Origin of the sequence: Pedobacter sp. AK013 (assembly GCF_014205835.1) — a bacterium.
Lineage (GTDB): Bacteria > Bacteroidota > Bacteroidia > Sphingobacteriales > Sphingobacteriaceae > Pedobacter.
Map to the genome: position 1 here is coordinate 57,672 of NZ_JACHCQ010000002.1, position 115,343 is coordinate 173,014.

104 protein-coding genes, 1 tRNA gene and 1 riboswitch (2 of these 106 cut by a window edge) are annotated in these 115,343 nt (G+C 37.2%); of the genes, 63 read left to right on the top strand and 42 right to left on the bottom strand.

The genetic code is table 11. The features are described 5' to 3' along the window. Positions 1-891 carry the final stretch of an AAA domain-containing protein gene (locus HDC90_RS01530; RefSeq protein ID WP_184463161.1) on the top strand. Its footprint begins 1,023 nt before the window's first position, so 891 of the gene's 1,914 nt are visible here — the last part of the coding sequence; its start codon lies beyond the left edge, outside the window; the stop codon is at positions 889-891. A 177-nt stretch (positions 892-1,068) separates the two neighbouring features. Here HDC90_RS01530 and topB read toward each other — a convergent pair whose 3' ends face one another. Continuing rightward, entirely contained in the window at positions 1,069-2,922 is a 1,854-nt protein-coding gene (gene topB, locus HDC90_RS01535; protein ID WP_184463163.1) for a DNA topoisomerase III, read from the bottom strand. 203 nt (positions 2,923-3,125) lie between these two features. Here topB and HDC90_RS01540 point away from each other — a divergent pair, with 203 nt between their 5' ends. Beyond that, entirely contained in the window at positions 3,126-3,569 is a 444-nt protein-coding gene (locus HDC90_RS01540; RefSeq protein ID WP_184463164.1) for a hypothetical protein, read from the top strand. Here the strand turns inward: HDC90_RS01540 and HDC90_RS01545 are convergent. Beyond that, positions 3,566-4,351 (bottom strand): murein L,D-transpeptidase catalytic domain family protein, encoded by a 786-nt coding sequence (locus HDC90_RS01545; RefSeq protein ID WP_184463167.1) that lies wholly within the window; start codon positions 4,349-4,351, stop codon positions 3,566-3,568. The two genes, HDC90_RS01540 and HDC90_RS01545, sit on opposite strands and share 4 nt — an antisense overlap. A 293-nt stretch (positions 4,352-4,644) precedes the next feature. Here HDC90_RS01545 and HDC90_RS25440 point away from each other — a divergent pair, with 293 nt between their 5' ends. Beyond that, on the top strand, positions 4,645-4,767 hold the full coding sequence (locus tag HDC90_RS25440) for a hypothetical protein (RefSeq protein WP_255497442.1): 123 nt from the start codon (positions 4,645-4,647) through the stop codon (positions 4,765-4,767). Here the strand turns inward: HDC90_RS25440 and HDC90_RS01550 are convergent. Together HDC90_RS01550 and HDC90_RS01555 are read right to left on the bottom strand one after the other, a co-directional pair. Further along, complete coding sequence (locus tag HDC90_RS01550) at positions 4,751-6,658, bottom strand: DUF3857 domain-containing transglutaminase family protein (protein WP_184463169.1); 1,908 nt, start codon at positions 6,656-6,658, stop codon at positions 4,751-4,753. The genes HDC90_RS25440 and HDC90_RS01550 overlap by 17 nt on opposite strands. Next, positions 6,659-8,632, bottom strand: coding sequence for a DUF3857 domain-containing protein (locus HDC90_RS01555; protein WP_184463171.1), 1,974 nt, complete (start codon positions 8,630-8,632; stop codon positions 6,659-6,661). 184 nt (positions 8,633-8,816) lie between these two features. On the opposite strand from HDC90_RS01555, the gene HDC90_RS01560 reads away from it, so the two are divergent. Both HDC90_RS01560 and HDC90_RS01565 read left to right on the top strand, forming a co-directional pair. Next, positions 8,817-9,770 carry an exonuclease domain-containing protein gene (locus tag HDC90_RS01560; RefSeq protein WP_184463174.1) on the top strand — a complete coding sequence of 318 codons (954 nt, stop codon included), beginning with the start codon at positions 8,817-8,819 and terminating at the stop codon, positions 9,768-9,770. A 73-nt stretch (positions 9,771-9,843) separates the two neighbouring features. After that, positions 9,844-11,703, top strand: a complete 1,860-nt coding sequence (locus HDC90_RS01565) for a M1 family metallopeptidase (protein WP_184463176.1) — start codon at positions 9,844-9,846, stop codon at positions 11,701-11,703. A gap of 148 nt (positions 11,704-11,851) precedes the next feature. On the opposite strand, the gene HDC90_RS25645 is transcribed toward HDC90_RS01565, so the two are convergent. The 3 genes from HDC90_RS25645 to queG are packed head-to-tail and all read right to left on the bottom strand — an operon-like array spanning position 11,852 to position 13,404. Further along, a complete protein-coding gene (locus tag HDC90_RS25645) occupies positions 11,852-12,238 on the bottom strand; it encodes a type II toxin-antitoxin system VapC family toxin (RefSeq protein WP_184463178.1) in 387 nt (128 codons plus the stop codon). Next, complete coding sequence (locus HDC90_RS01575) at positions 12,238-12,441, bottom strand: DUF2281 domain-containing protein (protein WP_184463180.1); 204 nt, start codon at positions 12,439-12,441, stop codon at positions 12,238-12,240. The genes HDC90_RS25645 and HDC90_RS01575 overlap by 1 nt, the downstream gene beginning before the upstream one ends. Positions 12,442-12,468: 27 nt before the next feature. Further along, a complete protein-coding gene (queG, locus tag HDC90_RS01580) occupies positions 12,469-13,404 on the bottom strand; it encodes a tRNA epoxyqueuosine(34) reductase QueG (RefSeq protein ID WP_184463588.1) in 936 nt (311 codons plus the stop codon). A gap of 127 nt (positions 13,405-13,531) precedes the next feature. On the opposite strand from queG, the gene HDC90_RS01585 reads away from it, so the two are divergent. Beyond that, positions 13,532-13,738 carry a hypothetical protein gene (locus HDC90_RS01585; RefSeq protein ID WP_184463182.1) on the top strand — a complete coding sequence of 69 codons (207 nt, stop codon included), beginning with the start codon at positions 13,532-13,534 and terminating at the stop codon, positions 13,736-13,738. A 62-nt stretch (positions 13,739-13,800) separates the two neighbouring features. On the opposite strand, the gene HDC90_RS01590 is transcribed toward HDC90_RS01585, so the two are convergent. The 4 genes from HDC90_RS01590 to pdxH form a co-directional block, all read right to left on the bottom strand. After that, entirely contained in the window at positions 13,801-15,309 is a 1,509-nt protein-coding gene (locus tag HDC90_RS01590) for a bifunctional GNAT family N-acetyltransferase/carbon-nitrogen hydrolase family protein (protein WP_184463184.1), read from the bottom strand. 237 nt (positions 15,310-15,546) lie between these two features. After that, positions 15,547-16,569, bottom strand: a complete 1,023-nt coding sequence (ruvB, locus tag HDC90_RS01595; protein WP_184463186.1) for a Holliday junction branch migration DNA helicase RuvB — start codon at positions 16,567-16,569, stop codon at positions 15,547-15,549. A gap of 31 nt (positions 16,570-16,600) precedes the next feature. Continuing rightward, a complete protein-coding gene (locus HDC90_RS01600; protein WP_184463188.1) occupies positions 16,601-17,494 on the bottom strand; it encodes a 3-hydroxyacyl-CoA dehydrogenase family protein in 894 nt (297 codons plus the stop codon). A gap of 102 nt (positions 17,495-17,596) precedes the next feature. Beyond that, positions 17,597-18,247, bottom strand: coding sequence for a pyridoxamine 5'-phosphate oxidase (gene pdxH / locus HDC90_RS01605; RefSeq protein WP_184463190.1), 651 nt, complete (start codon positions 18,245-18,247; stop codon positions 17,597-17,599). Between the two features lie 46 nt (positions 18,248-18,293). Between pdxH and HDC90_RS01610 the strand changes: the two genes are divergently transcribed. The 3 genes from HDC90_RS01610 to HDC90_RS01620 all read left to right on the top strand — a co-directional run bounded on the left by HDC90_RS01610 (position 18,294) and on the right by HDC90_RS01620 (position 19,825). Next, on the top strand, positions 18,294-18,857 hold the full coding sequence (locus tag HDC90_RS01610) for a YqgE/AlgH family protein (RefSeq protein ID WP_184463192.1): 564 nt from the start codon (positions 18,294-18,296) through the stop codon (positions 18,855-18,857). A 111-nt stretch (positions 18,858-18,968) separates the two neighbouring features. Continuing rightward, positions 18,969-19,616 (top strand): DUF2975 domain-containing protein, encoded by a 648-nt coding sequence (locus HDC90_RS01615; RefSeq protein ID WP_184463194.1) that lies wholly within the window; start codon positions 18,969-18,971, stop codon positions 19,614-19,616. An 8-nt stretch (positions 19,617-19,624) separates the two neighbouring features. Then, positions 19,625-19,825 (top strand): helix-turn-helix transcriptional regulator, encoded by a 201-nt coding sequence (locus HDC90_RS01620; RefSeq protein WP_184463197.1) that lies wholly within the window; start codon positions 19,625-19,627, stop codon positions 19,823-19,825. Positions 19,826-19,982: 157 nt separating this feature from the next. Here the strand turns inward: HDC90_RS01620 and purE are convergent, their stop codons facing one another. Both purE and HDC90_RS01630 read right to left on the bottom strand, forming a co-directional pair. After that, complete coding sequence (gene purE, locus HDC90_RS01625; RefSeq protein ID WP_184463199.1) at positions 19,983-20,489, bottom strand: 5-(carboxyamino)imidazole ribonucleotide mutase; 507 nt, start codon at positions 20,487-20,489, stop codon at positions 19,983-19,985. A gap of 60 nt (positions 20,490-20,549) precedes the next feature. Next, the gene (locus tag HDC90_RS01630; protein WP_184463201.1) at positions 20,550-21,689 is read right to left on the bottom strand and encodes a 5-(carboxyamino)imidazole ribonucleotide synthase; all 1,140 of its coding nucleotides are present in this window, start codon (positions 21,687-21,689) and stop codon (positions 20,550-20,552) included. A 54-nt stretch (positions 21,690-21,743) separates the two neighbouring features. Between HDC90_RS01630 and HDC90_RS01635 the strand changes: the two genes are divergently transcribed. After that, positions 21,744-22,934: an NAD(P)/FAD-dependent oxidoreductase gene (locus HDC90_RS01635; protein WP_184463203.1), complete on the top strand. Its 1,191-nt coding sequence runs from the start codon at positions 21,744-21,746 to the stop codon at positions 22,932-22,934. Between the two features lie 323 nt (positions 22,935-23,257). On the opposite strand, the gene HDC90_RS01640 is transcribed toward HDC90_RS01635, so the two are convergent. Beyond that, entirely contained in the window at positions 23,258-23,974 is a 717-nt protein-coding gene (locus HDC90_RS01640) for a hypothetical protein (RefSeq protein WP_184463205.1), read from the bottom strand. A gap of 180 nt (positions 23,975-24,154) precedes the next feature. Here HDC90_RS01640 and HDC90_RS01645 point away from each other — a divergent pair, with 180 nt between their 5' ends. Continuing rightward, positions 24,155-26,371 carry a radical SAM protein gene (locus tag HDC90_RS01645; protein WP_184463213.1) on the top strand — a complete coding sequence of 739 codons (2,217 nt, stop codon included), beginning with the start codon at positions 24,155-24,157 and terminating at the stop codon, positions 26,369-26,371. Between the two features lie 239 nt (positions 26,372-26,610). On the opposite strand, the gene HDC90_RS01650 is transcribed toward HDC90_RS01645, so the two are convergent. After that, on the bottom strand, positions 26,611-26,874 hold the full coding sequence (locus HDC90_RS01650; protein ID WP_184463215.1) for a hypothetical protein: 264 nt from the start codon (positions 26,872-26,874) through the stop codon (positions 26,611-26,613). A 52-nt stretch (positions 26,875-26,926) separates the two neighbouring features. Then, on the bottom strand, positions 26,927-30,154 hold the full coding sequence (locus HDC90_RS01655) for an amidohydrolase family protein (RefSeq protein ID WP_184463217.1): 3,228 nt from the start codon (positions 30,152-30,154) through the stop codon (positions 26,927-26,929). Positions 30,155-30,513: 359 nt separating this feature from the next. Between HDC90_RS01655 and HDC90_RS01660 the strand changes: the two genes are divergently transcribed. From HDC90_RS01660 to rplT, 11 genes are all read left to right on the top strand, one after another. Beyond that, on the top strand, positions 30,514-32,406 hold the full coding sequence (locus HDC90_RS01660) for an ATP-dependent DNA helicase RecQ (protein WP_184463219.1): 1,893 nt from the start codon (positions 30,514-30,516) through the stop codon (positions 32,404-32,406). A 23-nt stretch (positions 32,407-32,429) separates the two neighbouring features. Then, positions 32,430-32,813 carry a hypothetical protein gene (locus HDC90_RS01665; RefSeq protein WP_184463221.1) on the top strand — a complete coding sequence of 128 codons (384 nt, stop codon included), beginning with the start codon at positions 32,430-32,432 and terminating at the stop codon, positions 32,811-32,813. A 167-nt stretch (positions 32,814-32,980) separates the two neighbouring features. Then, positions 32,981-34,288, top strand: a complete 1,308-nt coding sequence (locus tag HDC90_RS01670) for an MFS transporter (protein WP_184463223.1) — start codon at positions 32,981-32,983, stop codon at positions 34,286-34,288. Between the two features lie 22 nt (positions 34,289-34,310). Then, the gene (locus HDC90_RS01675) at positions 34,311-35,048 is read left to right on the top strand and encodes a (Fe-S)-binding protein (RefSeq protein WP_184463590.1); all 738 of its coding nucleotides are present in this window, start codon (positions 34,311-34,313) and stop codon (positions 35,046-35,048) included. A gap of 527 nt (positions 35,049-35,575) precedes the next feature. Continuing rightward, the gene (locus HDC90_RS01680; RefSeq protein ID WP_184463225.1) at positions 35,576-36,469 is read left to right on the top strand and encodes a hypothetical protein; all 894 of its coding nucleotides are present in this window, start codon (positions 35,576-35,578) and stop codon (positions 36,467-36,469) included. A 144-nt stretch (positions 36,470-36,613) separates the two neighbouring features. Beyond that, positions 36,614-37,711 (top strand): acyltransferase, encoded by a 1,098-nt coding sequence (locus tag HDC90_RS01685; RefSeq protein WP_184463227.1) that lies wholly within the window; start codon positions 36,614-36,616, stop codon positions 37,709-37,711. Further along, positions 37,708-38,202 (top strand): hypothetical protein, encoded by a 495-nt coding sequence (locus tag HDC90_RS01690; RefSeq protein ID WP_184463229.1) that lies wholly within the window; start codon positions 37,708-37,710, stop codon positions 38,200-38,202. The genes HDC90_RS01685 and HDC90_RS01690 overlap by 4 nt, the downstream gene beginning before the upstream one ends. Positions 38,203-38,316: 114 nt before the next feature. Further along, complete coding sequence (thrS, locus tag HDC90_RS01695; protein WP_184463232.1) at positions 38,317-40,242, top strand: threonine--tRNA ligase; 1,926 nt, start codon at positions 38,317-38,319, stop codon at positions 40,240-40,242. Positions 40,243-40,258: 16 nt separating this feature from the next. Next, positions 40,259-40,828: a translation initiation factor IF-3 gene (gene infC / locus HDC90_RS01700; RefSeq protein WP_051691975.1), complete on the top strand. Its 570-nt coding sequence runs from the start codon at positions 40,259-40,261 to the stop codon at positions 40,826-40,828. A 29-nt stretch (positions 40,829-40,857) separates the two neighbouring features. After that, the gene (gene rpmI / locus HDC90_RS01705; RefSeq protein WP_010600880.1) at positions 40,858-41,058 is read left to right on the top strand and encodes a 50S ribosomal protein L35; all 201 of its coding nucleotides are present in this window, start codon (positions 40,858-40,860) and stop codon (positions 41,056-41,058) included. A 74-nt stretch (positions 41,059-41,132) separates the two neighbouring features. Beyond that, entirely contained in the window at positions 41,133-41,477 is a 345-nt protein-coding gene (gene rplT, locus HDC90_RS01710; RefSeq protein ID WP_025144714.1) for a 50S ribosomal protein L20, read from the top strand. A 71-nt stretch (positions 41,478-41,548) separates the two neighbouring features. Here rplT and HDC90_RS01715 read toward each other — a convergent pair whose 3' ends face one another. The 4 genes from HDC90_RS01715 to HDC90_RS01730 all read right to left on the bottom strand — a co-directional run bounded on the left by HDC90_RS01715 (position 41,549) and on the right by HDC90_RS01730 (position 46,417). Then, positions 41,549-41,878, bottom strand: a complete 330-nt coding sequence (locus tag HDC90_RS01715) for a YegP family protein (protein WP_184463233.1) — start codon at positions 41,876-41,878, stop codon at positions 41,549-41,551. A 198-nt stretch (positions 41,879-42,076) separates the two neighbouring features. Further along, positions 42,077-43,690 carry a discoidin domain-containing protein gene (locus tag HDC90_RS01720; RefSeq protein ID WP_184463235.1) on the bottom strand — a complete coding sequence of 538 codons (1,614 nt, stop codon included), beginning with the start codon at positions 43,688-43,690 and terminating at the stop codon, positions 42,077-42,079. A gap of 608 nt (positions 43,691-44,298) precedes the next feature. Further along, positions 44,299-45,750, bottom strand: a complete 1,452-nt coding sequence (locus HDC90_RS01725; RefSeq protein ID WP_184463243.1) for a DUF294 nucleotidyltransferase-like domain-containing protein — start codon at positions 45,748-45,750, stop codon at positions 44,299-44,301. Further along, positions 45,740-46,417 (bottom strand): 3'-5' exonuclease, encoded by a 678-nt coding sequence (locus HDC90_RS01730; RefSeq protein ID WP_184463245.1) that lies wholly within the window; start codon positions 46,415-46,417, stop codon positions 45,740-45,742. The genes HDC90_RS01725 and HDC90_RS01730 overlap by 11 nt, the downstream gene beginning before the upstream one ends. Positions 46,418-46,586: 169 nt before the next feature. On the opposite strand from HDC90_RS01730, the gene HDC90_RS01735 reads away from it, so the two are divergent. After that, positions 46,587-47,957: a pitrilysin family protein gene (locus HDC90_RS01735; RefSeq protein ID WP_184463246.1), complete on the top strand. Its 1,371-nt coding sequence runs from the start codon at positions 46,587-46,589 to the stop codon at positions 47,955-47,957. Between the two features lie 11 nt (positions 47,958-47,968). After that, positions 47,969-49,252: a pitrilysin family protein gene (locus HDC90_RS01740; RefSeq protein ID WP_184463248.1), complete on the top strand. Its 1,284-nt coding sequence runs from the start codon at positions 47,969-47,971 to the stop codon at positions 49,250-49,252. 117 nt (positions 49,253-49,369) lie between these two features. Here HDC90_RS01740 and HDC90_RS01745 read toward each other — a convergent pair whose 3' ends face one another. The 3 genes from HDC90_RS01745 to HDC90_RS01755 form a co-directional block, all read right to left on the bottom strand. Beyond that, positions 49,370-50,110, bottom strand: a complete 741-nt coding sequence (locus HDC90_RS01745) for an MIP/aquaporin family protein (RefSeq protein WP_184463250.1) — start codon at positions 50,108-50,110, stop codon at positions 49,370-49,372. 186 nt (positions 50,111-50,296) lie between these two features. Beyond that, complete coding sequence (gene glpK / locus HDC90_RS01750; RefSeq protein ID WP_184463253.1) at positions 50,297-51,787, bottom strand: glycerol kinase GlpK; 1,491 nt, start codon at positions 51,785-51,787, stop codon at positions 50,297-50,299. Next, a complete protein-coding gene (locus tag HDC90_RS01755; RefSeq protein ID WP_184463255.1) occupies positions 51,780-53,393 on the bottom strand; it encodes a glycerol-3-phosphate dehydrogenase/oxidase in 1,614 nt (537 codons plus the stop codon). Before HDC90_RS01755 ends, glpK begins: the two co-directional genes overlap by 8 nt. A gap of 158 nt (positions 53,394-53,551) precedes the next feature. Between HDC90_RS01755 and HDC90_RS01760 the strand changes: the two genes are divergently transcribed. Then, on the top strand, positions 53,552-54,316 hold the full coding sequence (locus HDC90_RS01760) for a DeoR/GlpR family DNA-binding transcription regulator (protein WP_108198946.1): 765 nt from the start codon (positions 53,552-53,554) through the stop codon (positions 54,314-54,316). A 44-nt stretch (positions 54,317-54,360) separates the two neighbouring features. Continuing rightward, positions 54,361-54,750, top strand: coding sequence for a response regulator transcription factor (locus tag HDC90_RS01765; protein ID WP_184463257.1), 390 nt, complete (start codon positions 54,361-54,363; stop codon positions 54,748-54,750). A 65-nt stretch (positions 54,751-54,815) separates the two neighbouring features. Here the strand turns inward: HDC90_RS01765 and HDC90_RS01770 are convergent, their stop codons facing one another. Further along, positions 54,816-55,493 carry an acetyltransferase gene (locus HDC90_RS01770; protein WP_184463259.1) on the bottom strand — a complete coding sequence of 226 codons (678 nt, stop codon included), beginning with the start codon at positions 55,491-55,493 and terminating at the stop codon, positions 54,816-54,818. A 716-nt stretch (positions 55,494-56,209) separates the two neighbouring features. Here HDC90_RS01770 and HDC90_RS01775 point away from each other — a divergent pair. From HDC90_RS01775 to HDC90_RS01905, 27 genes are all read left to right on the top strand, one after another. After that, positions 56,210-56,968: a polysaccharide biosynthesis/export family protein gene (locus HDC90_RS01775; RefSeq protein ID WP_184463261.1), complete on the top strand. Its 759-nt coding sequence runs from the start codon at positions 56,210-56,212 to the stop codon at positions 56,966-56,968. A 24-nt stretch (positions 56,969-56,992) separates the two neighbouring features. Next, positions 56,993-59,281 carry a polysaccharide biosynthesis tyrosine autokinase gene (locus HDC90_RS01780; RefSeq protein ID WP_184463262.1) on the top strand — a complete coding sequence of 763 codons (2,289 nt, stop codon included), beginning with the start codon at positions 56,993-56,995 and terminating at the stop codon, positions 59,279-59,281. Positions 59,282-59,630: 349 nt separating this feature from the next. After that, positions 59,631-60,179, top strand: coding sequence for a UpxY family transcription antiterminator (locus tag HDC90_RS01785; protein ID WP_184463264.1), 549 nt, complete (start codon positions 59,631-59,633; stop codon positions 60,177-60,179). Then, positions 60,172-61,470: a nucleotide sugar dehydrogenase gene (locus HDC90_RS01790; protein WP_184463266.1), complete on the top strand. Its 1,299-nt coding sequence runs from the start codon at positions 60,172-60,174 to the stop codon at positions 61,468-61,470. The genes HDC90_RS01785 and HDC90_RS01790 overlap by 8 nt, the downstream gene beginning before the upstream one ends. A gap of 4 nt (positions 61,471-61,474) precedes the next feature. Beyond that, positions 61,475-62,917, top strand: a complete 1,443-nt coding sequence (locus HDC90_RS01795) for a lipopolysaccharide biosynthesis protein (protein WP_184463268.1) — start codon at positions 61,475-61,477, stop codon at positions 62,915-62,917. After that, a complete protein-coding gene (locus tag HDC90_RS01800; protein WP_184463270.1) occupies positions 62,914-64,071 on the top strand; it encodes a DegT/DnrJ/EryC1/StrS aminotransferase family protein in 1,158 nt (385 codons plus the stop codon). Before HDC90_RS01795 ends, HDC90_RS01800 begins: the two co-directional genes overlap by 4 nt. 11 nt (positions 64,072-64,082) lie before the next feature. Continuing rightward, complete coding sequence (locus tag HDC90_RS01805) at positions 64,083-64,955, top strand: glycosyltransferase (protein WP_184463272.1); 873 nt, start codon at positions 64,083-64,085, stop codon at positions 64,953-64,955. Between the two features lie 6 nt (positions 64,956-64,961). Continuing rightward, positions 64,962-66,056: a glycosyltransferase family 4 protein gene (locus HDC90_RS01810; RefSeq protein WP_184463274.1), complete on the top strand. Its 1,095-nt coding sequence runs from the start codon at positions 64,962-64,964 to the stop codon at positions 66,054-66,056. Then, a complete protein-coding gene (locus HDC90_RS01815; protein WP_184463276.1) occupies positions 66,053-67,270 on the top strand; it encodes an O-antigen ligase family protein in 1,218 nt (405 codons plus the stop codon). Before HDC90_RS01810 ends, HDC90_RS01815 begins: the two co-directional genes overlap by 4 nt. Before the next feature lie 57 nt (positions 67,271-67,327). Next, positions 67,328-68,602, top strand: a complete 1,275-nt coding sequence (locus tag HDC90_RS01820; protein WP_184463278.1) for a DegT/DnrJ/EryC1/StrS aminotransferase family protein — start codon at positions 67,328-67,330, stop codon at positions 68,600-68,602. After that, positions 68,599-69,201 carry a sugar transferase gene (locus tag HDC90_RS01825; protein ID WP_184463280.1) on the top strand — a complete coding sequence of 201 codons (603 nt, stop codon included), beginning with the start codon at positions 68,599-68,601 and terminating at the stop codon, positions 69,199-69,201. The genes HDC90_RS01820 and HDC90_RS01825 overlap by 4 nt, the downstream gene beginning before the upstream one ends. Positions 69,202-69,207: 6 nt before the next feature. Beyond that, a complete protein-coding gene (locus HDC90_RS01830; RefSeq protein WP_184463282.1) occupies positions 69,208-70,308 on the top strand; it encodes a glycosyltransferase in 1,101 nt (366 codons plus the stop codon). A 20-nt stretch (positions 70,309-70,328) separates the two neighbouring features. Next, on the top strand, positions 70,329-72,170 hold the full coding sequence (gene asnB / locus HDC90_RS01835; protein ID WP_184463284.1) for an asparagine synthase (glutamine-hydrolyzing): 1,842 nt from the start codon (positions 70,329-70,331) through the stop codon (positions 72,168-72,170). A 9-nt stretch (positions 72,171-72,179) separates the two neighbouring features. Beyond that, positions 72,180-73,073, top strand: coding sequence for a hypothetical protein (locus HDC90_RS01840; protein ID WP_184463286.1), 894 nt, complete (start codon positions 72,180-72,182; stop codon positions 73,071-73,073). Between the two features lie 15 nt (positions 73,074-73,088). Continuing rightward, the gene (locus tag HDC90_RS01845; RefSeq protein WP_184463288.1) at positions 73,089-74,171 is read left to right on the top strand and encodes a glycosyltransferase; all 1,083 of its coding nucleotides are present in this window, start codon (positions 73,089-73,091) and stop codon (positions 74,169-74,171) included. 118 nt (positions 74,172-74,289) lie between these two features. After that, complete coding sequence (locus HDC90_RS01850) at positions 74,290-75,381, top strand: NAD-dependent epimerase (protein WP_184463290.1); 1,092 nt, start codon at positions 74,290-74,292, stop codon at positions 75,379-75,381. A 221-nt stretch (positions 75,382-75,602) separates the two neighbouring features. Next, positions 75,603-76,991: a polysaccharide lyase family 1 protein gene (locus HDC90_RS01855; RefSeq protein WP_184463292.1), complete on the top strand. Its 1,389-nt coding sequence runs from the start codon at positions 75,603-75,605 to the stop codon at positions 76,989-76,991. Positions 76,992-77,069: 78 nt separating this feature from the next. After that, the gene (locus HDC90_RS01860) at positions 77,070-78,224 is read left to right on the top strand and encodes a glycosyltransferase family 4 protein (RefSeq protein ID WP_255497443.1); all 1,155 of its coding nucleotides are present in this window, start codon (positions 77,070-77,072) and stop codon (positions 78,222-78,224) included. A gap of 52 nt (positions 78,225-78,276) precedes the next feature. Further along, positions 78,277-79,080: a phytanoyl-CoA dioxygenase family protein gene (locus tag HDC90_RS01865; RefSeq protein WP_184463294.1), complete on the top strand. Its 804-nt coding sequence runs from the start codon at positions 78,277-78,279 to the stop codon at positions 79,078-79,080. A gap of 11 nt (positions 79,081-79,091) precedes the next feature. Beyond that, complete coding sequence (locus HDC90_RS01870) at positions 79,092-80,063, top strand: hypothetical protein (RefSeq protein ID WP_255497444.1); 972 nt, start codon at positions 79,092-79,094, stop codon at positions 80,061-80,063. Then, complete coding sequence (locus tag HDC90_RS01875) at positions 80,060-80,554, top strand: GNAT family N-acetyltransferase (RefSeq protein ID WP_184463296.1); 495 nt, start codon at positions 80,060-80,062, stop codon at positions 80,552-80,554. The genes HDC90_RS01870 and HDC90_RS01875 overlap by 4 nt, the downstream gene beginning before the upstream one ends. A 35-nt stretch (positions 80,555-80,589) precedes the next feature. Continuing rightward, entirely contained in the window at positions 80,590-81,627 is a 1,038-nt protein-coding gene (locus HDC90_RS01880) for a GNAT family N-acetyltransferase (RefSeq protein WP_184463298.1), read from the top strand. A gap of 24 nt (positions 81,628-81,651) precedes the next feature. Continuing rightward, positions 81,652-82,716, top strand: coding sequence for a GNAT family N-acetyltransferase (locus tag HDC90_RS01885; protein WP_255497445.1), 1,065 nt, complete (start codon positions 81,652-81,654; stop codon positions 82,714-82,716). A gap of 31 nt (positions 82,717-82,747) precedes the next feature. After that, a complete protein-coding gene (locus HDC90_RS01890) occupies positions 82,748-84,676 on the top strand; it encodes a nucleoside-diphosphate sugar epimerase/dehydratase (protein WP_184463300.1) in 1,929 nt (642 codons plus the stop codon). A gap of 133 nt (positions 84,677-84,809) precedes the next feature. Next, the gene (locus HDC90_RS01895) at positions 84,810-85,226 is read left to right on the top strand and encodes a helix-turn-helix domain-containing protein (protein WP_184463302.1); all 417 of its coding nucleotides are present in this window, start codon (positions 84,810-84,812) and stop codon (positions 85,224-85,226) included. A gap of 149 nt (positions 85,227-85,375) precedes the next feature. Then, the gene (locus HDC90_RS01900; protein WP_184463304.1) at positions 85,376-85,933 is read left to right on the top strand and encodes a hypothetical protein; all 558 of its coding nucleotides are present in this window, start codon (positions 85,376-85,378) and stop codon (positions 85,931-85,933) included. Between the two features lie 41 nt (positions 85,934-85,974). Continuing rightward, positions 85,975-86,274, top strand: a complete 300-nt coding sequence (locus HDC90_RS01905; RefSeq protein ID WP_184463306.1) for a hypothetical protein — start codon at positions 85,975-85,977, stop codon at positions 86,272-86,274. 236 nt (positions 86,275-86,510) lie between these two features. Here HDC90_RS01905 and HDC90_RS01910 read toward each other — a convergent pair whose 3' ends face one another. Both HDC90_RS01910 and HDC90_RS01915 read right to left on the bottom strand, forming a co-directional pair. Then, positions 86,511-87,524 carry a zinc-binding alcohol dehydrogenase family protein gene (locus tag HDC90_RS01910; RefSeq protein WP_184463308.1) on the bottom strand — a complete coding sequence of 338 codons (1,014 nt, stop codon included), beginning with the start codon at positions 87,522-87,524 and terminating at the stop codon, positions 86,511-86,513. A gap of 117 nt (positions 87,525-87,641) precedes the next feature. Continuing rightward, a complete protein-coding gene (locus HDC90_RS01915; RefSeq protein WP_184463310.1) occupies positions 87,642-90,026 on the bottom strand; it encodes an outer membrane beta-barrel family protein in 2,385 nt (794 codons plus the stop codon). A 109-nt stretch (positions 90,027-90,135) separates the two neighbouring features. On the opposite strand from HDC90_RS01915, the gene HDC90_RS01920 reads away from it, so the two are divergent. The 3 genes from HDC90_RS01920 to HDC90_RS01930 all read left to right on the top strand — a co-directional run bounded on the left by HDC90_RS01920 (position 90,136) and on the right by HDC90_RS01930 (position 93,463). Beyond that, positions 90,136-91,590, top strand: coding sequence for a sensor histidine kinase KdpD (locus HDC90_RS01920; protein ID WP_184463312.1), 1,455 nt, complete (start codon positions 90,136-90,138; stop codon positions 91,588-91,590). Beyond that, positions 91,577-92,269, top strand: coding sequence for a response regulator transcription factor (locus HDC90_RS01925; protein ID WP_184463314.1), 693 nt, complete (start codon positions 91,577-91,579; stop codon positions 92,267-92,269). Before HDC90_RS01920 ends, HDC90_RS01925 begins: the two co-directional genes overlap by 14 nt. A gap of 279 nt (positions 92,270-92,548) precedes the next feature. Further along, positions 92,549-93,463: a pentapeptide repeat-containing protein gene (locus HDC90_RS01930; protein ID WP_184463316.1), complete on the top strand. Its 915-nt coding sequence runs from the start codon at positions 92,549-92,551 to the stop codon at positions 93,461-93,463. Between the two features lie 224 nt (positions 93,464-93,687). On the opposite strand, the gene HDC90_RS01935 is transcribed toward HDC90_RS01930, so the two are convergent. The 7 genes from HDC90_RS01935 to HDC90_RS01965 all read right to left on the bottom strand — a co-directional run bounded on the left by HDC90_RS01935 (position 93,688) and on the right by HDC90_RS01965 (position 98,381). Continuing rightward, entirely contained in the window at positions 93,688-94,443 is a 756-nt protein-coding gene (locus HDC90_RS01935; protein ID WP_184463319.1) for a tRNA(His) guanylyltransferase Thg1 family protein, read from the bottom strand. Then, positions 94,433-94,879, bottom strand: coding sequence for an AAA family ATPase (locus tag HDC90_RS01940; RefSeq protein ID WP_184463321.1), 447 nt, complete (start codon positions 94,877-94,879; stop codon positions 94,433-94,435). The genes HDC90_RS01935 and HDC90_RS01940 overlap by 11 nt, the downstream gene beginning before the upstream one ends. 71 nt (positions 94,880-94,950) lie before the next feature. Then, a tRNA-Ser gene (locus tag HDC90_RS01945) sits at positions 94,951-95,035 on the bottom strand. Between the two features lie 95 nt (positions 95,036-95,130). Beyond that, positions 95,131-96,120: a YihY/virulence factor BrkB family protein gene (locus HDC90_RS01950; protein ID WP_184463323.1), complete on the bottom strand. Its 990-nt coding sequence runs from the start codon at positions 96,118-96,120 to the stop codon at positions 95,131-95,133. A 12-nt stretch (positions 96,121-96,132) separates the two neighbouring features. After that, entirely contained in the window at positions 96,133-96,537 is a 405-nt protein-coding gene (locus HDC90_RS01955) for a thioesterase family protein (RefSeq protein WP_184463325.1), read from the bottom strand. Next, complete coding sequence (mltG, locus tag HDC90_RS01960; protein ID WP_184463327.1) at positions 96,537-97,592, bottom strand: endolytic transglycosylase MltG; 1,056 nt, start codon at positions 97,590-97,592, stop codon at positions 96,537-96,539. Before mltG ends, HDC90_RS01955 begins: the two co-directional genes overlap by 1 nt. A gap of 18 nt (positions 97,593-97,610) precedes the next feature. After that, complete coding sequence (locus HDC90_RS01965) at positions 97,611-98,381, bottom strand: PASTA domain-containing protein (RefSeq protein ID WP_184463330.1); 771 nt, start codon at positions 98,379-98,381, stop codon at positions 97,611-97,613. Positions 98,382-98,582: 201 nt separating this feature from the next. Here HDC90_RS01965 and HDC90_RS01970 point away from each other — a divergent pair, with 201 nt between their 5' ends. The 3 genes from HDC90_RS01970 (at position 98,583) to HDC90_RS01980 (ending at position 100,776) form a co-directional block, all read left to right on the top strand. Next, entirely contained in the window at positions 98,583-99,569 is a 987-nt protein-coding gene (locus HDC90_RS01970; RefSeq protein ID WP_184463331.1) for a D-alanine--D-alanine ligase, read from the top strand. Positions 99,570-99,696: 127 nt separating this feature from the next. Further along, positions 99,697-100,278, top strand: a complete 582-nt coding sequence (locus HDC90_RS01975; protein ID WP_184463333.1) for a Crp/Fnr family transcriptional regulator — start codon at positions 99,697-99,699, stop codon at positions 100,276-100,278. 105 nt (positions 100,279-100,383) lie between these two features. Beyond that, complete coding sequence (locus tag HDC90_RS01980; protein WP_184463335.1) at positions 100,384-100,776, top strand: DUF983 domain-containing protein; 393 nt, start codon at positions 100,384-100,386, stop codon at positions 100,774-100,776. A gap of 322 nt (positions 100,777-101,098) precedes the next feature. On the opposite strand, the gene HDC90_RS01985 is transcribed toward HDC90_RS01980, so the two are convergent. The 5 genes from HDC90_RS01985 to HDC90_RS02005 form a co-directional block, all read right to left on the bottom strand. Beyond that, positions 101,099-101,860, bottom strand: a complete 762-nt coding sequence (locus tag HDC90_RS01985) for a copper homeostasis protein CutC (RefSeq protein WP_184463337.1) — start codon at positions 101,858-101,860, stop codon at positions 101,099-101,101. Positions 101,861-101,885: 25 nt separating this feature from the next. Then, complete coding sequence (locus HDC90_RS01990) at positions 101,886-102,764, bottom strand: YegJ family protein (RefSeq protein WP_184463339.1); 879 nt, start codon at positions 102,762-102,764, stop codon at positions 101,886-101,888. 41 nt (positions 102,765-102,805) lie between these two features. Beyond that, a complete protein-coding gene (locus HDC90_RS01995) occupies positions 102,806-103,840 on the bottom strand; it encodes a N(4)-(beta-N-acetylglucosaminyl)-L-asparaginase (RefSeq protein WP_184463341.1) in 1,035 nt (344 codons plus the stop codon). A gap of 139 nt (positions 103,841-103,979) precedes the next feature. Next, on the bottom strand, positions 103,980-104,789 hold the full coding sequence (locus HDC90_RS02000) for an amidohydrolase (RefSeq protein ID WP_184463343.1): 810 nt from the start codon (positions 104,787-104,789) through the stop codon (positions 103,980-103,982). 20 nt (positions 104,790-104,809) lie between these two features. Then, on the bottom strand, positions 104,810-105,955 hold the full coding sequence (locus tag HDC90_RS02005) for a methionine aminotransferase (RefSeq protein WP_184463345.1): 1,146 nt from the start codon (positions 105,953-105,955) through the stop codon (positions 104,810-104,812). Positions 105,956-106,224: 269 nt separating this feature from the next. On the opposite strand from HDC90_RS02005, the gene HDC90_RS02010 reads away from it, so the two are divergent. Continuing rightward, entirely contained in the window at positions 106,225-107,757 is a 1,533-nt protein-coding gene (locus HDC90_RS02010; RefSeq protein ID WP_184463347.1) for a DUF2271 domain-containing protein, read from the top strand. Further along, positions 107,723-108,412 (top strand): PepSY-associated TM helix domain-containing protein, encoded by a 690-nt coding sequence (locus HDC90_RS02015; RefSeq protein WP_221451774.1) that lies wholly within the window; start codon positions 107,723-107,725, stop codon positions 108,410-108,412. The genes HDC90_RS02010 and HDC90_RS02015 overlap by 35 nt, the downstream gene beginning before the upstream one ends. A 68-nt stretch (positions 108,413-108,480) precedes the next feature. Here HDC90_RS02015 and HDC90_RS02020 read toward each other — a convergent pair whose 3' ends face one another. Further along, positions 108,481-109,704, bottom strand: a complete 1,224-nt coding sequence (locus HDC90_RS02020; RefSeq protein ID WP_184463350.1) for a multidrug effflux MFS transporter — start codon at positions 109,702-109,704, stop codon at positions 108,481-108,483. Positions 109,705-109,899: 195 nt separating this feature from the next. On the opposite strand from HDC90_RS02020, the gene HDC90_RS02025 reads away from it, so the two are divergent. Beyond that, a complete protein-coding gene (locus HDC90_RS02025; RefSeq protein WP_184463352.1) occupies positions 109,900-110,670 on the top strand; it encodes a queuosine precursor transporter in 771 nt (256 codons plus the stop codon). A 29-nt stretch (positions 110,671-110,699) separates the two neighbouring features. Then, positions 110,700-111,149 (top strand): hypothetical protein, encoded by a 450-nt coding sequence (locus HDC90_RS02030; RefSeq protein WP_184463354.1) that lies wholly within the window; start codon positions 110,700-110,702, stop codon positions 111,147-111,149. Positions 111,150-111,227: 78 nt separating this feature from the next. Here the strand turns inward: HDC90_RS02030 and HDC90_RS02035 are convergent, their stop codons facing one another. The 3 genes from HDC90_RS02035 to HDC90_RS02045 all read right to left on the bottom strand — a co-directional run bounded on the left by HDC90_RS02035 (position 111,228) and on the right by HDC90_RS02045 (position 115,075). Continuing rightward, complete coding sequence (locus tag HDC90_RS02035) at positions 111,228-112,472, bottom strand: homoserine dehydrogenase (protein WP_184463356.1); 1,245 nt, start codon at positions 112,470-112,472, stop codon at positions 111,228-111,230. A gap of 132 nt (positions 112,473-112,604) precedes the next feature. After that, a complete protein-coding gene (gene metX / locus HDC90_RS02040; RefSeq protein WP_184463358.1) occupies positions 112,605-113,702 on the bottom strand; it encodes a homoserine O-acetyltransferase in 1,098 nt (365 codons plus the stop codon). Positions 113,703-113,743: 41 nt separating this feature from the next. After that, positions 113,744-115,075 (bottom strand): O-acetylhomoserine aminocarboxypropyltransferase/cysteine synthase family protein, encoded by a 1,332-nt coding sequence (locus HDC90_RS02045; protein WP_184463360.1) that lies wholly within the window; start codon positions 115,073-115,075, stop codon positions 113,744-113,746. Positions 115,076-115,341: 266 nt separating this feature from the next. Then, positions 115,342-115,343: riboswitch (SAM riboswitch) on the bottom strand; it runs 109 nt beyond the window's last position.

The following is a 115,343-nucleotide window of genomic DNA, read 5'->3' on the forward strand; positions in this document are numbered from 1 at the left end:
CAGATTATCACTGCCACTTTGGTAGGCGCCAACCACTATACCGTTCGGAATTTAAAATATAATACCATTGTAATTGATGAAGCGGGCCAGGCTTTAGAACCAGCTTGCTGGATACCGATTTTAAAAGCGCAGAAAGTAATATTGGCGGGAGATCATTTTCAGCTTTCACCCACCATAAAATCGAATGAAGCAGCTAGAAATGGCTTAAGTAATACCTTACTAGAAAAGGCTGTAAATCTTCATCCAGAGTCAGTTGTTTTGTTAAAAGAGCAATACAGGATGAATGCGGCTATTATGGGCTATTCATCTCAGGTATTTTACAAAAATGAGTTAAAAGCACATCATTCTGTTACCGATCATTTATTATTTACCGGCGATCAACCGATTCAATTTATCGATACGGCAGGTTGTAGTTACGACGAAAAATTAGATGGAACAAGTACGACCAATCCTGATGAAGCTGCATTTTTGGTCAAACATTTAACATATTTGGTTACTAGTTTAGCACAGCAAACATTAACTGAAAGTTTTCCATCTGTTGCTATTGTTTCTCCGTATAAACAACAGGTCCAGATTTTAAATGCCTTAGTTCAGGAAAATGAAATTTTAACTCCATATCGCAATAAAATTGCGGTAAATACCATTGATAGCTTTCAGGGGCAGGAACGTGATATTGTTTATATCAGCCTGACCAGGAGCAATGGGGATGGAAGCATAGGTTTTTTATCAGATACGAGGAGAATGAATGTAGCCATGACGAGGGCCAGAAAAAAGCTGGTGGTTATTGGTGATAGCGCTACATTATCGAAATCTAGTTTTTATGCTGAATTTATCCAGTATGCAGAACAATTGAATGCCTACCACAGCGCCTGGGAGTTTATAGACTTATAGTCATAAAGCATTGTTGTTTTTCCTTATAATGACAGATCCAAAAATCGGTCGTCATTTCGACTGAAGCTTACCGATCTTTCATCGGTAGCGGAATGGAGAAATCTTTTAAGATAGCGCAAAGATTTCTTTACCATTTACGATGCCTTCCACTGGAAAAATAATTAAAGGCGCTTATTACTAAACCTTTTCCAGTTTCTTTTCTTCTTCAAGCTTGCCCGATATACTAGCTCCTGCAATTAATAGTTCGTGCGTAATGGTTTTGGTATATTCTGTAATTTCGGATTTAAAATCTTTTACCGATGAACCTGAACGGATTTCTTCCAGTCTTTTTTCCCATTGTCCGGTAAGTTCGGCCTGTGCAATCTGTTTATCTTTAACCACCTCGTAAACAGCCAAACCTTTATTGGTGGGGACAAGATTTCGCTTTTCTCTTGTAATATATTCTCTGGTAATTAAAGTTTCGATAATGGATGCACGTGTTGCCGGTGTGCCTAAACCGCTATCTTTCATGGCATAACGTAATTCTTCGTCTTCAATCTCTTTACCACAGGTTTCGAGCGCTTTTAATAGCGAAGCCTCGTTATACATTGGCTTAGGCTTAGTTTGTTTTTCTAAAAGCGATTTTTCTGTTATAGGTAATTGTTCTCCAACGGCAACCTTTGGCAGCGCTGCATTGTCTTCATCCTTTTTATCGTCTTCAGGGTCGTTAAAAACAGCCCGCCAGCCTGCAGAACGGATTACCGTTCCATTGGCCACAAAAGTAACTCCTGATTGAATGGTTATTTTGGTTAACTCTTTAATGCATTCCTGGTGAAATGCCTCAATCATTCGCCCAACAACCATATCGTACACAGCTTGTTTATCCGGACTCAACCCATAAGCCTGTTCGCCGGTAGGTAAAACAGCGTGGTGGTCGGTTACTTTTTTAGCGTTGACACTTCGCTTATTTAAAGCAATAGTTTGCAAAAACTGCGCTTGTCTTCCGAAATCAGCATGATCGGTGAATTTTGCAATCAAATCTGGAACGCCAGCAAAAACATCATCGCCAATATAGCGCGATCCGGTACGGGGATAAGAAACCAATTTACTCTCGTATAGGTTCTGTAAGATGTTAAGTGTTTGATCAGCAGTATATCCTTTTTTCTTATTGGCTTCTTGCTGCAAACTACTTAAATCGTGCAGTAGCGGAGGTGGTTCTTTTCTTGGTTTAGCTTCTACAGCAGTAATGTTTCCGCCTGTTGGAAAGCCAGAAGCCACGTCCTCAACAATCGCAAATAACTTTTCTACCTCTTCTTTTTCTTTATAATTAGCGGTTGATATAGCTTTAAAAACCTGTTCATCTTTAGAAAGTAAAATACTGATCTGATAATAGGTTTGAGGAACGAAATTTTTAATCTCCAAAAAGCGGGCACAGATCATGGCAAGGGTAGGCGTTTGTACGCGGCCTAACGAAAGAACTGTTCTGTTACCTGCCGAAATACTTAGCGCCTGTGTAGCGTTCATTCCCACCAGCCAATCCGATTCTGAGCGGCAATGGGCCGAATTAAATAAAGTATCGTAATCGGTTCCAGGTTTTAAATTTCTGAACCCATCTTTTATCGCTTCATCTGTTTGCGAAGAGATCCAGAGGCGTTTAAATGGTTTTTTGCATTTCAGGTAATAATAAATGTACCTGAAAATTAATTCACCCTCGCGCCCCGCATCCGTTGCTACAATAATTTCGCTGGCCTCATCAAAAAGTTTTTTTATGGTGTCTAATTGTTTGCGTACAGCCGGATCTTCTACAAAACCGTCTTTTGTTTTAATCTTTCTGACAGCAAGTTTAAACTTTTGCGGAAGCATGGGTAAATGTTGCTTCCTCCAGCCAATAAAACCATAATCCTGAGGCGGAGCCAATTGTAATAAATGCCCAAATGCCCAGGTAAAAGAATATCCTTTACCTTCAATGTATCCATCTTTTCTGGTGGTTGCTCCGAAAACTTTAGCAAGTTCACGACCAACAGAGGGCTTTTCTGCAATTACAATCTTCATGAATGGGCTTATCTTTTCAACCCCAAAGATGATTAAAATATTGGCAACCGATTAAAATAATTACTCACAATGCTACTTAACACCTGTTTGGGCAAACAATTATCAGCTAACTTTGTCCATCATTTGTATCCGCAATTTTTATATCGAATTGATTAACAATTCAGTATTGCTGCTATCTAACAACTACAATTGATTTTTAATAAATGGATAAAATTTATGAACTGGCAGGCAATAAAATTAAAGTAGAGCTCGAAACACAATTAGTCCGCGTGTATAGTAATGCTCAACTTTGGGCTTATCTCAATGGAAAAACAGATGCAAGGTTTGAGCTTTTGATAAATACAATTAAGGCCGATTATGAAAAGCATTTCGGCAAAGTACTGGTTATTTCTAATGATTCGCTTATTGTAGAAATCCTGGTACATGTGTACTGCGATTACCTCGGATTGTCTTTCAATCGGTTGGTACAAATAAAATGGATTCAGGCTTTGGTTAAAAAACTGCTCAAACGCGCCGAAGTTGTAGATTGCGGCGAAAAAGAGGTGGATGGTAACCGTTGGGTTTGGGATTTACTGGCCAGTAGCAAATCGATCTTTATCTGGATATTACCTAAAAACCTAAACGCCAAAAATATCAAGTGCTATTAATCCACTTGAGCTGCCAAAATCTGTTCCTGATTTAATGCGACACTTGCAGCCAGTGTTTCATTTAAAAATGATGAACTGTATTGCTGCTCTGAATTATTGATAAATAATACCGTTCGATCTGAAATGGTGTTGATGACCTGATCTGCCAACTTAGCTGGAACCGCAGGGCAACCCTGACTTCTGCCCAATCTACCTAATTCATCTATACTTTTCTGACTTACATAACTTGCACCATGAACCACAATTGATCTTTCTCTGGCATTGCTGTTAAAACCTTGGTCCATGCCATCCAATTTAAGCGAACGACCATGTTTACCATTATAAATTTCGCCGGTTAAATAAAAGCCCAAACTACTCTGGTTCGAGTTTATGTTATTAGAGAAAGATGATGGTTTATCGCCACCACTGTTTTGCCCATGCGCTACCCAAGTATTTAATACCAGTTTTTTGCTGGCAAGATCGATAATGTATAAACGTTTTTTACAACTTTCCTGATCGAAATCGGCAATTGTTAAAATAGATTTGGCATGTAACAGACCAGAATATTTCAGGTTATAAAACCCCGTTAATGCTTTTTCAAAAACCTGCTCGCTTAATCCAGCAGAATCTAAATGTACCTGATGGTAAATATTTGAGATATATTGATTGTATAGACTATCTGCTGCTATGTTTTTAATCGTATCTTGTTGTGTTTGGCGGCGATCTATCGCTTTCCAACTTGTTCCGACAATGCTCATACCCACTAAAAAAATCGTAGCAATGTCCAGGATGTATTTCTTCATTCAGTATGGTTTTGTTTGATATTGAGTTATTTATACGGTTGTTTAGCCCAGATGTTGCCCAAATCTTATTATTGACTTCAGATATGCAGTGTGTTTTACATTCCCGTGACTTAAAACGGAATAATATAGCTCTTGAGAATTAAAAGCGGTAATTTAATTATTTTGCGATATGGTCTAAGTGAGAATAACAAGCCCGTTATATATAATCAGCCATATTGATTTTAATTTGTGATCACAAATTATTGGTTTTTCTTTAAATCTATTTGCCTATTTTTGTCGCAAAAATAGATGAAATGCCAAACGAAGAAAATGATTATTCCTTCTGGACCAAATACAAGAAATTTGCCTCAACAGAAATTTTGATGTACCTGATCATGATTATCGGCATTGGCCTTGGAATTATTTTTTTAAGCTAAGGGCTAGTTTTAGATAATCTGCTGAGTTTACATCGTTTATAAACTTCGAGAATTCGGAGTACTGTTCTGCTGGAAATGTACCGTCATTTAAAACAAATTTTCGGTGATAGGTTAATTTATTCCCTTCTAAAGTGGTTTTGCACGTGTACTCGCCAAATACATTTTTAAAAGTTTTATTCTGCCCAATAATTAATTCTGAATTTACATTATCAGGAAGGGTATAAATAATGGTATCTTCATCGGTATAACCACGGTTAATGTAAACTGGTAGTGTTCTGTTTTTTATTTCGGGGATGGATCGTTTTATGTTAAAAGCATTGAGCTGTAAAAACATCTTATTCCCGTTAACTGGAGCATAATTTCTGATATTTACAGTTATATCTTCAATTAATTTAGGATTAATGTCTTTTTTCTGAGCGAAGGAAACCGTTTCAAAATTGATATTATCAATATTGTATGTTTCTTTTAATAATTTATGCTTTTCGGTTATTGATTTACCAATCAGCTGTTCCTGGTTTTCGTATTGGGAGCCAGCATAAACAGTACTTATTTTGCCAAACACACTTCCATCTAATTGTACAGTTAAATCGGCCTTACGTGTCTGCAAGTTCTCAGCGGTTGTTAGTTTTGGTGTACGTAATAGTTCTCCGCCATCTGCAGTGCAGGCCAGAACCAGCCTGTCGTCAGTAAAATCGCTTAAAAAACCAAATGGGATTTTTTGGCTGGTGCATTCTAACCAGGTGGTATCACCCTTTAATGGCATACACAAGATAATATGATTGCCTTGTACCATACTGGCGTATTTTGGATCCATACTTTTCTTTTCAGAACCGGCTGATACTACACAGTAATAAGAATCTATATTCGCGGCATTGAGCAGGCTTTGCATATAATTTACCAAGGCTTTACAGTCGCCATAGCCCAATCGATCTACTTCACTTGCTGCAATAGGCTGAAAACCACCAATACCAATCTGGACGCTAATATACCGTGTTTTATCCTGTAAGTACTGGTAGATTTTCCTGGCTTTTTCCTTATCTGTTTTTTCGTTTTTTACCAGATCTTTAACCATTTCAATAGTGCTCGTTGGCAATGCCTTACGCTCTGCTAACAGATCATCGTATATCCATTTGCCTAGTTCTTGCCAGTTGGTATAACTGCCTTTATGGTTGTAATAATAAAATGCTTGGGGGGCAATCTGGATGTTAGTAGCATAAGTTTGGAGTGCAGGGCTGTAAGGTTCGGTTCTAACTGCTAAAATATTGCTGACTTTCCAAATGGTTTTTTTCTGCTTTTCATCAGTGAGTACTTCAGGAGCGCCAATATAATTCTGGCTTTTTATCCTGACCTGATCTGTAGGCTTACAAATAAAGGTATAAGTGCTTTTTTCCACAGAGACATCTTCTGCTGGTTTCGGGTTCCAATCGGGGATGATCAGGTTTTGTTTATTTCTGATTTCGTAATTATAAACCAGGGTGTAAGGATACTGGTTTACCGACGGTAGATAATGTTTTACGCGGCTATCAACAAAAAGTGAAAATCCATCGGCAGCACTCACATCGGCAAAATCATTTTGAGAGAATTTATTGGTCAGTTTACCTACACTATTGTAAACTTCTCCCTTTATGCCTTTAATTGAAATATTTTTATCATAGTAAATGACCAAACGGGCCTCATCTTCTCCATTCTGATTAAAAACCGTAATGGCCTTTTTTACATTGAGCATCACATTGTCAGGAGAACGCATATCAATGATTGTTTCCTCGTTACGGATACAGGCATTGGCGCGGTTACGGAGGTTGGCGGGAATTAAGTCGACATCATAGTTCTCTTGGGCAAAACCCATAACCGATATAAAAAACAAAAAAACAGCTGTAAATAAGAATCTCATTTAATTTGCCTTTTTTAATAAAAACTCTGTCTTTTGGTTCTGGATGATCTTACTATAGAACTCCTTTAAATAAAGGTATTCTTCTGGCTGATAAATAGCACTATTAAATTGTAAAATCTGACTCATTGATATGGTGTTTTCATTTAAACCAGTTTGCAACAGGTACCTTCCACCGGCATTCGGTAGCGCAATGGCCATATCTTTCGGTTTTTCCAGCAATTGGTACTTTTCGGGTAAAAGTACATTGATGATAATACGCTCGTCTGACGCTGCGCCCAAATCAACAGGGTAGGTACGCTCGTTTAAATTAAATGGGTTTTTCGAAATGGTATTAATAAAAAACGGACTAAAATAAAACTGATCTTTATTGGCGCCGTCGTTTATGGTAAACTCTACCTCGTATTTTTCTATCAAAGAATTTTCTATACTATCCAAATTTGAAATTTTATGATCTAAGATCTTAATTCTGGTTAAGCGTTCATCGAGTTTCTCTACATATTCATCCGGAGAATTATATCGAAGAATTTCTTTGCGTTTACCGTATGCTGCATAACCCATGGTATTGGTAGTTAAAGTGCCGATAATTTTTCCATCGGTAGTCATTTTTCCGGTCAGTATATAACTGGTCGTATTTTTTTGGCTGGCTTTTAAATCTATCCAATATGATGGTTTTTTTAAATTAATTACCCTTCCTTGGTCGTTAATACAGCGTAACGGTAACAATCCGAAGGGTAAAAGTGGTTCTGTAGCATCCAATAAATAACTTTTATCCGCAATATTTACTTTGGCAACCAGGTAGTTAAAGTCGCTCATTACCGGATAGAGCTTATTTAGAGTGCCATTATCGCGGGTAGAGAGTATAACAGCCTCTGCATCTAAACCGGCTGCAGAAAGCGCTGCAATTAAGCTTAGATTAATATCTGCCACATTACCAGATCTATTTTCTAGTGCCTTTTTAATGTTATCTTCTGAATATTTTCCGTAATAATTATTCCATTTGATCTGTTTTTTGATATAATTATAAATAGATCTTGCTTTGTCTAAATCTGTTGCACTTCCTTTTGTAATTTCTGGAATGAGGTCTTTAAAAACATCTTTCCTTTTCATCTGATCGCCCAATGTTTTATAGGACGACAGCTCGTAATCAATATCTTCCCACGTTTTGGTATAAGACGTTTTAGCACCATTTAAATTCTGGACATCAGAAAGCTCAAAATAGATGGCTGATTTGAAGTTACTGGGTGCAGTCATGTTATCTTCCTCAATAAATGCCGGAATATTTTTCATCATGTAGTTGATTTTGGAGCAATCGATAGCTACACCCGAAAGCCTTAAACATTCCTTGCTCAGTTCTACTTTTTGGTCGGTAAGCTTTTGAAATCCGCGCAACGAAACATTGTAATTGTAAATGCCCGGAATATAAACCAAATATTCACTAATCACTTTTGGAATGTTGCTTTGAAATTCCCACGTTTTGAAATTGAATAAGTTGGGCGATTTTAACCTATAACTATATTCAATTACCGAGCCTTCTTTGAGATTTGGAAGCGTAAACTTGGTTAGTCTGGTATATTTTGACCGGTTTTCGGTGAAAATGGCCTTTTTATCCATAACGGTTTCTACAAAATGACCGTTGATGTAATTAAATGTAGAAGCTTTTAAATCATCGATTGTTTCTTCCCGAGATTCGTCTTTGTAGGTTGGAATAACAATGTTAGCTTCCTTAAAGCCTTCTTTATTATAGATTTTGATTTTTACATGGCGTTCAAAAATCAGTTCTAAACTACCTGTATTATCATCTCGTTGAATAGATGCTGTACCAAATTCTTTTAAAACAATAGCATTGGCATTACTGTCTATTTTTTTTCTGTCGAATTCATAATCGTCATAGGTAATTGCGCCAAAGTTAAAGTTTTGAGCATGAGTGGTTAGCGATAGAAATAAGAGGAATAATATGGCTAATATTTTATTCATTTGAGCGTATATAAATTGCCGCAATTTAATCCTACAAACTAACATTCTAAAATAATTTGACAATTAAATTTATAAATTAATAAAGTTGTTTTACAGAACTAATGAAACCTTTTTAGCACTTTTGAAAAAAAAGAATTTGACATTCCGATTCAAATCTAATGTCGCCAATCTCACATCATAAGAAATGAAATTAAATTTAAAGCGCCCTTTAGCATTTTTTGATTTAGAAGCTACTGGAGTTAATGTTGGAGCTGACAGGATCGTTGAAATAGCGATTTTAAAAGCCATGCCAGATGGTTCTGAATTAGTTAAAACCTGGCGTGTAAATCCAGAAATGCCGATTCCTTTGCAAACTTCGTTAATACACGGTATTTACGACGAAGACATTGCTAATGCGCCAACTTTTAAAACTTTAGCAGCGGAAATCGCTGAATTTATTGGTGAAAGTGATCTGGCAGGATACAATTCAAACAAATTTGATATCCCAATGCTCTTAGAAGAATTTTTAAGGGCAGAAGTCGATTTCGACATGAATGACCGCAAATTCGTTGACGTACAGAATATATTCCACCAAATGGAACAACGTACCTTAAAAGCTGCGTATAAATTCTATTGTCAGGAAGATTTAATTAATGCACACGCTGCAGAGGCAGATGTAATTGCTACTTATAAGGTTTTACTCGGTCAGTTGGAAATGTACAAAGAAACCGAGTTTGAGAATAAACAAGGAGTAAAAAGCATTCCAGTTGTAAATGATGTGGATGCACTGCATATTTTTACCAATATTAATAAACCTGTAGATTTTGCGGGTCGTTTGGTTTACAATGATAATGATGAAGTATGTTTTAACTTTGGTAAACACAAAGGTAAAACCACAGCTCAGGTATTTTCTGTAGAGCCTAGTTATTATGCCTGGATGAAAAATGGCGATTTCCCGTTGTACACAAAGAAGAAATTAGACGAGGAGTGGGCAAAGTTCAACGCTAAGAAAAATGAGAACAAGGCACCACGACCTCAGAATAATGCACCTGCAAATAAACCTCAATATCAACAGAAGCCTCAACCTAAACCGGAAAAACCTGCACAACCCATCAATACTGAGATGTTGGAGCAATTAAAAATGAAGTTTGGCAAATAAGCTGGTTAATTGTTTAAATTGGTTAACTGATATTAAACGCTAGGCACAATGCGCTAAGCCCTAAACTCAAAAAATGAAATCTATAAAAATATTTTGCCTTTTATGGTGTACTACAATTTATGTAAGTGCACAAACTACTTTACCGCTAGAACCAGTATTTCAGAAAACCTATCAAAAGGAAACTAGAAATACAAATGGGAAACCCGGAAAGAATTATTGGCAAAATACTTCTAAATATGATTTGAATGTAGATTTTAATCCTATCAGCAGGTTGTTAAAAGGTAAGGTTCAGGTAACTTATACCAATAACAGTCCTGATACTTTGAAGGAAATCTGGTTTAAACTTTATCCAAATCTATACAAAAAGGGGACACCAAGAAAATCAAAATTGGCAGAATCTGATCTGGGTGATGGAGTTGCAATAGAAAAAATGGTAGCGAATGGAAAATCAATCGCCGATTTTAAAATTAACGGAACAAATATGACCGTTAATATCCCTGCAGTTGCACCGGGCAAAACCATTAGTTTTTCGATCAATTATAGCTACACTTTAAATAAGGGATCACATGTGCGTACTGGTCAGGTAGATGAAGGTTCTTATTTTGTGGCCTACTTTTTTCCACGTATTGCGGTTTATGATGATGTGGATGGCTGGAATAAATTTCCATACACTGGTGCTGAAGAGTTTTATAATGACTTTGATCAGTTTAATGTTTCAATTACAGTGCCAGGTGCTTATGGTGTTTGGGCAACGGGTGATCTGAAAAACCCTTCAGAAGTTTTCCAAAACGATATTGTTTCCAGAATGTTATCTGCAGAAAAAAACGATGCTATAATTGATGTGATTACGGCCAAAGATTTGACCGATAAAAAAGTAATGCAACCTAACGCTTATAACACTTTTAAATTTGAAGCTAAAAATGTAACCGATTTTGTATTTGCGTTGAGCGATCATTATTTATGGAAATCGAGTAGTTTAGTGGTTGATCCTAAAACGAAAAGAAGAACCCGTGTAGATGCTGTTTTTAACCCAAAACATAAAGATTATTATGAAGTGATAGATTTTGCCCGTAAAACGGTAGACGCCATGAGTTATACTTTTCCCAAATGGCCTTTCCCTTACAACCACGAAACGGTATTTGACGGTTTAGACCAGATGGAATATCCAATGATGGTAAATGACAATCCTGTGGACAATAGGGTTGATGCCATTACCTTAACCGATCATGAAATTTTCCATACCATGTTCCCATTTTACATGGGCATAAATGAAACCAAATATGGCTGGATGGATGAAGGTTGGGCCACAATAGGCGAGTGGTTGATTTCTCCGATGATTGATTCTACGATTGTTGATGAATACGGTGTTCAGCCTACGGCTTCATCTTCCGGTGGGAAAGACGATACTCCGATTATGACTTTAACACCTGATTTAAAAGGTTCAGGCTCTTTTACTAACTCTTATCCTAAACCTGGTTTAGCTTATTTGTACGTTAAAGATTATCTGGGTGATGAATTGTTTACAAAGGCGCTACACACCTACATTCAAAACTGGAATGGCAAACACCCAATGCCTTACGATTTCTTCAATAGTATGAATGAGGGTAGTGGTAAAAATTTAAACTGGTTTTGGAAAGCTTGGTTCTTTGATGATGGTGTTACCGACATGGCCATTAAAGCAGTAGATAAAACTTCAGGTGGATATGCGGTTGTTATTGAGAATAAAAGTGTTAAGGCTATGCCAGTTGATTTAACGTTAACTTATAATGATGGTTCCGTTGAAAAGAACCACAGTACAATCGGCATTTGGGAAAAGGGTGATAAACAGGTTAAAATAAATATAACAACTACTAAAAAGTTATCTAAAGTAGTGATGGGTAACCCACATACACCAGATAAGGTTAAAAGTGATAATAGCTTTTCGGTGAACTAGTGGTTGCCTACTCCAAACAGAAGTCAAGGTTTTATGGGCGATCTGCTTAGCTCAACTTGACTTCGCTAACATTGATAATCGTCATCTTGAACTTGTTTTAGGATCTATTTAATCTGATTCTTGATTATGAATGATCCAGTATAACATCTTATTTATTAATGAGTTGTATTTTGTAGGCTGGAAAATAATTATCATTGCTTACCATGTAAAGCTTTTCAATAATTGACTGGGATATCATCAACCTATCAAAAGGATCATTATGGGAATGTTCTAGCTTTGAAAGTTGGATGATATGATTCAGTGTAATAGGTAATATGTCAAATCCACTTTTTTCTATGATACTAAATATTTCCTCAATTGTTGAATTTAAATTCAATCTCCCTAGCGTATATTTAATAGATAATTCCCAATAACTAGCTATACTAACAAAACACTTGTTTTTTGAATCTTCAATAAGATCCTTGATTTTTTTTGAAAGTTTATCATCATTAGTGATAAACCAGATTATAATATGTGTGTCAAGTAAAAGATTCATTATAGATAATCTTCAAATCCTTCAATAGGATCGTTAAAATTATCCTTTATGCTAATTAGACCTTTGCCTAAACCAGGTACCCTCTTTTTGGATTTATCAACCGATTTCTCTTTCGCCATTAAAGAATCAATATAATCTGATACTCTTTTTTTTAGTCCGGTAGGTAAGTCTGCCAATTTTGTATATAATTGAATGTCAGTCATAATATCAAATATAATAAAGATTTATGATTATTCAGGCTTCAAAAAATCGATATTTCTTTTCAATCCCGTAAATTTAGTGCGCTTAACTGCCGAGCCCTTAAAAACCTTTTTAAAAACATCATCCGTAATTTCGGTCAGGTCTTTTGCATTCAAATCCAGTAACCCATTCTCTGGTTTAAAAGCTTCCTCATTGTGGGCTTTAGAGAAACGGTTCCAAGGACAAACATCCTGACAGATATCGCAGCCGAACATCCAATTGCTCATTTTATCTTTAAACTCATTTGGGATTTCATTTTTGAGTTCAATGGTGAGATAAGAGATACATTTCGTTCCATCAACAACTTGTGGTGCAATAATGGCATCAGTAGGACAGGCATCTAAACAACGGGTGCAAGTTCCACAGTAATCGGCCTGGTAGGGATGGTCATAATCCAGCTCCAGATCAACAATTAATTCAGCAAGAAAGAAAAAAGAACCATCGGTTTTACTGATCAAGTTAGAATTTTTACCAATCCAGCCAATTCCTGATTTTTTTGCCCAGGCACGGTCTAAAACAGGAGCAGAATCTACGAATGCTCTTCCAGAAACTTCTCCGATGTTCTCTTCTATAAAATGCGTAAGCTCCTTCAGTTTCTCTTTAATTACAGTATGGTAATCCTGTCCGTAAGCATATTTAGAGATTTTCGGTGCATTGGGGTCTGATTGTTTTTCTTCGGTATAATAATTTAGCGACAAGGAGATTACCGATTTAGCGCCATCAACCAATAATCTGGGATCTAGGCGTTTATCAAAATAATTTTCCATGTATTTCATTTCGCCATGACGGTTTTGGTTGAGCCAATTTTCCAGTCTGGGCGCTTCCTCTTCAAGAAATTCAGCTTTAGCAATACCACATGCCATGAAACCCAAACGCATGGCTTCATCTTTGATCAGCTGGCTATATTTTGCTTCATTATTGTACACCGATTGGCAAAGATAAGGCTTAAGATTTAAAACATTTTCATTAATCACTTGTTCTAAATACAAAAACTAAATTAATTAGGGTTCATCCTTTATTATTGAAGTAACACCAGGAGGGAGAGCATTAGCAATGGAAAATATAGATCCACAACATACGGAATCAGGAGCAGCTCCGAAACCGATTGAAAAAGATTATGAGAGTCATAAAGCAGATCCGGGACCAGCAAAACCAGCGGTTACAGAAAAAGACGAAAACGGAGGTGGACAAGCCTTGAAATGGGTACTACCCCTAGCTGTAATTATTGGTCTGATAATATGGTTTGTGATGAGAAAATAATTAGCTTTAGATTGAAATGAAATGCCGGTACATTAATTTGACCGGCATTTTTTTATAGGTATTTATTTTAAAAGTTTAACCTGGTAAAGATCTTTCCGCCTGTCTTTTAGCACCTTTACCGTTCCATAATGATGCAGTTCGTCTAATAAATGCAGATCAACATCTACTACCAATACCATCTCGGTATTTGGCGTTGCCTCTGCTTTAATCGCATTGGTTGGAAAGGCAAAATCGGACGGGGTAAAAACTGCCGACTGCGCAAACTGGATATCCATATTATTTACTTTGGGTAAATTGCCTACACAGCCTGCAATAGCTACGTAGCATTCGTTTTCTATAGCCCTTGCTTGCGCGCAATGACGAACGCGTGTATAACCATTTTGCGTATCGGTTAGAAATGGTACAAATAGGATCTGCATACCCTGCTCGGCATAAATGCGGCTTAATTCAGGGAATTCTACATCATAACAAATCAAAATGCCTACTTTACCGCAATCGGTATCGAAAACCTGCACTTTATCGCCGCCAATCATACCGTAATATTTTTGTTCATTTGGGGTAATATGGATTTTCCTATACTCATCTATTTTGCCGGTACGGTGACAAAGGTAAGTAGCATTGTAAAGTTTGCCATCTTCAATGAGTGGCATACTGCCGGTAATAATGTTTGTATTGTAGCTCAACGAATATTCATGCATTTTTTGCACAATCTCTTGTGTTTTTTCAGCAAGCTTGCGCATAGCCTCAATTTCTGGCAGGTGATTGTACGGTTGCAGTAAGGGCGTGTTAAATAGTTCAGGGAACATCACGAAATCTGATTTATAACCACTTAGCGCATCAACAAAAAACTCTACCTGCTCATAAAATGCGTCCATATTGGGGAATAAACGCATTTCCCATTGCACCAAACCTAAACGGATGGTCATTGCCGAGCGGGCAGAAGCATCAATACCCTGGTAATAAATATTATTCCACTCAATTAAGGTGGCATATTCTTTCGATTCTTTATCGCCTGGTAAATAATTCTTTAATACTTTTCTGACGTGAAAATCATTCGAAATCTGAAAGGTAAGCGTAGGGTCGTAAATCTCTTTTGCTTTTACCTTATCTATATACTGTCTCGGGCTCAACTGCTCTGCATATTGATGATAACCAGGGATTCTTCCGCCAGCAATAATGCTTTTGAGGTTGAGGCTTTCGCAAAGTTCTTTGCGTGCTTCGTATAATCTTCTGCCCAAGCGTAAACCACGGAAATCGGGATGCACGAAAATTTCTATACCATAAAGCGTATCTCCGTTGGGATCATGTGTGGTAAAAGAATAGTCGCCAGTAATCAATTTATAGGTGTGCCGGTCTCCGTACTCATCATAATTTACAATAATTGAAAGTGAGCAGGCCACAACTTTATCGTCAACTGCAATGCAAAGTTGTCCCTCGGGAAAAATATTTAAAAGTTTGGCGATACTTGATTTTGGCCAGATGGAACCGCCCATACTGTCGTAGGCCTGTAACATGGATTCTTTAAGATCGGCGTAATCTTCGAGCGTTAGTTTACGTAATTCAATATTCATACGGTTTGATTTGTATTTAATGAACACAAAAGAGCCTTAAATGTTCCGATTGATTGCATATTTCTATGAAGATCCTGAAACAAGTTCAGGAGGACGGAACGTTTGATCTGATGCAATAGTTACTAGATTGGCGTCACCCTGACTTGTAGCGCATCGGAAAGCTATGCAGTAAACCGAGCCTTAAGCGAGCTCACCGAAGGTAATTTATCTCAGGGTCTTAATGGGTTTGTAAGGTTATTAAAACAACTTTCCGGTTTGCCCCGGAAAATTTTTCTTTAAATGTTTATACGCTGCTTCGGTAACTTCCCTTCCACGTGAAGTGCGCATAATATATCCTTCTTGGATTAAAAATGGTTCATAAACCTCTTCAATAGTCCCTTCATCTTCTCCAACAGCTGTTGCAATGGTTTTTAAGCCTACCGGACCACCCTTAAATTTGTCGATAATGGTAAGCAGTATCCTATTATCCATCTCATCTAAACCATGCTCATCTACATTTAACGCATCTAAGGCATAGCGGGCTATTTCTGTATCGATATTTCCATTTCCTTTAATCTGTGCGAAATCTCTTGTTCTGCGTAAAAGTGCGTTGGCTATACGGGGTGTACCGCGGCTACGGCGGGCAATTTCATAAGCACCTTCATCACTTATAGGCGTTTTTAGTATATCAGAAGAACGTAGCACAATTGTAGTAAGTAGTTTAGCATCGTAGTAAGCCAAACGGGCATTAATTCCGAAGCGGGCCCTTAAGGGGGCTGTTAACAAACCCGAACGTGTAGTAGCGCCCACCAAGGTAAAAGGATTAAGTGATATTTGTACCGAACGGGCATTTGGACCAGTTTCGAGCATAATATCGATTTTAAAATCTTCCATGGCAGAATATAGGTATTCCTCCACAAGAGGAGATAAGCGATGGATCTCATCAATAAAAAGAATATCGCCTTCATCCAGGCCAGTTAATAAGCCGGCCAAATCGCCAGGTTTATCTAATACCGGACCAGAGGTTACTTTAATACCAGTGGCCATTTCATTGGCAATAATATGAGAAAGTGTGGTTTTGCCTAATCCAGGAGGGCCATGTAAAAGAACGTGATCTAAAGCCTCGCCACGGAGTTTTGCTGCCTGAACAAAAATCTTCAGGTTTTCCATCACTTTTTCCTGTCCTGTAAAATCTTCAAAAGCCTGTGGCCTTAAAACCCTTTCAATATCGCGATCGGTAGGGTTTAGGTTGCTTGCTTCAGGGTCCAAGTGCTCATTCATACAGCAAATATAAAATTAAATGCTAAAAAAATTAGGATTTTTTAAATTTATCAGAAACTATAAGGTCTTTTGATCCCGCCGTATATTTATAAAAACCTTCGCCAGTTTTAGCACCTTTTTTTTCTGCCGCCACCATGTTTACCAATAATGGACATGGCGCGTATTTAGGATTTCCAAAACCATCGTGCAATACTTTTAATATTGCCAAACAAACATCCAGGCCAATAAAATCAGCTAATTGCAGGGGACCCATCGGGTGTGCCATTCCAAGTTTCATTACCGTATCGATTTCATGGACACCCGCAACGCCTTCGTATAACGTATAAATGGCTTCATTAATCATAGGCATCAAAATGCGATTAGCCACAAAACCCGGATAATCATTTACCTCAACCGGAACTTTCTCCAAACTTTGAGACAGCAACATAATGGTACTGGTTGTTTCATCACTGGTGGCATAACCTCTTATTACCTCTACCAGCTTCATTACCGGAACAGGGTTCATAAAGTGCATCCCGATTACTTTATCACCTCTCCCGGTTACAGCAGCAATCTGCGTAATCGAAATAGATGAGGTATTAGAAGCGAGAATAGCATGTTCAGGTGCATACTCATCTAAATCCTTAAAAATCTTCAATTTTAAGTCTAAATTTTCGGTAGCGGCTTCTACAATTAGATCGGAACTTTTAACACCATCCTTTATTGAAGTATATGTGGTAATGTTGTTAAGAGTAGCCGCTTTCTGATCGTCTGTTAAGGTTCCTTTGGCGACCTGTCTGTCTAAGTTTTTGGTAATGGTTTGTATGGCCTTATCTAAAGCTGACTGATTGATATCGATCAGATTGACTTTATAATTGAATTGTGCAAAAGTATGGGCTATACCATTTCCCATGGTGCCAGATCCTATAACTGCGATTTGTTTCATTTTTAAGTTTAAGAAATTAAAAAGGAGAATTTACTAATAAACGATTAAGTTAAAATAAAGATCTTGCTGTATAGCTGATACTCTATTATTTTCATAAACACCTTATGGCGCCAACCTGGTTTTGGTCCAGGTTCCCTTAACTTTTTCGAAATTTATCCTGTCGTGCAATCGGCTACTTCTTCCTTGCCAAAATTCTATCCGTGTAGGTTTTACAATATAGCCACCCCAGTGTGCAGGTTTAGCTATACTTTTATTGGCACTTTTGGCTTTTAATTCTTCTACTTTCTCTTCCAGAAATGCCCTGTTTGGAATAACCTGACTCTGTGGAGAGGCTACTGCTCCAATCTGACTGTCAATAGGTCTGGTATTGAAATATTCCTCAGAAGTCTCTTTATCCAGTTTTTCTACTATTCCCTCTATTCTAACCTGTCTTTCCAATTCAGGCCAGAAAAATACTAACGCTGCATATGGGTTTCGTTTCAGCTCTTTCCCTTTTGCACTAAGATAATTCGTAAAGAATCTAAATCCATCTGTATCAACGCCTTTAAGTAAAACAATGCGGGCATTTGGTCGGCCAGCTTTATCTGCCGTAGCCAAAGTCATTACATTGGGTTCGTATATTTGAGCATCAACTGCATGTTGAAACCAGTTTTTAAATTGGATGATTGGATCTTGATCAACGTCAGATTCGTCTAGCGAAGCGCTTTTATAATCTTGGCGCAGGTTTTGTAGAAATTCATTTGTAACTTGCATTTAACAAAAATAGACATCTTTTATGGTGTAACAAATGATTATCATCATGCTGAACAATATAAAACCAAAAACTGGCCGCTTGCTTATCTCAGAACCATTTATGGCCGATCCGAATTTTAAAAGATCTGTTGTGCTACTAACCGAACACGGTGATGATGGAACTGTAGGTTATATCCTTAACCAGGTAGGAAACCTTATTCTGAACGACGTGATCCAGGATTTGTGGGATGCAAAAAATTACATTTATTTTGGTGGCCCCGTTGCTGCAGATACCTTGCATTTTATCCATAGATGTTATGATAAATTGCAGAGTGGCGAATCTATTGGAAATGGATTGTATTGGGGAGGAAATTTCGAAACACTTAAAATCCTGTTAAATACAAACGCCATAAGCCAGGATGAAGTGAAATTTTTTATGGGTTACTCGGGCTGGGATCATGGACAGCTCGATCGCGAAATAGAGCAGAATGCCTGGATGGTGAGTGATATCTTTAATCCTGATCTCATTTTTAGTAATGATGATGAAAAACTTTGGCGGGATGTAATCGTAAACTTAGGCCCAAAGTATGCACATATCAGTAATTTTCCTGCAGATCCGAGCTTGAACTGATCAGTTAACAACAGTTTTAATTAAACTAATTTATTTAAAATAAAACGATAAATATTTATTGTTTTATTTTAAATATTTTTTATATTTGTTTCATACTTAAATGAATTGATGATGAAACTCTCAGAAAGCAAGGTGATTAAAAACCTAAATAGATTGGCTACCATAGTGCTGGCTTTTTATGTTATATTCTTGCTGCAACAACTTTTTACTTCGTCTTCACCAGTAAATAGTAAGGCAATTAAAAGTTACGAAGTATATAATGTTAAACTCAATTATTTTACAAATAAAGTTGCTGAAGATCCTTTAAAATCTTGGTTTAACGATACTGTTGTGATACAAAAAACTGATAAGGCTTTGGTTAGTTTAAGATTTAGGACCTATGATCAATTATTTTCCTTACCAGCTCTATTGTTTCAGTTTTCAATTGTTATTCAGTGGTTAGTTATTGGGGTAATTATAATTCTGATAAAAATGTTTTTCCAATCGCTAACAAAGGACAACGTATTTACTGCAAAAAATGCATCGATTATAATATGGGGGAGTTTATTGCTAATATGTTTGCCAATTGTAAGGTGGTTTTCTCAAGAGCTATTTGTTTCTTGTATTGATCAGCTGCATTTAAATGATTCTAAATATGCTTTAAGTAATGGAGAAGGTATTATTGCTTCGGAAACGATTATAGGCTTGGTAATATTAGCCTTCGGCCTTGCCTTTAAAGTGGGTATTGATATCAAACAAGAAAACGAATCATTTGTATAATCCCAGTTATGCCCATTATTATTAATTTAGATATCATGCTAGCTAAACGAAAGATGTCGTTAACTGAGCTCTCAGAGAGAGTTGGGTTAACGATTGTAAACCTTTCCATACTAAAAACTGGAAAGGCAAAAGGCGTGAGGTTTGATACACTGGAAGCAATTTGCAAAGTTTTAGAATGCAAACCTGGCGATATTATAGATATGGAATAAAAAAGGGCGATGTTATAAGTATGAATTGTCATCCTGAACCCGTCGAAAGGCTACTTTAATACTATCTAAGGCGTTTCGACTGGTTCAACGAGACAAACTTTTAAGAAAACATATTTTATAATAAAATTTTCTTCTTTATAGACTAAAGACTCCAGACTTAGGGTTGCAAACTATCAGCGCTTTCTTCAACTTTCCTTTTCAGTTCATCTTTGTAAGCCTGCATTTTAACTGTTAAAGAATCATCAGCAGTGGCTAAAATCTGAGTGGCTAATAGACCTGCATTTTTAGCTGCGTTTAATGCTACTGTGGCCACCGGGATGCCGTTCGGCATTTGTAAGATCGATAAAATACTATCCCAGCCATCAATAGAGTTTGATGATTTAACCGGAACACCAATTACTGGTAGTGTGGTAATAGAAGCTACCATTCCCGGTAAATGGGCAGCGCCACCTGCACCGGCAATAATTACCTTTAGGCCACGGCCTTGCGCTTCTTTAGCATAATTGAACATACGTTCTGGTGTTCTGTGGGCAGAAACAACCGTAATTTCGTAGTTTATTCCAAATTCTTTTAATACATCAGCCGCATCTTGCATTACAGGTAGATCTGATTTGCTACCCATTATAATTCCAACTAATGCCGAATTTGAATTTCCTTGACTCATATCTATTTATTTCTTTTTAACTTCTTTAAATTTTACGCTTAACTATAGATTCAATTAAGCTTAAGCAATTACCTTTAATGTTTTTTGTACAAAGCGTGCTTTTTCAATGGCTTTTTCCCTGTCGATATCAACAATGGTTACATGCCCCATCTTGCGGAAAGGTTTAGTGTATTTTTTACCGTATAAATGAACATAAACACCATCGATGGCTAATATTTTCTCCAGATTTTCATATTTAGCTACACCTTCAAAACCTTTTTCGCCAAGAAGATTGATCATAATGGCGTTGGTAATGCTGCTAGTATCGCCAAGTGGTAAATTATAAATAGCACGTAAATGTTGTTCGAACTGAGAAACATAATTGCCCTCAATGGTTTGGTGACCGCTATTGTGTGGGCGGGGAGCAACTTCGTTAACCAATAATTCTCCATCTTTGCAAACAAACATCTCAACCGCCAAAATTCCGGTGATATTCATTCCAGAAGCTATATTCTTGGCAATGTTTTCGGCTTTTTGTTGTAAGCTTTCTGCAAAAGTTGATGGTGAAATCAGAAATTCTACTAGATTAGCTTCCGGATTGAATTCCATTTCTACCATCGGGAAAGTTTTCATATCACCATTGGCGTTACGGGCAATAATTACTGCAACTTCTTTTTCAAAATCGACCAGTTTCTCAATAATGCAAGGCGCATCGAAAGCTTTGTCCAGATCGGCAGCACTGTTGATTTTCATTACCCCTTTGCCATCATAACCATCTTTTCGCAGTTTTAAAATATATGGAAAAGGGAAATTACTGTTTTCCATATCTTCCTTCGTATTTACAATCTGGAAAGGAGCGGTTGGTATATCGTTTTCTTTAAAAAACTGTTTCTGTATACCTTTATCTTGGATTAAACGGATTACCCTCGATTGCGGAAACACTTTTTTACCTTCTTTTTCGAGTTGTTCAAGCGCATCGATATTTACTTTTTCAATTTCAATGGTAATGATATCGGCTTTCTTCCCGAAGCTGTAAACGGTGTCAAAATCTGTAATCGAGCCATTTTCGAAGTAATTAGAAATGTGTTTGCAGGGAGCATCGGGATCTGGGTCTAAAACTAATGTAGTTACATTGTAATTGATTGCTTGTTGAATGAGCATCCTGCCCAATTGTCCACCACCTAAAATACCTAATTTTAATTCGCTAATCTGTTTTGCCATGCGCTTGAAAATAATGCTACTTTTGTGCAAAAGTAACCATAATAAATTTTATTGATGAATGCTGATGCAATAATTATTGGAGCAGGTGCTTGCGGATTGATGTGTGCTGTGCAGGCAGGCTATCTGGGTAAGAAAGTAATTGTGCTCGAGAAAAACGAAAAACCTGGTGCTAAAATTTTAATTTCCGGAGGCGGTCGCTGCAATTACACCAACCAATTCGCATCAGCTGAGCAATTTATATCTGCTAACCCGCATTTTATTAAATCTGCTTTCAATCAGTGGACGGTTGACGATACAATTGGCTTTTTTGAAACATATGGCATAACAGGAAAAGAAAAAACTTTAGGCCAATTATTTCCAGATGATAAAAATGCAAAAGATGTTGTTCAGGTTTTTACTTCCATCTGCGAAGATTTGGGACAGGAAATTAGGTGTAATGCCGATGTAAAAGATATTGAAATATTACCTGAAGCCTTTAAAGTAAGTTATGAGAAAAACGGGAAAACAATTGTTCTAACTGCTCAAAAGTTGGTGATTGCAACGGGAGGCTTACCCATTCCAAAAATGGGCGCTACCGATTTTGCCTTACGCTTTGCGAGGAAACATAACTTAAAAATTATTGAAACTGCACCCGCCCTGGTTCCGTTAACCATTACCGGAAAGGATGAAGAATGGTTTGCACAGCTTTCGGGGAATGCTGTTTTTTGTGAAGTAAGCAACGACGAAATTTCGTTTGAAGAAAATATACTCTTTACGCATTGGGGATTAAGCGGCCCCGCTATTTTGCAGATTTCTTCTTTTTGGAGGAGAGGAGAAACTGTTAATCTCAATCTGTTGCCACACCAGGATATTGTTTTGTTATTAGATGTTGAAAGAAAAAATAATGGTAAAACTTTACTGTCAACGTTATTAAACAGGATTTATACCAAGAAGTTTACCGATGCATTAGGTAAGTTTTTGCCTTTAAATAAGCCTGTTGCAGCCCTAACAAAATCAGAGATTTATTTAATTGAACAAACGATCCATCACTTTAAAGTTAAACCTGCGGGCGATAAAGGTTATGATAAAGCCGAAGTAATGCGTGGCGGAATAGATACGAACGAAATTTCTTCTAAAACCCTCGAATGTAAAAAAATACCCAATCTGTTTTTTGGTGGCGAATGTTTAGATGTTACCGGTTGGCTGGGAGGCTATAATTTTCAATGGGCCTGGGCCAGTGGTTTTGTAATTGCGCAGAATTTGTAATCTCCGTCACCCTCAATTTATTTCATGGGCTATCCAGGCCGCTCATTTTTTTAACGGCGTAGCCGTCAATAAGGCCGATGAAACCTGATAGTTTTGTAAGTCGCCCTACTTAGACGTCCTCAGGTGACTCAGGTAGTCTATATCGTTTTGGAAATGAGCGCTGTAATACTTCGGATTTGCAGCCCTGCTATCGTTCCAAGTCCTCACTCGTTCCTCGCTCCGGGCTTTCCACTTTATCAGGTTTATTTAACCTAAAACAGTGGTTTTTAGGGGCGAGCTAAAATAAACCTCGCAGGTTTTGAAAACCTGCGAGGTTTAGTCCTCTACAAATAAACATTTGGCATAATTTCCCAGGCCCAGGGTTTTTTAAATGTTTTAAAAGTCCTCAATTGCGAAAAATACAAAACTTCACTTGTTTTGTGGTTTGCAATATCTCTTCTGTGCAGATTGCCAACAGTAGTAAATAATTCTCGGGTTTTAAAATCATAAACCCTTTCGGTCATATCACCATTATTTTGGTTGTAATAAAGATTGATTGCACTGGTTAAAAACCAGTCTTTATTTTCGAATTTAAAGGTATAACCTAATTCCCAACGCCATTCAGAACCACCCTGGAAACGGAGATAAAGTTGTTGATCTTTAATTGCAATCTGCTGTAATGGATCTCCCAACTTTCCACCTTCTTCAGAACGTAAAATGAAATCGTTATTCTGTGTAGATAAATAATAACTTCCTGATGGTTTATCTTTAAAAAAAATGGCTAAGATTCTTGGTTTCTGCGTTTCTTTTATAATATCGCTATTATTATCACCATATACACGCGTTTCATCTATTGTTTTATTATACTCAAAAACTACGGCTAAATCGTCTGAGGCGTCGTTGTTTAAATCGCCATAAACCTGGTCTATAACCGTCCAATTGGCAGGGGTAAGTTGTTCAACAGAAGATCCTTGTGCTTTAATTTTGGGGAAAATAAATGTTTTTTGCGCAAAGCATATTTGCGCACAGAGCATCAGGATGTAAAGACAAAAAACTTTCATTCAGGTAGAAAACGTGTTGATTTATGATTAAAACGTTTGGTTTCGGCTTTTAGTTTAATTGAATCGTATGCCAATAGATTCGTTGTGCTGAATTCATTTGAGTATCTTATAAACCGTGAAATAAATTCAGGGTAACGACTGTATAAAAAATCCCGTACTTTTGCAGAAAAACAATTCCTTTTGAAAACCGAAATATTTGCCATTACGCCACCGTTTACCCAACTGAATACCCCATATCCAGCAACAGCGTATATAAAAGGTTTTTTGAATACCAAAAAAATTAGTACAACACAAGCAGATTTAGGCATTGAAGTAATTTTGGAATTGTTCTCTAAAAAAGGATTACAAAATTTATTTTGTTACACCGAACGGAGTCAAAGTGTAGACAATCAAAAGTCTAAAAGTGAAAATTCCAAACGTATTTTTGCGCTACAGGATGAATATCTAAAAACAATTGATGCCGTAATTGCATTTTTGCAGGGCAAGAACCCAACTTTGGCTTTACAGATTTGTAGCAACGACTTTCTTCCGCAAGCATCACGTTTTTCGCAGTTAGAGGAACTAGACTGGGCCTTTGGCGCTATGGGTACACAGGATAAAGCAAAACATCTGGCTACACTTTATCTTGAAGACATATCTGATTACATAGTAGAATGTGTTGATGAAAATTTTGGCTTTAGCCGTTATGCCGAACGTTTAGGCAGAAGTGCAAATTCTTTTGACGAGTTATATGCTGCCTTATCAAAAGAACCCACTTATATTGATCAGATACTAATCTCAGTTTTAAAAGAGAAAATAGAAATAGTTCAACCTAAATTGTTCCTGATTTCGGTTCCTTTTCCGGGTAATCTATACAGTGCTTTCCGCTGTGCACAGTGGATAAAAGCCAATCACCCCGAAATCAAAATTTCGATGGGCGGTGGTTTTCCAAATACTGAATTAAGATCTTTATCAGATGCACGTGTTTTTGAATTTTTCGATTATATCACTTTGGATGATGGTGAGTTACCGATCGAATTGTTATACCATAATATTACACACCCCATTCCGGCAGAGGCCCACTTTTATAAAAGGACTTTTCTGTTTGAAAATGGCAAAGTAGTTTACCGTAACGATGCTTTCAGAAATGATTATAAACAAGCTGATATAGGCACACCAGATTATACAGGATTGCTTTTAGATAAATATATTTCGGTAATCGAAATTGTTAACCCGATGCACCGCATGTGGAGCGATGGGCGTTGGAACAAACTCACCATGGCACATGGTTGTTATTGGGGCAAGTGTACTTTCTGTGATATTTCACTGGATTATATTAAAGTTTACGAGCCTGTTGCTGCTAAATTGATTGTTGACCGCATTGAGGATTTATACGCTAAAACCGGACAAAATGGATTCCATTTTGTAGATGAGGCAGCACCACCAGCGTTAATGCGTGAAGTGGCCCTTGAAATTATCAGAAGGAAACTGGCGGTTACCTGGTGGACAAATATCCGGTTTGAGAAAAGCTTTACGCAGGATTTATGTTTGTTGTTAAAGGCGTCGGGCTGTATTGCGGTTTCAGGTGGATTGGAAGTGGCATCTGACCGTTTATTGAAACTGATTGATAAAGGTGTAACGGTAGAACAAGTAGCAAAGGTTACCCGTAACTTTACCGAAGCGGGGATTATGGTGCATGCTTATTTAATGTATGGTTATCCTACTCAAACGGTACAAGAAACGGTTGATAGTTTAGAGATGGTGCGCCAGCTGTTTGAAGTTGGGATATTACAATCTGGCTTTTGGCACCAGTTTGCGATGACCGCACATAGCCCTGTAGGCATGTATCCAGAAAAATTTGGAGTGGTTAAAGAAACCGAAGCGATTGGGACTTTTGCCAATAACGATATTAATTATACCGATAAAACCGGGATAGACCACAATAAATTCAGCTATGGGTTGAAAAAATCTCTTTTCAATTTTATGCACGGTATCTGTTTTGATTACGAACTGCAGGATTGGTTCGATTTTAAGATCCCGCGGACTAAAATTCCTGCAGATTTTATTGAGAAGGCTTTAAATGATACGGATCATTTTAATACCAAACCAACAGCAAAAGTAGTTTGGATAGGGGGGAAACCATCAACCGATTATTTTACCAAATCGAAAAAAGGAAACACCCGGGAAATGGCTTCACTTACTTTTTACGATAAAAAAGAAACTGTTACCGTTCAAACGAACAAAAAAGAAGGTGAATGGTTAACATCCATCTTAAATAAAATTTCGATCTCAACTGAAAGAGTATATACTTTTCAAGAGATTAAGGCCGATTTTGAGACAGAATTGGATAACTTTGAGCTTTTCTGGTATTCTAAACCGATCAACACGCTTAGGGAATATGGCCTTTTGGTTTTATAGGCTGCTTAAGTTCATTCTAACGAGTGTAAACGTAGGTTCAATTAATGCTTTACCCAATTCGATCGTCATGCTGAATTTATTTCAGCATCTTTCAAGCTATTAACACCCTGAAATGAATTACCTTCGGTGAGCTCGCTTAAGGCTCGGTTTACTGCGTAGCTTTCCGCTGTGCTACAGGTCAGGGTTGACGACCCCTTATAAAAAAGTTAAGATAGAACTGCAAGAACAATCATAAATTACTACATCTTCATTTTAAAATGCGTTAGAAAATAAATGATACAAATGAGTACAATTGAATTTAAGATTAATAGCAACCACGAAATAACCGATTTTCTATCTTTCATTACCGCTATAAAAGAAGTAATATAAGCCATTGCAATCAGCGCCAGGAAAAGGTTTACCGTTTGGATGCCCAAAATATAATATCCACTGTATGAAAAAACAAGAAGACTCAATATTAAAAAAATCGCTGAAGCAGCAGCATATAGCTTGTTCGGTTTCATATTATGCAAATTACCTGTTTTGAAGTGCTTATTTATATTTTGACCATAAAAATTAATCGCAATGTGGAACAGTAAAAGTCCAGGTTTCTGATTCTCCGTTTGGAATAATATAGCCGTTTCCTTTGGCATTTTCGAACCACAGTTTCCCCCGCAGTTTTTCTCTCGTTCCCACTTCGTTTAAGGTGGCACTATCATAAAGCCGCCCGTTGATCATTACATATTTGATTTTTTCCGAATTACGGATATCATCCAAAGGATTGGCATCCATAATCACCATATCGGCCAGTTTGCCTACTTCAAGCGAGCCGATTTCTTTGTTCATGCCTAAATAACTTGCACCATTTAATGTTGCTGCCCTAATGGCCTGCAGTGGACTAAAACCACCCTGCACCAACATCCACAACTCCCAATGTGCGCCCAGACCTTGAATCTGTCCATGTGCACCAAGGTTAACCTTAGTACCACCATCAGCAATTTGTTTGGTTGCTTTGGCAATATCGATGTGGTTATAATCACTATATTCTGAAGTTGTTCTACGTCTTGCTCGCGCGTCAACGATCGAGCGAGGGGTGTAAGTCATCAATTTTTCGTTTTCCCAAACATTGGTTCTATCGTACCAATAATTTTCTCCCCATTGGCCACCATAAGCCACAATTAAAGTAGGAGTGTAGCCCACTTCAGTATTGTTCCACAGCGTGGTTACATCTTTATAAACCGGTAAAACAGGAATACTGTGTTCAATTCCGGTATGCCCATCTGCAATCATATTCATGTTGGTGAAAAAAGTAGAGCCACCCTCTGGCACAACTTCCATATTTAACTGACGGGCTGCTTCTAAAATCTGTTGACGCTGCTCCCTACGTGGTTGATTATACGATTTAACAGAAAATGCACCAACAGCTTTTAACCTACGCAGGTTAGCCAGTGCATCATCCAAACTATTAATCACCACTTTAAAGTCGCCATCTGCACCATATAGAATCGATCCTGTGGAATAAACCCTCGGACCAACCATTCTGCCAGCTTTAAGCATTTCACTCTGGCTAAAAACCATTTCGGTATTGCTAGATGGATCGTGTGAAGTGGTTACACCAAAAGCCAGATTAGCCATATAACTCCAATCGTTCTGTGGTGTTATTCCATCTGGGCTGGTGCGCAAGTGGGCATGAACATCAACAATGCCTGGCATAATGGTTTTGCCATTAACATCTATTACTTTAGCATTGGCTGGAATGCTTACCGCATCTGCTTTTCCTATTGCGGTAATTTTATTTCCATTGGTTATGATGGTTCCATTTTCAATTACTTCGTCTCCTTTCATAGAAATAATCCTGGCTCCTTTGAGGGCTACTATTCCAGTAGGCACGTCAGACTTTAATACCAGATTAATGTCGATAGCAGATGCTTCGGTTTTAGGTGTATTTCCATCAAAATTGAAGGCATTGTTTACATCAATGGTGAAATATTTCGGTCCTAATGTCCAATGCAGGTTTTTACTATCGGCACTCCATTGAATATATGTTCCGCCATCGGTAGTCACTTTTGTAACCGGAATGGCCTTATTACCTGCTGATGCATCTTGTGCTGCACCAATATTAATCATCGGTGTGATATAAACGTTAAATAATTCATTAAATGCTACCCATTTATTATCCGGACTGATAACAAACTGATTAGCATATTGAGAAGTGAAATGTGTTCTTTCGTTGGCACCGTTTAAATCGATACTTTTTAGCGCTTTTTTACCATCAGCATAACTCTGGAAATAAATGCGTGTATCAGTATTATTAAACTGTGGCCGGATTCCATTATCTAAAATCAAAGTTTTAGCACCACCATTGGCTGGCATTATAAAAATACCTGTTCCTCGGCCATAGTTATAACCCAAAACATCGTTGCCACTTCCTTTTCTGAAAACGATTTTATCTCCTTTTGTTGAATATTGAGGAGAGTAATAAAAACCTTTTTCATCGCTTAGCATAATGGTTTTCCCCGATTTTACGTCTGTCCGTTTTATTGCTCCCCGTAATTCATCACTCCAGGTGGTATAAACAACATATTTTCCATCAGGGCTAAAGGCCGGTTCAAATTCGAAATCCAGTCCATTGGTTAACCTTTCTGGTGTTCCGGCTGGCAACTCTTGTTTGTATAAGTACCCTGCCGCATTAAAAACAATTATTTTTCCATCAGGCGAGGTAGTTAACTGTCTTAACATTTTGGCTGAAAATTCGTTATTGAAAACCTGCTGTTCAAAATGTAAGGCTTTTTGTACCGTTTGAATAGTATTCGCTTGAAAAGGAATGGTGCTGTTGATCAACGTGCCGATTTCCGTTTTTCTAATTTTTCCTTTTGCATAAAAAACGATGCTTTTGCTATCTGGAGTCCATGCAAAATTTGGGTATACACCGAAAATAGCCCATGTTTCCTGCTGATCATGAGATAAATCTTCATTTACAGGCCATTCTTCACCCGTTTTCAGGTTCTGCACATATAAGGTAGATTTTAACCTAACACGCTTTACAAAAGCTATTAAATTCCCATCCGGAGAAACTTGTGGCCTACAGGCCCCTCCTTGCTCATTAATTAAGGTATTTAATTTTCCTGAAGTCAGATCCAGTTGACGGATGGCATAAATGGTTCCGTTAGGATCTTTGCTGTACTCAAAATTAGGGCCTGGACTCACATCTTCACTAAAGTAAACATATCTGCCATCTGGCGAAACATTGGGCTCACCTGCATCTTGCTGGTCGTTTTTGCGTTTAGTTAACTGTACACCATCGCCACCGTTTATGCTATACATCCACATTTCGCCAGCACCTAAAGAACGGCTTGCTGTAAAGTGTTTTCTTGCAATTACGTACTCGCTGTTTGGCATCCAGGTAGCATTATTCAGTAACCTGAAGTTCTCTTTAGTAATCTGTTTTTTGCCAGAACCATCACGGTTCATGATCCATATGTTATCTCCACCGCTTTTATCGCTCGTATAGGAAATATATTTTCCGTTAGGGCTAAACCTGGGCTGAACATCCCATGCAGCACCCCCGCTAATCAGCTTTGCCACACCACCAGTGATTGGCATTACGTAGATATCGCCCAATAGATCAAAAGCAATTTCCTGCCCATCGGCGCTTACATCGAGATTCATCCAGGTGCCTTCATCAGTATTTAAAGTGAAGTTTTTGGTTGTTCCCAGGTATTTTTCAATGTCCCATTTCTTTTCCTGGGCATTAGCGTTGAAAAATAATAAGGAAAGAGCAGAGAGAAAATAGAGGTGTTTCATTGTATATTGGATGGTTATTTGAACAATTCGTGTATTTTTCTTTGAAGTAGTTATTTATTGAAATGTATTTGTCTCAACACCGTTGAGAGTTTTTATGATTTATTTAAACCACGATAAGCGTCATTTCGAGCGAAGTGCAACGAAGTCGAGAAATCTGTCTCGAGATAGATCTCTCCATTCCACTGCGTTCCAGTCGAGATGACGTTTTTTTATGAATTCGACCTTCAAATTGCGTTTCTAACATGTAATCTGTCTTAAATGCCAAAGTTAATAATCTTTTCTAAAGATGATTTTTTCAATTTCCAACAATAATAAGTGGCGATTTTGGATTAAATGTATAGTTTTGATACCGCCGATTTATGACAGCAATAGAGATTTTACAAAAATATTGGGGACACCAGGCTTTTAGACCTTTACAGGAAGATATTATCGCTTCCGTTTTAGAAAGGAAAGATAGTTTAGCACTTTTACCAACTGGCGGTGGAAAATCGATCTGTTTTCAAGTTCCTGCTTTGGTTAAAGAGGGGATCTGCATTGTCGTTTCGCCGTTAATTGCGCTGATGAAAGATCAGGTAGAAAATCTGAAATCCAAAGGGATTGAAGCCATTGCCATTTATGCCGGAATGGGTAAACGTGAAATCGATATCTTACTGGATAACTGTATTTACGGAAAAATTAAGTTTCTTTATTTATCCCCAGAGCGCTTATTGTCTGATTTGGTACGGGTTCGTATTTCTTACATGAATGTGAGCCTGATTGCGGTAGACGAGGCGCATTGTATTTCTCAATGGGGTTACGATTTTCGCCCGCCATATCAACAGATTTCCAAACTCCGCGAAATTCTGCCGAATGTCCCTGTTTTAGCGCTTACCGCAACAGCTACCGAATTTGTTCGAAAAGATATTATAGAAAAACTGGAAATGAAAGACCCTCAGGTTTTTGTTAAAAGTTTTGCCAGGGATAATTTAAGTTACGTAGTTTTTGGTAACGAAGACAAGTATAAAAAACTAATTGATATTTGCCGCAATGTAAAGGGAACAGGGCTCGTTTATGTGCGCAACCGCAGAGAAACTGCCGAAGTCGCTAATTTTTTAAACAGAAACCAGATCAAGGCCGATTATTATCACGCAGGACTGGAAAGAGACATTCGTTTTCAAAAACAGGAAGACTGGAAACAAAACAAAACCCGGATCATGGTGGCTACCAATGCCTTTGGCATGGGTATAGATAAAGCCGACGTTCGCTTTGTGGTGCATTTAGATTTACCAGAAAGTTTGGAGGCTTATTACCAGGAAGCAGGCAGGGCAGGGCGCGACGAAAAGCGAAGTTATGCCGTACTGCTAGCCCATCAGGCTGATATTTTAGGACTGGAATCTAGATATCTTGATAGTTATCCATCTCCTGATGAAATCAGAAAAACCTATCATTACCTCGGCAATTATTTCCAACTGGCATTTGGTGCAGGCGAAGGTTTAACCTTTACCTTTGATATCGCTGATTTCTGCAAAAGGTTTAATATTAGTGTTTTAAAAACAATTTCAGCACTGAAGTTTTTAGAACATGACGGTTATCTTACCTTATCTGAAAGTGTTTTCCTTCCATCAAGAATGATGTTTATTGCCAGTCATGAAGATATTTACCGCTTTCAGATCGAAAATAAAGCTTACGATGGGATTATAAAGACGATTTTGCGTTCGCATGGCGGAGCTTTTGACGGTTTTGTTAAGATTAATGAAGCTGACTTAGCCAAAAGAACAGGGTTGTCTTATAAAGAGATTGTTGCTTTATTGAATAAGTTGCATACCATCGAATTGCTTACGTATATTCAACAGACCGATCAACCACAGTTACAATATGTTAGGCCAAGGGTAGATATGGATCATTTTGACCTGGATGTAAAATATCTCGAACTGAGAAAAGAAATCTTACATAAACAGATTAACGCGGTGGTGGGTTACGCTTCGTCTAATTTATGCAGAAGCATTCAGCTACTCAATTATTTTGACGAACCCCACGCTACGAAATGCGGCGTTTGCGATGTTTGTTTAGCTGAAAAAAGAGCTGAAAACCATAACCAAATGAGCGAAGAAATTGAATATGAAATTGTTTCTTTACTCCAACAACAGCCTTTAAGCCTTGATGATCTGGTCATCAACATTAAAAATGGTGCAGATGCGGAAAGAATTGATACAATAAGGGAATTATTAGATGCAGGTAAGATTAAAACAGATGGAAAGAAGTATTATCTTTAGCGAGTACAAACAAAAATGTATTTATGATTAGTCGTGAAACGGAGCTAATAGCAAAGATAGATTTACATAGTGGAAGACGTGATTTTTCTGAAAATAAGAATTATGTTGAGTTCTCATTTTATGCGTGTTTTTACGAGCTGTTGAACGTTGAAAACTCATATTGGGAAACAAATCTTAATGGAAACGAGATTTTTGAAATTTTAACATCATTGAATGTAGATGTGAGTAGAGATTTTTTGATCAAACGATATAATGATCAAATTAATAACGACGTAGAAGTATTTCATGCCGATTGCGATGAGCAGGTATTTGCTTTTTTTGATTTAGAGAAAGAAGAAACGGATCAAAATGATATGTTTTTTTTCGGCTTAAGATGTCTTAAAAAGGAAGAACCTATAGTAAATTAAAAACTTTTAAAGATTTATAGGCAATTAATGACCTCATCTCCGTTTGAATTTGATATTTTGAATCATAGACTTTATAATAAGACTTTTCGGAGCTATTTCTATTTTTATGATCGAAATTATAATCAATACAAGAGACAAATCCACCACCATAACCTTACTACTAGTTAATGATAACAAAAAACAATAAGAAAACCATCCGTTCGTGGGCATTCTTCGATTGGGCAAACTCGGCCTATAACCTGGTCATTACTTCTACCATTTTTCCGGCTTATTATACTATTATTACCACCACTAAAGAACATGGCGATAAAGTGCAGTTTTTTGGCAGAACTTATATCAATACCTCACTTTCTAATTATGCCCTGTCGTTTGCCTATCTGATTATGGCTTTTGCATTGCCAATGCTTTCGTCTATTGCCGATAGAAGGGGCAATAAAAAATCCTTTATGAAATTTTTTACTTATATGGGTGGTTTAGCCTGTATCGGTTTGTATTTTTTTAAACTCAATACACTCGAAATGAGCATTATTCTATTTGCATTGGCAGCAATGGGATATATTGGAGGAGTATTATTTAGCAACTCTTATCTGCCAGAAATAGCAACTGAAGAACACCAGGATCGTGTAAGTGCGCAAGGTTTTTCATATGGATATATTGGTTCGGTTTTACTTCAACTGATTTGTTTTCTGTTCGTGTTAAAGCCAGAATGGTTTGGTATTACTGATGCCTCATTCCCACCCAGGTTATCCTTTTTATTGGTTGGGGTTTGGTGGATCGGTTTCTCCCAGATTCCTTTTTCGGTACTTCCAAATGGAACACCTCAACACGATAAAGTAAAAACGAATATTCTTAAAGATGGCTTTAGTGAATTATCGAAAGTTTGGGCACAGGTAAAACAAATGAAAGTTTTAAAAGGATTTTTAGTTTCGTTTTTTTTCTACTCTATGGGCGTGCAGACCATTATGCTTGCTGCTGCTGGTTTCGCTGAAAAAACATTAAAACTAGGTACCGCAAAACTTATTGCCGTGATATTGATTATTCAATTGGTCGCCATTCCCGGAGCAATGTTGATGTCGTTTCTCGCAAAAAAAATAGGCAATATAAACGTACTGATTATGGTTGTTTTAGTGTGGATAGGCTGTTGTGTTTATGGCTATTACATTACAAACGAATACCAGTTTTATTCATTGGCAGCAATTGTGGGGTTAATTATGGGCGGAATTCAATCTTTATCGCGTTCTACTTACTCTAAATACCTACCGGTTGATACAAAGGATAGTACTTCATTTTTTAGTTTTTATGATGTAACTGAGAAATTGGCAATTGTAATTGGTCTTTTCAGTTTTGCATACATTGAAGATTTAACTGGAAATATTCGCTACTCTATTATAGCTTTGGCATCATTTTTTATTGTTGGATTAGTTCTTTTAGTGCTTCTAAGAAAAAACGAACAGAAAGAATCGCTAAAATTGTAAGTTTGCAGTCGTTAAGAATATGATGAAAGTAGAATTATTTGTGCCTTGTTTTGTAGATCAGCTTTATCCTGAAACCGCTTTTAATACTTTAAGGTTATTAGAAAAATCAGGATGCGATGTAACCTACAATTCTAAACAGACCTGTTGTGGGCAACCAGCATACAATGCGGGTTACTGGGATGAAGCTAAAGAAGTAGGCACTAAGTTTTTGAGCGATTTTACTGAAAACACTTATGTAGTAGCCCCATCGGCATCGTGTGTAGGCATGGTGAAAGGTGGATTTAATGATCTGTTTACAAATACCATTGTTCACAACAAATGCCGAAATCTGCAATCGAACATATGGGAACTTTCTGATTTTCTGGTAAATGTGGCTAAAAAGGATTATTTCGGTGCTGAACTAGAAGGCAAAGCTGTTTATCACGATTCTTGCAGTGCTTTACGCGAGTGTAAAATCAAAGATGAGCCCCGCCTGTTGCTTTCAAAAGTACATGGCTTGGAAATGATCGAGATGGAAGATACCGATATGTGCTGTGGTTTCGGTGGAACATTTGCAGTTAAGTTCGATGCCATTTCATCAGCTATGGCGGAGCAAAAAGTTAATCATGCATTGGCACAGCAGGCAGATTATATCATATCTACAGATCTATCTTGCCTTTTGCACCTACAGGGTTATATTGATAAAAATAATTTGGCCATTAAAACCATGCATATTGCCGATGTATTGTGCAACGGTTGGTTGGAAAGTACGGAATATTAACCCCAATTCTTAAAAAAGGAAACTTTCCGACTTAGTTTATCATAATTGTTTTTAGGAAAGCAATTGTAGAAGCCTGTAGGCTAGAGCAGCCCCGCTCTCGCTTCTGCTCCGATGAAAAAAACGGGAGCATTCCGCTTTGATCCGGGTTTAGTCGGCGTAGATAGTGCTGCTATTAAGAGTAAAATAAACCCGACCGACAGCGTTATCCCGATTAAGGATCAGTTTTAAATTAAGGTGTTTTTTCGGGATTAAGCAGAGGGCGGGACTGTAGCAACCCAAGAACTACTGGCATTGCTTTCCTAATAAAAGGATTAGGCATTGTAATATTTAAATTACCTTCAGCCTAAATCTACGTTTAAATGAGCTAAACGTAATCTTTAACACAATTTAACACGTTTTACTTTACAAACTACAATATCTTTGTTAAACCTTTTTAGGGCGACCATATCTAACAATCAAAACAAAATCATAATGGAAACTGTCAAGAGTTATCATGACAGCATTTCAGTTAAAACAAAACTAAAAAAATGAAAAAAATAATCTTCGCTTTACTAGGAGTTTTATCATTTGCATCTGTTGCAAATGCGCAGCAGAAAAAAACTTCGGGGGCCATACAGTTCGAAAATACGATCGATCCGGCTGCAATGGCTTCAGCAAGTGGCATACAGTTAACCGACCAAATGAAAGCCAGGATGCCTTCTACAAGTAAAAGTAATTTCGAATTATTGTTTACAGCTACAAATGCCAGTTACATGCCGGTTGAAGAAACCGAAGATAGCAATGGTGCAGGTGGCGGCGGCGGTGGAATGGGCCGTATGATGATGCGTTTTGGCGGCGCAGGTGGTAACCGCGAGTACTATTATGTTTTTGCCGACAAAAGCTTAACAGAAGTTTTTGACTTAAACGACACTACTTATTATATGCCGAGTAAATTAACGCTGTCTACTTCTGGTCCGATCAGCTCATTCAGAATGGGAGGTGGAAACCCGAACGATACAACCAAGGCAAAACCTGCTGCTCCAACCATTGAAGTGGTTAAAACGGATTCTACCAAGCAGATTTTAGGATTTACCTGTCACCAGGCAATTGTAAGGTCTACCAGGGCCATTAAAATTTTAGACATGGATAAAAACGTGGTGGAAGAAACCAAAATCTGGTATACCAAAGATCTGGGCTTCGATTTTTCTCCAAACCCCAACATGTGGACGGAAGGTGCGGTTTTGGCCATTGAGGGACGGGGTAACAGTTCTATTGCCAAAAGCATAGAATATAGGAACGTAAGTTCGAAAGATGTAACCGCGCCTAAAAAAGCGAAACTGATTACTGCTGAAGAGTATAAAACTAAGATGGAGAACACAATGAAACGTTTTAGACAGAACAGACCTGGTGGTGGACAAGTAAGAGCATTTGGAATAAATTAATTAAGACCACCATAATTGTTTTATTTAGCCCTGAATCTGAAGCATTCAGGGCTTTTTTTGTATCATTTTTGAAAAGGTTTGCTTTAGTTTTTGCATATAAACTGAGAATAACTATTATTGGAATTAAATATAACCTAGCCAAAAGTGATTACAGCAGAGAACAAAACAAATTTATTAGCAACCAAGCAACATTTCGAAATTTTAGATGGATTAAGGGGGATAGCGGCTATTGTAGTGGTAATTTATCACTTTATGGAAATCGCGATTACGAATTATAATAAAAATTTTCTTTCACATGGTTTTCTTGCTGTAGACTTTTTTTTCTGTTTGTCGGGTTTTGTAATTGCCTATGCTTATGATAGCCGCGCGCCACATATCGGGATTATACAGTTCTTTAAATTAAGGCTTATCCGTTTGCATCCGCTGGTGCTTATCGGTTCCATTTTAGGACTGATCACATTTCTGATCGATCCATATAGCGATCTTTATGAGGTTTATGGATTTGGGAAAACCTTTCTTTTATTTTTATCCTCAGCTTTTTTGATTCCTTATCCGGCCATGCCCGAGCGGTATACCAACTTATTCTGTTTAAATGCACCGGCCTGGTCGTTGTTTTGGGAATATATTGCCAATATCTTTTATATTTTAGTGCTTTATCGTTTAGGTAAAAAATCACTGATCGCTCTGGTTGTTATAGGTGCTGTATGCCTCTGTTATGTTGCAGTTCGTGCTACCAATGTAGGCGGTGGCTGGGGCGGACAAAATTTTTGGGATGGTGGAGCGCGTGTACTGTATTCTTTTACAGTTGGTATGCTGGTTTACCGTTTCAATTGGATCATCAAAAATAAACTTGGTTTTTTAGGTATGATTGTGCTTTTGCTCGCAGCCTTTTTAGTTCCTTTTAATGACAAATACAATTTTATTACCGAACCTATACTCGTACTATTTTACTTTCCATTTTTAGTAGCATTAGGTGCAGGTACAACACTAAACCCATCGTTTAAAAAAATCTGTAATCTCTCAGGCGAAATATCATACCCGCTTTATATGGTACATTATCCATTTGTATGGATATTTTTAACCTATGTAGCCGAAGTTCAGCCAGCAGCATCCTCACTTTGGGTCATTATCCCGGTTTCGGTAACCCTATTGGTGTTACTGGCTTATTTAATCATGAAATTTGTCGATATCCCATTACGTAAATACCTTAAACGAAAATTTTTAAACGATCATAGCATATGAAATCATTAAAGCTTGTACTGCTCTTTTTTCCATTAAGTTTATTGTTCAGCTGCACATCGTCAACGAGCGATTATGCCTATAACGAAAAAGTAACTTCTATTTTTTTAAGCCAGATGAAGCAGATCGATGAAACGGATAGCGTTTTTAAGGATACTTCCACCGTATACATAAAGGGATTTCCTGATTCTGTTTCCCTATCAAACAAAGCAGATAATCTGGTAAATAATTCAAGAACGGAACTTGCTAATGTTGCAGATCTGAAACCAAGTAAAGCCGCCGGAAAATTTAATGATGGGGTAGTAGCCTACCTCACGGCCATAAACGATTATGGAAAAACAGCACAGGAAATGTTACGGGCAAAAAACATTGACGAAAAGAAAAAACTGCATGATCAACTTAAGTTAAAGTATGAAAAGCTGAATACTTATCCAGATCGTTTATTGGCGATACAAAAAACATACCTCAGCGAAGTGGGCCTTCAACCCAGATAGATTTCAAGTTTATCTATCAAATGCGGTATAAAAATCGTATCTTTGCACAAAATAGAATCACATTGTAAGTGATCTTTAAAACTTTTTTAATTAAAATTTAAATCATAGTTGTAGATGATTAACATTACTTTACCTGACGGTTCTGTCCGTCAGTACGAAAAGGGTACTTCTGCCCATCAAATTGCACTGTCAATTTCTGAGGGCTTAGCCCGTAACGTTTTAGCCGCCGAGGTTAATGGCGAGGTTTGGGATTCAACAAGACCAATCGAATCTGATTCTTCAGTGAAATTGTTGACCTGGAATGATGCCGCTGGAAAATCAACTTTCTGGCATTCATCTGCCCACTTAATGGCTGAGGCTTTAGAAGCACTTTATCCGGGTACCAAATTTGGTATCGGTCCGGCAATCGAAACTGGTTTTTATTATGATGTAGACTTTGGCGACCGCGAATTTTCTTCGGATGATTTCAAAGCTATTGAAACCAAAATGATCGAACTGGCCAAACAAAAGGAAACTTTTGTACGAGAAAGTGTAAGCAAAACTGATGCAGTAAAATATTTTACAGAAAAAGGCGATGAGTATAAATTGGATTTAATTGACGGCCTTGAGGATGGTAAAATTACTTTCTATACCCAAGGTTCATTTACCGATTTATGCCGTGGTCCACATATTCCGAATACTGGTTTTGTAAAAGCAGTAAAACTGATGAATGTGGCAGGTGCTTACTGGCGTGGCGATGAGACTAAAAAGCAGTTAACCCGTATTTATGGTGTAACTTTTCCTAAAGCGAGTGAGCTTACTGAATATCTTTTAATGATTGAGGAAGCAAAAAAACGCGATCACCGTAAATTAGGAAAAGAGTTAGAGTTATTTGCTTTCTCAGAAAAAGTAGGAATGGGCCTACCTTTATGGTTGCCTAAAGGAACTGCCTTGCGCGAGCGTTTAGTGAATTTTTTAACTAAAGCACAGGCTAAAGCAGGTTACGAGCAAGTAGTAACACCACATATTGGCCATAAAAACTTATATGTAACCTCAGGTCACTGGGAGAAATACGGTAAAGATTCTTTCCAGCCGATAAAAACGCCGCAAGAAGGAGAGGAGTTCTTCTTAAAGCCGATGAACTGCCCACACCACTGTGAGATTTACAAAACAAAACCACGTTCTTACAAAGACCTTCCTGTTCGTTTTGCAGAGTTTGGTACCGTATACCGCTACGAGCAAAGTGGCGAGTTGCATGGTTTAACCCGTGTGCGTGGCTTTACTCAGGATGACGCGCACTTATTCTGTATGCCAGAGCAGGTTAAAGACGAGTTTAAAAAAGTAATCGATTTAGTGCTTTACGTATTTAAATCGTTAGGTTTTGATAACTATACTGCACAGGTATCATTAAGAGATCCGGAGAACAAAGCAAAATACATTGGTTCTGATGAAAATTGGAGACTATCTGAAAATGCAATTATCGAAGCTGCTGCAGAAAAAGGATTAAATACTGTTGTAGAATATGGCGAAGCTGCTTTCTATGGACCTAAGCTCGATTTTATGGTGAAGGATGCTTTAGGTAGAAAATGGCAATTAGGTACTATCCAAGTTGATTATAATTTACCAGAGCGCTTCGAATTGGAGTATACTGGTAGCGATAACCAAAAGCATAGACCAGTAATGATTCACCGTGCACCATTTGGTTCGTTAGAAAGATTTATTGCTGTCTTAATCGAACACTGTGCAGGCAACTTCCCGTTATGGTTAAGCCCAGAGCAATTTATAGTTCTTCCTATTTCAGAAAAATACGAAGAATATGCAAAAAAAGTTTTAGATGAACTAAATAATTCCGATATTCGCGGGCTGATTGACTTTCGAGATGAGAAAATCGGTCGCAAAATACGCGATTCGGAAGTTAAAAAGATTCCATACATGCTCATTATCGGTGATAAAGAAATGGCAGAAGGAAAAGTTTCTGTCCGTAAACATGGTGAGGGAGATTTAGGCGAAATGACGTTGGAAGAGTTCAACAATTTATTAAGAAGAGAAATAACAGTTTAAATTAAATAGTACAAATTTGGCATTAGGAAGACCAGGATTTAACAGGGGACCACGTCCACCTTTTAAGAAAAAAGAAGCAGAGCATAACATTAATCAGTATATTAAATCGCCCGAAGTGCGTTTAGCTGGCGATAATGTTGAACCGGGGATTTATCCTTTGGCAAAAGCTTTGGCACTTGCTGATGAACTGGAATTGGATTTGGTGGAAATATCGCCAAATGCCGTACCACCAGTTTGTAGAATTATTGATTACAGTAAATTTGTTTACGAGCAAAAGAAAAAGCAGAAAGAAATTAAAGCTAATGCGAAACAAACTGTAATTAAGGAAATCCGTTTTGGTCCTAACACGAACGACCATGATTTCCAATTTAAACTGAAGCATGCAGTAAGCTTTTTAGAGAACGGAGAAAAAGTTAGGGCTTACGTGCATTTTAAAGGTAGAGCAATTGTTTACAAAGAGCAGGGAGAAATTTTGTTATTAAAGTTTGCCCAGGCTTTAGAAGATGTAGGAAAGGTAGAGTTGTTACCTAAGTTAGAAGGTAAACGTATGTTCCTTACAGTTGCGCCTAAAGTAGCAAAAAAATAAAAACAATTTTATAAATTAAATAACAGGTTATGCCAAAAATGAAAACCAATTCCAGTGCTAAAAAGCGTTTTTCGCTTACTGGAACAGGTAAAATCAAAAGAAACAAAGCATACAAAAGTCACATCTTAACCAAGATGAGTACTAAACGTAAACGTGCGCTTGGAAATGCAGGAATTGTAACAGATGCAGATTCAGGTAACGTAAAACGTATGCTTTGCATCGGAAAGTAAATTCATTAATTTCACCAGGTATCAGGCATTAAAGCTCCTTAAATGGACGCCGCTTACCAAAAAACAACAACAACATGCCACGTTCGGTAAACGCAGTAGCTTCGAGAAGAAGAAGAAAAAAGATCCTTAATTTAGCCAAAGGTTATTGGGGAGCAAGAAGTAAGGTTTATACTGTTGCTAAAAACACAGTAGAAAAAGGTTTGCAATATGCATACCGTGACCGTAAAGTTAAGAAAAGAGAATTCCGCGGATTGTGGATCCAACGTATCAACGCTGGTGCACGTCAACACGGTATTTCTTACTCTCAATTAATCGGTAAATTAGCTTCTAAAGAAATCGGTTTAAACCGTAAAGTATTGGCTGATTTAGCAATGAATCACCCAGAAGCTTTCAAAGCTGTAATTGATGCAGTAAAATAGAAATTTTCGCTCAGGCGATAATCATATTTAAAAAAGGTTCAGATTTTACATTGGAACCTTTTTTTATGCAATTAACTTTGATCATCCGTTTCGGCATCAGGCGCGTTCTTCTTAACCGATTCTATGCCGTTATCTCTGGCCGATGTACTTTCGTACATTTCGCTCGAACCTATAATTTGCCCGTTTGTAGCTTTTAAGTTAAAATAATGTTTGCCATTCTTCGAGGTCTTTCGCTCAAACTTCGAGTCGTCTTGTCCATTCTTTTTAACAGATTCTATTCCGTTTTCACAGCTCGATTTTGCAGCATAACCTTCGCTTGCTAAAATAACCTGGCCATTACCGGCTTTCAGATTAAACTGATATTCACCGTTAGTTCTTTTAGTAATCACAAATTTTCCCATAGTGCTGATTTTTAATTATTTGGTTAGATGATTTATACTTAAAGTTATAAAAGTTTATAAGTAAAATCAATAGGGTGGCGGTAAATTAAAGATTAGTTAATCTGAAGTGTTATAGATCGTCATTCCCGCGAAGGCGGGAATCTTAAGTCGTTATGCTTTAAGATTCCCAATCAAGTTGGGAATGACGATTTTTTTATATTAGTATAATCCCAGTTCTGCTAAGCTGGCAAACTGAAGGCCATCCTGTGCCGAATTGGCAATAATTTTAAAGTACTGGAAAGTTTTGGCACTGCCAAAATCAAAATATTGTGGTCCGTTAACATTTTGGGCTACATAATTATTTACTGAGGTAAAGTTAACGCCATCTGTACTGGTTAACAGCTCGAAATTTTTAATGGCCCTGCTTAAACCACTTCTTTGCGTTAAGCTTAAACCTGTAGCCGTTTTTGAAGCACCTAAATTAATGACCACATTATGCGGATAGGTAGCAGCAGTACCAGTCCAGCGAGAATGCCAGTATGTACTTGCATTTCCATCAATTAATCTAATTGCCCGGCCGTTTGTTGCACCTTCGCCACTGGTTTCTTCTGAACTAAATGAGGCAATACTCCATCCGGTTTTACTTAGCTCGTTCTTAGTTGAGAAACCTAACACGGGCAAGCCTCCTGAAAAAGTATAAGCATAAATCTGTTCGGTTACTGTACCATTATCGTGTACCAGTTTCACTTTCAGCTCATAAGGAATACCATCGGCTTTTTCCTGTAAATCGGCAATTGGCATTACCACTCTAAAGCTATCGGTGCCAATTTTTTTCGATTCCCAGGTAATGGCATTGTAATCCTTATTTACGCCTGTACCTTCGTTATTTACGTTTGGATCGTTGTAATATAATATACTGGTTACATTACCTGTTGATGTAAATTTTCCAGACACCACTATTGATGCCAGGCCACTATCGTAACTGGCATAAATTTTCGGGATAGTGGTGGTAACAGAACCGTAGTAGGTATTAGAGTTGTTGTTAAAAACTTGGTTAGCGTTTAAAATAGCCGCATCGGCAGCGGTTAAAAACGTAGGGCTTTTACCTAACGCTCCGTTACCTGCCCACATTAATGCCATACCCAGCGTAGAATTTTCTGAAACTTTTTGCCTGTTGTGTGGTAAATTTAAGCCATGGCCCAACTCATGCACCATACCTCCAAACCAAACGCTGAAACGATTACCTACAGTTGTATTTAAACCAAGGTTGGCAATGTCCATTTCTTCGTAATCAAGGGCATAACACCAACGCCCGGTACCGTAAAACGGACCACCGCTTGGGGTACCATTTGAGCCTATGGAGTATCTTGGTATAATAATTAGTGTATGATCGCTGGTTTTATCGGCCGGGTGCGCAGCAAAATAAGCATTTACTTCGCTGGCTACAGCGCCAGAACCGCCCGAGTAAGGATAACTACTTTTCGGCAAGCTTCCTCTAATAGTAAGAATTTTTACACCGCCAGAACCATCATCGGCCAAACCGAAGGTTTTGTTACCATAGCCATTCCGGTTCATTTCCTGTTTGTACCAGTCCTGGGTCCATAGTAGAAGATCACTTAGTCTTTTACGGTAACCGGCTAGGGTATCTAGGTCGTTAGGCACAAAATACACCACATTTACATTGCGGGTTTGCGTAATAATGTTTGCTGTAGCCATTTTATGACTCAGGGTAGGCGTTTTTTCCTCAGGTTGTAAGGTTTCGGCCTTTTTACAAGATAAGGCAAACAGATAGGCGGAGACAAGGCCTGCAAAAAGTAGACTGTTTTTTTTCATTAGATAATTTTTAGTTTAGGAATTGATAATATGCAATTGGTTAATAATGCCTTGTTTAACTTGCTGACCTCAGCCACATGTACTGGCCTTCATAAGTAGAAGGTCACATCAATATTTGCCAAGCCTGGCCGCTATCCCTCAATATTTAATTAAAAATGAAGCGTAATCAGTTAGTTCTCTTTGTTTTGTAATCCTTAAGTTACAAAGAGTAATTATACACTGTTAAAATAAATCAGCGCAAACGTTTGTGTTGTAATTGTCAGAAATACAATTATAAGCTTAGCTTTAAAAACCTAAACAGTTGATTTTATACCTCTTTTTTTTGAGATAGCAAAAAATGTAAAGATTACAACACGCAAACGTTTGATTATCTGAAAAATCATCCAGATAGGATCTGTTTTTTACTGTTATTCTTTATATGTAGTATTTATAAGACTGATTAACCGGATTTTATGAAACATAAATGACTCAGCCGGATTTGCAGAATTTTTACAGCAAAAATTAGAAATAATTATATCGGAAATTGAACAAAGGATGGAAGGTGATAGATATAATCCTCAGTTAATTGATATGCCTGTTAGGGCAATGTTTCGAAAAATAGTTGCAATTTAACCAAGAGTATTGGTAAACTTCATCCTAATTCCACTTTGAAAGTTCTGGATGATTTTGAAAATCTCGATCAGTGTTACCTTTTCAATTTTGGTTAAACTATCAATTTCGATAAAGTTATTGGGAACAGCTTGATCATTGATAATGAGATTGGCCTGATGTTTTAGTCTTAAACCCATCAAATAATAATACGATTGTGAAAGTTCGTTAAATTGCTCTTCGCTAAAAACACCTATCTCTCTTAGGGCTTTTAAGCGTTCGCCAGTATTTTCTTTTTGAAAAATCCTGTTCTGTAATGCATAAACCCTTGCCAGATCCACAATAGGGGTCATGGCTGTTTTAATATCGAACACCTCTTTTTTATGGATTTTTTGCGTTCTAATATTCCTAAAATAAGTGAGCGGTGGCTCATATAGTAAGGCATTTTTGGCCAGGTATACGTAAAATTTCTCAATCGGTTTTTGGAGCTCCTCATCAACAAAAGACCTTAAACTTTCCATAATAGCTAAATCGCCATAAATAGCCCTGCAATCGAAAAATGCAGCAAATTTTACAGCAGCTTCGGGTAAAGCTTCTTCTATCCAGTTTTTATAATTGTACTTCCAGTGTGATAGCGAATGTGTCCAGTTTGGATTGGTGGCCATATAATCACCATCACAGTATACAAAGCCTACAAAATTTAGTTTATCTGAAACCTGGGTAGCCAGGTCGAGAAAATAAGAACGCACTGCTGCTCTTTTATCTTCTCCGGTATCTTCGTAAATAATGGCATTATCCTGATCGGTTTTTAGGCTAAGCTCTTTTCTCCCTTCGCTACCCAAAACCATAAATACAAATTTCGCAGGTGGTGGACCTAATTTGGAAATTACATCCTCAATAATTTTAAAAGAAATGGTATCGGCAATAGTAGTAATTACCTCGTTTACAATTTTCGAATGTACACCCCTAGCCAGAAGCTGAGAAACAATGCCCGGTACTTTCTGCCATTTTAGCTTTAAATCGCTTGTATTTACAGCCGATTTTACAGATTGGATAAAAACTAATGGAGATTCGGCCTGCTCGCTTAAAAGGCGGTTTCTGCTTAGAAAACCAACATAATTACCATTGTCGTTTACCAATAAATAGCGCGATTTTTTGCTGAACATCATCAATATTGCTTCATACACATAAGCATCAGGAGTTATGGTAACAATATTAGTATCCATAACTTCGTCAATCGGCAAATTCGAATTCAGCTGTTTGGCAATTACATTATCCCTTAAAGTAATATCGGTTACGAAGCCCAGATAAACATCCTGCTCATTTTTAATAAAGAGACAGCTGGTTTTCTGTTCCGACATTTTAATTGCAGCTTCAAAAATAGGCGTGCCTGGGCTACAGCTCACAATCTTTTTGAAAGTAATATCTCCAATACGGGCAGTATAAATTTGATCTGCTAGTTTATCTTCCATTAAAAAGTCCTTGTAATATTCTTTTAAACGAAAATTCTTTTGTCTCTTTGTTTTTCAAGTTAAAAGTATGCTCCTGGTGGAAAGCTGAAGTTAAGCTAATTTTGCCTGTTTTTAAAAGATGAAAGAAAATCTTTGCTGTGTTTAAGGTATCAGATAAAGCATTGTGCGTATTTTCGGGTATTTCATTAAATAAAATGGTGTAAAATTTATCCAGCTTTAGATGACTGATTACGGTATTGGTAATATAAGGTGCACTTGCTTTCATCGTACAGAAAAAAGCCAGATTTTTAAATACATTTTCCTTTCCGATGCGGTATAACTCTGCATTTACCATGTGATAATCGAGCTCAATAAAATGGCCGATAACTAAAGGCTTGTATTTTTCTATGTCTTCAGAAAACTGCAACATTACTTTTTCTTTGTTTTCGCCATAGGTATGCAGATATTCAGGTGTGATTTTGTGAATTTTTAATGCAGCCTTATCAATGGTGAAATCGGTATTTTTAATGTAGTGATTTTCCCGCTTAATTTCTTGATAAGATTGATCATAAATAATCCAGGCAATTTGGACAATATAAGGCCAGTTCTTTTCTTTAGAATAAGGTGCTGTCCAATTTTTAGGTAGACCTGAAGTTTCGGTGTCAACAACGAGGAAGTATTCTTGCAATTTTAAATGGTTAGCGTATAAGATTGTTCTATTTCAAAGATACTTATTTAAGAACATAAACTATAATTATTCCTATACCTGCCAAATAAAGGCGATTTATAAATAAAGCGTTTTTTATTTGTTAAAGTGAAAGATTAACACTTATTTGGTGCCAAAATTTAATTAAAATATGCGCTCTCTATTATTTAGCTCCTTAGCCTATATTTTGTGTTTTAGTTCTGCCGTTGCTCAGGAAAAGCTCGGAGAAAACATGCACTTTAAAAAACTTGATAACGGTTTGGAGGTGCTGGTTGTTGTAGATAGGACCGTGCCGCTGGTGACCATCGAAATGGCATGCAGAAATGGTTCTTTTACCGAAACGGACGAATTTAATGGCTTAAGCCACCTTTACGAACACTTGTTTTTTAAGGCTAATAAAGATTATCCCGATTTCGAACGTTTAAATTCGAGAATGAACGATCTGGATATCAATTCGAATGCTACCACCAGAGAAGAAGTGGTAAATTATTTTTTTACACTTCCTGCCTCTAATTTAAAGCCTGGTTTAAATTTAATGAATTCTTCTATCCGTTATCCAAAATTCATAAAAGAAGATATGGCTTTGGAAAATGAAGTGGTAAATGCCGAGTTTACAAGGCATGAATCAAGTCCGGTGTTTGCTCTGATAGAGGCCAATTCGCGGCATATGTGGGGTGCAAATTATTCCCGTAAAAATGTAATTGGCAGTCACGAGGTAATTTTATCCGCCACTCCATCAAAAATGGATTCCATTAAAAATAAATACTATTGGCCAAATAATTCTGTTTTGGTAATAGCAGGCGATGTTAATGTTGATGAAGCTTTTGGTTATGTAAATTCTGTTTTTGGAAGCTGGAAACGTTCGTCTTTTGATCCTTTTGCAAAATGGCCCATCCCAGAGTTTAAACCACTTCAAAAAAAGGATTATTATTTTGTAGAATCGAATAAGAGCCCTGTTCCATTTATGCTTTTTAGCTGGCATGGTCCCGATACCAGAAACGATATTCCAGCCACTTACGCTGCCGATGTTTTTTCTTTTATTGTTAATCAAAACGGCTCTAAGATGAAACAGGCGCTTATTAATTCGGGATTGGCCCAACAAGCAGACGTAAATTATTATACGCAAAAATACACTGGTCCGATTAGTTTGATGGTAAGTCCTAATCCGGCCAAAATAAAAGAATGTTATCAGGAAGTACTTAAGCAAATCTCGCTTTGGGCCAGTGATGATTATTTGTCTGATCTACAGATTGAAAGAGCCAAAAGGCTATTGTCTATCGAACAAGTGGAAAGGAGAGAGGTTACCTCCGATTATGCACATTTACTTTCGTTTTGGTGGGCTTCTGCATCGATTGATTATTATACCCATTATGAAGAAAATGTAAATAAAGTAACAAGAAAGGATTTGTTAGATTATGTACGCAAGTATATTAAAGATAAACCTTATTGTGCTGGCCTGATGATGGATAAAGCAGGTATGAACGAAGTGAAGCCAGAAACATTTTTTAAATCACCAAACTAACCTTACGCTCCATGAAAAGATTCATATTTTTAATAAACTTCATCTTAGTTTTTCATATTGCCAATGCGCAAACCAAAGCCATCTCATTTGACGTGAATGGATTAAAAGTGATTTTAAAGACTACACAGAAAGAAACGGTTAGTATGAGCATGTTTTTTAAAGGCGGTGTAATGAATTATAACGCAGAAAGGGCCGGAATTGAAAACCTGGCTTTGGCATCTGCAGCTACCTGCGGTACTAAAAATTACAGCGTTGTAGATTATCAGGAGTTAGCTGATGAATATGGAATTGATATTTCTGGTTCATCAACAACTGATTATGGCACAATTAGTATGAATTGTATTTCTAAGTACCTTGATCAGGGCTGGAAACTTTTTTCAGATGCAGTGATTAATCCTGCCTTTGATAAAACAGAGTTTCAAACCACAAAAGAGCGTATGATTACAGGTATTTATCATAGTCAATCTGATCCTGAAACAAGGATTGAACAATTAACTATGGAAAGCATGTTTAAAGATTCGCCTTACAGTATTAATCCTTTAGGTACAAGTAAAACCGTAGGTGGCTTTACCGCCGAAATGGTTAGCAATTATTACCATAACGAATTGTTGAACAAGAATAAAATGTTTTTGGTAGTGGCTGCAAACATTACAAAAGAAGAACTGGAAAAGAAGATTCAAGCTTCTTTTAATAACCTTAAAGGAAAAGACTATACGCCGCCAACTTACGACCGTAAGACTTTGACAGGAGAGCATTTGGTAATAGAGCAAAGAGATATTGCAACCAATTACATGAGTTGCATTATGAATGCTCCTACAATGACTAATGCAGATTACTATGCTTTTGTGTTAACAATTAATGCATTAAGTGGTAGTATGAATTATGAACTGAGAACCAAGCTTGGTTTGTCATACGCGCCAGGCGCAATGGTTAAGACACAGCAGATTCCATATACTTCTATGTTTGTAAGTACTACTCAGCCTAAAAAAGCTTTTAAAGCAATGGTTTCGGTTTACAACAATATTAGAGAAGGGAAGTATGGTGAACGTTATCTTGATGCATTAAAAAAAGAACATCGTGACAGGTATTACAGGCATCAGGAAAGTGCAAGTTCTATTGTGAAAGATTTAGGGGAAGCCGAAGTTCTTGGCGATTACAGTATAACTGAAAATATGGTTGCAAATTTTAACAAAGTAAGCTTGCAGGACATGAAAGATTCTTTTGGAAAATATTTAAAAGGCGCCATTTGGATATACCTAGGCGATGAGCAGGTAGGCAGAGCGGCTTTTCAGTAGCTCTTTTGGTCGTCATTTCGAGCGAAGTGCAACGCAGCCGAGAAATCTGTTAGATAGATCTCTCCATTTCGCAGCGCTTCAGTCGAGATGATGACGACTTTTTCTATTTTATTTTTATTATTTGCTAATCAATAAAAATGCAACTGCAGCTAATACTGATCCGATTATCGGACCAATAATTGGTACCCAGGCATAACCCCAGTCGCTGCTTCCTTTTCCTTTCATTGGGATTAAAAAGTGAATAATCCGGGGGCCTAAATCTCTCGCCGGATTGATCGCATATCCAGTTGTTCCCCCCAAAGCCAAGCCAATTACCCATACTAAAAATGCTACCGGGATTGCACCAATTGAGCCCAAGCCAATAGGGGTGCTAACCGTTTCTTTAGTGCCCATACTGGCATCTGTAAAATAAAAGATCACAAATATTAAAACGAAGGTTCCAATAATTTCTGATAGTAAATTTGACGACATGTTTCTGATAGCCGGAGCAGTTGCAAAAGGTGCGGCCTTTAAACCCTGATCATCAGTGGCGTCGAAATGATCTTTGTAAATAAGCCAAACCAGAAAGGATCCTGTCATTGCGCCAGCCAGTTGTGCCATGATGTAGAATGGAACTAGGGCCCAACTGAAGCCTTTTCCAATGGCAAGCGCGAGGGTTACAGCTGGATTTAAGTGTGCCCCACTATATGGGCCAGCAACAACAACCCCTACAAATACAGCAAGTGCCCAAGCAGTTGTAATTACAATCCATCCACTATTATTACCTTTAGTGCCTTTAAGCACTACATTAGCTACTACGCCATTTCCTAAAAGAATTAATAGTGCTGTACCAATAAACTCTGCGATATATACGTTCATCGTAAAAAAAATAAGCGATTTATAATTAATTAAATAGGTTGAATCTAATTAGAGGTAAAAAATGAAGATACTTCTTGACCATTTACCTGCTTTATTTATCAGTCATTTGTATTCATTTTATATAATAAATTATCCCTCAGGATGACAAATCTATATTTAGATACACCTCTCGATTACTGCTGTTTGTTAGTCTTCTGCGTTTACACGAGCAGCTTTTATTGCTCTATTCCAGCCTTTTATTCTTTCCGTATTATCAACTCCTTCCTCAGCAACAAAAGTTCTGTTAATTTTCCATTGCGAACGGATTTGATCTATACTTTTCCAGAAACCGGTAGCTAATCCGGCCAAATATGCAGCACCAATGGCGGTAACTTCTGTTACATCTGGTCTGATTACTTTACAATTTAACAGATCGGCCTGGAACTGCATCAGTAAATTGTTAGCCGTAGCACCACCATCTACCCTTAATTCGGCAATATTCACGCCTGCATCAGCTTCCATGGCTTTCAAAACATCCATGGTTTGATAGGCAATGCTTTCTAAGGCTGCCCTGGCAATGTGCGATTTGTTTGTACCGCGGGTTAATCCAGTTATAGTGCCTCGTGCATGTTGATCCCAATGTGGTGCGCCTAAGCCTGCAAAAGCAGGAACAACATAAACGCCATCGGTATCTTTTACTTTTTTAGCTAAGGTTTCAACATCGGCCGATTTAGAAATGAGTCCCATTTCGTCGCGAAGCCACTGTACAACAGCGCCTCCAATAAAAATACTGCCTTCTAAAGCATAATTTACCTCTCCATTTATCTGCCAGGCGATAGTAGTTAATAGATTATTGGCAGAAATTTTGGGTTTCGAGCCGATATTCATCAACATAAAACAGCCAGTACCGTAGGTGTTTTTTACCATCCCGATTTCGGTACACATTTGCCCGAATAAGGCCGACTGCTGATCGCCAGCTATACCTGCAATAGGAATTTTTGCTGCCAATATACGGCCAGCGGTTTCTCCATAAACCTCACTTGATGATTTTACTTCAGGAAGCATTGCTTTCGGTATAGAAAAAAGTTCAAGCAATTCTTCATCCCAGTTTAAAGTGTGGATATTATAAAGCATTGTCCGCGAGGCATTACTAACGTCGGTTACATGTTTTTCACCTGCTGTTAATTTCCAGATTAACCAGGTGTCAATGGTTCCGAAAGCAAGTTTTCCAGCTTCAGCTTTTTCTCTGGCCCCGGCAACATTTTCTAAGATCCATCTGGCCTTAGTAGCAGAGAAATAGGAATCTATAATCAGTCCTGTTTTTTCCTGTATTTTATTGGCTAATCCTTGTGCTTTAATTTCATCACAATAAGCAGAAGTACGCCTGTCTTGCCATACAATGGCATTATAAATGGGTTGTCCTGTTTCTTTATCCCAAATCACAGTGGTTTCGCGTTGATTGGTAATGCCGATAGAATCAATATCGCCAACGGTTAAACCTGCCTTAACAATCACTTCTGTTACAACAGCCAATTGTGTCGACCAGATTTCCATTGGATCATGTTCTACCCAGCCGGCTTTAGGATAAATCTGTGTGAATTCTCGTTGCGCAATGGCAACAATTTCACCATTGTGATTAAAAATAATTGCTCTCGAACTTGTGGTTCCCTGATCGATAGACAAGATGTATTTACTCATAATTAGGAATTTGGTTATTGGCTAAAGCCGATTTGGTTATTTTAGGTGTTGAGTGATAAATATAACCATCGGCTAATTTATCAAAAGCTTCGATTTGGTTAATTTCCCAGTTTTTATCTGCAGATAGTTCTTTAGCCAGGAGCGAAGCTACTCTAGGTGCCATATCTTTAGCTGCTTGTGCATTAATAAACAAGATCCTAAGTCGTCTGCTTAAAATGTCTTCTACCGTTTCGGCCATTTCATTCCGTGCTGACCAAAGTACTTCGGCTTCTGTATAAGGGAATGCAGGATGCAGTTTGTTACCAAGACTTGGATCTTGCGCAATTAACGCTTCAATTTTACTGCGATCGGATCCATATATATCTAAATGATCATCTGCAACAGTGGCAGAATTGCCATGTATGCTTAAATTTTGGGTTACGCATGGTTTCGATTCTAAATTTGCATGTGTAATGGCCAAATTAACCGTTTCTTCTGCCATTCGGCGGTAAGTTGTCCATTTACCACCTGTAATAGTAATTAATCCTTTTGCAGAAACAATTAATTTATGGTCTCTGCTAATTTCCTTCGTACTATTTGCATCGCCATTGGTAGGTGCGGCCAAAGGGCGTAAACCTGAGAATACGCTCAAGATATCTTCTTCCATAGGTTTGCGGTTAAAATAACTTGCCGCAGTACTCATAATAAAATCAACCTCTTCTTTTAGTGCCCTGGGCTCTAAACTATGTTCATTTAATGGCGTATCTGTTGTGCCTACCAATAAATGGTCGTGCCACGGAACAGCAAATAAAACACGTCCGTCAGAGGTTTTGGGTATCATTAAAGCCGATTCGCTATTTAAAAAACTCTTATCTAGTACCACATGTACGCCTTGACTGGGGCGCACCATTTTTTTTGAATTGGGGTTATTCATTTGCAGGATATCATCTACAAACACACCTGTTGCATTAATTACTATTTTGCCATTATATTTAGCGGTTAAGCCAGTTATAGTATCTTCTGTTTCAATACCAGTAATTGTATTGCCGCTTTTTAATAAACCGGTTACCTTTGTATAGTTCAATAAGGATGCACCTTTTTCGATGGCAGTTTGTGCAATATTTATTGCTAAACGGGCGTCATCAAACTTTCCGTCGTAATACCTGATACTTCCTTTTAATCCCTTCTCTTTAATGCCGGGCATCATACTTAAAGTTTCTTTTTTAGAGAAAAATTTAGATTTGCCGAAGCTATACTTGCCTGCTAGCCAATCGTACAGTGTAAGCCCGGTTAAATATTTTATAACAGAGAACCAATCGTAGCAGGGAATCAGAAATTCTTCTTTATTTACGAGGTGTTTAGCATTTTGTTGTAATAGACCACGTTCTTTTAATGCATGTTTAACTAAACCGATATCTCCCTGCGCAAGATAACGAACACCGCCATGTACCAATTTAGTGCTACGGCTGGATGTTCCTTTGGCAAAATCAGATTGTTCTACCAGCAAAGTCTTAAAACCTCTGCTTGCAGCATCTAATGCGGTACCCAAGCCTGTAGCACCCCCACCAATAATAATGAAGTCCCAATTTAAGTTTTCTGCTATATGATGTGGATGTAATCTTTCCATTTAGATTTGTAAAAATAATAAAACGAAACAATACGCAATTATAAGAAATCATAATCGAAATAATATAATATGAGCGTTAAAAATTTATTAATTATTTGCCTAAAATATTTTAAAGAATGTTTTTATTGTTAATTTGCAGCTCGCTAATTAGATATACTATGATGAATTTGGCTGAGAGGCACCAGTTTATTTTAAGTCGCCTGCAACGTGATCAATATATAAATGTAGTAGATTTATGTAAGGAACTGAAAGTGTCGTCTGTAACAATAAGAAAGGACTTAAAACTACTGGAAGATAAGAGCCTTCTATTTAGAACACATGGAGGTGCAACCGTAAACAATCCATATACGGTAGATCGTCCGGTTAATGAGAAAGAGAAAATACAATCGACTGAAAAGAATAAAATAGGTATTGCTGCTGCTGCATTGTTAAATGATAACGATTCAATCGTTATTGCATCCGGTACCACAGTACTGTATTTTGCAAAGAACATTGCGCCTGCAACAAATTTAACGGTGGTTACTTCTGCCTTAAATGTAGCACTCGAATTAATGCGTGAGCCTAGTATTGAAGTAATACAATTGGGGGGATTGCTTAGAAAAAGTTCTTCGTCGGTAATGGGTGCTTATGCGGAACAGGTTTTGCAGGATTTTTATTTTAATAAACTGTTTTTAGGTGTTGATGGAATTGATCTTGATTTTGGATTAACCACTACAAATGCAATGGAGGCACATTTAAACCGTAAAATGATCGGTGCATCGCAAAAAACAATTGTGCTGGCCGATTCTACTAAATTTGGAAAAAGAGGGTTCGGAAAGATATGTGGATTAGAAGAAATTGATCATATTATTACAGACAAAGGAATTTCTGAACAAATTGTTAAACATTTAGAGAGTTTAGGTGTTACTGTTACTATTGTATAGCGAATTCCACGCAAACAGTATATCCCAAACATTATAATTTGAACATGGAAAGAAAACGAATACACATTTTAGAAGATGATCAGGAGATCAGAAACGTTATTGAAATTCTATTAAAAGATGAGGGCTTTGAACTGCAGCTTTCATCATCATTTGCTGAGTTAAAGAAAAATATCCAGGATGCCATGCCTGATCTTTTCTTACTTGATGTAATGTTGCCGGATGGAAACGGCGCAGAAATCTGCGAAGATTTAAAAACCGATATTTTTACTAAGCACATCCCGATTATTGTAATGTCTGCACAGAATAATAGTGAACAGAAAGCCATTGATGCTTTTGCAGATGATTATATCAGTAAACCTTTTGATATTAATGATGTTTTGGAGCGCATTAATGCTCAGTTAAAGCGTAGCGTAGAAAATAGAATAAAAGTTTAATTACAGTTAGGCTACATAAAAAGGGAAGTTAAAAATAGCTTCCCTTTTTATCTGTAAAACATTTTCTAAGTCTGTTTAACTTCCTGAGCTTTGTTAAACATAACAAAACGCTTCGAGTCTCCTATACGTTGTTGTACTGAGCCGTTAGAAACAATAGCGTAATCTTCAGTATTTTTATTGATAAAAACACCTGCACCAATAATGTTATGACTGCCAATGGTAATATCTTCTTTAACTGCGGAGTTTATACCTAAAAAAGAGTTATTTCCAATATTTACATTACCTGCTAGTATATTACCAGATAGCAAAACATTGTTTCTTATAGTAGAGTGATGGCCAATCCTGGCGCCAATAAGCATGCAATTATTGCCTATGGTTACAAAAGGTTGTATATCGCAGCATTGATCGATAAAAGTATTGTGCCCAAATATCAGGTCAGGCCATATATTGGCTTTAGAGGAAACGTAATTTGCAAAACTATAGCCCGCTTGACTTACTCTATGGTATACACTTTCTCTGGCACTATTTCTACCAATGGCAACATGCATTTTATGGGATTCTGGAGAAAAATCTTTAATTACCTGTTCAAAACTTAAAATGGGTAATCCTTGTAGCGTATTACCTGCTGGGGGTACATAGGCATCGTCAACACAAAAGGCAACAACATTATAATCGCTGTCATTCATAAAGGAATAACAAATAAATTCAGCCATTTTTCCAGTTCCATAAATAATAACTTCCATATTTCATTTTTCTTTTAGGGTTTTTACGAATTTATGGATAAAACAAGCTTTTAATCCCTTTGAAAGTATACTGTACATATTTTGCTAATGCGTGTTTACAGCTTTCACAGTTGTCAACTTTTTTAGTTTTTGTACTGCTTTTAAGGGATACAACCTATATATTAATCGTTTTACCTGGGTCGATTGCTAAGAACATATCCCAGTTAAGGAAAGCTCAATCACGTTGAGTGGAATGTAATTTTTAAACAATTAAGAATGTACTGTAAAACAACTTACACAGAAATATGCGTATTGAGACTTATTCAATACCTGGTTAAAAAAGCAATATGTTAAATAGTAAATCTAGGCCTAGTAATCGGCAGTTTTTAGCTAAAATTTTATAAAAATTATTTTATCCCCCCTATAAAGTGTAGTATTAAATAGCTTTTTTAAATGTTAAAACATTTTCTGATGTTTTTTGAACTTTACCAATTAAGATCATATCGAAAAATAGGCTTTTTTGAGTAAAAATATAGCCCGAATATTATACAAGTTACGCGTTGTAAAATTTACAAATGTTGTGCAATTTATGAGCACAGTATTTAAAATGCTGTGCATACCGACTATATTTTATACAATTTAAATACAACCCTGTTTTGCATATAAAACATTGATGCTTAATTGCATAGCTTAGTTCTCAATAAATCGAAAGAAAAAAATTAAACATTACTTAAGCTATGAAGAAAGTAATATTATTTATCGCAATATATACAAGTATAATTAGCGGATGCGCTGCTAGAAGAGATCTTGTATACTTTAGTAACCTGGCTAAACAAACCAGCGAAGTTAAGCTTCAAGGACAGGAAGTTAAAATTCAGCAAAACGACCTTTTAAGTGTAAGTATAAACAGTTTAAATCAAGAGTCGAATGTTTTATTTGCCGTTAATACACGAAACGCAAGTTCTGAAAACAATTATAAAGTAGATGGTTATCGGGTAAGTAAGGACGGAATGATTAATCTTCCTGTTGTAGGCAACGTTCGCTTGGAAGGTTTAACCATTGAGCAGGCACAAGCTACAATATCGAAAGAATTAGATAAATATGTTAAAAAACCGGTAGTTGATGTTCAGTTGGTCAATTTTAAGGTAACAGTAATTGGTGAGGTAAACAAACCATCAACCTTCACCGTACAAGGCGATAATATTAATCTCCTGGAAGCATTAGGTATGGCGGGCGATATGACTGTTTATGGTAAAAGAGAGAATATTTTAGTGATCAGGCAACAAGATGGTCAAAGAGTAATGAAAAGGCTTAATCTAAACAATCAGGATGTGATGGATTCTCCATTCTTTTATCTGAAACAAAACGATGTGGTGTATGTAGAACCAGATAAGTCCAAAGCGATTGAATACAGTCCGAATACGCGCATTATGCCAGTAGTAATTGCTTCAATATCTGCTGTAGCAGTATTGATTACAGCTGTTCTCCGTCGATAAACGTTTCTTAAAAGAAGATATATCATGCTTAAACAAAGTTCAATTGGTGGCGCAAAAGATTTTGCAGAAACTATGACCAGGTTTGCCAGAAACTGGCACTATTTCTTAATCAGTATCATTATTTCTATGGTAGCCGTATATGCTTTTTTATACATTACCCCACCAAAATATAAAGTGAGTAGCACACTACTAATCTCTGATGATAAAAATGGTGCCGCAATGTCTAACAGTACCGCTTTCAGCGATCTTAATATGTTTCAAACGGTTAAAACGGTTGATAACGAAATTGAGATATTAAGATCGAGAGACTTGATTTTTAAAGTATTGAAAAAACTAAACCTAGAAACGGCCTACTTTAAAAAAGAAGGAATTAGAGAAAAAGAGCTTTATGGAAAAACTTCGCCACTTGTAGTTACCGCTATAAGTTTAAAAAATGGTGCTTACAGAAGAAAAATTAACGTTTCTTACCTGGACGAAATCTCTTATATTATTCAGGATAGCCTAAAGACAAATATAGTGAAGTATGGCAATATCATTAATACTAAAGACTATGCGATTAAGATAGATAAGGGACCAGCATATAAAAGCGAATTTGGCAAAATTAGACTTCAGTTTAAAAACTTATATAAAATGACAGAGGCTTATAACTTGGTTTCATTAAAAATAGTTCCGGTTGTTAAAGATGCCAACACCATTACCATAAGTTTGAACGATGTGGTTCCACAGCGGGGAATTGATATTCTTAACGATCTGATTGAAACCTATAACATTAATAATGTTAATAATAAAAATATCATGGCCCGAAATACCATTAAATTTATCGATAACCGCCTAAAATACCTGGTTGCAGATCTTTCTGGTGCCGAGGGGGATGTAGAAAACTACAAACAACAAAACCGTGTTACCGATGTTAATATGGATGCCCAGATGAATGCTGCACGCTCAGGAGAGTATAATCAGTTATTGGAAGCATCGTCAGTGCAACTAAGGTTATTACAGTCTATCGAAAATTATTTCAAAGGTAAACAAAGTCAGTTTAACCTCGTTCCAAGTGCAATGGGCTTAAAAGACCCGATTTTGAATTCATTGATTTCAAAATTTAACGATCTGCAATTGGAAAGAAATAGAATGTTACGTACCGCTAATGCAGAAAACCCTTTGGTACTAAACCTTAACGAGCAAATAGCAACACTAAAAACCAATATTTTAGAGAACTTATCTAGTATAAAACAGGGGTTCGTTATTGAAAGAAACAACCTGAGCGCCAACTACTCTCAATTCGATAATAAAATTAAATCTGTACCCACCATCGAGCGGGGCTTATTGGAAAGGAGCCGCGAACAAAGTGTAAAATCAGGTTTATATAAGTATTTGCTACAAAAAAGAGAAGAAACCGCTTTGTCGCTTTCTGCAACCGTTCCAACTTCGCAGGTGGTAGATAAACCGGCCTACAACACTACGCCTGATAGCCCTAAGCAACCACTTTTGTATCTGTGTGGATTTATTTTTGGATTTTTTGTACCTGCAGGAGCAATTTATGCCAAAGGAATTTTAAACAATAAGATACAAGATGCCAGTGCTATTGAGTTAACTGGTGCAAAAATGCTTGGCGAACTTTCTCATAACCAAGATAAAAGCACCATCGTTTTTCAAAAAGACAACCGTTCTACAATATCAGAGCTGTTTAGGTACATCAGAATGAATTTAGGACTGATGTCTAACAATATCGAAAATAAAGTAATGTTGGTTACCTCTAGTATGAAAGGAGAGGGTAAAACATTCTTTAGTGTAAATCTGGCCACTACCTTAGGAATGCTTGATAAAAAAGTTGTTGTGCTGGAGTTCGATCTAAGAAAACCTGACCTCTTGAATAAAGTGGGTCTAAAGCAAACCAAGGGATTAACCGACTATTTAATTGGTGAGTCTGTGTTAGATGATATTATTAAACCTACCAGTGTTTCAGATAATATATGGGTGATTGGATGTGGTCAATCGCCTGAAAATCCTGCAGAAGTAATGATGAGCCCTAAAATGGATCTATTGTTTGATGAACTGAAAGAGAGGTTCGATTATATCATTATTGATACCTCGCCAGTTGGCCAGGTGGCTGATGCCTTTAGCTTAGCAGAATATGCCGATGTAAGTATTTACCTGGTGCGTTATAACTACACCAACAAATACCAGTTGGCCATACTGAAAGACATTTGTGAAAACAATAAGCTTAAAAATCCGATGGTTGTTTTTAACGATGCCAAACGGGAGAAAAGCCAAAAATACAGCTATGGTGGTTACGGTTATGCTATGGCAAACTAAATCTACCTTGTTTTAAAAGATAATACCAACACCCTTTACCAATAAACGTCCCCGAACGATTTAATTCTGTTTACAAACAATAAAGCCTCGATGCCTAAACTTCAGTATCATTTAAGCATTAGCACCTTGTAAACAACTCTTAATTAGATTGCCCATTTGCCCAAAAAGCAAAATAAGATTTAAAAATAAAATTGTCATGTAAGTGATATAGCGAAGCTATATCCGACGGACTGAATAAAGCCTTTTAGCATACAATTAAAAAAAGAATAACCGATAGCTATCATGTAAGTGATATAGCGAAGCTGTATCAAATCGCCTAAAAAACCAAACTATAACCTCATCAAAAAAAATGGAATCTACAATTAACATCAAACCCTCGTTCGCAAAAAAATGGTTTGTGATTTATACCCGCCCGCGTTGGGAGAAAAAAGTTGACCGCTTACTGCAAGAGCAAGGTTTCGAATCTTTTTGCCCTGTTCGTAATGTAGAAAATCAATGGGCTGATAGAAAGAAAATCGTTAGCCTTCCGCTTTTTACCGGATATGTATTTGTGAAAATAGATGAGCGTGAAGGTTACAAAATCAGGTATACACTCGGTGTTTTAAACTTTATTAATTACATGGGCAAGCCTGCAGTAGTTAGGGATAGTGAGATTGAAAAGTTGAAACACATTATGGATACCTATAATGATGTAGACGTAGTGAGTTTAACCGGTGTTTCGAAAGGAGACCGTGTTCGGATCAGTAATGGTCTCTTCCATAATCAGGAAGGAGAGGTGATCCAGATTCATGGCAAGCATGTTTTAATGTCTTTCGATCATTTAGACTGTGCTTTAGTTACCAGAGTGCCAATAAGCAACTTAACATTAACCGTAAATACGCAACAACATTATGTATAACGCTGAAGATAATCTGAAAATGACGGTAATTGGCCTTGGCTACGTTGGCTTACCGTTGGCAGTAGAATTTGCGAAAAAATACAAGGTATTTGGCTTTGATATTAACCAGAGCAGGATAGCAGAATTAAAAGCCGGATACGACAACACATTGGAAGTTAATGAATCTGAATTGAATGAGGTTTTAACATTCGAATGCACAACTTTAAAAGGCCTGTACTGTACCAATGAAATCGAAAAATTACGCAGCTCATCGGTTTACATTGTTACAGTACCAACGCCTGTTGATAAAAACAACAGGCCGGATTTAACCCCTTTAATTAAAGCGAGTGCAGTTGTGGCTAAAGTTTTAAAGAAAGGAGATATAGTGGTTTATGAATCAACTGTATATCCTGGTGTAACTGAAGACGAATGTGTGCCCATTTTAGAAAAAGGATCTGGTTTGGTTTTCAATAAAGATTTTTTTGCTGGTTATTCTCCAGAGCGCATTAATCCTGGAGATAAACAACATACCGTTGCCAATATCTTAAAAATCACATCAGGTTCTACTCCTGAAGCTGCCGAAAAAATAGATGCACTATACCGTTCGGTAATTACTGCAGGAACTTATAAAGCTTCGTCTATTAAAGTGGCCGAAGCAGCTAAAGTGATTGAAAACGCCCAGCGTGATATCAATATTGCTTTTGTAAACGAATTGGCAATGATTTTTAACCAGATCGGCATCGATACTTCCGAAGTTTTAGCCGCGGCCGGTACCAAATGGAATTTCCTGAATTTCAAGCCAGGCTTAGTTGGTGGGCATTGTATTGGGGTAGATCCATATTATTTGGCGCAAAAAGCACAGGAAGCTGGTTATCACCCTGAAATTATTTTAGCCGGACGACGTGTAAACGATGGGATGGGTAAATATGTGGCTGATCAGATCATCAAAAAAATGATCGCTAAAAACATTCACATTGTGGGGGCAGAAGTACTGGTGTTAGGTTTTACGTTTAAAGAAAACTGTCCTGACGTGCGAAATACCAAAGTTATTGATATTGTAAGGCGATTGGAAGAATACAAAGTTAAAGTAACCATTCACGATCCCTGGGCAAATGCCGATCAGGCTAACCGTAACTACGGTATTATCTGCGAAAATGGCTCATCAAAAACTAGAAAGTACGATGGGATTGTACTGGCAGTAGCACACGAGGCTTTCAATAGTTTAAATATCACAGCATTGCGTAAACCAACATGTGTGGTATACGATATAAAAGCTGCATTACCACAATCAATAGAAACGGTTCGGTTGTAAGATCATGAGTTTAACATATAAAGCGCGATCGGGCATTATATGGTCGATTGGACAGCAGTTTAGTGTTAAATTTATAAACCTGTTCGTTACCGTTATATTGGCCCGCTTATTAAGCCCTGCAGAATTTGGCTTAATCGCAATGCTATCTATTTTTATTGCTGTAGGTAATTCGTTAATGGATAGTGGCTTAACATCGTCACTAATCCGCACAAGGACTGCTGGACAAAAAGATTTTTCAACCATATTTTTCTTTAACCTGTTTGGGAGCATCATCGTGTATGGTGTTTTGTTCTTTGCAGCACCGCTAATTGCCAGCTTTTACAGACAGCCCTTGCTTACCGATATTGTTAGAGTTTACGGTTTAACGTTTTTAATCAACGCCTTTTTCAGCATCCAGAGTACTTTATTAACTAAGGAAATGAAATTCAAACTGCAAACGGTCATTCAAATACCTGCAGTAGTGCTGGGTGGTTGTTTAGGTATTTACCTGGCAAAAAATGGTTACGGAACCTGGAGTTTGGTTTGGATGAGTTTACTGAGTGCAAGTATTTCTACCGCATTACATTGGTTTTACTCAGATTGGCGGCCGCGACTGATTTTTAATAAAAAAAGCTTCAGGAAGCACTTTCATTTTGGCTACAAGATGACGCTTTCCGGACTGTTGGATACCATTTATCAAAATTTATATACCGTTATTATTGGTCGCTTTTATGCAGCATCCCAATTGGGTTTTTATGCCAGGGCAGATAGTTTAAGTCAGTTGCCCATTGGGATTATTTCTACAGCCATTAGTAAAGTAACCTATCCCATGTTTTCGAACATCAGCAATGATGATGTAAAGCTCAAAATGGTTTACCGAAGATTAATGCAACAAGTGTTATTCTGGAATGCACCCATCCTAATTTTTTTAGCACTTATTGCTCAACCTTTAATCTCCTTGCTTTTAACCGATAAATGGCTGCCTGCTGTGCCTTATTTTCAGATTTTATGTATCGCCGGTATTTTATATCCCTTACACGCATACAACCTGAATATTTTAAAAGTTAAAGGTCATAGCGGCCAGTTTTTGAAATTGGAAATTTTAAAAAAGGGGCTAAGTGTAATCGGAATTATCTGTGCAATTCCATTTGGCATTATGGGGCTTCTATATTTTCAGCTCTTCTTTACAGTTTTCGCCTATTATATCAATTCAATATACAGTGGTAAATTAATCAATTATCCACTTAAAGAACAACTTTATGATGTTGTACCTATTTTAATGTTATCTAGTCTGTTAGGTGCTTCTTGTTATTATCTTGATGCTTGGTGTTTAGCACATTATCACATCAATAATATTTTGCGCATAGTTGGCATAAGCATCATTTATGGCAGTTTTTACCTCGGTATAAGTAGCAGCATCAAACTAGCTGCACTCATTGATTTTAAACAATTAATCCTCAAACAATGATACCTGTAACTAAACCCTTTTTGCCGAAACAGGCAGATTTTAAAAGCTATGTAAGTAGCATTTGGGCCAGACAGTGGCTCACCAATAATGGTCCCTTAGTAAATGAGCTGGAGCTAAAGTTACAGCAATATTTAGGTCTGCCACATTTGTTATACGTAACTAATGGTACTATTGCATTACAATTGGCCATACAAGCTTTAGAGGTAAAAGGTGAAATTATTACCACACCTTTTTCTTTTGTAGCTACCACCAGCAGTATTGTTTGGCAAGGCTGTAAACCAGTTTTTGTTGACATAGATGAAAATACCCTTAACATAGATCCCAATAAAATTGAGGCAGCCATTACGCCTAATACCTCGGCAATTTTAGCTACACACGTTTTTGGAAACCCTTGCGATATCGAAGCGATAGACCGCATTGCAAAAAAACATAAACTAAAAGTAATTTACGATGCCGCTCATTGTTTTGGTACAAAATATAAAGGTAAATCGATCTTCGCTTATGGCGATGTAAGCACAACAAGCTTCCATGCCACTAAACTCTTTCATACCATTGAAGGCGGTGCGGTTTTTACCCAGAATCCTGAAATTTTAAAGAGAATGGCGTTGATGCGTAATTTCGGTTATAGTGGGGTAGATACTTTTTCGGAGATCGGCACCAATGCTAAAAACTCCGAATTTCATGCCGCAATGGGCCTCTGCAATTTAAAACATATCGACCAGATTTTAAACAAACGCAAAGAACTATCACTGCATTACGAAATGCGATTGAATAAAATTGAAGCTCAGTTTCAGGTGATCCAGGCCGATACTGAATTTAATTATGCATACTATCCTGTAATTTTTAAATCGGAAGAAGTTATGCTCGATTGCATGAAGCAGTTAGAACTGGTTCAGGTGTATTGCAGGCGGTATTTTTATCCATCGTTATCAGCGTTGCCATACATCGCGAAGATAACTATGCCGATATGCGATTCTATTTCTAAACGCATTATGTGTTTACCGCTTTACCACACCTTAACCGGTGCCGATCAGGATCTAGTGGTCAGGATTATTTTAAGAACGCAGAATTACCGCAAAAAACAAGTGGTTAAACTTGCCGATTATGGCACATTGGTTAATGGTAGAATTGGCATGGCAGTTAATGGCCATTAATAGCGGCTTCTATGATGAAACAAGACGATACTGATATAATGGTTAGCATTTTTTGCATCACTTATAACCACAGTAAATTTATTGCGAAAGCGCTGGACGGATTTCTGATGCAGCAATGTAATTTCAAAACAGAAATTATTATTGGCGATGACTGTTCTACAGATGGAACAACAGAGATTATTGATGAATATATTGCAAAACATCCCGGTAAAATTAAACGCTTAATAGCACCTCAGAACATTGGTGCTACTAAAAACGTTATTCGTGTGGCCTTAGAAACCAGGGGGAAATATGTTGCCACTTGCGATGGTGACGATTATTGGACTGATCCGAACAAGTTGCAAAAACAGGTTGATTTTTTAGAGAACAATCCTGAATACGTGATGTGCTGCCACTATACCCGCGAAATTAATTTTGATGATACTGAGTTGATTTACATGGATTTTAACCCAATTCCATTACAGTATAGCTTTAATGATCTGATTGTGAACAAACAAGCAGAAACCTGTACCGCAACTATTGTTTATCGCAATATAGATCCCATTAAGAATCTTTATAAAAACGACTGGCTTTTAAAATGTTATGCCTGCGATAAGTTATTAAAACTTTATTGCACTTGGATAACGGGTAAAAAAGTATATGTTTTGCCAGAAGTAATGAGCTGCTACAGGCGTCATCCTGGCGGTATCTGGAGCCCTGTATCTTATGTTCCGTTAAAGAAAATGCAACTGAGCGACTTTTATCTCATTATTAGGATTTTCACTTATACCGGTTTGCAGAAAACCAGGCTTTTGTACTTCTACTTTAAAAAATACTTCTTCTTTGAAGTGAAATATAAAACATTTAGAAACGCTTTTCAGACTATTAAAACGATTGTAAACTAATTCGAAATGGCTACTAAATTATGTTTCGTCATCAACAGTTTAGAAGGTGGCGGTGCAGAACGGGTAATTAGTAATCTGGCTAACCACTTCAGCGATAAAGATTGTAGTGTTACCATGATTTGTCTAAACACAGCAGGAGTTAGGTATGAAATAAATAAAAAAGTTAATATCATAAATCTGGTTAAGCGAAAAGATCATCAAAGTCTTTTCAACAGGCTCAGGTATGCTTATTTAACTTTTTATCGGCTCCTTCGTGTACTAAAGAAGGAAAAACCAATTTGTACCATCTGTTTTATGACATCTGCCAATGTTTGGGCAGGTTTATGTTGTGTAATTTTAGGCTTACCCTATCTGGTTTCTGAAAGAACAGCACCAGCGTATACCTTACGTCAATACAATAAATTGCTGCAGTGGATTGTATTCCACATTTATAGAAAATCGAAAGCCATTGTACTGCCTGCATTTGAAATGTTTAAAGGGTTTAAAAGAATTAAACAGTTCGAAACACTACATAATTTTAGAACCATACATAATCCAATCCATCACTTTTCTCATTCAAACGCAAGCCCTGTTCACAGTAAACGATTTATACTCTCTGTTGGCAGGTTATGTCACGAAAAAGGCTTCGACCATCTTATTGAAGCTTACAGAAACCTGGATTTGGCTGATGTGGATCTTTTAATCTCAGGAGAAGGGCCCGAAAGGGCAAGTCTCGAACGACAGATCGCCGATTTAAACCTAAAAAATAAAGTCAAGTTGATTGGCTTTAAATCTAATCTCCAAGACTATTATACACAGGCTGAAGTTTTTGTGCTTTCTTCCAGAAGTGAAGGTTACCCAAATGTACTGGTAGAGGCCATGGGAATGGGATGTGCTTGTGTTGCAATGGATTGTGAGTTTGGCCCTTCAGAGATTATTAAACACGGAGTTAATGGGTTTCTGGTTGCTAAAGGAGATATAGTAGAACTTTCGTTATCTATTAGTAAAATACTTAATAACAAATATTTAAGAAGGAAATTTTCAGAAAAAGCAAAATCGATCAACGAAACAAATTCTATTGAGCGTATTTCGGCCAACTGGGAGCAACTCATCATGTCATGATTAAAAAAATAATGTTTCTCTTTTTGTTGTTTGCCTACGTTTACGTAACAACATTCAACATCTTCATGACTGGGGTTTTTAGGATTCCGGCACCAATGGTTTTCCTGGCACCGTTAATCTATTTCTTCCGAACAGAAGAAACTGGCTTTCTTTATGGCAAAGAGTTATTTGTTTTCTTTATCGCTGCCCTGTTTTTTTATCTTATAGGCCAGTCAGATGTTACCGGTTTTTTTGCACTATTAATTGTTGCGGGTTGTTTTGCCTTGTTATTCAATTACGTTATCGGTACCAATTTAAAGCGAATGAACATCGCAGTCGGGTTTTTCTTTGGTGTATTGCTGCTTTCTGGAATCATCATGTTTATCGATCACCAGTATAATATGGCAGCCATCCGTTCGCTTTTAGTGCAGGAAGATGTATTGCAGGCGCCAGCTGGTATTTCGACCACTATTTTTACTTTCGGCTACCAAATGGCTGCTTTAACACCGTTTCTAGTTATTAATGCCATACTGTTTAAAAGAAGCTGGCTAATTAACCTGCTCTTATTCGGCTTAGCGCTTTCTCTTATCTTCTTTGGTATGCAACGGTCGGTTTTAGTAGCTTTTGCAGTTGTAACGGGGTTATTTTTCTTAAGCTATTATAAAGCTAGGTCAATTTTAATATTCGCTGTGTTTTGTGCTATCTTTTTTATTGCACAAAGTTCAATTGAACAATTTTCTGAAGGTAAGAAGCAGCAGAATATTTTAAATAAAAGTGCCGAAAATGCGAGGGGTAAAGAAGAGCGTGGCGATTTGATGGGAGAGAACATCCAAATTATAACCGATTATCCTTTTGGGTTATTGTTTTATGGAAAAACCTGGAACGATGTAGTTCAGCACAACTTTGTTTACAAAAAAGGGCCTGTTGTAATTACTTCCCATAATGCTTATTTAATGTTCATTACTTATTTAGGGCCTTTGCTGGGTTTTATTTTACTCATTTTATTATATCGAAAAGTAGGGAAGATTATTTTTTATGCCTTTCTGCATATCAAAGATAAGAAAAATGCACTCCTGGTCTGTTTAAGCTGTTCTTTTCTGGCCATATCCATCAATTCATTTTTCCATAACGAGTGGCTTCTGGCTACAAGTGGCCCTACATTGTTCCTCTATTTTGCCATTTTACAACTCTCTAAAATCAAAATGGAAGACTCCATTCTGCTTCAATACAATTAGCCGTTCGGGTTATCCTAACTATGCAGATTTTAAATTACCATAATTAAATTAACGAACATGAACATTCCATTTTCACCGCCGTTTATCGATCAATCTGTGATCGATGAGGTATTAGATACCCTAAACAATAAATGGATTACAACGGGTCCTAAAGTGAAAGCCCTAGAGCAAGAAATTAAAAGTATCACCGGAACAAATGAAGTGGTATGTGTTAATTCCTGGACATCCGGAGCTGTTTTAATGTTAAAGTGGTTTGGTGTTAAAGCCGGTGATGAAGTTATTATCCCAGCGTATACTTATAGTGCTACAGCTTTAGCCGTTCTTCATTGTGGGGCTACACCGGTTATGGTTGATATATTGGATGATTTTAACATCGATCCGGATAAAGTAAAGGCGGCAATTACTACTAAAACAAAAGCCATAATTGCAGTAGATATTGCAGGCTGGCCATGCGATTATACAGCTTTGGAAGAACTGATTACAAACCATAAAGTACAGAAAAAATTTAGGTGCGAATCAGAAAAACAATCCCTGTTAAAAAGAATCCTGTTAATTTCAGATGCGGCCCATTCAATCGGTAGTTTATTTCATGATAAACCGGCCGCTCAAAAATGTGATGTAACTATATTTTCTTTTCATGCGGTTAAAAATATAACCACAGCAGAAGGTGGCGCCATATGTTTAAATCTTCCATATCCATTTAATTCAGAGGCAGAATACCACTATTTAAAGATGTATACACTTAATGGACAAAATAAAGATGCACTTTCTAAATCGCGAGGTGGAGGCTGGCGCTACGATATTTTATTCGAGGGACTAAAGATCAATATGCCCGATATCTGTGCAGCTATTGGTCTTGCACAGATCAGAAAATATAACCAAGAACTTTTGCCGCAACGAAAAAAAATTGCCCAACGTTATTGTGATGGTTTTCAGGACGAAGATTGGTTTATCGCTCCACCACTGGTAAGTACACAAAGAGAATCATGCTACCATCTTTTTCCAATGCGCGTTAAGGGGCTTACAGAAGAACAAAGGGATCAGGTTATTGATGACCTTGCATCGTTAGGCATTGCCAGCAATGTTCACTTTATTCCAATGCCGATGCTCACCCTGTTTAAAAATCTGGGTTATAAAATTGAAGATTACCCAATGGCGTATCAGAACTATGCAAACGAAATTTCACTTCCTATTTACCCGCAATTAACAATAAGAGAGATCGAGTTCATTATCAATTCGGTTATCAGTTGTGTGAAGATACAATTAAATAACCGCATTAAAACTTCTGAAGAAGCATTTACCCCGCATAAACAAATGGCAATTGCATTATGAAAAAGAATAAAAAAAGAGTATTTGATGTGGTATTCGCAAGCATATTCCTAATCCTTTTTAGCCCGCTTTTAATCCTGATTGCAATTTTGATTAAGCTCGATTCTAAGGGGCCAATCATCTTTAAACAGATCAGGGTGGGGCGAAACATGAAAGATTTTCATCTGGTAAAATTTAGAACCATGCGTGTTGTACAAAGTAACCATAGTTTACTCACTATCGGGAACCGCGACACCCGCATTACCAGACTGGGTTATTGGCTAAGGAAATATAAACTCGATGAATTGCCACAACTGTTAAATGTTTTAAAAGGGCAGATGAGTCTTGTTGGTCCGAGGCCAGAAGTTAGAAAATATGTAAACCTCTATAATGATGAACAGCGTTATGTTTTATCCGTTAAGCCTGGTATTACCGATTGGGCTTCGGTAGCGTTCTGCAATGAAAATGAACTGCTTAAACATGCCGAAGACCCTGAAACTTATTATGTGGAACGCATTATTCCCGCAAAAATAAAACAGAACATGAGGTATATCAATCATAATGATATCCTAACCGATTTCAAAATTATTTTGTTAACGATTAATAGAATTGTCATCAACTAAAATAATATGTACGCTTCTCAAAAAACTATTAACGAAGAAGTTAACCTGAAGAAGAAAGTTTTCTTTATACTCAGCTCGTTAACCTCAGGTGGATCAGAACGGGTGTTCTGGAATTTGGCCCAAGGATTTAACAAAGATAAGTTTGATGTAACCATTGTGATTTTAGATTCAACTGTGAATTGTTTCTCGATGGATTTAGATCATGTCCGTTTTATCGATTTAAAAACCAAAAAAGCATCTAAGTCTTTTTTTGCGCTTTATAACCTGTTAAAAAAAGAAGAACCCTATGCCGTTTTTTCCACTACCGATCACATCAATATTTTGGTATCGCTGGTAGGGCGGTTTTTAAAAATCCCTGTGCTTATTGCAAGGGCTTCTAATATTCCTCACGAACAAAGATTGTTTGAGGGATTTAAATCGAGGTTTTACGAACTTTTTGCCAGTGCAAGTTATCGGGGTTACAAACAAATCGTCTGCCAATCGGAAGAAATGAAACAATCGTTGATTGAGACTTATCATGTCAACCAGGAGCTAATCAGGGTTATTGCCAATCCAGTATTACAAACCAATAAAATAAAACAGGTTAAAGCGCCAGATAAGATTTATAGGTTATTGGTTGTGGCCCGTTTTGCATTGGAAAAAGGTTTAGAGCGGTTGGTTGATATTATGGCAAACTTGCCCGAAAATTATTATCTCGATTTTGTAGGTACCGGGATATTAAAAGAGCAGATTAAAGCCAAAATCAAGGACCTGCAGCTCGATCATAGACTTAAAATTTTAGGAGAAATTAAAAACATTCACGAGGTGATGGTTCAGCACGATTTAATGGTGTTAAGCTCTTATACCGAAGGTTTTCCAAATGTGGTTTTAGAAGCGCTTACAGTAGGTTTGCCCGTGGTAACCTTTAAGGTGAGCGGAATTCCAGGGTTAATTATTGATGGCTTTAACGGCTATGTTTTAGGGCAGGATGATTTGCAAGGCTTTGGACAGAAAATTATCAAGGCTTGCACCCAAGATCAATGGAACCCAACAGCAATTAGGCAGCATGTATACCAGAAATGTGCGCTGGATAAAATCAGCGCCCAATATGAAGAATTAATCAGTTAACAATCTAAAATATTATTGCTATGTGTGGAATATACGGCACAACCATACCTTATTCAAACGGTACTATCCGTGAAAAAATGGCAAGAATCAGTTTTCGAGGTCCAGATTATACCGGTATTCAACATTACGATCAGGTTATTTTTGCGCACAATAGACTGGCTATTATCGATCTTGATGCCCGCTCCAATCAACCCTTCTCGTATATGCACCTCCATATTGTTTTTAACGGAGAAATATACAACTACAAAGACATTAAAAAAGATCTGGAACGGAAAAACTACCAGTTTAACACCAGCTCTGATACCGAAGTAATATGCGCAGCTTATCTGGAATATGGTACCGATTGCCTAACCCGTTTTAACGGGATGTTTGCTTTTGTAATTTATGATAGCCATAAAAACGAACTGTTTGGTGCCAGAGACCGCTTTGGTAAAAAACCATTTTATTATGCACACAATCACCTCTCGTTCGAATTTGCAAGCCAACCCTCGCAAATCAATATAGAGAGAAACCTAAGTGTTAACGAAGAAGCCATTAATCAATATTTAATTTGGGGTTATCTTCCAGAGCCTCAATCTATTTACGCAGAGGTAAAGCAATTACCTGCAGCTAATTATTTTAAATATGACCTTAAGTCTCATCAGCTTAAAATTACCGAATACTGGACTTTGGATTATGGCTGGAAGAACAAATTTAATGGTAGTTACGAAGAAGCTAAAGAAGCTTTAGCACTTATTTTGGCCGATGCAGTTAAAATCAGGATGAATGCTGATGTACCATTAGGTGTATTTTTATCAGGTGGGATAGATTCATCGTTAATTGCAGCTTTGGCAACAAAAGAAATAGACCATGTTAAAACATTCTCTATAAAATTTAACGAAAAAGGTTTCGATGAAAGTGCTTACGCCAATCAGGTTGCTAAACATTTGGGTACCGATCATTATACTATTGAGTGTAATTACAATGATGGTATTGACTTAATTGAAAACTTTAACCGTTTTTATGATGAGCCTTTTGCCGATTCGAGTGCAATACCTACCATGTTGCTCAGTAAAAATACTAGGAAACATGTAACTGTTGCATTGAGTGGTGATGCTGGAGATGAGGCTTTTTTAGGATATCATCGTTATAAATGGATAAAACAGATAAACAGCCTGTTTTATGCACCACACGGCATTAGAAAAGCATTGGCAGGCATAATTAACCAATCGCCAAGTTACCGGCATAAATTAATTGCCATGGGCATTTCTATGGAAGACGTAGAAAAATTATACGTAAAGATGTTTGGCAATATGGAAAACTCGTGGGTAAAACAACCCGATCTGGCCAAGCATAATCCACTGATGCATATTTTAACCAATCCATCTAAACCCTTGTTAGAGCGTATTTCTGATTTTGATATTAAAACCTATTTAAATGGAGATATTAATACGAAAGTAGACCGCGCATCAATGGCCTTTTCTCTAGAGTCGAGATCTCCTTTAATGGATTATCGGGTAATCGAGTTCTCTAGAACCCTGCCCACAGCATTTAAATACACCAACGGAAACCAAAAACGGATATTAAAAGATTTATTGTTCGATCGTGTTCCTGCGCATATGTTCGATAGGCCAAAAGCTGGCTTTACCATGCCATTCCAGCACTGGTTCAGAAACGAATTAAAAGATTATGTAATGGATAATTTATCAGCCGATAATTTGAAGAACATTCCCGGCATTCATTTAAAAAGGACACAAGAAATTATCAATGAGCATATGACAGGAAAATGGAACAGGTATCCACAGATATGGAAATTGCTGGTACTCTCTCAATGGTTAATTAAAAATAAATCAACGGCAGATAAAGTTTCATTATTAGTATAACATAATACAATGAATGCAACAGTTAATCTTTTTAATAAAATATTCACTGCCGATAAATGGAACATTGGTTTTGTTTATCAAACGCCTGAAGAGCTGATCAGCACAAAAAAGCTTGGCACAGCAATAAACTGGTTACAAGAAGATATCATCGATTATGCTGCTGATCCTTTTGTGGTGAGTATAAATGATAGACCAAGGATATATTACGAAGAACTGGATTTTTGGAAAGGGAAGGGTGAGATTATGATGATTGATGGATTCGACTTCAAAAACAAGAAGAAAGTGCAGGGCATTAAGCCAGAGGCCATCCATTTATCTTATCCATACCTTATTGAAGAAAATGGATGTTTGTACTGTATTCCGGAAACAGCAGAAGCGAAAGAAATAGCACTCTATCAGGTTGATCAGGATCATCCAAACCAGTTAACTAAAATAAAAGTGTTGGTTAGCGGAAAAGCTTTTGTGGATAGTTCGATTATTTATCATGAAAATAGATATTGGCTTTTTAGCAGTATATCCGGAGATCAAAATCACTTGTACATTTATCATTCAAAAACTTTAAACGGTCAATACACCGGGCATTATCAGAACCCCATCCCTGTAGAAAAAGAATTTTGCAGGGCTGCTGGAAGTTTATTTAAAGTTGGTGAAACGCTATACCGCCCCACACAAAACCCAATTAACCGTTACGGAGGTTCAATTATCATTAACGAAATTGAAGCACTGAGCGAAAAAACATTTACAACCACCAATAAATTCGAAATATTACCAGATAAATCATACAACAAAGGACTTCACAACATCAGTTTCGCCAACAACATTATTGTAATAGACGGTAAGCGGAAAGTGTTAAGCTTGATAATGCCCTTCAAAAAAATTGTTCGGAATCTTAAAAAAAGATAAATCGCCATTTGAAATATGACTACACGTGAAAGAAGAATGATTTTCATTTCGTTAACTGATGCCCCCAACGGGGCAGAGAATGTGCTGTTGATGATGGCTACGCAAGTTAATGGCGAAATGTACTTTTTAAAGAAACATGCTTTTAACGGGCTTAAAATTTCTGATGGCATTTTCAAAAGATACTTATCTAAAAAAACAATTTTATGGGGGCTTGTAAAAATGATACTACTGCTCCGAAAATATAAAAAGGACGATGTGGTAATGAGCACACATCCGTATTTAAATGCTTTTTTTGGGTTTTTAAAGCGTATAGGCTACCTCAGGCCGAAATTAATTGTACGCGAATGTACCTCTGTTTTTACCCGTTTCACCGGAATTAAAAAACACATTTATCAAATCATTTACAGCCTGGGGTATCCGGCCGTAGACTTAGTGGTTTGCCAAACCACATTAATGAAAATACAGCTGCTTGATCATAATAAATTTTTATCGAAGCAAAATATATTAGTACAACCCAATCCCATCGATTTTAATAAAATTATTGCTAAATCTGGACAGCCTTTAATTAATGGCGATGCCAAATTAGATTTTATTTGCTCTGCAGGAAGGTTGATTCCGGAAAAAGGATTTCCGATTTTGATTAAAGCTTTTAAACTCATTCAACACGAGCACCCCAAACTGAAATTGTTCTTACTGGGAGAAGGAAAAGAAAAAGCATCATTAATCAATACTATTCAGGAGAATAGTTTAAGCGATTCAGTTTTTTTAAAAGGGCAGATAGATAATCCGGCTCCATATTTTAAACAAGCCAAGCTTTGCGTGGTATCGTCCATAAAGGAAGGTTTTCCGAATGTGCTGTTAGAAATGATGTCCGTAAATAGCGCTGTAGTATCTACGCTTTGCGCAGGTGGAATAAGCGAAATCCCATCCATAGGCAAAGTTGAGGTAAACAATGTAGAAGCACTTGCCAAAGCAATGAGCGAAAAATTAAAGGACAACCAACATCAAGATCCTGAAACGGCGATGGAATATTTGTACACCCGTAGACCCGAGATATTTGCTCAATCTATTTTAAACGCCTTATATAAGCAAAACTAAGCCAAAAATATATACAAACCATTACCGCATTTCTTGATGGGATGCTTTGCTGTATCCTTAAAATAAACAATCAAGCCTTTTCGAGGCCATTCTTAACTGTTTCTCAAACTTAAATTTTATGAAAATTTTAATTACCGGTACAGCCGGATTTATTGGTTTCCATTTAGCAAAACGCTTGTTGGAAAGAGGAGATGTTGTTGTTGGCATTGATAACATTAACGATTATTATGATGTAAACCTAAAACATGCCCGTTTAGCGCAAACTGGTATCAACCATGTCGATTCGGTTTATGGTATTCCTCAGGTAAGCGATAGGTATGAAAATTACACTTTCATAAAGTTGGATATCTGCGATAAAGAAAGTTTAGAAAATTGCTTTAAAACTTATCAGTTCGATGCGGTTTGCAATCTAGCCGCGCAGGCAGGTGTTAGGTACAGTTTAACTAATCCAGATGCCTATATAGAAGCAAATATTAAAGGTTTTTTAAATATCCTGGAGTGTAGCCGCCATTTCAAAGTTGGCCATTTATTGTATGCCAGCTCTTCCAGTGTTTATGGATTAAATAAAAAAATGCCATTTTCTGCGCACGATAGTGTAGACCATCCGGTTTCATTATATGCAGCATCTAAAAAAAGTAACGAACTAATGGCACATGCATATAGCCATTTATTTAATTTACCAACTACTGGTTTACGTTTCTTTACAGTTTATGGTCCTTGGGGCCGCCCAGATATGGCCTTGTTCTTGTTTACAAAAGCAATTTTAGAAGGCAAACCAATTGAAGTTTTTAATAATGGTGAAATGAAAAGAGATTTTACCTATGTAGATGATATTGTTGAAGGTATTGTAAGCGTTTTTGATCAACCGGCCCGGGCAAACCCGAACTGGAATAACCAAAACCCTGATCCAGCTACATCGGCAGCACCTTTCGCCGTATTTAATATTGGGAGGGGAGCGCCCGTTAACCTGCTAGATTTTGTTGAAGAAATTGAAAAAGAAACCGGACTAACCGCGCAAAAAATATTTATGCCCATGCAAGATGGTGATGTGGCCGAAACATCAGCAGATATTGATGATTTGAAAAACCTGCTAAATTATGAACCATCTGTTTCTGTGCACAAAGGTGTAAAGAATTTTGTAAACTGGTTTACAGCATTTTACCACCCAAATTTACAGTTGGTGACAAAAACGGCACCTATTACAATTTAGTTTGTCATAGCTATGTAAACTAGATGTATAATAAATTTCACTTAACTGAATTTTTTAACTGTCATTTTACTATCTGTAAGCAATTGGTTTACAGTATAAGTAATGCCGAATATTAAGCCTATTATTTAATTATCAGCGTTTTAACTGCATTTTATTAAATATACTCATTTATCGCATATAGCGTTAAGTTGTAAATTTAAAAAAAATAAAAAATGCAGAGAATGACAAAATTGTTTAAAAAAGTGAGTTTAATTGGTTTAATGTTAACGACAATTATCTTCTTTAGTAATTGTAAAAAAAGTGTGAAAGCTGATGATAAATTGGCCAACAGTACAGAATTGTTTTCTAGCGATTCAACATCAATAATAGCAGCAACAAGTGGCAGCACAGGTAAATTAAGCCTTACAGGTGTAAAATCTGAAGGAGGTTATGCATATAAAATTTCAGAATCAATTCCTGGCGGCGACAATTCTACTTCAAAAGAACAATCGATTTTAAGATTATTTGAAAACGGAGTAGAACTTGGTCCTGCCCATAGTGTACACGACGATATCAGGAATTTAGGTAAAGGTAGGTTTAGCCACTGGGGCACTACGGTAATATTTTCAGCATCAGACAATACCGACCCAAGAACTAACGGCCGTTCTTATACTTATGTAATGGGCACCACAAGCGCTGTTTTACCACCAGCAGAAACCGTAACCCCGCCTGCTAATACCATTAATTCTGCTTTAGTAGGTTATGCTTTGGTAAATGGTAAAACAACTGGTGGTCAGGGTGGTGTTGAAACTACGGTAACCACACTCGATCAATTAAAAGCTGCTGTTGGCGATAACGTTACACGTACTATTTATGTGAGCGGCACCATCAAAGGCGCTGGTAAGGATATTGTTTATGTAAAATCAAACAAATCTATTATTGGTAAATCTGGAGCTGTTATAGAAGGGGTGAATTTATTTATTTATACAGTAAGTAACATTATAGTTCAGAACATTACCTTTAAAAACTATGTAGAACAGGCAGCAGTGCAAATTAAAGAAGCTGCTCATCATGTTTGGGTAGATCATTGCGATTTCTCTACAGATCGTACCCATGGTTGGGAGTATTGGGGTAAAGATATTTGCATTACCAGAGAATCTGATTACGTAACTGTTTCTTGGAGTAAATTCCATGATACCAACCTATCAGTACTAATTAGTGGCGGTATTGTGGGGCACGAAGCTGATAAAGGCAAACTACACGTAACCATGCACCACAATATGTGGTATAATGTTACCGAAAGAGAACCATCAATGAACTATGGCAGTGTACATATGTTTAACAACTATCACCTTAACAACTCTGGCTACTCTATCGGTACAAGAGCGGGTGGTATAGTAAGAACAGATAATGAATATTTCTCAAACTGTGTTAAACCATTAACGACAAAAGTGGCAAGCGATCCGGAAGGATATTTTAGTGGTATTACCACCAATATTTACGATAAATGCGGTGCAAACAATATAACGACGGCAGTTTCTACCTGGGTTCCAGAGTATGAGTACAAATCATTCCTTAACGATGCGGCTAGTGTGCCTGCAATTGTTACGGCAAATGCTGGTGCCAAGTAGGTAAAGCAAAACCTTCATATTTTTTCTGCAATAAGCCACCTGGATAGGTGGCTTTGCAGTTTAAATTAAAATTTTGACATGATGAATATAACCAGGAAAAAAATTTTTATCGTCTGCGACTCTTCCAGATCCCTGCTAGATTTTAGAGGGAAATTAATCGAAAAGATGCAGCAACATAACCAGGTTTATGTGTTTACGCCAAAAATTGAACAAGAATCGGTTCGAAGTAGACTGAAAGAACTAAATGTAATTACGTACGAAAGTAAATTAGACGGTAGTAACGTTTCCATCTTATCCGATTTACAGTTTATCTTTTCGTTGTATAAACTCATCAGACAAATAAAGCCAGATATTTTTTTTCCTTACACATTTAAACCTGTTATTTATGGTTCTTTCTTAGCTAAAATCTGCAAAGTTAAATTGATTGCTCCCATGCTTACCGGTTTGGGGTATAATTTTACCGATAACTCTTCAAGCAATAAACTAATTGTTAAAATAACGAGGTTATTATTAAAGTTGAGTCTGAAACCCAACCCACACTTAAGTATTATTTTTCAGAACAAAGACGATTCTCAACGTTTAATCGACCTCAAGATCCTGAATAAAAAACATCAGGTTTATGTGGTAAACGGCTCGGGCGTAGACTTAAGTCATTATTACTATTCCAAACCAAGTTCCTCGCCCGTAACTTTTTTAATGGTATCGAGGCTTATCAATGCAAAAGGTATTAAAGAATATTACGATGCCGCTAAATTAACCAAACAACGGTTCCCACAAGCCATTTTTAAATTGATTGGGCCATACGATCCAAATATCGATGCTATTGCACCTGAATTGTATCAAAAAATTACCAGTGGAGACACCATTCAGTACATAGGGCAGGTTGATGATGTGCGGCCGGATATTGAGCGTTCATCGGTAATGGTGCTTCCTTCTTATTATGGTGAAGGTGTTCCACGCTGTATACTTGAAGGAATGGCTATAGGCAGGGCTGTTATTACCTGCGACTCTGTAGGTTGCCGGGAAACGGTTAATAATGATCCTGAACAGGCTAACGGATTTCTTATTCCGGTTAAAGATGCTGGTGCTCTAGCCAATAAAATGGCGCATTTTATTACAAACAGTGATGATATTATCTCCTTTGGAAACAAAGCGCATGAATTTGCAAAAACAAAATTTGATGTAAATATCGTTAATGCGGCGCTCTTTAAGATTATGCGCTTACAGGCTTAACTACCCTTTACACATCAACAACTAACCAAATAAATAAACTAAACCTAAAATTGTGAACAATACATTTATTTACAAACGAGCAACTTTAGCCGACTTTAGGGAAGCTATTGATGAGTATGGATGGGTTGTGTATGAAAAGGCAATCAATCAGAAATTAATTTCAGAAATAACCACAGGTTTTGAAACTTCTTACCTGTTAAGAAGAGAGATACAGGTTTTAAATGGAATTGAGGAGAATATGGAGGGAACGTTACATCATTTGCTTGAGAAAGATAATTTCGCGATTGAGCTTTTGAGTAAGTTGTACTGTCATAGAGAAATACGTGATTTTTTGGGCGGAAACTACATTCTTAATGGGATAAACGGAGTAATTAACACCAAAAAAAGCAAGTCTTATATCCAGAATATCCATCGCGATGTACGTACATTTTCGTCTGAATTTAAGTTTATGATCCAGATGATTATTGTACTGGATGATTTTACCATATTTAATGGTGCCACGCACTTTTTGTCGGGCTCTCATAAATTGGATATCAAACCCGAAGAAAAGCACTTTAAAGCTTTTGCTAAACAAGCTATAGCTAAAAAAGGAAGCATTATACTATTCGATTCCAATATCTGGCATGCAGGGGGCATTAATTTTACCCGCAAACAGCGTAGAGCCTTAACCTTAGGTTTTACCAAACCTTATATTAAACAACAATTCGATTATCCTAGATTTTTAGGATATGAATTTGGCGAAAAAATAGATAGCGATTTAAGGCAGATTATCGGTTACAATGCCAGGGTGCCAGCTAGTTTACAGGAATATTACAGGCCTCCAGAAAACAGGATGTATAAAGCAGATCAAGGGTAGAGGATAATACTATGGAAACAGAAATGCACTCAGCCAAAACTATTGGTGGCTATATCCCTCTCGAATTATCAAAAGGAGAGAGTTATTATCCTGATTTAATTGCTCTTAATACAGGCAGAAATGCATTGGAGTATGTATTAAGGACAAGAAAATATTCTAGCATATACCTTCCGTACTATACCTGTGAGGTTTTGCTCGAACCACTCAAAAAATTAAATGTACAATATCACTTTTACCATATAGATGAAGATTTAGATCCGGTTATAGATTTTGAGATAGGCGAGCGTTGCTGCCTGCTTTACACCAATTACTTCGGACTTAAAACCGAGACCGTTAAAAGGTTAACTAAAAAAATCAAGAACCTGATAATAGATAATGCGCAAGCTTTTTTTTGTAAACCGATAAACGATTGCGACACTTTTTACTCATGCCGCAAGTTTTTCGGCGTACCAGATGGCGCCTATCTCAATATATCGAGTACGTTGGGTTTAAATTTAAAACAAGATCAATCAATAGATCGGTTTTCTCACCTGATTAAAAGTATCGATATCAACATCGAAGAGGGGTATACCGATTATATAGAAAACAACAAGCAGTTGTGCAATAACGAAATCAAAAGGATGTCGGCTTTAACAGAAACCATTCTTGCTAGTATTGATTATGATAAGTACGCTGAGACCAGAAGAAAGAACTTTGTTTACCTGAACGAACACTTAGGACGGGAAAATATCTTGAGGTTAAACTTTTCAGGGGAAGATGTTCCGATGGTTTACCCATTATTGATAGAAAACCCATCGGCAAAACAGCAGCTCATCGATCAAAAAATATTTGTGGCCACTTATTGGCCTAACGTTTACGAATGGGCACATGTTGATAGTTATGAATACTTCTTAGCCAAACATCTTGTTTCATTGCCAATCGATCACCGCTACAACTTAGCAGATATGAAAGTAATTGTTAACGCTTTAAAATCGCTCATATGAACACGCAAATATACTTAAGGCCATTAGCATTAAAAGATGCTGATGTGTCGTATAGATGGAGAAACGATCCTGAAGTGTGGTCGTACACCAAATTTGTGTTAAAAGATCCCATTACCGCCGAGGTTGAAAAACAGTGGCTATTAAACAAATTAAATCTGACTAACGAAAAACGTTTTGCCATCTGTGTAAAAGATACAAATGAATACATCGGCAATATTCAGTTGCTCGATATTGAAAACGATAGTGCAGAATTTCACCTCTTTATTGGCGAAAAGAAATACTGGGGAAAAGGCATAGGTTATAACGCTTCTTTAATGTTGCTAAAATATGCCTTTTACAACCTTAATCTTAAAAACATCTTTTTAGAAGTACACTCAGATAACCTGGCTGCTTACGCCATTTATAAAAAAGTTGGCTTTAAACCTGTTTCACAACGGGAAGATTTTATAAAAATGGTAATTAATTCTTCTGTTTTACTTACCGCAAATTGATCTATTTACAATCTACCCCAATTTAATAGCTCAAAATGAGAAAGATTATTACAATTGATGATAAACAAGAGTGGTCTGCATATGTAAAGCGTGCTTTGCATTACGATTTTTATCACACCTGGTATTACCATTCTTTAGATAAAAGTGGTTTTCCTATACTGTTTGTATATGAGGAAGACGAAAATTACATTGCTTTTCCGCTTTTGAAGAGAAATATTCCCAGTTCTGATTTTTTTGATTTTACATCGGTGTATGGATACACTGGTCCCATTTCAAACATGGACTTCAATACGCTTGACGATGATTTTATGGAACGTTTTAAAAATACGTTCATCGCATTTCTTGAAACCGGTCAAAATGTAACTGTTTTTTCCAGATTGCACCCGTTCTTTAATCAGGAAAGGTTAATGGAGAAGTTTTCAGGGGTATACGCCAATGGGAAAACAGTTGTGATTGATTTAACCACCAGCATTGAAAGTCAGCGGGCAGGTTACAGAAAAAGTGTAAAAGAAAAAATCCGACGCCTGCGAAAGCGGGATTATGAAGTCAGAATTTCTACCGATATTAATGATGCGAGCATATTTTCTGAAATATATACCGAAAATATGATCAGAATAGGTGCTAAAGACCGTTATCTCTTTAATAATGCTTATTTCGTTGCGCTGCTTTCTTCTGACGAATTTGATAGTAAGCTTTTTTTGGTGTATAAAGATGGAATAGCCATATCGGGGGCAATTGTAGTTTGCACTAAAGAAATTATGCAAGTACACCTTTTGGCTACCAGAACCATTTACCTGTTCGAATCGCCAGCTAAATTATTAACCGACGAAATTACCGTAATTGGTAGACAATTGGGTTATAAATATTTTAATCTGGGTGGTGGTGTTAATTTTAAAGAAGACACCCTTTTCGGCTGGAAGATGGGTTTCTCTAATCTATGCTTCGAATTTAATAGTTGGCGGTATATTGCCAATAACGAATTATACAATACACTCTTAAGCGAAAGATCGCTTGATCCCTTTTCGACTATTGATTTTTTCCCACTCTACCGTAGTCCTGTAATTGCTTCATAATTAATTATTAACTCTCTTATATAAATGGATATGCTAGTTGAAAATAATGCTAATGGCACTACTTTGCAATTAACTTTAACACAAAAGGATGATTGGGTAAAGTACATTAGCATGGCTGCCGATTATGATTTTTATCATACCTGGCACTACCATGCTATGGCAACCAACGGAAGGCCCATTTTATTTGTGTATTGCGAAGCCAATAACTTTATCGCTCTACCTTTATTAGAACGCGCCATTCAAGGTACACCATATTACGATTTACATTGCGTTTATGGTTATTCGGGTCCGGTTTCTAACCTTAAATTTAGCGATATAAGCGAGAGGTTGAAAAGAAATTTTCTAAACGCTTTTTCAGCATTTTTATATAAAGGCAGCTACGTTTCTGTTTTCTCCAGGCTTCATCCTTTTTTTGATCAAAATATTCTGTTAAAAAAAACGGATAGCATATATCAAAATGGAAAAACGGTTGTTATTAACCTACAACAAAGTATTGAAGAGCAACGGAAACAGTATAGGCAAACAACAAGAGATAGCATTAAGAAGTGTAGAAAGTTTGGTTATGTTTCTGTAGAAACTACGGCTCAGGAAGATATTGCTGCTTTCACGAAGCTCTATCAATCTAATATGAACCGCATCAGTGCTACTGATTTTTATCTTTTTACCGAAGAATACTTTACTAAGCTTGTTCGGGCCCAAGAATTCGACTGTAAGTTAATCTTGGTTTATTCAAACGATGATTTAGTTTGCGGCAGTATAATTATGTGTACTAAAGGCATTATAGAGGGGCACTTAATTGCTACTAATGCTCAATTTCTTAAAAATTCTCCGGCTAAATTTCTGGTTGATGAAATTAGCGAATTAGGCCGTAAATGGAATATGAAATACTATCATTTAGGTGGCGGACTAGGTTATAGAGAAGATTCGCTCTTAGAATGGAAGCTAGGCTTCTCGAATATGGTTTTAGATTATTACAGTTGGCGTTTTATTGCCAATAAAGCTGTTTATAACCAGTTAGTAGAAAAATCGGGTAACCAAATACATGTAAATGCTGACTTTTTTCCCCTTTATAGAATGATACCTCAATAAACTTTAAACAAATATTTAATGATTCTCGATTATGAAAAAGTTCTTCTTTCCAGATAAGGCACACTCAAGGTGGTTAATTTTATTGATTGATCAGATGATCGTTGTATGGACATTGTTTATATCCATCGTATTAACCAATACATTAAACTATACCGAGGTTTTTAACTCAGGCAATGCGATTTATGTGGCCCTTTATTGTTCCATCGCAGCAAGTGTTTTTATTTCTTTAAGAATACACACCGGTATTATCCGTTATTCCAATACCGAAGATATTTTGAGGGTTTTCCTTGCAGTTTTTGTAACCAGCTTACTCTTTGTTAGTGTAAATAAAATACTCTCGCAACGCTTTCAGTTACTTTGGCATCAAATGGATAAAGCATTGATATTGAATTTTTTTATCTCTTCATCGCTGCTTATCCTTATGCGTATTTTGGTAAAAGGGGTGTTTTTCTTTTTTAAAGAACTTAAATCGGAAACTAAAGAGAATATTCTGATCTACGGATCGGAAAAAAAAGCAATCTTGATCAAGAACGCAATAGAACAGAATGAAGATTCGAATCTGAATATTATCGGCTTTGTTGACGATAACAGAGACCGCGTTGATAAATACCTCGAGCAGAAAAAAGTATACCATTCTTGCTTTGTTGAGCTATTAAAAGAAAAACACAATATAAAAAAGATACTTTTTGCGGAAGATGCGCTAAACACTTTAAACAAAAAGAAAATCATCGATATCTGCGTGAATAATGGAATTAAGGTAATTATGGTACCGCCATCAGATAAATGGCTGTATGGTAAGTTAGATTCGCACCAATTACGCGATCTTAAAATTGAAGATTTGTTGGAACGAGAGCCGATTAAGCTCAATAACAAAAATATCCTCAAAGATTTAAGTGGTAAATGTATTTTGGTTACTGGTGCAGCGGGTTCTATTGGATCTGAGATTGTTCGGCAGGCCTTAGCGTATAATCCTAAATCGGTAATTCTTTGCGATCAGGCAGAAACACCGCTTCATGATTTAAAACTCGAACTGGAAGATAACTTCCAGAACTTAAACGTAAAGATATTTATGGCCAATGTGCAGAATATAAACCGGATCAGAACGTTATTTGAGCTTTATAAACCTGAAATTGTTTTCCATGCTGCGGCCTATAAACATGTTCCCATGATGGAGGATAATCCAGCTGAGGCCATTTTAACCAATGTACTGGGCACTAAAAACGTGGCAGATGTATCAGTGGAGTTTGGCGTAGAAAAGTTTGTAATGATCTCTACCGATAAAGCTGTTAAGCCAACCAATGTAATGGGTGCATCCAAACGTTTGGCCGAAATTTATATTCAATCGCTAAACAGTCCGGAGATTATTTCAACAGACGAAACTACCACACAAGCTCCACGAACCCGCTTTGTGACTACCCGTTTTGGAAATGTGCTAGGTTCAAATGGCTCTGTAATTCCAAGATTTAAAAGCCAGATAGAAAAACGGGGTCCCATTACAGTAACCGATCCGGAAATTACCCGCTACTTTATGACTATTCCAGAAGCGGTTCAATTGGTAATGGAAGCCGGGGCAATGGGTAAGGGGGGAGAAATATATCTTTTTGATATGGGAAAACCTATTAAGATTGTTGATCTAGCTGTAAATATGATCAAATTAGCAGGTTTAACGCCTTATGTGGATGTAGATATTGTATATACAGGTTTAAGGCCAGGAGAGAAGTTGTATGAAGAACTTTTGCTTATAGATGAAGAAATTATACCTACCCATCATCCAAAAATTAAAATATCGCAGAAAGTAGCTTATAACTATTTGTACGTTAATCAGATTATTAAAGATTTGATTGTATTGAATAACGATGGTAACGATCTGAATATGGTAAAGAAAATGAAAGAATTTATACCCGATTATATCAGTAATAACTCAAGGTTTGAAGAGTTAGACCTGTTGGTTGCCAATTAATTACCGTAAAAATACCCTATTAAAATTATTTTATTTTTGTTCGAGAAATAATTATTAAATTGCATTAATAGTAATAGTCGTCCCAGATTGTTGATGGAATTTAAATGTTTTATTTTAAATTAAATTAACTGCTATGAGCTTAAATATAGGCCAAGTTCTTGAGCGTGTTGTACGCAGAGACAGAATGGGAATAAGTGAATTATCCCGAAAATTAAATGTAAGTAGAAGAACTATTTACAATTGGTTTGATCAGAAAAGTCTAAATCCGGAAATTATCTGGAAAGTAGGTACTGTGATCGGTCACGATTTTTCTGTCGAATTACCCGAAACTTTTTCTAAAAATAGTAACTACATTCATGAAGCTTTTGATGCACATACAGAGGATCAAACCAAAGGTGACGCAAATTCTGTATACTTCTGGATGAATAAATACATTAAGCTGCTCGAAAAATACAACGAAATATTAAGCCATAATAACATAGAAAAGAATGTTTCAGAAACTGTAGCACATCACACTATGCCAAGAAATAACAATCGGTCTATTTCTTAAGTCGCTGCAGGTATTTTAATTTATCCTAAACCAAATATCTCCTTAGGGTTTACTATTCAGTAAACTCTCTTTTTTATAGTATCTCTCTAAATGATTCGCCATAAACATATTTTATGGTGATGGATTTCTATTCACAAAATTTTGAAATCATGAAAACAATTAGCGCATTAACTCTACTGTTACCATTGTTTGCTTTTCAAGGCGCCAAAGCACAATCTCAGGTTTATAGTGGTACAGGTATTCGGTATTCAGTAGGTATCGAAACAGGTTTGGCTACTGGCTATTTAGCCAAAAAGTATGAGGCACCGCTTGGTGTTTCCGTTCAGGCAGAATTTCCTATTACCGAAAGCATCTTATATGCCTCGGTAAATACCGGGTTCAATAACATTTTTGTAACTGGCAATTACTCCCATCTGGTTGATGATTTGCAACTTGTACCCGTTAAAGCAGGCTTAAAATATTTCTACAGGAGTAATCTCTATCTGCAGTCGGAAATAGGTTTTTCTTTCCTTTTAAATAAAACAAATTGTGTTGAAGGGAAAAAAGCTGCATTTGTATACGCGCCGCAAGCAGGAATGATATTTTATCTGCACAACAATAATTACATCGATGCAGGATTACGCTACGAAAGCAACGGCAAATTCTATCTCTGCGACCATATGAACAACTTTGTTGGCTTCAGAATCGCCTGGGGCTTTAGTTTATAACACGGGTATTCCTAAGTAGTCATCTTTAATAAGCTTTATAAATGAAAGCAAGTATACAATATAATACGATGAACGGATTGTGGATCCTTTTTATTGATTGTAAATATGAGGATTCTCCCAAATACATTAGGATGATTACGAAGATTATAATCAAAATGTTATCCGGAACAATCATTCCCGGTAATAAGCGAAGGGTTAGATCTGGCAGGCATTACCTGATCCATGAGCATGTGGTAGAATTGCATACCGACGAGTGGTTTCCTCTGGTGCTGGCAAGTGAGAGAAAAGAGCTTCTTGAAGGTATTAGATCTATTTTTATGGATATGAGCGGAAAAAAATAATCCGCTCAGTTTGTTTCATCAAAAGATACGGGAAGGTTGCTCCGAAAGGAGTAGCCTTTTCTTATTTCTGGGCTTAGTGTAAGCAATTAAGGGTATAACATAGCGTTAAAATCGTACGTCAATCTCAAATGAAGCGCAGCGAAATGACGTTTTATCTTCATTTGCCATCGCAACTCCATGCTTTTCAGCTAAAAACTACCCCCCTCAGACTAACGATTCTATATTTATGATCGGCCCTAATATTCAATTACAACCTTGCCAATTGTTTTTCCACTCTCCAATAAGCGGTGTGCTTTTTTTAGGTTATCTGCGGTAAATCCTTTCAGTGTAGTATTTAAGGTTGTTTTAAGCGTACCGTCGTCAAAAAGTTCGGTGAGTTTATTTAAAATATGACGTTGTTCATCCATATCATCAGTTTGATACATCGAACGGGTATACATCAACTCCCACGAAAAAGTAACACTTTTATTTTTTAACTTATTCAGCGCAATAGGAGTGGCAGAGCCGGTAATGGAAACAATATGTCCCTGGGGTTTGATCAGCTCTACCAGGTTATCCCAGTAACTGTTTAGGTCTACAAAATCGAGAATAAAATCCACTTCCTTAAAACCGGCAGCACGTACTTCTTCAACCAGATTATTGTGGTTAACCACCACATCAGCGCCCATCATTTTGAACCATTCTTTGGTTTCAGTACGCGAAGCCGTGGTAATTACCTTTAAACCACTTAATTTTTTGGCAAGTTGTATGGCAATTGAGCCCACACCACCAGCACCTCCAATAATCAGAATACTTTTGCCCTTATCTTTTTGCTCACTAATGCCGATGCGATCGTACAGCGATTCCCATGCAGTAAGTGCGGTTAAAGGCATAGCGGCAGCTTCGGCATTGCTGAGTGTGCTTGGCTTTAAGCCTACAATCCGTTCGTCTATCAATTGATATTCTGCATTACTTCCACTGCGGGTAAGGTCGCCAGCGTAATAAACCACATCTCCAGGCTTAAAAAAAGTAACTGCCTCTCCAATTGCTTCTACTATTCCGGTCGCATCCCAGCCAATTATTTTCGGCGTTTCCAACACAGTATCTTTAGCACTGTTCTGGCGAATCTTATAATCTACCGGATTTATACTGATTGCATTTATCTTAACCAGTATATCGCGCCCGCTAGGTTGTGGAACAGCTGTTTCAAATTCGATAAAACTTTCATTTTCTATTATGGGCAGTGATGTTTTAAATCCAATTGCTTTCATGCTTTCTTTTTTATAAATGTACTATCCGTTTTTGTCGATCTACAATTTCAATGGACCAAATATAACCTGATTTTACTGCCTTTTTTGGAAAAAATGCAATTATGGAAAAAGGTATTTCTACTGGGTACGCTTTTTTTCTTCCTCACTGGCCGAAGTTCTTTTTCTAACGGCAGTTGGGTTACCGCCCAATCGGTAGGAGAAACTTAAAGTAACGCTACGCGTGTCATTTTTTTCAGTAAAACCATTTTTTTGGTTCTGATAATCAACGTCAATCCGGTAGGCATTACCATAAAAAATGTCGTTCACAGCAAGCCTGAGGGTTCCCTGACCTTTAAGTAATGTTTTGCGTAGCCCCGCACTTACATCATACAGCCGAGCAATATGGTAAATACCCTGTATGGTTGGAGAAGAATACCACGCGCTTATTTCGGCCTTCAGTCCTTGTGCCTTGTTTATGGTAAAGGCATGGTTAGAACTTAAATAGACACCCCAAACATGGTAATCGTAACAGGCCTGTAAATATCCCGACTTTTCCAGTCGGTAAGAACCTTGAACATAATTGTTGATTTCCCACCAAGAAGCTGGCTTGGCGGAAAAGGAGGTAGAAAAACCAAGTTCCTGACTCAGATCCAGGTTTCTCTGAGTATCGTAAAAGAGTTTTGAGGTATTATCCTGTACCGTGATATTGCTAAAGTAATCAGTCGTCCGCCTTAGATAGAATGAAATATTATATTGTTGTTTATAAGTATAACCCAGTTCGCTGTTATAAATAAAGGCAGGTTGCAATGCCGGGTTGCCCTCCAGGTAAGCGTATGGACTTGTGTAGGATTTAAAAGGGTTAAGTCTCCAGTATTCGGGCCGGCTGATCCTTGAATTATAGTTGAAATTGATTTCGTTGTCTTTATCCACTTTATAAACCACAAAAAGGGTTGGAAAAAGCTTAAAATAGTTATTCTGGTTGTTGGTGTTTAATACAATCGATTTGCCATTTATGCGGGTGTACTCACCGCGCAAACCACCTTCAAAACTCCACTTGCCCAAATCTCCGGCAATACTGGTGTAAATTGCGGATATATTTTCGGTATACATAAAACGATCGCTGCGGTTGACCAATAGTTCTGGGCCGCTAGCAGGGTTATTATAGAAATCGAAGCTGTTGTGTGTACGGATACTGCTGTATTTCAGACCTGATTCAAAAGTCCATTTCTTCCAGAACTTATCGGTATAATCCAGTTTTCCCGAATAAATATCAATATGCTGATTGGAAGGTGTAAAGATATGGTAAGTGTCGGGTAGCAAACTACCGTTGCTCAATGTTCCATAAGTATCTACCTGTTGGTTGTTTTTGTTCTGATAAGGCACATAATCGATATCCACATTAATATTCCTGCCATTGGTATCCAGTTTAATCTTGTAGTTAATATTAAAGCTATACTGATATGCTTTTCCGTTAGAAAAGTTTTGGGTATGTAGGATAGAATCGGGCATAACTGCATGGTTATTACTAATTGTAGTTAATATATTGTTCGGCCTGCTGTTGCTACCGTTGTAACCATTTATCAAAATACCAATCACTTGTTTATCGGTAAAGTTGTAATCGGCTCCAATTTTATAACTATTAGCATTTCCCAGGCGTAAGCCTGATTTTTCATTTCTCCAATCAGAATAGCCACCTGGAGCGTTATAAATAATATATTCACTTTCTTCATGGTCTTTTTTACGCCTGTTATAGCCATAGCTGCCATATACATTTAACTTGTTTTTGCGATAATTGAATACCATACTTGGGCTATAGCTGCCGTAGGTTGATTGTGTGTAAGCCCCAGAAAGTACGATGTTAAAACCATCGCCCTTTGTTTTTTTTGAAACAATATTGATTACAGCGCCACCTTGAGCGTCATACCTGGCGGTAGGATTAGCAATAATTTCTATTTTGGCAATATTATCTGAAGGCAAGCCGCGAAGATAGGCAGCCAGGTCTTCGCCCGATAATCTGATAGGCTTATCGTCCATATAAATTACCACGTTTTTATTGTTTGCTGTAACTCCGCCATCAAAACGAGTTTGTACGCCAGGTGCTTTACTAAGCGCATCCCAAACCGTTGCACCACTGGCCACGATGCTATTTTCGACATTAAATATTACCCTGTCTATTTTTCTTACAATAAGCGGTTTTGAAGCCGATACCGTTACCTGATCCAGAGTTTTATCGTCACTAATCATCATTAATATGACTGAATCCATCGGAAGATTTATCTGTTGGCTCATATCCCTATATCCAACGGCTTTCAACATTAAAATATAAGTGCCTTTTAAAGGCTGCTGGAAACTGAACAGGCCATTTTTTGAAATCTGGACCGCTAAAGTCGAGTCTGCACGACGCAGGTTAATGCTTACCCCATCAATCGGTTCGCCATTTTTATCGGTTACTAAACCTTTACGTAATTGCGCCAAAGTAATAAGAGGGGAAAGGAAAAGAAGGATAAGGGTTAACTTTTTCATGTTTCAAAACTAAGCGCGTTGCATGTAAAGCAAAGTTAATCTCGGTTAAATATGGTTAAATCTTCGACCCACACTTCCATTGCTAAAATGATTTGTTCAATTTAGTGGGATGAAATGGCTTACGTCCAGATATGTTTTCCCTTTGGCAGTTATCACACTGATTATTAGCCTGTTCCTGCAATGTGCATGGATTCGGCAACTGTATCTGGCACAAAAGAAATCCGTTACCACCGCACTCGAATCTATTGTTAGTGATGCTTCAAGGCGTATAACCTATCAAAGCATTGCTAAAGGGCACGAGAAAAGCCTCCGTTTTCAGCAGTTTTTCCTTTCGCCAGAGTGGTTAGCGCTCAGGCAGGCATTTGATGACCTAAAAGTGGATAACCTGCGTAGCCGGTTTCATTATGGAATTACTAATGATAGCTCGGTTGTAGAAATGAAAATGTCGTTTCTGAATGATCCTAAAAAAAAAATCAGCCATAGTTCTACCGCCGTTACCGATGGTAAATCGCAACGGGAGGTTTCGGTGCAAGATCAGCGTGACCTGAAAGTGATGGATAGTTTAGTGAACCATCGGCTAGATCTACTGGGTTTGCATATCAACAGAAGTTATGCGCTTTACGACTATTCTGATGGGAAATTGGTAAAAGGCAAGACAATCTCTAATGGCACATCAGCTTTTGTTAGTGGGAAATATACTTATAACCTTAAGTTTCAGAACAGGTATCAGCTCGTGGTTCCAACCATTACCTGGTTAATTATTTATCAGATGAAATATTACCTCATTTCGTCGTTTATAATGTTGGTACTTACGGCAGCAGCTTTTTACCTGCTGATCAGGCTGATGAAAAACCAGCAGCTTTATGCGCAGGCAAGAATGAGTTTTACCAGTAATATGACACACGAACTCCAAACCCCGATCTCTACGATTGCTGTTGCCCTGGAATCGATCAGCAAGTATCATTTAATTGATGAACCTGAAAAGCTGCAGAATTACATCAATATAAGCTGCCACGAATTGCAACGTTTACAAGTAATGATCGAAAAAGTGCTTAAGCAGGAACAGATGGACATAGGAAAAACAAAATTGCAATTTAGTCTCATCGATATTCAATCTGTACTAAAACAGATAATGCTTTCTATGGATATTCAGGTACGCGAAAAAAACATGGAACTTGTACTTGTGCCCATAGATGAACCCTATTTTATTAAAGGTGATGCAATGCACATTGCTAACGCATGTTATAACCTGATCGATAATGCATTGAAATATTCGCCCGCACAATCCAGAATTGAGGTGTCGTGCAGTGTTGCCGATCTTGAATTAACCATCAGCTTTAAAGATAATGGCCCGGGGATTAAAGAAATTTACCATCAGCAGGTTTTTGAACGCTTTTTCCGGATCTTTAACCAAGATAATATACATAATGTGAAAGGTTCGGGACTGGGGCTTCATTATGTAAAGCAGGTGGTATCGCTCCACGGTGGGCGTGTGGCGTTGCAGAGCAAAATAGGAAAAGGAAGTAATTTTATGATCATTTTACCATTGTATGAAGAAAATTAAGGTTTTGTATGCTGAAGATGAGCCTTTTTTGGCGCGGATTGTGCTTGATGGTTTAACCAGTAGTGGTTATGAGGTAAATCTTGCTGCCGATGGAGCACTTGCCTGGAAACAGTTTTTAGCAGAAAAACCCGATATCTGTGTGTTCGATATTATGATGCCGCAAAAGGATGGTTATACACTGGCATCTGAAATCAGAAAGTCAGATCCCAATGTTCCGATTATCTTTTTGAGTGCCAAAGCCCTTACCGAAGATGTGGTGATGGGGTTTAAAAACGGAGGTAACGACTATCTCAAAAAACCCTTTAGTATTGATGAACTGCTGGTGCGGATGGAATCACTTTTAAACAGATTTGGTTCTTCGCAGAAAGATGAAAATGAGGCAAATAAAAAATACCAGTTCAGAAACTGCGAACTCGATCCCGTAGCACAAAAATTAAAAACTTCTGTAGGCGAATATTCTCTCTCTTATAAAGAAACCGTTCTGCTCGAATTACTCTTGAAAAACCGTAATAACATTTTGGAACGGGAGGATGCGTTGATCAAAATATGGGGCGAAGATAGTTTTTACAATGGTCGCAGTATGGATGTTTTTATGGCACACCTACGCAAACTGTTAAAAAGTGAACCAGAAGTCCAGATCATCAGTTTAAGAGGAGTGGGGTATAAACTTATCTGTTGATTGTACAAAAGTATGTTTGAGGTATGAACGTCATTCTTAACGATGTTCCATACATTAGTGTTTATCTTCGTTCAAGAATTTTCTTTCTGATTACATCAGAAGATTGAATTAAGCCTTAAAGCTTTTAGAAGTTCACTTTATGAGTTGAATACAACCACTGGTTGCCTAAAAGCAACAATAAGTAGCATAATTACAACTAAAATGAGCGAGTGATTTGTTGAATCTGACTATATGGCCTGCTACCTTTGTCATGTCGAAAGCTAAAAAAAGACAGTACCTATGGATTCAAAAATGATAGGCAATAAAATTGCCGGAGCAAGAAAAAAAATAAATATGTCTCAGGCAGTATTAGCCGGACATGTATTTGTAAGTCCGCAGGCCGTTGGAAAATGGGAACGGGGAGAATCAATGCCAGATATTATTACCCTGAACCAACTCACTAAGATTCTGAACGTTGATCTTAACTATTTTTCAGAAAACCTATCTTCTCTAAATGCCCTGAATAAAGTTGTACAGAAAACATCAGAAGTAAAGAGTTTAACAGATTCGCTACAGCCACAACTGTTGACCAATTTCAGCGGAAACGATCTTGCCAAGACAGATTTTGCAGGTGTTATTGCACATAATTTAAAATTCAATGGGAGTAATTTACATGGTTCAGATTTTAGTGGAGCTGACTTAACTGGTAGTACGTTTTTGGGTAGTGATGTAAGAGAAGCTATTTTTAAGGGCGCAAACCTTACTGATTGCAGCCTATCGGCAAGTGATCTTACTGCTTCTAATTTTGATCAGAGCATTTTTGTACGAACAAAGTTCTATGCTTCAGCGCTGGATGGGGCAAAAATTAGTAATACCAAACTCACTGATGTAAAACTAAGCAAGACCGATTTGAGAAAAACAGTTTTTGAAAACTGCGTGTTTGTGGGAGTAGATTTTGATTATTCCGATCTGCGTGGACTTAGTTTGGATGGCCAGACTTTTATAGGCGTGCTCTTTCATAATGCCGCCCTTAACGAAACTACATTCAAAGGGGCAACACTTAAAAATGTATCTTTCCGTTCTACTTTTGCCCTCACCAACAAATATTACAGAGCCATTAAAACGATTTGCTTTGAAGGAGCGGCAATGGATAAGTTAACCTATGCTTCGCTTAAAGGTTTAGGTGCCGATCTTTCAAAAGTTATTCTTTTATAATAAGATCAAAAGAAAAACAGAAGTACTGAAGAACAAGCTAATTCGTCATTTGTGGGAATTTTGGTTGCCTATAATAACGCAAGCCTTACTTTATAGGGGCGTTGGGGGTGACTTGTGCGATGATATATATAATTTAATTAATAATTAACAGATTGTTTTGAATACAATCCAGGCAATATTGAGCATGGGCCCGAGCATTAAACCTTGCACTAGAAAGGACACTGCTATTCTAAAAAATCAAATATGAATTTATTGTATTCATCCCGCATTGGCAACTCGAAATCAGTGTAAAGAACCCTTTTATCAGCAGATACATTTTCACCTGTTTTGGGATTAAATCCTTCTTTTTTTATACTTCTCCAATAAATGCCTATTCCTCTTTTTTGCCAGGCAGGAAGGTTGTTGAAATTGATGCCATATTGAAAAAGTAATTCGTTTTTGGCTGCAGTACTCATTCCTTCAATTTTAGAAGAAGCTTGATTCCTGCTATGATTATCCTTTCTCAACTGCCAGTAGCAATGTGCATTTAAGGCATTTCTGTGTGCATCTTCGTTCCGCCATCTAAAATAATCCTCAACTAGTCTTTTGTTTGGTAGTTCAGAAATACGGCAGTCAAATGCACCTACGTCTCCTAAAATGGAAGAAAATTTAGCACTTGCTTCACCAGCCAGTACGGAAATATATTTTCTTACTTTTCGTCCAAAAAGATTTTCATTAGGGTGAAATAGCAACGATATTTCATCACTTTGTGTATAGCCGTAAATGATATTAAAACCGCAATTCATCAGATGTTTTACAGTTTCAATCATCAGATTCCGAAATTTTTCATCGAAAGGTGTTTCAAACTGATGTATTTCTTTGGTAAGTCTGGTAAAACCCCGGCCATCAATTCTGGCAACCATGTACATCTCAGGTAAAATACAATAATCTTGAGCGGTTTCATAAACCCTCATCTTAGCATCTAAATCATCAAATTTCATCTGACCATGGTTTTATAATGAATGAGTTATTCTCAGCCGCCACATAATATAGTTCGTCGAAACCCTCATGAATAGAAGGGAGGACCAACTTTTTAAAAGTTCCCCTTATACCAATTTCTGGGATTTTTTCTTTGCCCGAACGTTGATTATTACGGTCGACAGCATCATTTAATTTCGACTGAAAATAATATCCGGTCACTTTGAATTTGTTTGCCTTGGCAATGATTATGTACTTTGCCCTTTCTTCTAAAGAAGGGTTCGTATTATCCACTACAAAAGGCTGAGCGGTGAGGATACAGGTTTCAATAAATCTGAATTCCTTATTTCTCGTATTTAATAAATCTAAGGAAATATGTACATGCGTTTTAAAAAACTTCTCTTTAAAAAAGGTAGTTTTTCCAGTTGCCTGAATGCCACAAAATATGATTGCTTCCATCTTCCTAAAGATTCGGATTTTATAGATACAAAAAAAGGAAGAATTAAGCTTAATTCTTCCTTTTTTTGATGCGGAAAGCGAGGGATTCGAACCCCCGGACCTGTTACAGTCAACAGTTTTCAAGACTGCCGCATTCGACCACTCTGCCAGCTTTCCGGAGGCAAAAGTACGAACTCCGGTTAAATCTGCAAACTATGAATGCTTTTTTTTTATATAAACTTGATAATTACTTAACACAGAGGGAGAAAAAATTATTTCTTTTGTATATTTTCTTCAATTGGTTCTGATTTTTTGAACAAATTAAAGGTAGGACGGATAATCTTTACACTTCTTTTGCTTACATCAACGCTCGCATTGAGTTCAAAACCGATCAATAAAATCAAAGAATTGAGGTAAAGCCAGATCATCACGACGATTAATGTTCCGATAGAACCATACACTTTATTATAGGAAGCAAAATGGTTAATGTAGAAAGAAAAACCCCAGATGGTAAGAAAGGCAAGTATGGTAGCCAACCATGAGCCCGCACTGAACAAGCGCCATTTTTTGGTATGCGATGGCCCGTAGCGATATAGAATTGAAATGGTAATGAAATATAAGATGGCCAGTAATGCCCAGCGCGTAAATTTGATGGTATAAATCAAAAAACTATCTTTTAAGTGCAGTTCGTCGTTGATTTTGTTCAGCAGAACCTCGCCCAAAGCCATTGCACTGATGCATATGATGATCGAAAAGCAGATAATAACGGTTAGTACAAGTGCAATTAAACGCTGTTTTATCCAGCCCCTGGTTTCGATAATCAACGATGATTTATTAAAAGCCTTCATTAGGTTTTTAACCCCATTGGTAGCAAAAAACAGTGCTGATAAAAAACCGAAAGACAATAAACCCCTGTTTTGGTTTTTGATGATGTCTTTCAATGTGGTTTCAAAGGCATCAAAAGCATTGTGTGGCAGTACCAGTTGAATTAAATTTAAAAGCTGATCCTGGAAACCCTTAATCGGTATAAAAGGGATTAAAGTAAACAAGAAGATAATCCCCGGAAAAATGGCTAGCATGAAACTATATGCTAAAGATGATGACTTGTTTACCAAAGCATCTTTTCCAATTTCGCGAAAGAAAAATGTGGCAACTGTATATAAGGGGAGTGGGCTAAAACCAGGCAAAACGCATCCCTTCGTCCATTCTATAAATCTAGAGTAGAGTTTAAGATGTAATAATTGCCTATGTAACCATTCCATTGTATTTGTTAATTAAAAAAACACCGATAGTTTCTCCATAAAGTTTTCGGGTGGATTTGTTGGTTTATTTTTCTTCATGTCAACAAAAACCAGTGTGGTTGCCCCAATGTTTATGAGTTCTTCTTTTTCATTGTATAGCTCATACTCAAAGAAGATCCTGACGCCTGGTAATGTTTTGATGATCGTTTTTACGGTAATTTCCTGATCGTAAAGGGCAGGTTTAATGTATTTGCACTTTAATTCTAAAACAGGCATCATAATCCCGTCAGCTTCCATCGAGCTATAGCTCATACCCAAACTGCGCAACATTTCTACCCGGCCAACTTCGTAATACTGCGCATAATTGCCATAATACATATAGCCCATTTGATCGGTTTCGCCATACCGAACCCTGATTTTTGTACTGTGGCTATACATTATTTAAATATATTTCTTTTATTTAAAGCTTCGCGGTATTTCTTCGCATTGATTTCGTGTTCTGCTTTGGTTTCGGCGAAGTTATGATAGCCAGAAAAATCTTCTTTGGCACACATATAAATATAATTATTGTTATCGCGGTTGAGTACGGCATCAATGGCATTAATACTCGGCATCATAATCGGTCCGGGAGGCAAACCTGCATATTTATAAGTGTTATAAAGCGATTGTACCTGCAGTAATTTCCCTGTCACCCTTTTAACTGTAAAATCGTTGTTTGCAAAAATTACTGTTGGATCGGCCTGCAACAATATGCCTTTATTTAAGCGGTTTAAGTATAAGCCAGCTATAATGGGCATTTCTTTATCATAAAGTGCCTCTGCATCAACAATAGAAGCCAAAGTGTATACTTGTGCTGGCGTAAGGTTTAAACTTGCTGCTTTTTGTTTACGATCTGCTGTCCAGAATTTATCGTACTCCTTGTGCATACGCTCAAAGAAATCAACAGGAGAAATATTCCAGTACATTTCGTAAGTATTCGGGATAAACATGGCATACACATTATCCTGGTTAAAACCATATTTGCTAATCAGCGCTGTAGAATCTAACACCTTGATAAAGCTTAACGAATCGGCTTCCAGATTACTGGCCAGATATGCGGCAAAATTTTCTTTCTTGCGGATGTTATGGAATTTCAATTTAACCGGATCCTGGTTTCCAGCTTTGATCAGGTTAATCAGCGTACGGTTGGTCATTCCCTTTTTCAAACGGTAACGTCCCGGTTTTACACTTGTAGTTAAATTCATTTTTCCGGCAGCAGCAGTAAAAGAAGAGATGCTTTTTACCAGATCTTTCTTTTTAATTTCTGCAATCAAATCATCGTAGTTGCTTCCGGTTTTGATATATAAATATTTTTGATTTTCGGTAACGTTAGGGGCAAAGTAAAGCCTGTAAATATTTAACGCAAAGTAACCAGCAATTAAAATAACCACAAGGGCAATAACTATTGCTGCTTTTTTGCCTGTACTCATGTTCTTTTTTTCTACTTCAGTCATCTGTAATATGATACTTGTTTATTGTTGTTTGTTAGATAAGGTAATGTTAATCTTGGTGCCAATAGCCACTTTGGTTAACGAATCAACCAGCATTGGGTCTTGTTTGATAATAACAGCGGCAGCACTATCGGTAATAGGGCCGTCGTAAGTGATATTACCTAAACTCAGGTTTGAACCCCTTAGGCTAAATTTAGCTTCATCCATGGTTAAACCCATTAACTGCGGAATATCTACTTCTTCGTTTCCACGCCCATCGCCTAAAACCAGGTTAATTCTTGAGCCAACAGGTACAATCTGACCGGCAGCTATCGGCTGACCGCCAAAAGATGCTTCTAAAACCACATCACGGCTTACATCAGGTTTATAGGTCGTATCTCCAAGTTTTAATCTCGAACTCTCTATAATAGCCTGCGCTTCTCTTAAGGTCTTAAACGCGATATCAGGGAATTTTGTATTTGGTGTTTTACCTGCATTAATGGTTAAGTAAATGGTACGGTTATCTTTTACAAAGGTATTGGGATCAGGATCCTGGTCAATTACAATTCCGGCAGGTTGATCCATTATAAAAACAGAATCTACTTCATATTTTAGTCCGGCATCCTCGAGTTTCTTTACTGCCTGCTCAAATGGTAAGCCTTTTACCATGGGTACATTTAGGCCTTGCCCGTGTTTGGTGTAATATCTTAAACTAAAAAAAGCGACCAGTAGAAGCACAACAACAGTTACTATTGCCGCTAAAATGTTGTTTCTAAACGATTTGGTTTTTAAATAATCTATAAATTTAGACATGAATCTTAATTTGGGTTATGCGTACAAGCTCAAATGTAACTATTTTAATGGTTGATTAAATTATTGAATACTTTTCCTTGTTCAATAATTCAATAAAACCATTCGATAAATTCTCTCCTTCGATATTACTAAAGCACAAAGATATTTATATTTTTGAGGATATATTTATATTCAATTTCTATTTATAAAAGGATTTTTAACATGAAGAAAACGATAGCATTGTTAACAGGCGGTACCACAGGCGAATGGGTTGTTTCAGTAAAAAGTGCGGCCACTATTGCCCAAAATATCGACCCGGATTTATACGATGTATATAAGATTATGCTGAACGAAAAAGGCTGGTTTTATGAACCTGCTGATTCTGTTAAAATTGAAATTGATAAAAACGATTTTTCCTTAATGCTTGAAGGCAGAAAAATTAAGTTTGATGGCGTTTTTATTGCCATACATGGCTCGCCCGGTGAGGATGGAAAATTACAGGGTTATTTTGACATGTTAGGCATTCCATATACCGCCTGCGATGCATTAACTTCATCAATTACGATGAATAAGGGCTATACTAAGGCTGTGGTTGAAGGTATTGATAACCTGTACACCGCAAAATCTGTTCAGATATTTAAAGGCGGAAACCATAGTTTAAACCAAATTAAACAAGATTTAAGATTACCTTATTTTGTTAAACCAAATAGTGGGGGCAGTAGCATTGGCATGAGTAAGGTAAAACATGCTGATGATCTGGAAGAAGCCATTGAAAAGGCATTTAAGGAAGATACTCAGATTTTAATCGAAGAATTTGTAAGCGGTAGGGAGTTTTCGATCGGTGTTTTTGGCGCCGAAGGTAAAATTATTGTTTTACCTGCAACAGAAGTAATTCCGCAAAATGAGTTTTTCGATTTTGAAGCGAAGTATACACCCGGGGCAACGGAAGAGATTACGCCCGGTAGAATGAATGCTGAAGAGGTGAGCCGTGTGCAACAAGTGGTAAAAGATGTATATAAGAAACTAAATTGCAGGGGAGTGGTACGCATTGATTACTTTCTTGAAGAAGGAACCGGTAAGTTTTATTTTATCGAAATCAATACCATTCCCGGACAAACGGCAACCAGTTTTATTCCACAACAGGTAGCAGCAATGGGTATTACATTGAAAGAGTTTTATACCCGCTTAATGAAAGAAACGCTGGGATAGCCAACATAAATTTTGTCGTTAGCACCATTCCCAACTTGATTGGGAATCCGTAATACAATAGGCTTTAAGATTCCCGCCTGCGCAGGAATGACGACAGTTTGAGCAGATTAAACTAGTATAAACAACAATGAACATCCAAAAACTGATTGATAAAGGTTTAAAACTCAAAAGCTATCCAAAAGATTCGGTTATTTATGAACCAGGTATGCAGCCCAGGTATGTGTATTTTATCAAATCAGGCGAGATAAGAATGGTTACCGTGAGCGATGAAGGAAAGGAGTTTATTCAAGGCGTTTTTAAAACGGGACAGTATTTTGGCGAACCTGCTTTATTAATCAACAGGCCTTATTTAGCTTTTACCATTGCCAATAAAGATTCGCAGATTATTGCTGTAAATAAAGAAGATTTCTTTGAACTGATAAAAAATGAGCCCGATTTTAGTATGGATCTGATCCGTACTTTAAGTAACCGCTTATTTTATAAATCGATGATGCTGGAAGAACTTGCAAGCGAAAAGGCTGATCATCGGTTGTTAACGATTATCAATTACCTCCTTAATGATGTTGCCGTAGGTGAAAATTTAAAGGTAACGCGACAAGAATTAGCTGATATGACTGGTTTAAGGGTAGAAACAGTTATCCGTGGAACCAAAACACTAGCAGAAAAAGGCCTGATTAGAACTATTAAGGGGAAAATAATTAAGGTTTAGGATTATTAGAAAGTATTAGCGAATAAACTAGTTTTTTAACATGATGTAGATCATAAATTAGTTTTTAATTTTAAGTTTACCTTTGTGCTATTAAATTAGAAGATTATGGCTGAGTTATCTAAATTCCAGGCTTTTGTACAGTGTAAATGTCCACGCTGCCGCAAAGGTGATATTTTTACAGGAAGTGCTTATTCTTTCAAACTGCAAAAAACAAATGTTAGCTGCCCACATTGCAACTTAAAATTTGAGCGTGAACCTGGTTTTTTCTATGTAGCGATGTTTGTGAGTTACGCCATGAATGTTGCAGAAATTATAACTATTGGAGTAGCATCTTATGTTTTGGGTTTACCTTTAATTTATGAAAACCTGTGGTACTATGTAACTTTAATCTTATCAGGGGTTTTATTATTGTCGCCAATTAATTACCGCTATTCTAGAGTTATTTTGCTCCATTACCTTACTCCAGGATTGCATTATGTTCCAGGCAGCGGGGATTAGTAAATTATAGATAAAATAGACGAATCATAAAACTAATTTCTCTTCAAGTTCTGTGTCATATTGAGCTTGTCGAAACACACTATGGGGTTATTTAACCCAATCCTTCGACAGGCTATCATGGACAGACTCAATATAAGAATCGGTATTGAGAGGAGGAAGGGCGAAGCAATCGTTACTTTTAGGAGCCCCCTCTTGTAAAGATTGCTTCGCCGGCCGAAAAAGCCTTCTCGCAATGACGATTCTTCGAGGCCTATCAATTCGTTAAAATCACCCGTCATTCATATCGGTTTTTATGCAATAAATGATGCCTCAGGATGATAATCTATATTTTAACCCCTTTATTTATACAATCAACCAATGCTTTCACTTTTATTTCAGATGTGAGTTCGTACCGATATTCATCTTCAATACTGCCCATTTTAGTTTTCGTATTTCTGAATTCCATTTTACTTAGCACAAATTCCTTGGCAGAGGCATGGAATTGTGTGGCACCAGTTTGATCAATAAGGTTTTTGATGTTGTTTTCATTTATACCTGCGCCTGGCATGATGGTAATCCGGCCAGCGGCCTTTTTTACGAGCTGTGATAGTTTTTCTGCCCCTAGAATTGCAGAAGAAGCACCTCCTGATGTAAGCACTCTTTTTATTTTAAGTGCGATTAAATCTTCCAGCGCCTGATCCATATCGTTACTCATATCGAATGCCCTATGGAAAGCTACCTCCATGGGCTTGGCTAGCTCAATAAGTTCAGTACACCTTTCTTTATCGATGGTGCCATCTGCTTTAAGTATCCCTATAACTACTCCATCACAATTTAATGATCTGCAGATTTTTATATCTTCTTTCATTAATTCAAATTCAACTTCAGAGTATAAGAAATCTCCTCCACGCGGACGGATAATCGGCCAAACTTCTATAGATAGATTTTTTTTAGCCAAGGCAATTTGAGCGTAACTTGGCGTAGTACCACCTTCTGCCAGGTTATCACAAAACTCCACCCTTTTCGCGCCACCATTTTGCGCGGCCAATGCCGATTGGTAAGAATTAGCACATACCTCTAAGCAACCAATTGCCACTTCACTCATTATATATTAGATTTAGTTATTTATATTATTCCTGCCGTCCTGCTGGCCCTAAAACCACCCATCCTTTCGAAGATTTGTAGGTGTTAAGTAACTGCACAGATTTTCCGCCGTCTGGATACCAGCATACTTCGGTAATTACCCAATGGGTTTCATCAACTTTTTTACGTTCCGGAAAAGCATTTTGAACAGTAGAAAAATCGGGGAAGCCATTTTCCTCTATATTATTGATGAAAGATAATTTAAGTACTTCGGCAGTTTCGTTGATAATATCCTGATCAATCTCCATTTTCATTACTGAAAGTAAAGATTTAGCCTCTTCAAAAAAATCCTTACAGGCTATTGCTGCATCAATATCTTTATTATTGTATGCTTTTTCTATAGAGAGGATAGCACCTTCTGGTGTTTCGAGATCGGCCTTAAAATGGTCAACTCCTTCATCAATATACAAACCCACACTGTTATCAAATGCTGCTTTCTCTTTTTCATTAATGCCATCCCTAATGGCCCGTATGGTATAACCGCCAATTAACCTACCGTTTTCAATAATCATCCAGTCTGTGATTAAATCGCGTTTTATGCCAATTTTCTGATTAAATTTTACGGAGCGAATGTTTATCGGTTCGTTACCAAGAGTGCCAAATAAGTTTCCTTCATCGTCAAAATGTGGGTCTGTTAACCAAATATGCTCGCCCTCATCACCATCTGTAATAAGTACTTTAACAGAAAAATAGTTCTGATAAGGTTGTGGTTTTTTTATACTTTCTTCGAAATACCAGAGGGTTAAATTGGCTTTTTCGATTGCCCAGTTCATGCGTTCGTCTTCGCTGGGCACATAAACCATATCAGGTTCCCCCTCGCGTTCGGCAACATTTTTCTTTCCGAAAATCTTAGACAATAATCCCATTTACAGGTTCATTTTGTTTATCATTAGGGAAATTCAACCCATTAATAATAGCTTTTACCTTTGATCAAAAGATCTTGTTTTTCTGCATTGCAAACAGCGTAACTAAAACCTTGCTGAATGGCATAAGCGCCATATTCCCCTTTTTTGTTGATGGCTAAAAATCCTACCTGTATGTTTTTGGCAGTTTCAGGTTTCTTTTTAATAATACGCATTACCGCTTCTTTGCAGGCAGCTTCAGGTGTATAACCCTGGCGCATTAATTCTACTACCAAAAAAGAGCCAACATTTCTTACCACTTCTTCACCTACACCTGTTGAAGTTGCTCCACCAACTTCATTGTCTACATAAAGGCCGGCCCCTATAATCGGGCTATCACCAATACGGCCATGCAATTTATAGGCCATACCGCTGGTTGTACAAGCACCTGAAATATTTCCTTTAGCATCAATTGCGAGCATACCAATCGTATCGTGATTGTATTGGTTTCCAGGAAGTTTTTGTGGTGCAGCTTTCTGGTAGAGCTTATTTTCGATATTCATTACAGGCGCATATTTCGCCGTTTTCAACCATTCTTTCCAGGCTTTTTCGCTGGCAGGAGTAAGTAAGTTTTCTTTCTTAAAACCTTGTTCCAAAGCAAACTGCAGAGCACCATCGCCAGCTAACATTACATGCGGAGTTTTTTCCATCACTTTGCGCGCTACGGAGATAGGGTGTTTAATATGTTCAAGCGCTAAAACGGCGCCACAATTACCAAGTTCGTCCATAATGCAGGCATCGAGCGTAACGTGGCCATCACGATCTGGCAAACCGCCATACCCGACAGATTGGTTGTGCTCATCAGCTTCTGGTACCCAAACGCCCTGTTCAACAGCATCTAAGGCACGTCCACCGGTTGATAAAACCTTCCATGCATCAGCATTTGCTGCAATCCCAAAATCCCAGGTAGAAATAACAATCGGAAAATTTGCTGCTTTTGAATCTTTTTTAGGAAGCACTTCAGCTATGCTACTTTTATCGATGGCAAGCAGTCCGGCAGATAGGGCGGATGCTTTTATAAATTTACGGCGGTTAAACATTAGAGTTGTTTGGTTACTGGTTAATTGTTGAAATTGCTTAATTGTTAAATTGACCGATCCTGTTTGATCATTCTGGTTTGAGCATTGGTAATTTCTGAATCATTAATCGTTTTACTATTGTCTGAAAAATTGTGATTGATTATTTATTCTCAATCGTAAATCTGTCTGCATCCTTTAAAAACGGAAATTGCCTTCTTACTTTAACCAGTTCTTCGTAATTGATACTAAAGGTATATAAATCTTCGTCTTCTGGTTTATAATAAACGGTATTACCGTAAGGATCTAAACACATGGATAATCCACTGTGGTAAATCTGATTTCCATCATGTCCAACACGGTTTACAGCAATTACATAACTCTGGTTTTCAATTGCCCTGGCTGGGATTAATGCCTTCCAATGCGCCGATCGTTTATCTGGCCAGTTGGCAACCAGGAGTAAGATATCATATTCCTGATCTACATTGCGCAACCAAACCGGAAAGCGTAAATCGTAACAAATGGCTAATCTGATTTTCCATCCTTTAAGTTCTACAATAAGTTTTTCTTTACCAGGGCTAAAATGTTGATCTTCGTCGCCCATGCCAAACAGATGGCGTTTATCGTAATGCTGGTTTTTACCATCTGGTTCCATCCAGATCAAACGGTTAAAATATTGATTGTTTTCTTTTATAATGATACTTCCTGTAACTACGCAATTGTACTGATGCGCCATTTTTTGCATCCATTGCATCGTTTTTCCACCCATTTCTTCGGCTAAGGCTTCAGAACTCATACTAAAACCTGTGTTAAACATTTCGGGTAAAATAATAATGTCAGTCTTTTCCCTTACACCCATTGATAATCTAAGTGCCAGATTCAAAAGGTTTTTCTCAATGTTTTCCCAAAAAAGATAAGCCTGAAAAACGGTTACTTTCAGATTTTCTATTTGAGTGTAAACAGGTGCTTCCATTGTTTATAGGTTTAGTCTGGTTAAACTTTTTTTAATTTCTCGGCCGCTAAGGCAAGTGTAGCGTTTTCTTTTGCAAAGCAGAATCTGATAATTTTATGATCAGTTGCTTTTTGATAAAATGCCGAAACCGGAATGGCGGCTACTCCAAATTCCCTGATTAACCGCATGCTAAAATCGGTGTCTTTTTCATCGCTAATGCTGCTATAGCTTACACATTGAAAATACGAACCATTACAGGGCAAAAGCTTAAAACGGCTTTCGGTCAGGAGACTTCTAAAATAATCTCTTTTCTGTTGAAAGAAACTGCCTATTTCAGTATAGTTTCTGGGTTCTTTAATATAATCGGCAATAGCTTGCTGCATGGGACTATTAACGCTGAAAACATTAAATTGGTGTACCTTTCTAAATTCTTTGGTTAATTTCTCTGGTGCCAAACAGTAGCCTAGTTTCCAGCCCGTAGCATGCAAAAGTTTACCGAATGAGGCTACAATGAAACTTCTTTGTTTTAATTCTGGATAGAGCATTACACTTTGGTGCTTTTGTTCATCGTAAATTAAATGTTCATAAACTTCATCGCTCAAGATTAAAATATCTGTACCGGCGACGAGTTTAATAAGCGATTTCATGTCGTCTGATGATAAAATACTACCCGTTGGGTTCTGTGGTGTATTTAAGATGATCATTCTGGTTTTTACCGTAAATAACTTCTTAACCATATCCCAATCAATGGCGTAAATAGGCGGGGCAAGTTCGTAGGTTTTAACCAAGCCACCTAAAAGTTTAATTGTAGGTGCGTAACTATCGTAAGCTGGTTCGAAAATAATCACTTCATCGCCTGCATTGATAATGGCGGCCAATGCTGTAAAAATGGCTTGCGTTCCACCTGCTGTAACCGTAATTTCTGTTTCAGGATTATACTTTATGTTATATAGTTTTTCTACTTTCTCTGCAATGGTTTCTTTTAAAAAAGTAGAACCAGGCATTGGTGCATATTGATTAAAACCATCTTGCATGGCTTTATTTACCAATTGAACTAGTTTTGGATCGCAGGCATAGTCAGGAAATCCCTGAGAAAGATTAATAGCATTGTGTTCTGCTGCAAGTTTACTCATCACCGAAAAAATGGTGGTACTTACGCCAGGTAGTTTAGATTGTATATTAAGCATCTTATAAGCGAAAATAGGAAAAAAAAGCTTAAAGCGTAAAACCTATACCAAAAGCCCCCGTTACCTGATCGGACGATTGCAATCAAAAACTTTTCAGGATCATTTAAACCCTGAGGTTAAACCAACGTCAATAACCACATTAAATGGAGAAGCATGAGCTGATTTTAGGTTCACGAATGTTGTATTATTTCAAATATATTTCGTCTTATTTAAAATTATTCCAGATAAAGCCTTTTCTTTGCATTTAAAATCTCAATTATCCATTAAATATGAAGTTTAAACACTTAAGTGCAGCTTTTTTACTGGTAATAAGTGCATCAGCATTTGTTAGCCCAAAAAAAACTTTAAGAACGTTTGTTTCCAATTACGAAAATGTATTGGGTACATCATTAGAATTAAAATTTAAAACCAGCAGCCAGGCCGACGCAGATTTAGCAGAAGCGCGTGCATTAAATGAAATGGATAGGCTTGATGATATTTTAAGTGCTTATAAAGCTAACAGCGAGTTTAATAAATGGATGAGCAATGGTAAACAAACTACCAAAATTTCATCAGAATTATTTGAGGTTTTAAAGCAGTTTGAAAATTATAAAACATTAACTAATGGCGCGCTTGATGCCTCAGCTAAAGTAATAGGCGATGTTTGGAAAAAAGCAGCTGCTGAAGATCATTTACCATCAACTGCAGCATTAGAGCATGCAGTTACATTGGTTAAACAAAAACATTATATACTGAATGAACAGGATGGGACAGTTACCCGTTTAGATGATACGCCATTAGCATTAAATTCTTTTGCAAAAAGTTATATCATTAATAAAGCTGCAGAGAAAGCTGTTCAAAGTGCCGGTATTGAAAACGTGGTCGTGAATATTGGTGGTGATATGGTAATTAAAGGAAATCAGCCAGAAGTTATCGAAATAGCAAACCCTAAAGCTGATGCTGAAAACGATGTTGCACTAACAACAATCAAAGTATCTAATATGGCCGTGGCAACCAGTGGTAATTACCGCAGAGGTTTTAGTGTAAATGGAAAATGGTATTCGCACATTGTTGATCCACGTACCGGAAAGCCTGCTTCAGAAATAATTAGTGCAACAGTTATTGGTCCTGATGCCAGTGAAACAGGTGCTTTAGCTACTTCTTTTAATGTACTTTCTATTGCCGAAATCGAGGCATTGACAAAGACTAGAAATGACATTGCATACTTGTTAATCACTAAAGATGGCAAAGAAATTAGAAGTAAGGAATGGGCTAATTACGAGTTTGCTTTAAATAAGCCAGCTATTGGTTTAGAAAAAGCAAGCAAAGGTGATAAACTTTGGAATACTAAATATGAGTTGGTGGTAAATCTAGAAATTGCCAATATAGAATCTACAGATGGTAAACGTGTCCGTCGTCCGTTTGTGGCCGTATGGATCGAAGATGCCGCCAAAGCCCCTGTACGTAATCTGGCTATTTGGTATAACAAACCACGCTGGTTGCCAGATTTAAAATCGTGGAACCGTGCCAATGGCGATGAGTTTAAAAAAGGAGCTGAAGGTAAACTAAGCTCAACGAGTTCTGCAACACGTGGTCCAGGTAGATATAGCTTATCATGGGATGGAAAAGACGATAGTGGGAAATTGGTAAAAGCAGGTGTTTACACCGTTTTTATTGAAGTTGCCCGCGAACATGGAACTTACCAGGTGATTGCAAAAGAAATGAAATTTGCAGGCTCGGCACAAAAAATAGAATTAACACCAAATACAGAACTAACATCAGCATCTCTTGACTACAGAAAAATTGCAACCGCAAAAAAATAAAATAACGGTAGCACCTAGCGGCCTCGGAAAAAAGCAGGTAAAAAAAGATAGCGGAAAAGGTAAGGGTAAAAAGCGTTTAGCTGGTTTATCACGTTGGCTGCACATTTATCTATCGATGGTCAGTTTTACAATCCTGCTATTCTTTGCAGTATCAGGTTTAACCTTAAATCATGCAGATTGGTTTACTTCAGGCAAGGAAGTGGTTAAGAAAGATTCTGGATCAGTAAACTTAAAATGGGTAAACCAGCCTGATACCAACAAGATCAACAAATTGCAAATTGTTGAGTTTTTTAGGAATAAACATGAGGTTAAAGGCGCACTGAGCGATTTTAGGATAGATGACAGGGAACTAAGTTTAACCTTTAATGGACCTGGTTACCTGGCCGATTCTTTTATAGACCGTGAAACCGGCAAATATGAATTAACCATAACCCGGTTTGGCGCGGTAGCCGTGATTAATGATTTACATAAGGGCAGAGATTCTGGTAAGGTTTGGTCGTGGATTATTGATATTTCTGCGATATTAATGACGTTGGTATCTATCTCCGGAATTATCTTAATCTGTTTTATTAAAAAGAAACGATTAAGCGGCTTTATCATTGCAGCTGTGGGTACAATTGTTTGCTATTTGATTTATAAGTTATTTGTACCGTAAGTTAACCACAAAGGCACTAAGGGCATTGAGATTATCAATTTAGTACTTAGTGTCTTTGTGATAAAATATTAATGCGCTGCAACTGCAGCATCAGACGATGCCTCCACTTCGGTTGTGATAAATCTTCTGCCGATTAACAAACAACATAAAGCAATAAACGTAGCAACCGTCATTACCAAAGGCATAGGTACAACCGAGTGTTCGCTAAATAAGCTCACCATCACCGAAGCCAAAGCACCTAACCCCATTTGCAAGGCACCCATTAAGGCTGATGCACTACCGGCATTTTTAGAAAATGGTGCGAGCGATAAGGCAGCAGCATTAGGATTAATTAAGCCTAAACAAGCCAGAAACAGTGCAATAAAACCTATTGTAGAATATAAATTTAACCAGTTATTTAAAGCAAAAATCAAAAATATTAAACTGAAAATACATTGCGCAATAAGCGCATAGGTTACAATATTTTTGCTGGTAAACCATTTTAATATCAGACTATTTACCTGACTTGAACCAATAAAAGATACCGATAAAAGCGCGAAAATCCAGCCATACCCAGTTTTGCTTACTTCGTATATTTTCATAAATACCGTAGGCGATGAAGATACATAAGCAAATAAACCTGAAAAGGTAATTGAGCTGATTAAGGCATAAGTGTAAAATTGAGGTTCTTTTAAAACGGTAAAGAAATTGGTTACAATCGGTTTAGGTTTTAAAGAGTAATTCGGATCTGGTTTGTAACTTTCCGGTAATTTGAAAATTGAAGCCAGGAGCATTAAAATAGCCATCAATCCTAAAAATACAAAAACATATTTCCAACCTAATGCCGATATTAAATAACCACCTGCAGTGGGGGCGAGCATAGGCGAAACAGCAATTACCAGCATTAAGGAAGCAAATACTTTCGGGCTTTCTTCTACAGAAAACAGATCTCGTACCATTGCAACCGAGGCTACTGCTGTGGCACAGCTTCCAATGGCTTGTACAAAACGTAAAACAATCAGCTGGTTAACATCCGTTACGGCCAAACACAAAAATGAGGAAAGGATATAAAGTGCCAAACCAAAATATAACGGTTTCTTTCTTCCAAATTTATCCAATAGGGGGGCATATAATAACTGACCAGCAGAAATCCCGATGAAAAAGCTCGAAAGTGAAAGAGCTACAGTAGATTCATTACTTTTTAAATCTTTTGCGATATCAACAAAACCAGGCAGGTACATGTCGATAGAGAAAGGGCCAAGAGCAGCTAATGAACCTAAAATGAGTATGAGATAGAAATGTTTTTTAGCCATGAAAGATTACCAGATTTTGATAGGGCAAAGATTGGGAGATTTAAGTTGTTAACCTATTTTTATGGTCGAACGATTGTAAAAATCATTTTTTTATTGCTAAGTCATAGGGGCACTTGTGTATTCTTTGTATGATATATGTTAAAAATATGGTGATCGCTATGCTAAATCTGCTATTTATTTATAGATTTATAGTCTATGACTTTTAAGACAAAAGAAAGCCGTTTACTACTCGTACTGGGTAGCTTTTTTGTGGCAAATGCTATACTATCTGAGTTTATTGGAGTTAAATTGTTCAGTGTTGAAGAAACGATAGGTTTTAAGAAGTTTGATATAAATTTACTAGGTGTTCCGCATCTATCCTTTGTGATGTCGGCAGGGGTATTAACCTGGCCAATCATTTTCATTATGACGGATATTATAAATGAATATTTTGGGGTTAAACAGGTCCGGTTCCTATCCATTCTTACTGCCATATTAATTTCATTTGCCTTTTTTGTAGCTTGGGGATCTATGCGTTTAACGGCTGCCGATTTCTGGGTACATCAAAATATAAACGGAGAAGACCTCAATATGAATAATGCATTTGCAGGAATATTCGGGCAGGGGATGTGGATCATTGTAGGATCAATTACCGCCTTTATAATCGGACAGATGGTTGATGTAATGATATTCCACAGAATAAAAAAAATAACAGGAGAGCGGGCACTTTGGTTGCGTGCAACGGGTTCTACTTTGATCTCTCAGTTTATCGACAGTTTTGTGGTGATTTTTATCGCATTTTATATAAATCCTCAATATCATTATAGTTGGCAGCAGGTTTTTGCAATCGGCTTGGTAGGGTATACATATAAATTTATTGTGGCCATATTAATGACGCCGATCTTATATATCGTACATGCCATAATTGATGGTTATTTAGGAAAAGATCTCGCTCATAAGCTAATTAAAATGGCTGGTAGGGGATAAATATTTAAACAACCAAAATAATCCGATTTATGAGAAACATCCTAATGCTATTGGCAGTACTTTCGTTATTTTCTTGTGCGAATAAAGATGAAAACAAAAAGGATCCAGATCTTGATATTCAGGGTACATGGCAGTTATTATCAGCTACAACCATAGAAAATGGAGCCAGCCAGACAACCGATTATTCTGGCGAGCTAAAAATGATCAAGATGTTTAATCATACACATTTTGCATTCTTAAAACATAGCCTTAATCCTAAAGATACCAGCAGTTTTGATGCTGGTGGAGGAAGTTATATGTTGGATAAAGATGATTACACCGAGCATTTAGAATACTATAAAAACAAAGATTGGGAAGGTAAAAGTTTTAAGTTTAAACTCGCTATCCATAAAGATACTTTGATTCAGAAAGGCATTGAGAAGGTAGAAAAAGCAGGGGTAGACCGGGTGATTATCGAAAAATACATTAAGGTAAAATAATTAACGCAAAAGGCCGGACTCGCTCCGGCCTTTGTGCTTAACAACAAAACAAATAAAAAAATTAACCTTAAAAATAAATTATAGGCTTGCCAATTCTGCGGCAAAAACATTTTCACTCAATTGCTCTTGTTTGTATATCTGTCTGCCTGTGTAAGCCACAAAAACAGATTCATCCAAAAGCAAGTCGCGGTTTTTAATTAAACTTTCCAGCTTAACAGTACCAACCACATATTTATAACTGCTTGCAGCATAGCGCTCGCTGATGTTATCAAATTCCAATAGGGTAATCAGATCTTCATCGGCATAACGCAGATAAATTTCTAACAGAATATCTTCAGTATGTTTTACACCGTTTTCTGAATGGTATTTTTTGTATTCATAACGGTAATCGTAACGCAAGGCGGCAATATCTGAAAGTACAGCGGCACCAGTAGGATGACCACCCGCACCTTTACCATAAAAAAACTGCTTATCAGCAAAAGCCGCTTGAACCGCAACTGCATTATACTCGTTTTCTACGTTATAGAGAAAATCGTCTTTAGCTACCAGTTTAGGCAGTACATAAGTTACAATATCTTTTGTATTTACCTTACGTGCAGTAGGAACCAACTTAATTTTAAAGTTTTTCTCTCGCGCATATTTAATGTCGTGGTTAGAAAGATTCTGTATACCAATGTTTAAAATGGCATTAGGATTTACGAATAAGCCATAAGCATGTGCGGTAGCAATAGCTAGTTTATATTTTGGATCGTAACCGCCCACGTCTAAAATCGGATCAGTTTCTGCAAAACCTAAATCCTGTGCTTCTTTTAATGCCGAATCGTAACCTTGGTTCTCGTTAAATATTTTCGATAAAATATAATTAGACGAGCCATTAAAAATTCCACTTAAAGCATGGAATAATTCATTGTCGTAGTATTCTTCTAAGTTACGTATAATTGGAATACTGCCACAAACAGCTCCTTCATACAATAAAGAAGTGCCATGCTCTTGTTGTAAATCTACCAGCTCTTTCAAGTGCGTAGCGATCATTTTTTTATTGGCCGATACTACGTTTTTACCATTTTTTAATGCCGTAGTAACAATTTCGTAAGCGGCATCTGCATCATTAATTAATTCTACAATCGTATTGATCTCTGTATTGTTCAGTATTTCGTTCCGATCAGTGGTAAACAGATCCTTATTAAGAGTACGCTTCTTTCTTGGGTCTTTTATTGCGATTTTAATGATCTCCAGATTTAGGTTCTGGCTTTGGATAATATCCAATAAACCTTGCCCTACAACTCCGAAGCCAAATAAACCGATTTTTAAATTCTTACTCATTATTTTAAACTTGATTGCACAGATAAACGGATTATACCGATATAGCTGTTCTTATTTTGTGATTTGTTTTAAATTTTATTCTGGTATCCGGTTTTTCACCTTCAACCTTTACACCCTTTACTTTATGCCTCTCTAAGCGGTATGCTGCAACTTGATAATCTTTTTATTACGGCTTTCCTTAATAAAGTTTCCGATTATGTTGGTCAAAGCATCTGTTTCGATTAAAAATCCATCATGTCCATAATCTGAATGCAATGCACTGAATTCTGCTCCAGGGATATGATCGGCCAGGAATTTTTGTTCTGAAAGTGGAAACAATACATCATTTTCTATTCCGATTACCAATGTATTGGCAGTAATTAGCTTTAACGCATCAGCAATACTTTTGCGGTTACGGCCCACATTATGGCTGTCCATTGCTTTAGTTAAATAATAATAACTATAAGCATTAAAGCGATTGATCAGTTTTTCTCCCTGATAATTCTGATAAGAAGACGACCTGAAATTGTCAGTCTTATCATTTACACTTTCTACCTGTGTATTGCCATAGGCGCTGTAGGTTCTATAACTTAAAAGCGCAATACTACGGGCTGTTTTTAAACCTTTGCTGCCCCCGTTCGGTTGGTTGGCATAAAAAGTTCTATCGGTGGTAATGGCCATACGCTGACTTTCGTTAAAGGCAATTCCCCATGGAGAATGTGCTGCATTAGTTGCAATCAAGATCAGGTTTTCAATTTTACTCGGTTCCGAAATACTCCACTCAACAGCCTGTTGCCCACCCAAAGAACCTCCGATTAATAATTTAATATAATCAATACCTAAGTACGATGCTAATAACTGGTGAGCCGATACTAAATCGCGGATGGTAAACTGTGGAAACGAAAGGTAATAAGGTAAGCCCGTTACCGGATTGATACTTAATGGGTTTGTACTGCCATAATGCGAACCTAAAACATTGGCACAAACGATATAATGTTCTTCCGGATTGAATAAAGCATTTTGGCCGAACAAACCTTCCCACCATTCAAAAACATCAGCGTTGGCAGTAAGTGCATGGCAAACCCATATCACATTATCTTTATTTGCGTTTAATTTGCCATAAGTTTGGTAAGCAATTTGCAGGTTGCGGATCTTCTTTCCGCTCTCTAATTTAAACTGTTTGTTATAACTATATGTTGACGCAAAATTCCCCGAAGAGGATTTTACATTGTCGTTTTTACTGTTGTGCATCTTGTAATGTTGTTGTTAAAAAGCCTTAAAGGATTTTGGGTTTAGGCTTGTAAAGTCTCTACTGGAACTGTAGCGTTAATGTTTGCAAACGCCTGTTCGAAATCTGCTTTAATATCATCAATATGTTCAATACCTACTGATACCCTTAACGCATTTGGTTTTACACCTGCTGCCAATTGTTCTGTTTCGCTTAATTGTTGGTGTGTAGTTGCCGACGGCTGGATAATCAAAGTTTTCGCATCGCCCACGTTGGCCAGGTGCGATACCAGTTTTAAGTTATCAATTACCTGTGTTGCGTTTTCTTTGCTTCCGGCCAACTCAAAAGATAAAACTGCACCAAAACCATTACTTAAATATTTCTTCGCAAGATTATTGTATTTGCTGCTTGCTAATCCCGGATATTGCACTTCCTTAACCAATGGATGGTTTTCTAACCAGGTTGCTAATTCTAATGCATTATCTACATGACGCTGAACGCGGAGTGATAAAGTTTCTAATCCTTGTAATAAAAGAAAAGAATTGAAAGGCGATAGGGCAGGTCCAAGATCTCTTAATCCTTCTACACGGGCACGGATGATAAACTGAATGTTGCCAAATGGCCCACCGATACCAAAAACATCACTAAAAACCAAACCATGATAACCTTCAGAAGGCTCAGAGAATTGAGGAAATTTGCCATTGCCCCAATTGTAGTTTCCGCCATCAACTATTACCCCACCAATGCTTGTTCCGTGACCGCCAATCCATTTCGTTGCAGATTCTACAACAATGTTGGCGCCATGTTCTAAGGGCTTAAATAAATAACCTCCGGCACCAAAAGTATTGTCGACTATTAAAGGTAGATCGTATTTTTTTGCAATGGCAGCAATTTTTTCGAAATCGGGAATGCTAAACGCCGGATTTCCGATGGTTTCGAGATAAATGGCTTTGGTTTTATCGGTAATTTTAGCTTCAAATTCTTCAGGTACGTCTGGATTTGCAAAATCGACATGTATACCCAAACGTTTAAAAGCTACTTTAAATTGGTTGTAAGTTCCACCATAAATGTGAGATGAAGAAACAATGCTGTCGCCAGCTTCTAGAATATTATTTAAGGCTATAAATTGGGCTGCTTGACCTGATGCGACTGCTAAAGCCGCAACACCACCTTCTAAAGCCGCAATACGTTTTTCGAAAACATCCTGGGTTGGATTCATGATCCTGGTGTAGATATTACCAAATTCTTTTAAGGCAAATAAATTCGCGCCATGCTCAGCATTTTTAAAACCATAAGAAGTGGTTTGGTAAATGGGAACAGCTCTTGAACCTGTTGTTGGGTCTATTTCCTGGCCAGCGTGTAATTGTAAAGTTTCAAATTTATATGATGTTGACATAGTATCTGTTTTTTAATTGTTGAGTGAGTAAATGCATTAAGATTTTGGGCAATCGTAAAATGTGACAAGGCGTATCCCGATTTTTCGGGACCTTCCAGTTTGAAAGAAACAAAAAAGGAAGATTTTTAAATTACAGTATGCAACAGCACATACAGGCAATCGAGCGCATATCACAACAAATAACAGAGATAGAAGCTCGTTCTAGCTTATTAAGGTTTGATTTGGGTTCGCCCAGCGATTGAAGATTTAATGTTTTCATCAGTTCTAA

What these genes read in the sequence shown, in the direction of transcription:
- topB (WP_184463163.1), bottom strand. Translation starts at nt 2,922, where the DNA reads ATGAAGATTGTAATTGCAGAAAAGCCCTCTGTTGGTCGTGAACTTGCT.
- HDC90_RS01540 (WP_184463164.1), top strand. Translation starts at nt 3,126, where the DNA reads ATGGATAAAATTTATGAACTGGCAGGCAATAAAATTAAAGTAGAGCTC.
- HDC90_RS01545 (WP_184463167.1), bottom strand. Translation starts at nt 4,351, where the DNA reads ATGAAGAAATACATCCTGGACATTGCTACGATTTTTTTAGTGGGTATG.
- HDC90_RS25440 (WP_255497442.1), top strand. Translation starts at nt 4,645, where the DNA reads ATGCCAAACGAAGAAAATGATTATTCCTTCTGGACCAAATACAAGAAA.
- HDC90_RS01550 (WP_184463169.1), bottom strand. Translation starts at nt 6,658, where the DNA reads ATGAGATTCTTATTTACAGCTGTTTTTTTGTTTTTTATATCGGTTATG.
- HDC90_RS01555 (WP_184463171.1), bottom strand. Translation starts at nt 8,632, where the DNA reads ATGAATAAAATATTAGCCATATTATTCCTCTTATTTCTATCGCTAACC.
- HDC90_RS01560 (WP_184463174.1), top strand. Translation starts at nt 8,817, where the DNA reads ATGAAATTAAATTTAAAGCGCCCTTTAGCATTTTTTGATTTAGAAGCT.
- HDC90_RS01565 (WP_184463176.1), top strand. Translation starts at nt 9,844, where the DNA reads ATGAAATCTATAAAAATATTTTGCCTTTTATGGTGTACTACAATTTAT.
- HDC90_RS25645 (WP_184463178.1), bottom strand. Translation starts at nt 12,238, where the DNA reads ATGAATCTTTTACTTGACACACATATTATAATCTGGTTTATCACTAAT.
- HDC90_RS01575 (WP_184463180.1), bottom strand. Translation starts at nt 12,441, where the DNA reads ATGACTGACATTCAATTATATACAAAATTGGCAGACTTACCTACCGGA.
- HDC90_RS01585 (WP_184463182.1), top strand. Translation starts at nt 13,532, where the DNA reads ATGGAAAATATAGATCCACAACATACGGAATCAGGAGCAGCTCCGAAA.
- HDC90_RS01590 (WP_184463184.1), bottom strand. Translation starts at nt 15,309, where the DNA reads ATGAATATTGAATTACGTAAACTAACGCTCGAAGATTACGCCGATCTT.
- ruvB (WP_184463186.1), bottom strand. Translation starts at nt 16,569, where the DNA reads ATGAATGAGCACTTGGACCCTGAAGCAAGCAACCTAAACCCTACCGAT.
- HDC90_RS01600 (WP_184463188.1), bottom strand. Translation starts at nt 17,494, where the DNA reads ATGAAACAAATCGCAGTTATAGGATCTGGCACCATGGGAAATGGTATA.
- pdxH (WP_184463190.1), bottom strand. Translation starts at nt 18,247, where the DNA reads ATGCAAGTTACAAATGAATTTCTACAAAACCTGCGCCAAGATTATAAA.
- HDC90_RS01610 (WP_184463192.1), top strand. Translation starts at nt 18,294, where the DNA reads ATGCTGAACAATATAAAACCAAAAACTGGCCGCTTGCTTATCTCAGAA.
- HDC90_RS01615 (WP_184463194.1), top strand. Translation starts at nt 18,969, where the DNA reads ATGAAACTCTCAGAAAGCAAGGTGATTAAAAACCTAAATAGATTGGCT.
- HDC90_RS01620 (WP_184463197.1), top strand. Translation starts at nt 19,625, where the DNA reads ATGCCCATTATTATTAATTTAGATATCATGCTAGCTAAACGAAAGATG.
- purE (WP_184463199.1), bottom strand. Translation starts at nt 20,489, where the DNA reads ATGAGTCAAGGAAATTCAAATTCGGCATTAGTTGGAATTATAATGGGT.
- HDC90_RS01630 (WP_184463201.1), bottom strand. Translation starts at nt 21,689, where the DNA reads ATGGCAAAACAGATTAGCGAATTAAAATTAGGTATTTTAGGTGGTGGA.
- HDC90_RS01635 (WP_184463203.1), top strand. Translation starts at nt 21,744, where the DNA reads ATGAATGCTGATGCAATAATTATTGGAGCAGGTGCTTGCGGATTGATG.
- HDC90_RS01640 (WP_184463205.1), bottom strand. Translation starts at nt 23,974, where the DNA reads ATGAAAGTTTTTTGTCTTTACATCCTGATGCTCTGTGCGCAAATATGC.
- HDC90_RS01650 (WP_184463215.1), bottom strand. Translation starts at nt 26,874, where the DNA reads ATGAAACCGAACAAGCTATATGCTGCTGCTTCAGCGATTTTTTTAATA.
- HDC90_RS01655 (WP_184463217.1), bottom strand. Translation starts at nt 30,154, where the DNA reads ATGAAACACCTCTATTTTCTCTCTGCTCTTTCCTTATTATTTTTCAAC.
- HDC90_RS01660 (WP_184463219.1), top strand. Translation starts at nt 30,514, where the DNA reads ATGACAGCAATAGAGATTTTACAAAAATATTGGGGACACCAGGCTTTT.
- HDC90_RS01665 (WP_184463221.1), top strand. Translation starts at nt 32,430, where the DNA reads ATGATTAGTCGTGAAACGGAGCTAATAGCAAAGATAGATTTACATAGT.
- HDC90_RS01670 (WP_184463223.1), top strand. Translation starts at nt 32,981, where the DNA reads ATGATAACAAAAAACAATAAGAAAACCATCCGTTCGTGGGCATTCTTC.
- HDC90_RS01675 (WP_184463590.1), top strand. Translation starts at nt 34,311, where the DNA reads ATGAAAGTAGAATTATTTGTGCCTTGTTTTGTAGATCAGCTTTATCCT.
- HDC90_RS01680 (WP_184463225.1), top strand. Translation starts at nt 35,576, where the DNA reads ATGAAAAAAATAATCTTCGCTTTACTAGGAGTTTTATCATTTGCATCT.
- HDC90_RS01690 (WP_184463229.1), top strand. Translation starts at nt 37,708, where the DNA reads ATGAAATCATTAAAGCTTGTACTGCTCTTTTTTCCATTAAGTTTATTG.
- thrS (WP_184463232.1), top strand. Translation starts at nt 38,317, where the DNA reads ATGATTAACATTACTTTACCTGACGGTTCTGTCCGTCAGTACGAAAAG.
- rpmI (WP_010600880.1), top strand. Translation starts at nt 40,858, where the DNA reads ATGCCAAAAATGAAAACCAATTCCAGTGCTAAAAAGCGTTTTTCGCTT.
- rplT (WP_025144714.1), top strand. Translation starts at nt 41,133, where the DNA reads ATGCCACGTTCGGTAAACGCAGTAGCTTCGAGAAGAAGAAGAAAAAAG.
- HDC90_RS01715 (WP_184463233.1), bottom strand. Translation starts at nt 41,878, where the DNA reads ATGGGAAAATTTGTGATTACTAAAAGAACTAACGGTGAATATCAGTTT.
- HDC90_RS01720 (WP_184463235.1), bottom strand. Translation starts at nt 43,690, where the DNA reads ATGAAAAAAAACAGTCTACTTTTTGCAGGCCTTGTCTCCGCCTATCTG.
- HDC90_RS01725 (WP_184463243.1), bottom strand. Translation starts at nt 45,750, where the DNA reads ATGGAAGATAAACTAGCAGATCAAATTTATACTGCCCGTATTGGAGAT.
- HDC90_RS01735 (WP_184463246.1), top strand. Translation starts at nt 46,587, where the DNA reads ATGCGCTCTCTATTATTTAGCTCCTTAGCCTATATTTTGTGTTTTAGT.
- HDC90_RS01740 (WP_184463248.1), top strand. Translation starts at nt 47,969, where the DNA reads ATGAAAAGATTCATATTTTTAATAAACTTCATCTTAGTTTTTCATATT.
- HDC90_RS01745 (WP_184463250.1), bottom strand. Translation starts at nt 50,110, where the DNA reads ATGAACGTATATATCGCAGAGTTTATTGGTACAGCACTATTAATTCTT.
- glpK (WP_184463253.1), bottom strand. Translation starts at nt 51,787, where the DNA reads ATGAGTAAATACATCTTGTCTATCGATCAGGGAACCACAAGTTCGAGA.
- HDC90_RS01755 (WP_184463255.1), bottom strand. Translation starts at nt 53,393, where the DNA reads ATGGAAAGATTACATCCACATCATATAGCAGAAAACTTAAATTGGGAC.
- HDC90_RS01760 (WP_108198946.1), top strand. Translation starts at nt 53,552, where the DNA reads ATGATGAATTTGGCTGAGAGGCACCAGTTTATTTTAAGTCGCCTGCAA.
- HDC90_RS01765 (WP_184463257.1), top strand. Translation starts at nt 54,361, where the DNA reads ATGGAAAGAAAACGAATACACATTTTAGAAGATGATCAGGAGATCAGA.
- HDC90_RS01770 (WP_184463259.1), bottom strand. Translation starts at nt 55,493, where the DNA reads ATGGAAGTTATTATTTATGGAACTGGAAAAATGGCTGAATTTATTTGT.
- HDC90_RS01775 (WP_184463261.1), top strand. Translation starts at nt 56,210, where the DNA reads ATGAAGAAAGTAATATTATTTATCGCAATATATACAAGTATAATTAGC.
- HDC90_RS01780 (WP_184463262.1), top strand. Translation starts at nt 56,993, where the DNA reads ATGCTTAAACAAAGTTCAATTGGTGGCGCAAAAGATTTTGCAGAAACT.
- HDC90_RS01785 (WP_184463264.1), top strand. Translation starts at nt 59,631, where the DNA reads ATGGAATCTACAATTAACATCAAACCCTCGTTCGCAAAAAAATGGTTT.
- HDC90_RS01790 (WP_184463266.1), top strand. Translation starts at nt 60,172, where the DNA reads ATGTATAACGCTGAAGATAATCTGAAAATGACGGTAATTGGCCTTGGC.
- HDC90_RS01795 (WP_184463268.1), top strand. Translation starts at nt 61,475, where the DNA reads ATGAGTTTAACATATAAAGCGCGATCGGGCATTATATGGTCGATTGGA.
- HDC90_RS01800 (WP_184463270.1), top strand. Translation starts at nt 62,914, where the DNA reads ATGATACCTGTAACTAAACCCTTTTTGCCGAAACAGGCAGATTTTAAA.
- HDC90_RS01805 (WP_184463272.1), top strand. Translation starts at nt 64,083, where the DNA reads ATGATGAAACAAGACGATACTGATATAATGGTTAGCATTTTTTGCATC.
- HDC90_RS01810 (WP_184463274.1), top strand. Translation starts at nt 64,962, where the DNA reads ATGGCTACTAAATTATGTTTCGTCATCAACAGTTTAGAAGGTGGCGGT.
- HDC90_RS01815 (WP_184463276.1), top strand. Translation starts at nt 66,053, where the DNA reads ATGATTAAAAAAATAATGTTTCTCTTTTTGTTGTTTGCCTACGTTTAC.
- HDC90_RS01820 (WP_184463278.1), top strand. Translation starts at nt 67,328, where the DNA reads ATGAACATTCCATTTTCACCGCCGTTTATCGATCAATCTGTGATCGAT.
- HDC90_RS01825 (WP_184463280.1), top strand. Translation starts at nt 68,599, where the DNA reads ATGAAAAAGAATAAAAAAAGAGTATTTGATGTGGTATTCGCAAGCATA.
- HDC90_RS01830 (WP_184463282.1), top strand. Translation starts at nt 69,208, where the DNA reads ATGTACGCTTCTCAAAAAACTATTAACGAAGAAGTTAACCTGAAGAAG.
- asnB (WP_184463284.1), top strand. Translation starts at nt 70,329, where the DNA reads ATGTGTGGAATATACGGCACAACCATACCTTATTCAAACGGTACTATC.
- HDC90_RS01840 (WP_184463286.1), top strand. Translation starts at nt 72,180, where the DNA reads ATGAATGCAACAGTTAATCTTTTTAATAAAATATTCACTGCCGATAAA.
- HDC90_RS01845 (WP_184463288.1), top strand. Translation starts at nt 73,089, where the DNA reads ATGACTACACGTGAAAGAAGAATGATTTTCATTTCGTTAACTGATGCC.
- HDC90_RS01850 (WP_184463290.1), top strand. Translation starts at nt 74,290, where the DNA reads ATGAAAATTTTAATTACCGGTACAGCCGGATTTATTGGTTTCCATTTA.
- HDC90_RS01855 (WP_184463292.1), top strand. Translation starts at nt 75,603, where the DNA reads ATGACAAAATTGTTTAAAAAAGTGAGTTTAATTGGTTTAATGTTAACG.
- HDC90_RS01860 (WP_255497443.1), top strand. Translation starts at nt 77,070, where the DNA reads ATGATGAATATAACCAGGAAAAAAATTTTTATCGTCTGCGACTCTTCC.
- HDC90_RS01870 (WP_255497444.1), top strand. Translation starts at nt 79,092, where the DNA reads ATGGAAACAGAAATGCACTCAGCCAAAACTATTGGTGGCTATATCCCT.
- HDC90_RS01875 (WP_184463296.1), top strand. Translation starts at nt 80,060, where the DNA reads ATGAACACGCAAATATACTTAAGGCCATTAGCATTAAAAGATGCTGAT.
- HDC90_RS01880 (WP_184463298.1), top strand. Translation starts at nt 80,590, where the DNA reads ATGAGAAAGATTATTACAATTGATGATAAACAAGAGTGGTCTGCATAT.
- HDC90_RS01885 (WP_255497445.1), top strand. Translation starts at nt 81,652, where the DNA reads ATGGATATGCTAGTTGAAAATAATGCTAATGGCACTACTTTGCAATTA.
- HDC90_RS01890 (WP_184463300.1), top strand. Translation starts at nt 82,748, where the DNA reads ATGAAAAAGTTCTTCTTTCCAGATAAGGCACACTCAAGGTGGTTAATT.
- HDC90_RS01895 (WP_184463302.1), top strand. Translation starts at nt 84,810, where the DNA reads ATGAGCTTAAATATAGGCCAAGTTCTTGAGCGTGTTGTACGCAGAGAC.
- HDC90_RS01900 (WP_184463304.1), top strand. Translation starts at nt 85,376, where the DNA reads ATGAAAACAATTAGCGCATTAACTCTACTGTTACCATTGTTTGCTTTT.
- HDC90_RS01905 (WP_184463306.1), top strand. Translation starts at nt 85,975, where the DNA reads ATGAAAGCAAGTATACAATATAATACGATGAACGGATTGTGGATCCTT.
- HDC90_RS01910 (WP_184463308.1), bottom strand. Translation starts at nt 87,524, where the DNA reads ATGAAAGCAATTGGATTTAAAACATCACTGCCCATAATAGAAAATGAA.
- HDC90_RS01915 (WP_184463310.1), bottom strand. Translation starts at nt 90,026, where the DNA reads ATGAAAAAGTTAACCCTTATCCTTCTTTTCCTTTCCCCTCTTATTACT.
- HDC90_RS01920 (WP_184463312.1), top strand. Translation starts at nt 90,136, where the DNA reads ATGAAATGGCTTACGTCCAGATATGTTTTCCCTTTGGCAGTTATCACA.
- HDC90_RS01925 (WP_184463314.1), top strand. Translation starts at nt 91,577, where the DNA reads ATGAAGAAAATTAAGGTTTTGTATGCTGAAGATGAGCCTTTTTTGGCG.
- HDC90_RS01930 (WP_184463316.1), top strand. Translation starts at nt 92,549, where the DNA reads ATGGATTCAAAAATGATAGGCAATAAAATTGCCGGAGCAAGAAAAAAA.
- HDC90_RS01935 (WP_184463319.1), bottom strand. Translation starts at nt 94,443, where the DNA reads ATGAAATTTGATGATTTAGATGCTAAGATGAGGGTTTATGAAACCGCT.
- HDC90_RS01940 (WP_184463321.1), bottom strand. Translation starts at nt 94,879, where the DNA reads ATGGAAGCAATCATATTTTGTGGCATTCAGGCAACTGGAAAAACTACC.
- HDC90_RS01950 (WP_184463323.1), bottom strand. Translation starts at nt 96,120, where the DNA reads ATGGAATGGTTACATAGGCAATTATTACATCTTAAACTCTACTCTAGA.
- HDC90_RS01955 (WP_184463325.1), bottom strand. Translation starts at nt 96,537, where the DNA reads ATGTATAGCCACAGTACAAAAATCAGGGTTCGGTATGGCGAAACCGAT.
- mltG (WP_184463327.1), bottom strand. Translation starts at nt 97,592, where the DNA reads ATGACTGAAGTAGAAAAAAAGAACATGAGTACAGGCAAAAAAGCAGCA.
- HDC90_RS01965 (WP_184463330.1), bottom strand. Translation starts at nt 98,381, where the DNA reads ATGTCTAAATTTATAGATTATTTAAAAACCAAATCGTTTAGAAACAAC.
- HDC90_RS01970 (WP_184463331.1), top strand. Translation starts at nt 98,583, where the DNA reads ATGAAGAAAACGATAGCATTGTTAACAGGCGGTACCACAGGCGAATGG.
- HDC90_RS01975 (WP_184463333.1), top strand. Translation starts at nt 99,697, where the DNA reads ATGAACATCCAAAAACTGATTGATAAAGGTTTAAAACTCAAAAGCTAT.
- HDC90_RS01980 (WP_184463335.1), top strand. Translation starts at nt 100,384, where the DNA reads ATGGCTGAGTTATCTAAATTCCAGGCTTTTGTACAGTGTAAATGTCCA.
- HDC90_RS01985 (WP_184463337.1), bottom strand. Translation starts at nt 101,860, where the DNA reads ATGAGTGAAGTGGCAATTGGTTGCTTAGAGGTATGTGCTAATTCTTAC.
- HDC90_RS01990 (WP_184463339.1), bottom strand. Translation starts at nt 102,764, where the DNA reads ATGGGATTATTGTCTAAGATTTTCGGAAAGAAAAATGTTGCCGAACGC.
- HDC90_RS01995 (WP_184463341.1), bottom strand. Translation starts at nt 103,840, where the DNA reads ATGTTTAACCGCCGTAAATTTATAAAAGCATCCGCCCTATCTGCCGGA.
- HDC90_RS02000 (WP_184463343.1), bottom strand. Translation starts at nt 104,789, where the DNA reads ATGGAAGCACCTGTTTACACTCAAATAGAAAATCTGAAAGTAACCGTT.
- HDC90_RS02005 (WP_184463345.1), bottom strand. Translation starts at nt 105,955, where the DNA reads ATGCTTAATATACAATCTAAACTACCTGGCGTAAGTACCACCATTTTT.
- HDC90_RS02010 (WP_184463347.1), top strand. Translation starts at nt 106,225, where the DNA reads ATGAAGTTTAAACACTTAAGTGCAGCTTTTTTACTGGTAATAAGTGCA.
- HDC90_RS02020 (WP_184463350.1), bottom strand. Translation starts at nt 109,704, where the DNA reads ATGGCTAAAAAACATTTCTATCTCATACTCATTTTAGGTTCATTAGCT.
- HDC90_RS02025 (WP_184463352.1), top strand. Translation starts at nt 109,900, where the DNA reads ATGACTTTTAAGACAAAAGAAAGCCGTTTACTACTCGTACTGGGTAGC.
- HDC90_RS02030 (WP_184463354.1), top strand. Translation starts at nt 110,700, where the DNA reads ATGAGAAACATCCTAATGCTATTGGCAGTACTTTCGTTATTTTCTTGT.
- HDC90_RS02035 (WP_184463356.1), bottom strand. Translation starts at nt 112,472, where the DNA reads ATGAGTAAGAATTTAAAAATCGGTTTATTTGGCTTCGGAGTTGTAGGG.
- metX (WP_184463358.1), bottom strand. Translation starts at nt 113,702, where the DNA reads ATGCACAACAGTAAAAACGACAATGTAAAATCCTCTTCGGGGAATTTT.
- HDC90_RS02045 (WP_184463360.1), bottom strand. Translation starts at nt 115,075, where the DNA reads ATGTCAACATCATATAAATTTGAAACTTTACAATTACACGCTGGCCAG.